Origin of the sequence: Pseudolysinimonas kribbensis (genome assembly GCF_039531715.1) — a bacterium.
In the GTDB taxonomy this organism is placed as follows: domain Bacteria; phylum Actinomycetota; class Actinomycetes; order Actinomycetales; family Microbacteriaceae; genus Pseudolysinimonas; species Pseudolysinimonas kribbensis.
Map to the genome: position 1 here is coordinate 457,037 of NZ_BAAAQO010000003.1, position 107,755 is coordinate 564,791.

The 107,755-nt window shown below is 69.4% G+C and carries 122 protein-coding genes, 2 tRNA genes, 1 other RNA gene and 1 pseudogene (2 of these 126 cut by a window edge); 48 read left to right on the forward strand and 78 right to left on the reverse strand.

Annotated elements, in window-relative coordinates; all coding sequences use genetic code 11:
* The 4 genes from ABD285_RS08745 to ABD285_RS08760 all read left to right on the forward strand — a co-directional run.
* Positions 1-756, forward strand: the 3' portion of a protein-coding gene (locus ABD285_RS08745) for a DUF6282 family protein (RefSeq protein ID WP_284252883.1). Its footprint begins 108 nt before the window's first position; the window shows 756 of its 864 coding nt (coding positions 109-864); the start codon falls outside the window, past its left edge; its stop codon occupies positions 754-756.
* A 28-nt stretch (positions 757-784) separates the two neighbouring features.
* Positions 785-1,792 (forward strand): ABC transporter substrate-binding protein, encoded by a 1,008-nt coding sequence (locus ABD285_RS08750; RefSeq protein WP_284252881.1) that lies wholly within the window; start codon positions 785-787, stop codon positions 1,790-1,792.
* A 71-nt stretch (positions 1,793-1,863) separates the two neighbouring features.
* Entirely contained in the window at positions 1,864-2,619 is a 756-nt protein-coding gene (locus ABD285_RS08755) for an ABC transporter ATP-binding protein (RefSeq protein ID WP_344201997.1), read from the forward strand.
* Positions 2,616-3,449 (forward strand): ABC transporter permease, encoded by an 834-nt coding sequence (locus ABD285_RS08760; RefSeq protein WP_284252877.1) that lies wholly within the window; start codon positions 2,616-2,618, stop codon positions 3,447-3,449. The genes ABD285_RS08755 and ABD285_RS08760 overlap by 4 nt, the downstream gene beginning before the upstream one ends.
* A gap of 25 nt (positions 3,450-3,474) precedes the next feature.
* Here the strand turns inward: ABD285_RS08760 and ABD285_RS08765 are convergent, their stop codons facing one another.
* Complete coding sequence (locus ABD285_RS08765) at positions 3,475-4,584, reverse strand: mandelate racemase/muconate lactonizing enzyme family protein (protein ID WP_344202000.1); 1,110 nt, start codon at positions 4,582-4,584, stop codon at positions 3,475-3,477.
* A complete protein-coding gene (locus tag ABD285_RS08770) occupies positions 4,548-5,315 on the reverse strand; it encodes an NAD(P)-dependent oxidoreductase (RefSeq protein WP_284252871.1) in 768 nt (255 codons plus the stop codon). Before ABD285_RS08770 ends, ABD285_RS08765 begins: the two co-directional genes overlap by 37 nt.
* A 147-nt stretch (positions 5,316-5,462) precedes the next feature.
* Between ABD285_RS08770 and ABD285_RS08775 the strand changes: the two genes are divergently transcribed.
* Both ABD285_RS08775 and glpK read left to right on the forward strand, forming a co-directional pair.
* On the forward strand, positions 5,463-6,125 hold the full coding sequence (locus tag ABD285_RS08775; RefSeq protein ID WP_284252870.1) for a GntR family transcriptional regulator: 663 nt from the start codon (positions 5,463-5,465) through the stop codon (positions 6,123-6,125).
* Positions 6,126-6,156: 31 nt separating this feature from the next.
* Positions 6,157-7,665 carry a glycerol kinase GlpK gene (glpK, locus tag ABD285_RS08780; RefSeq protein WP_344202004.1) on the forward strand — a complete coding sequence of 503 codons (1,509 nt, stop codon included), beginning with the start codon at positions 6,157-6,159 and terminating at the stop codon, positions 7,663-7,665.
* A 16-nt stretch (positions 7,666-7,681) separates the two neighbouring features.
* Here the strand turns inward: glpK and ABD285_RS08785 are convergent, their stop codons facing one another.
* Positions 7,682-8,245, reverse strand: a complete 564-nt coding sequence (locus ABD285_RS08785; protein WP_344202007.1) for a hypothetical protein — start codon at positions 8,243-8,245, stop codon at positions 7,682-7,684.
* 74 nt (positions 8,246-8,319) lie between these two features.
* On the opposite strand from ABD285_RS08785, the gene ABD285_RS08790 reads away from it, so the two are divergent.
* Positions 8,320-9,156 (forward strand): carbon-nitrogen hydrolase family protein, encoded by an 837-nt coding sequence (locus tag ABD285_RS08790; RefSeq protein ID WP_344202009.1) that lies wholly within the window; start codon positions 8,320-8,322, stop codon positions 9,154-9,156.
* Here the strand turns inward: ABD285_RS08790 and ABD285_RS08795 are convergent.
* From ABD285_RS08795 to ABD285_RS08805, 3 genes are all read right to left on the reverse strand, one after another.
* Positions 9,101-9,787 carry an HdeD family acid-resistance protein gene (locus ABD285_RS08795; protein ID WP_344202012.1) on the reverse strand — a complete coding sequence of 229 codons (687 nt, stop codon included), beginning with the start codon at positions 9,785-9,787 and terminating at the stop codon, positions 9,101-9,103. The genes ABD285_RS08790 and ABD285_RS08795 overlap by 56 nt on opposite strands.
* Before the next feature lie 74 nt (positions 9,788-9,861).
* Entirely contained in the window at positions 9,862-10,494 is a 633-nt protein-coding gene (locus ABD285_RS08800) for a TetR/AcrR family transcriptional regulator (RefSeq protein ID WP_284252867.1), read from the reverse strand.
* Positions 10,495-10,570: 76 nt separating this feature from the next.
* Entirely contained in the window at positions 10,571-11,791 is a 1,221-nt protein-coding gene (locus ABD285_RS08805) for a pyridoxal phosphate-dependent aminotransferase (RefSeq protein WP_344202017.1), read from the reverse strand.
* A gap of 131 nt (positions 11,792-11,922) precedes the next feature.
* Here ABD285_RS08805 and ABD285_RS08810 point away from each other — a divergent pair, with 131 nt between their 5' ends.
* The 4 genes from ABD285_RS08810 to ABD285_RS08825 all read left to right on the forward strand — a co-directional run bounded on the left by ABD285_RS08810 (position 11,923) and on the right by ABD285_RS08825 (position 16,147).
* The gene (locus ABD285_RS08810) at positions 11,923-12,462 is read left to right on the forward strand and encodes a hypothetical protein (protein WP_284252866.1); all 540 of its coding nucleotides are present in this window, start codon (positions 11,923-11,925) and stop codon (positions 12,460-12,462) included.
* 370 nt (positions 12,463-12,832) lie between these two features.
* Complete coding sequence (locus ABD285_RS08815) at positions 12,833-13,261, forward strand: PKD domain-containing protein (protein WP_344202020.1); 429 nt, start codon at positions 12,833-12,835, stop codon at positions 13,259-13,261.
* Positions 13,262-13,363: 102 nt separating this feature from the next.
* Entirely contained in the window at positions 13,364-14,980 is a 1,617-nt protein-coding gene (locus ABD285_RS08820) for a S1C family serine protease (RefSeq protein ID WP_284252864.1), read from the forward strand.
* A gap of 120 nt (positions 14,981-15,100) precedes the next feature.
* The gene (locus ABD285_RS08825; protein ID WP_284252863.1) at positions 15,101-16,147 is read left to right on the forward strand and encodes a glycosyltransferase family 2 protein; all 1,047 of its coding nucleotides are present in this window, start codon (positions 15,101-15,103) and stop codon (positions 16,145-16,147) included.
* A 54-nt stretch (positions 16,148-16,201) separates the two neighbouring features.
* On the opposite strand, the gene ABD285_RS08830 is transcribed toward ABD285_RS08825, so the two are convergent.
* Positions 16,202-18,991 carry a CDP-glycerol glycerophosphotransferase family protein gene (locus tag ABD285_RS08830; RefSeq protein ID WP_344202024.1) on the reverse strand — a complete coding sequence of 930 codons (2,790 nt, stop codon included), beginning with the start codon at positions 18,989-18,991 and terminating at the stop codon, positions 16,202-16,204.
* A 70-nt stretch (positions 18,992-19,061) separates the two neighbouring features.
* On the opposite strand from ABD285_RS08830, the gene ABD285_RS08835 reads away from it, so the two are divergent.
* Positions 19,062-20,357, forward strand: a complete 1,296-nt coding sequence (locus ABD285_RS08835) for a CDP-glycerol glycerophosphotransferase family protein (RefSeq protein WP_344202027.1) — start codon at positions 19,062-19,064, stop codon at positions 20,355-20,357.
* Between the two features lie 2 nt (positions 20,358-20,359).
* Here the strand turns inward: ABD285_RS08835 and ABD285_RS08840 are convergent, their stop codons facing one another.
* The 3 genes from ABD285_RS08840 to ABD285_RS08850 all read right to left on the reverse strand — a co-directional run bounded on the left by ABD285_RS08840 (position 20,360) and on the right by ABD285_RS08850 (position 24,359).
* On the reverse strand, positions 20,360-20,728 hold the full coding sequence (locus ABD285_RS08840) for a type II toxin-antitoxin system VapC family toxin (RefSeq protein ID WP_284252860.1): 369 nt from the start codon (positions 20,726-20,728) through the stop codon (positions 20,360-20,362).
* Complete coding sequence (locus ABD285_RS08845; protein WP_284252859.1) at positions 20,725-20,994, reverse strand: FitA-like ribbon-helix-helix domain-containing protein; 270 nt, start codon at positions 20,992-20,994, stop codon at positions 20,725-20,727. The genes ABD285_RS08840 and ABD285_RS08845 overlap by 4 nt, the downstream gene beginning before the upstream one ends.
* Before the next feature lie 185 nt (positions 20,995-21,179).
* Positions 21,180-24,359 (reverse strand): type ISP restriction/modification enzyme, encoded by a 3,180-nt coding sequence (locus ABD285_RS08850; protein WP_344202032.1) that lies wholly within the window; start codon positions 24,357-24,359, stop codon positions 21,180-21,182.
* Positions 24,360-24,478: 119 nt separating this feature from the next.
* Here ABD285_RS08850 and ABD285_RS08855 point away from each other — a divergent pair, with 119 nt between their 5' ends.
* On the forward strand, positions 24,479-24,781 hold the full coding sequence (locus tag ABD285_RS08855; RefSeq protein ID WP_284252857.1) for a helix-turn-helix domain-containing protein: 303 nt from the start codon (positions 24,479-24,481) through the stop codon (positions 24,779-24,781).
* On the opposite strand, the gene ABD285_RS08860 is transcribed toward ABD285_RS08855, so the two are convergent.
* The 6 genes from ABD285_RS08860 to ABD285_RS08885 all read right to left on the reverse strand — a co-directional run bounded on the left by ABD285_RS08860 (position 24,782) and on the right by ABD285_RS08885 (position 29,783).
* Positions 24,782-25,048: a hypothetical protein gene (locus tag ABD285_RS08860; protein ID WP_284252856.1), complete on the reverse strand. Its 267-nt coding sequence runs from the start codon at positions 25,046-25,048 to the stop codon at positions 24,782-24,784. It lies immediately after the preceding gene.
* Between the two features lie 80 nt (positions 25,049-25,128).
* Entirely contained in the window at positions 25,129-26,583 is a 1,455-nt protein-coding gene (locus ABD285_RS08865; RefSeq protein WP_344202037.1) for a hypothetical protein, read from the reverse strand.
* A 51-nt stretch (positions 26,584-26,634) separates the two neighbouring features.
* Positions 26,635-27,468: a hypothetical protein gene (locus tag ABD285_RS08870; RefSeq protein ID WP_344202040.1), complete on the reverse strand. Its 834-nt coding sequence runs from the start codon at positions 27,466-27,468 to the stop codon at positions 26,635-26,637.
* Positions 27,461-28,222 carry an ABC transporter ATP-binding protein gene (locus ABD285_RS08875; protein WP_284252853.1) on the reverse strand — a complete coding sequence of 254 codons (762 nt, stop codon included), beginning with the start codon at positions 28,220-28,222 and terminating at the stop codon, positions 27,461-27,463. Before ABD285_RS08875 ends, ABD285_RS08870 begins: the two co-directional genes overlap by 8 nt.
* On the reverse strand, positions 28,222-29,040 hold the full coding sequence (locus tag ABD285_RS08880) for an ABC transporter permease (RefSeq protein ID WP_284252852.1): 819 nt from the start codon (positions 29,038-29,040) through the stop codon (positions 28,222-28,224). Before ABD285_RS08880 ends, ABD285_RS08875 begins: the two co-directional genes overlap by 1 nt.
* Before the next feature lie 50 nt (positions 29,041-29,090).
* Positions 29,091-29,783, reverse strand: coding sequence for a phosphocholine cytidylyltransferase family protein (locus ABD285_RS08885; RefSeq protein WP_284252851.1), 693 nt, complete (start codon positions 29,781-29,783; stop codon positions 29,091-29,093).
* Between the two features lie 201 nt (positions 29,784-29,984).
* On the opposite strand from ABD285_RS08885, the gene ABD285_RS08890 reads away from it, so the two are divergent.
* The 4 genes from ABD285_RS08890 (at position 29,985) to ABD285_RS08905 (ending at position 34,200) form a co-directional block, all read left to right on the forward strand.
* Positions 29,985-31,247 (forward strand): ABC transporter ATP-binding protein, encoded by a 1,263-nt coding sequence (locus ABD285_RS08890; RefSeq protein WP_344202047.1) that lies wholly within the window; start codon positions 29,985-29,987, stop codon positions 31,245-31,247.
* Entirely contained in the window at positions 31,223-32,842 is a 1,620-nt protein-coding gene (locus ABD285_RS08895; protein ID WP_344202050.1) for a hypothetical protein, read from the forward strand. The genes ABD285_RS08890 and ABD285_RS08895 overlap by 25 nt, the downstream gene beginning before the upstream one ends.
* 5 nt (positions 32,843-32,847) lie before the next feature.
* Entirely contained in the window at positions 32,848-33,114 is a 267-nt protein-coding gene (locus tag ABD285_RS08900; RefSeq protein ID WP_284252848.1) for a DUF3039 domain-containing protein, read from the forward strand.
* Between the two features lie 165 nt (positions 33,115-33,279).
* On the forward strand, positions 33,280-34,200 hold the full coding sequence (locus ABD285_RS08905; RefSeq protein ID WP_284252846.1) for a hypothetical protein: 921 nt from the start codon (positions 33,280-33,282) through the stop codon (positions 34,198-34,200).
* A gap of 108 nt (positions 34,201-34,308) precedes the next feature.
* On the opposite strand, the gene ABD285_RS08910 is transcribed toward ABD285_RS08905, so the two are convergent.
* Positions 34,309-35,628 carry a nicotinate phosphoribosyltransferase gene (locus ABD285_RS08910; protein WP_344202474.1) on the reverse strand — a complete coding sequence of 440 codons (1,320 nt, stop codon included), beginning with the start codon at positions 35,626-35,628 and terminating at the stop codon, positions 34,309-34,311.
* Positions 35,629-35,673: 45 nt separating this feature from the next.
* Here ABD285_RS08910 and murI point away from each other — a divergent pair, with 45 nt between their 5' ends.
* The 4 genes from murI to ABD285_RS08930 are packed head-to-tail and all read left to right on the forward strand — an operon-like array spanning position 35,674 to position 39,072.
* Positions 35,674-36,510 carry a glutamate racemase gene (gene murI / locus ABD285_RS08915; RefSeq protein ID WP_284252844.1) on the forward strand — a complete coding sequence of 279 codons (837 nt, stop codon included), beginning with the start codon at positions 35,674-35,676 and terminating at the stop codon, positions 36,508-36,510.
* A gap of 23 nt (positions 36,511-36,533) precedes the next feature.
* Positions 36,534-37,262 (forward strand): ribonuclease PH, encoded by a 729-nt coding sequence (rph, locus tag ABD285_RS08920; protein ID WP_284252842.1) that lies wholly within the window; start codon positions 36,534-36,536, stop codon positions 37,260-37,262.
* On the forward strand, positions 37,259-37,849 hold the full coding sequence (rdgB, locus tag ABD285_RS08925; RefSeq protein ID WP_284252840.1) for an RdgB/HAM1 family non-canonical purine NTP pyrophosphatase: 591 nt from the start codon (positions 37,259-37,261) through the stop codon (positions 37,847-37,849). The genes rph and rdgB overlap by 4 nt, the downstream gene beginning before the upstream one ends.
* Positions 37,850-37,902: 53 nt before the next feature.
* A complete protein-coding gene (locus tag ABD285_RS08930) occupies positions 37,903-39,072 on the forward strand; it encodes an Nramp family divalent metal transporter (RefSeq protein ID WP_284255580.1) in 1,170 nt (389 codons plus the stop codon).
* Here ABD285_RS08930 and ABD285_RS08935 read toward each other — a convergent pair.
* The 3 genes and pseudogenes from ABD285_RS08935 to ABD285_RS08945 all read right to left on the reverse strand — a co-directional run bounded on the left by ABD285_RS08935 (position 39,069) and on the right by ABD285_RS08945 (position 42,378).
* On the reverse strand, positions 39,069-39,836 hold the full coding sequence (locus ABD285_RS08935) for a DedA family protein (protein WP_284252838.1): 768 nt from the start codon (positions 39,834-39,836) through the stop codon (positions 39,069-39,071). The two genes, ABD285_RS08930 and ABD285_RS08935, sit on opposite strands and share 4 nt — an antisense overlap.
* A 28-nt stretch (positions 39,837-39,864) precedes the next feature.
* Positions 39,865-41,703, reverse strand: a pseudogene (locus tag ABD285_RS08940) (glycoside hydrolase family 15 protein); the annotation flags it as partial.
* Between the two features lie 15 nt (positions 41,704-41,718).
* On the reverse strand, positions 41,719-42,378 hold the full coding sequence (locus ABD285_RS08945; protein ID WP_284252836.1) for a DedA family protein: 660 nt from the start codon (positions 42,376-42,378) through the stop codon (positions 41,719-41,721).
* A 115-nt stretch (positions 42,379-42,493) separates the two neighbouring features.
* Between ABD285_RS08945 and ABD285_RS08950 the strand changes: the two genes are divergently transcribed.
* Positions 42,494-42,796, forward strand: a complete 303-nt coding sequence (locus tag ABD285_RS08950) for a hypothetical protein (protein ID WP_284252834.1) — start codon at positions 42,494-42,496, stop codon at positions 42,794-42,796.
* A 16-nt stretch (positions 42,797-42,812) separates the two neighbouring features.
* Here the strand turns inward: ABD285_RS08950 and ABD285_RS08955 are convergent, their stop codons facing one another.
* From ABD285_RS08955 to ABD285_RS08965, 3 genes are all read right to left on the reverse strand, one after another.
* Positions 42,813-43,193, reverse strand: a complete 381-nt coding sequence (locus ABD285_RS08955; protein WP_284252832.1) for a DUF2510 domain-containing protein — start codon at positions 43,191-43,193, stop codon at positions 42,813-42,815.
* 36 nt (positions 43,194-43,229) lie between these two features.
* A tRNA-Leu gene (locus ABD285_RS08960) sits at positions 43,230-43,311 on the reverse strand.
* 23 nt (positions 43,312-43,334) lie between these two features.
* Positions 43,335-45,101, reverse strand: coding sequence for an alkaline phosphatase family protein (locus ABD285_RS08965; RefSeq protein ID WP_344202059.1), 1,767 nt, complete (start codon positions 45,099-45,101; stop codon positions 43,335-43,337).
* A 62-nt stretch (positions 45,102-45,163) separates the two neighbouring features.
* On the opposite strand from ABD285_RS08965, the gene ABD285_RS08970 reads away from it, so the two are divergent.
* The 3 genes from ABD285_RS08970 to ABD285_RS08980 all read left to right on the forward strand — a co-directional run bounded on the left by ABD285_RS08970 (position 45,164) and on the right by ABD285_RS08980 (position 47,701).
* A complete protein-coding gene (locus tag ABD285_RS08970; protein ID WP_344202062.1) occupies positions 45,164-45,778 on the forward strand; it encodes a hypothetical protein in 615 nt (204 codons plus the stop codon).
* Positions 45,775-46,380, forward strand: coding sequence for a hypothetical protein (locus ABD285_RS08975; RefSeq protein WP_284252830.1), 606 nt, complete (start codon positions 45,775-45,777; stop codon positions 46,378-46,380). The genes ABD285_RS08970 and ABD285_RS08975 overlap by 4 nt, the downstream gene beginning before the upstream one ends.
* A gap of 205 nt (positions 46,381-46,585) precedes the next feature.
* Positions 46,586-47,701 carry a TadA family conjugal transfer-associated ATPase gene (locus ABD285_RS08980; RefSeq protein WP_284252828.1) on the forward strand — a complete coding sequence of 372 codons (1,116 nt, stop codon included), beginning with the start codon at positions 46,586-46,588 and terminating at the stop codon, positions 47,699-47,701.
* Between the two features lie 349 nt (positions 47,702-48,050).
* On the opposite strand, the gene ABD285_RS08985 is transcribed toward ABD285_RS08980, so the two are convergent.
* The 12 genes from ABD285_RS08985 to ABD285_RS09040 all read right to left on the reverse strand — a co-directional run bounded on the left by ABD285_RS08985 (position 48,051) and on the right by ABD285_RS09040 (position 57,674).
* Positions 48,051-48,344 (reverse strand): hypothetical protein, encoded by a 294-nt coding sequence (locus ABD285_RS08985; protein ID WP_344202065.1) that lies wholly within the window; start codon positions 48,342-48,344, stop codon positions 48,051-48,053.
* 17 nt (positions 48,345-48,361) lie between these two features.
* On the reverse strand, positions 48,362-48,772 hold the full coding sequence (locus tag ABD285_RS08990; RefSeq protein WP_284252826.1) for a hypothetical protein: 411 nt from the start codon (positions 48,770-48,772) through the stop codon (positions 48,362-48,364).
* A 27-nt stretch (positions 48,773-48,799) separates the two neighbouring features.
* Positions 48,800-51,019 (reverse strand): phage tail protein, encoded by a 2,220-nt coding sequence (locus ABD285_RS08995; RefSeq protein WP_284252824.1) that lies wholly within the window; start codon positions 51,017-51,019, stop codon positions 48,800-48,802.
* Between the two features lie 110 nt (positions 51,020-51,129).
* The gene (locus ABD285_RS09000) at positions 51,130-51,441 is read right to left on the reverse strand and encodes a hypothetical protein (protein WP_344202068.1); all 312 of its coding nucleotides are present in this window, start codon (positions 51,439-51,441) and stop codon (positions 51,130-51,132) included.
* Between the two features lie 34 nt (positions 51,442-51,475).
* Positions 51,476-51,874 (reverse strand): hypothetical protein, encoded by a 399-nt coding sequence (locus tag ABD285_RS09005; RefSeq protein ID WP_284252820.1) that lies wholly within the window; start codon positions 51,872-51,874, stop codon positions 51,476-51,478.
* Positions 51,871-52,257 (reverse strand): hypothetical protein, encoded by a 387-nt coding sequence (locus ABD285_RS09010; protein WP_284252818.1) that lies wholly within the window; start codon positions 52,255-52,257, stop codon positions 51,871-51,873. Before ABD285_RS09010 ends, ABD285_RS09005 begins: the two co-directional genes overlap by 4 nt.
* A gap of 44 nt (positions 52,258-52,301) precedes the next feature.
* Positions 52,302-52,727 carry a hypothetical protein gene (locus ABD285_RS09015; RefSeq protein ID WP_284252816.1) on the reverse strand — a complete coding sequence of 142 codons (426 nt, stop codon included), beginning with the start codon at positions 52,725-52,727 and terminating at the stop codon, positions 52,302-52,304.
* Positions 52,728-52,741: 14 nt separating this feature from the next.
* The gene (locus ABD285_RS09020; RefSeq protein WP_284252814.1) at positions 52,742-53,113 is read right to left on the reverse strand and encodes a hypothetical protein; all 372 of its coding nucleotides are present in this window, start codon (positions 53,111-53,113) and stop codon (positions 52,742-52,744) included.
* Positions 53,113-53,418: a hypothetical protein gene (locus ABD285_RS09025; RefSeq protein ID WP_284252812.1), complete on the reverse strand. Its 306-nt coding sequence runs from the start codon at positions 53,416-53,418 to the stop codon at positions 53,113-53,115. The genes ABD285_RS09020 and ABD285_RS09025 overlap by 1 nt, the downstream gene beginning before the upstream one ends.
* A gap of 2 nt (positions 53,419-53,420) precedes the next feature.
* Positions 53,421-55,040 carry an HK97 family phage prohead protease gene (locus ABD285_RS09030; protein ID WP_284252810.1) on the reverse strand — a complete coding sequence of 540 codons (1,620 nt, stop codon included), beginning with the start codon at positions 55,038-55,040 and terminating at the stop codon, positions 53,421-53,423.
* A complete protein-coding gene (locus ABD285_RS09035; protein ID WP_344202073.1) occupies positions 55,037-56,095 on the reverse strand; it encodes a phage portal protein in 1,059 nt (352 codons plus the stop codon). Before ABD285_RS09035 ends, ABD285_RS09030 begins: the two co-directional genes overlap by 4 nt.
* A gap of 124 nt (positions 56,096-56,219) precedes the next feature.
* Complete coding sequence (locus ABD285_RS09040; RefSeq protein ID WP_284252806.1) at positions 56,220-57,674, reverse strand: terminase large subunit domain-containing protein; 1,455 nt, start codon at positions 57,672-57,674, stop codon at positions 56,220-56,222.
* A 29-nt stretch (positions 57,675-57,703) separates the two neighbouring features.
* Between ABD285_RS09040 and ABD285_RS09045 the strand changes: the two genes are divergently transcribed.
* The gene (locus ABD285_RS09045) at positions 57,704-58,123 is read left to right on the forward strand and encodes a hypothetical protein (protein WP_284252804.1); all 420 of its coding nucleotides are present in this window, start codon (positions 57,704-57,706) and stop codon (positions 58,121-58,123) included.
* A 5-nt stretch (positions 58,124-58,128) separates the two neighbouring features.
* On the opposite strand, the gene ABD285_RS09050 is transcribed toward ABD285_RS09045, so the two are convergent.
* From ABD285_RS09050 to ABD285_RS09065, 4 genes are all read right to left on the reverse strand, one after another.
* Positions 58,129-58,380, reverse strand: a complete 252-nt coding sequence (locus tag ABD285_RS09050) for a hypothetical protein (RefSeq protein ID WP_284252802.1) — start codon at positions 58,378-58,380, stop codon at positions 58,129-58,131.
* Between the two features lie 89 nt (positions 58,381-58,469).
* The gene (locus tag ABD285_RS09055; RefSeq protein WP_344202078.1) at positions 58,470-58,928 is read right to left on the reverse strand and encodes an HNH endonuclease; all 459 of its coding nucleotides are present in this window, start codon (positions 58,926-58,928) and stop codon (positions 58,470-58,472) included.
* Positions 58,929-59,456: 528 nt separating this feature from the next.
* Positions 59,457-59,672, reverse strand: coding sequence for a hypothetical protein (locus ABD285_RS09060; RefSeq protein WP_284252797.1), 216 nt, complete (start codon positions 59,670-59,672; stop codon positions 59,457-59,459).
* Between the two features lie 156 nt (positions 59,673-59,828).
* Positions 59,829-60,215 (reverse strand): hypothetical protein, encoded by a 387-nt coding sequence (locus tag ABD285_RS09065; RefSeq protein WP_284252795.1) that lies wholly within the window; start codon positions 60,213-60,215, stop codon positions 59,829-59,831.
* A gap of 421 nt (positions 60,216-60,636) precedes the next feature.
* Here ABD285_RS09065 and ABD285_RS09070 point away from each other — a divergent pair, with 421 nt between their 5' ends.
* The gene (locus ABD285_RS09070) at positions 60,637-62,346 is read left to right on the forward strand and encodes an AAA family ATPase (protein ID WP_284252793.1); all 1,710 of its coding nucleotides are present in this window, start codon (positions 60,637-60,639) and stop codon (positions 62,344-62,346) included.
* A 47-nt stretch (positions 62,347-62,393) separates the two neighbouring features.
* Here ABD285_RS09070 and ABD285_RS09075 read toward each other — a convergent pair whose 3' ends face one another.
* From ABD285_RS09075 to ABD285_RS09090, 4 genes are all read right to left on the reverse strand, one after another.
* On the reverse strand, positions 62,394-62,549 hold the full coding sequence (locus ABD285_RS09075) for a hypothetical protein (protein WP_284252791.1): 156 nt from the start codon (positions 62,547-62,549) through the stop codon (positions 62,394-62,396).
* On the reverse strand, positions 62,546-62,731 hold the full coding sequence (locus ABD285_RS09080; RefSeq protein ID WP_284252789.1) for a hypothetical protein: 186 nt from the start codon (positions 62,729-62,731) through the stop codon (positions 62,546-62,548). Before ABD285_RS09080 ends, ABD285_RS09075 begins: the two co-directional genes overlap by 4 nt.
* Positions 62,728-64,308 (reverse strand): recombinase family protein, encoded by a 1,581-nt coding sequence (locus ABD285_RS09085; RefSeq protein WP_284252787.1) that lies wholly within the window; start codon positions 64,306-64,308, stop codon positions 62,728-62,730. Before ABD285_RS09085 ends, ABD285_RS09080 begins: the two co-directional genes overlap by 4 nt.
* A 4-nt stretch (positions 64,309-64,312) precedes the next feature.
* Positions 64,313-64,381 (reverse strand) — tRNA-Arg (locus ABD285_RS09090).
* Between the two features lie 43 nt (positions 64,382-64,424).
* Between ABD285_RS09090 and ABD285_RS09095 the strand changes: the two genes are divergently transcribed.
* From ABD285_RS09095 to ABD285_RS09110, 4 genes are all read left to right on the forward strand, one after another.
* Complete coding sequence (locus tag ABD285_RS09095; RefSeq protein ID WP_284252785.1) at positions 64,425-64,799, forward strand: P-loop NTPase family protein; 375 nt, start codon at positions 64,425-64,427, stop codon at positions 64,797-64,799.
* A complete protein-coding gene (locus ABD285_RS09100; RefSeq protein WP_284252783.1) occupies positions 64,796-65,671 on the forward strand; it encodes a type II secretion system F family protein in 876 nt (291 codons plus the stop codon). Before ABD285_RS09095 ends, ABD285_RS09100 begins: the two co-directional genes overlap by 4 nt.
* The gene (locus ABD285_RS09105) at positions 65,668-66,606 is read left to right on the forward strand and encodes a type II secretion system F family protein (RefSeq protein ID WP_344202087.1); all 939 of its coding nucleotides are present in this window, start codon (positions 65,668-65,670) and stop codon (positions 66,604-66,606) included. Before ABD285_RS09100 ends, ABD285_RS09105 begins: the two co-directional genes overlap by 4 nt.
* Before the next feature lie 79 nt (positions 66,607-66,685).
* Positions 66,686-66,982: a YciI family protein gene (locus tag ABD285_RS09110; RefSeq protein WP_344202090.1), complete on the forward strand. Its 297-nt coding sequence runs from the start codon at positions 66,686-66,688 to the stop codon at positions 66,980-66,982.
* A gap of 13 nt (positions 66,983-66,995) precedes the next feature.
* Here the strand turns inward: ABD285_RS09110 and ABD285_RS09115 are convergent, their stop codons facing one another.
* On the reverse strand, positions 66,996-67,385 hold the full coding sequence (locus tag ABD285_RS09115; protein ID WP_284252776.1) for a hypothetical protein: 390 nt from the start codon (positions 67,383-67,385) through the stop codon (positions 66,996-66,998).
* Between the two features lie 240 nt (positions 67,386-67,625).
* Here ABD285_RS09115 and ABD285_RS09120 point away from each other — a divergent pair, with 240 nt between their 5' ends.
* Together ABD285_RS09120 and ABD285_RS09125 are read left to right on the forward strand one after the other, a co-directional pair.
* The gene (locus tag ABD285_RS09120; RefSeq protein ID WP_284252774.1) at positions 67,626-68,546 is read left to right on the forward strand and encodes a hypothetical protein; all 921 of its coding nucleotides are present in this window, start codon (positions 67,626-67,628) and stop codon (positions 68,544-68,546) included.
* Positions 68,539-69,042 carry a hypothetical protein gene (locus tag ABD285_RS09125; RefSeq protein WP_284252772.1) on the forward strand — a complete coding sequence of 168 codons (504 nt, stop codon included), beginning with the start codon at positions 68,539-68,541 and terminating at the stop codon, positions 69,040-69,042. The genes ABD285_RS09120 and ABD285_RS09125 overlap by 8 nt, the downstream gene beginning before the upstream one ends.
* A 132-nt stretch (positions 69,043-69,174) precedes the next feature.
* Here ABD285_RS09125 and ABD285_RS09130 read toward each other — a convergent pair whose 3' ends face one another.
* Positions 69,175-69,411, reverse strand: a complete 237-nt coding sequence (locus ABD285_RS09130) for a hypothetical protein (RefSeq protein WP_344202095.1) — start codon at positions 69,409-69,411, stop codon at positions 69,175-69,177.
* A gap of 50 nt (positions 69,412-69,461) precedes the next feature.
* On the opposite strand from ABD285_RS09130, the gene ABD285_RS09135 reads away from it, so the two are divergent.
* Positions 69,462-69,956, forward strand: coding sequence for a hypothetical protein (locus ABD285_RS09135; RefSeq protein WP_284252768.1), 495 nt, complete (start codon positions 69,462-69,464; stop codon positions 69,954-69,956).
* A 411-nt stretch (positions 69,957-70,367) separates the two neighbouring features.
* Here ABD285_RS09135 and ABD285_RS09140 read toward each other — a convergent pair whose 3' ends face one another.
* From ABD285_RS09140 to ABD285_RS09205, 16 genes are all read right to left on the reverse strand, one after another.
* The gene (locus tag ABD285_RS09140) at positions 70,368-70,616 is read right to left on the reverse strand and encodes a hypothetical protein (RefSeq protein WP_284252766.1); all 249 of its coding nucleotides are present in this window, start codon (positions 70,614-70,616) and stop codon (positions 70,368-70,370) included.
* The gene (locus tag ABD285_RS09145) at positions 70,613-71,257 is read right to left on the reverse strand and encodes a tail fiber domain-containing protein (RefSeq protein ID WP_284252764.1); all 645 of its coding nucleotides are present in this window, start codon (positions 71,255-71,257) and stop codon (positions 70,613-70,615) included. The genes ABD285_RS09140 and ABD285_RS09145 overlap by 4 nt, the downstream gene beginning before the upstream one ends.
* 37 nt (positions 71,258-71,294) lie before the next feature.
* Complete coding sequence (locus tag ABD285_RS09150) at positions 71,295-73,934, reverse strand: phage tail tape measure protein (protein WP_284252762.1); 2,640 nt, start codon at positions 73,932-73,934, stop codon at positions 71,295-71,297.
* 97 nt (positions 73,935-74,031) lie between these two features.
* Positions 74,032-74,337: a hypothetical protein gene (locus ABD285_RS09155; protein WP_284252760.1), complete on the reverse strand. Its 306-nt coding sequence runs from the start codon at positions 74,335-74,337 to the stop codon at positions 74,032-74,034.
* A 288-nt stretch (positions 74,338-74,625) separates the two neighbouring features.
* Entirely contained in the window at positions 74,626-75,000 is a 375-nt protein-coding gene (locus ABD285_RS09160; RefSeq protein ID WP_284252758.1) for a P27 family phage terminase small subunit, read from the reverse strand.
* A 128-nt stretch (positions 75,001-75,128) separates the two neighbouring features.
* Positions 75,129-75,284: an HNH endonuclease gene (locus tag ABD285_RS16995; protein WP_425564992.1), complete on the reverse strand. Its 156-nt coding sequence runs from the start codon at positions 75,282-75,284 to the stop codon at positions 75,129-75,131.
* Between the two features lie 91 nt (positions 75,285-75,375).
* Positions 75,376-76,245: a hypothetical protein gene (locus tag ABD285_RS09165; protein WP_284252756.1), complete on the reverse strand. Its 870-nt coding sequence runs from the start codon at positions 76,243-76,245 to the stop codon at positions 75,376-75,378.
* An 11-nt stretch (positions 76,246-76,256) separates the two neighbouring features.
* Positions 76,257-76,664: an excisionase family DNA-binding protein gene (locus tag ABD285_RS09170; protein WP_284252754.1), complete on the reverse strand. Its 408-nt coding sequence runs from the start codon at positions 76,662-76,664 to the stop codon at positions 76,257-76,259.
* 130 nt (positions 76,665-76,794) lie between these two features.
* Entirely contained in the window at positions 76,795-76,974 is a 180-nt protein-coding gene (locus ABD285_RS17000; protein WP_425565014.1) for a WhiB family transcriptional regulator, read from the reverse strand.
* 38 nt (positions 76,975-77,012) lie between these two features.
* Positions 77,013-78,044, reverse strand: coding sequence for an AAA family ATPase (locus tag ABD285_RS09175; RefSeq protein ID WP_284252752.1), 1,032 nt, complete (start codon positions 78,042-78,044; stop codon positions 77,013-77,015).
* A complete protein-coding gene (locus ABD285_RS09180; RefSeq protein ID WP_284252750.1) occupies positions 78,041-78,388 on the reverse strand; it encodes a hypothetical protein in 348 nt (115 codons plus the stop codon). The genes ABD285_RS09175 and ABD285_RS09180 overlap by 4 nt, the downstream gene beginning before the upstream one ends.
* Before the next feature lie 17 nt (positions 78,389-78,405).
* On the reverse strand, positions 78,406-78,654 hold the full coding sequence (locus ABD285_RS09185) for a hypothetical protein (protein ID WP_284252748.1): 249 nt from the start codon (positions 78,652-78,654) through the stop codon (positions 78,406-78,408).
* A 101-nt stretch (positions 78,655-78,755) separates the two neighbouring features.
* Positions 78,756-78,956, reverse strand: coding sequence for a hypothetical protein (locus tag ABD285_RS09190; protein WP_284252746.1), 201 nt, complete (start codon positions 78,954-78,956; stop codon positions 78,756-78,758).
* A 126-nt stretch (positions 78,957-79,082) separates the two neighbouring features.
* Positions 79,083-79,535, reverse strand: coding sequence for a hypothetical protein (locus ABD285_RS09195; protein WP_284252744.1), 453 nt, complete (start codon positions 79,533-79,535; stop codon positions 79,083-79,085).
* 4 nt (positions 79,536-79,539) lie between these two features.
* On the reverse strand, positions 79,540-80,178 hold the full coding sequence (locus tag ABD285_RS09200) for a hypothetical protein (protein WP_284252742.1): 639 nt from the start codon (positions 80,176-80,178) through the stop codon (positions 79,540-79,542).
* Positions 80,179-80,238: 60 nt separating this feature from the next.
* The gene (locus ABD285_RS09205; RefSeq protein WP_344202108.1) at positions 80,239-81,630 is read right to left on the reverse strand and encodes a recombinase family protein; all 1,392 of its coding nucleotides are present in this window, start codon (positions 81,628-81,630) and stop codon (positions 80,239-80,241) included.
* Between the two features lie 107 nt (positions 81,631-81,737).
* On the opposite strand from ABD285_RS09205, the gene ABD285_RS09210 reads away from it, so the two are divergent.
* The 3 genes from ABD285_RS09210 to ABD285_RS09220 are packed head-to-tail and all read left to right on the forward strand — an operon-like array spanning position 81,738 to position 83,012.
* The gene (locus tag ABD285_RS09210; protein ID WP_284252736.1) at positions 81,738-82,121 is read left to right on the forward strand and encodes a TadE/TadG family type IV pilus assembly protein; all 384 of its coding nucleotides are present in this window, start codon (positions 81,738-81,740) and stop codon (positions 82,119-82,121) included.
* Positions 82,096-82,560: a hypothetical protein gene (locus ABD285_RS09215; RefSeq protein ID WP_344202112.1), complete on the forward strand. Its 465-nt coding sequence runs from the start codon at positions 82,096-82,098 to the stop codon at positions 82,558-82,560. The genes ABD285_RS09210 and ABD285_RS09215 overlap by 26 nt, the downstream gene beginning before the upstream one ends.
* The gene (locus ABD285_RS09220) at positions 82,557-83,012 is read left to right on the forward strand and encodes a pilus assembly protein TadG-related protein (RefSeq protein ID WP_284252734.1); all 456 of its coding nucleotides are present in this window, start codon (positions 82,557-82,559) and stop codon (positions 83,010-83,012) included. The genes ABD285_RS09215 and ABD285_RS09220 overlap by 4 nt, the downstream gene beginning before the upstream one ends.
* A 26-nt stretch (positions 83,013-83,038) precedes the next feature.
* Here the strand turns inward: ABD285_RS09220 and ABD285_RS09225 are convergent, their stop codons facing one another.
* From ABD285_RS09225 to ABD285_RS09240, 4 genes are all read right to left on the reverse strand, one after another.
* On the reverse strand, positions 83,039-83,461 hold the full coding sequence (locus ABD285_RS09225; RefSeq protein WP_344202117.1) for a GlcG/HbpS family heme-binding protein: 423 nt from the start codon (positions 83,459-83,461) through the stop codon (positions 83,039-83,041).
* A 29-nt stretch (positions 83,462-83,490) separates the two neighbouring features.
* On the reverse strand, positions 83,491-85,668 hold the full coding sequence (locus ABD285_RS09230; RefSeq protein WP_284252730.1) for a malate synthase G: 2,178 nt from the start codon (positions 85,666-85,668) through the stop codon (positions 83,491-83,493).
* Positions 85,665-87,047 carry an FAD-binding oxidoreductase gene (locus tag ABD285_RS09235; protein ID WP_344202122.1) on the reverse strand — a complete coding sequence of 461 codons (1,383 nt, stop codon included), beginning with the start codon at positions 87,045-87,047 and terminating at the stop codon, positions 85,665-85,667. The genes ABD285_RS09230 and ABD285_RS09235 overlap by 4 nt, the downstream gene beginning before the upstream one ends.
* A gap of 96 nt (positions 87,048-87,143) precedes the next feature.
* Positions 87,144-88,445, reverse strand: a complete 1,302-nt coding sequence (locus ABD285_RS09240) for an MFS transporter (protein WP_284252728.1) — start codon at positions 88,443-88,445, stop codon at positions 87,144-87,146.
* Between the two features lie 80 nt (positions 88,446-88,525).
* Here ABD285_RS09240 and prfB point away from each other — a divergent pair, with 80 nt between their 5' ends.
* Positions 88,526-89,632: a peptide chain release factor 2 gene (gene prfB / locus ABD285_RS09245; RefSeq protein ID WP_344202125.1), complete on the forward strand. Its 1,107-nt coding sequence runs from the start codon at positions 88,526-88,528 to the stop codon at positions 89,630-89,632.
* On the opposite strand, the gene ABD285_RS09250 is transcribed toward prfB, so the two are convergent.
* The 3 genes from ABD285_RS09250 to ABD285_RS09260 are packed head-to-tail and all read right to left on the reverse strand — an operon-like array spanning position 89,629 to position 90,850.
* Positions 89,629-90,000 (reverse strand): DUF2255 family protein, encoded by a 372-nt coding sequence (locus ABD285_RS09250; protein WP_284252725.1) that lies wholly within the window; start codon positions 89,998-90,000, stop codon positions 89,629-89,631. The two genes, prfB and ABD285_RS09250, sit on opposite strands and share 4 nt — an antisense overlap.
* A gap of 35 nt (positions 90,001-90,035) precedes the next feature.
* Complete coding sequence (locus ABD285_RS09255; protein WP_284252723.1) at positions 90,036-90,458, reverse strand: MarR family winged helix-turn-helix transcriptional regulator; 423 nt, start codon at positions 90,456-90,458, stop codon at positions 90,036-90,038.
* A complete protein-coding gene (locus ABD285_RS09260; protein ID WP_284252721.1) occupies positions 90,455-90,850 on the reverse strand; it encodes a DUF2255 family protein in 396 nt (131 codons plus the stop codon). Before ABD285_RS09260 ends, ABD285_RS09255 begins: the two co-directional genes overlap by 4 nt.
* A gap of 84 nt (positions 90,851-90,934) precedes the next feature.
* Between ABD285_RS09260 and ftsE the strand changes: the two genes are divergently transcribed.
* The 3 genes from ftsE to smpB are packed head-to-tail and all read left to right on the forward strand — an operon-like array spanning position 90,935 to position 93,463.
* Entirely contained in the window at positions 90,935-92,017 is a 1,083-nt protein-coding gene (gene ftsE, locus ABD285_RS09265) for a cell division ATP-binding protein FtsE (protein ID WP_344202131.1), read from the forward strand.
* On the forward strand, positions 92,014-92,931 hold the full coding sequence (gene ftsX, locus ABD285_RS09270) for a permease-like cell division protein FtsX (RefSeq protein WP_344202133.1): 918 nt from the start codon (positions 92,014-92,016) through the stop codon (positions 92,929-92,931). Before ftsE ends, ftsX begins: the two co-directional genes overlap by 4 nt.
* Before the next feature lie 52 nt (positions 92,932-92,983).
* Positions 92,984-93,463 (forward strand): SsrA-binding protein SmpB, encoded by a 480-nt coding sequence (smpB, locus tag ABD285_RS09275; RefSeq protein WP_344202136.1) that lies wholly within the window; start codon positions 92,984-92,986, stop codon positions 93,461-93,463.
* Between the two features lie 8 nt (positions 93,464-93,471).
* Here the strand turns inward: smpB and ABD285_RS09280 are convergent, their stop codons facing one another.
* Together ABD285_RS09280 and ABD285_RS09285 are read right to left on the reverse strand one after the other, a co-directional pair.
* The gene (locus ABD285_RS09280; protein WP_284252719.1) at positions 93,472-94,788 is read right to left on the reverse strand and encodes an HNH endonuclease signature motif containing protein; all 1,317 of its coding nucleotides are present in this window, start codon (positions 94,786-94,788) and stop codon (positions 93,472-93,474) included.
* 97 nt (positions 94,789-94,885) lie between these two features.
* The gene (locus tag ABD285_RS09285; RefSeq protein WP_344202139.1) at positions 94,886-95,950 is read right to left on the reverse strand and encodes a tartrate dehydrogenase; all 1,065 of its coding nucleotides are present in this window, start codon (positions 95,948-95,950) and stop codon (positions 94,886-94,888) included.
* Between the two features lie 177 nt (positions 95,951-96,127).
* On the opposite strand from ABD285_RS09285, the gene ssrA reads away from it, so the two are divergent.
* The 3 genes from ssrA (at position 96,128) to ABD285_RS09300 (ending at position 98,243) form a co-directional block, all read left to right on the forward strand.
* Positions 96,128-96,502, forward strand: a transfer-messenger RNA (tmRNA) gene (gene ssrA, locus ABD285_RS09290).
* A 143-nt stretch (positions 96,503-96,645) separates the two neighbouring features.
* Complete coding sequence (locus ABD285_RS09295) at positions 96,646-97,014, forward strand: YciI family protein (RefSeq protein WP_284252717.1); 369 nt, start codon at positions 96,646-96,648, stop codon at positions 97,012-97,014.
* On the forward strand, positions 97,011-98,243 hold the full coding sequence (locus ABD285_RS09300) for an RNA polymerase sigma factor (RefSeq protein ID WP_284252715.1): 1,233 nt from the start codon (positions 97,011-97,013) through the stop codon (positions 98,241-98,243). The genes ABD285_RS09295 and ABD285_RS09300 overlap by 4 nt, the downstream gene beginning before the upstream one ends.
* 19 nt (positions 98,244-98,262) lie before the next feature.
* On the opposite strand, the gene ABD285_RS09305 is transcribed toward ABD285_RS09300, so the two are convergent.
* Positions 98,263-99,966, reverse strand: coding sequence for an AMP-binding protein (locus tag ABD285_RS09305; protein WP_344202477.1), 1,704 nt, complete (start codon positions 99,964-99,966; stop codon positions 98,263-98,265).
* A 111-nt stretch (positions 99,967-100,077) separates the two neighbouring features.
* Between ABD285_RS09305 and ABD285_RS09310 the strand changes: the two genes are divergently transcribed.
* The gene (locus ABD285_RS09310) at positions 100,078-101,472 is read left to right on the forward strand and encodes an APC family permease (RefSeq protein ID WP_284252713.1); all 1,395 of its coding nucleotides are present in this window, start codon (positions 100,078-100,080) and stop codon (positions 101,470-101,472) included.
* Here the strand turns inward: ABD285_RS09310 and fdxA are convergent.
* A complete protein-coding gene (gene fdxA, locus ABD285_RS09315; protein ID WP_284252711.1) occupies positions 101,405-101,803 on the reverse strand; it encodes a ferredoxin in 399 nt (132 codons plus the stop codon). The two genes, ABD285_RS09310 and fdxA, sit on opposite strands and share 68 nt — an antisense overlap.
* A gap of 66 nt (positions 101,804-101,869) precedes the next feature.
* Between fdxA and ABD285_RS09320 the strand changes: the two genes are divergently transcribed.
* On the forward strand, positions 101,870-102,310 hold the full coding sequence (locus ABD285_RS09320) for a hypothetical protein (protein ID WP_284252709.1): 441 nt from the start codon (positions 101,870-101,872) through the stop codon (positions 102,308-102,310).
* On the opposite strand, the gene ABD285_RS09325 is transcribed toward ABD285_RS09320, so the two are convergent.
* The gene (locus ABD285_RS09325; protein ID WP_284252707.1) at positions 102,307-102,939 is read right to left on the reverse strand and encodes a helix-turn-helix transcriptional regulator; all 633 of its coding nucleotides are present in this window, start codon (positions 102,937-102,939) and stop codon (positions 102,307-102,309) included. The genes ABD285_RS09320 and ABD285_RS09325 overlap by 4 nt on opposite strands.
* Positions 102,936-103,412 carry a group III truncated hemoglobin gene (locus ABD285_RS09330; RefSeq protein WP_344202145.1) on the reverse strand — a complete coding sequence of 159 codons (477 nt, stop codon included), beginning with the start codon at positions 103,410-103,412 and terminating at the stop codon, positions 102,936-102,938. The genes ABD285_RS09325 and ABD285_RS09330 overlap by 4 nt, the downstream gene beginning before the upstream one ends.
* A 43-nt stretch (positions 103,413-103,455) precedes the next feature.
* Here ABD285_RS09330 and ABD285_RS09335 point away from each other — a divergent pair, with 43 nt between their 5' ends.
* Positions 103,456-103,830, forward strand: coding sequence for a cupin domain-containing protein (locus tag ABD285_RS09335; protein WP_284252703.1), 375 nt, complete (start codon positions 103,456-103,458; stop codon positions 103,828-103,830).
* Here the strand turns inward: ABD285_RS09335 and ABD285_RS09340 are convergent.
* Together ABD285_RS09340 and ABD285_RS09345 are read right to left on the reverse strand one after the other, a co-directional pair.
* Complete coding sequence (locus tag ABD285_RS09340; protein WP_284252702.1) at positions 103,811-104,341, reverse strand: septum formation family protein; 531 nt, start codon at positions 104,339-104,341, stop codon at positions 103,811-103,813. The two genes, ABD285_RS09335 and ABD285_RS09340, sit on opposite strands and share 20 nt — an antisense overlap.
* 23 nt (positions 104,342-104,364) lie before the next feature.
* Complete coding sequence (locus ABD285_RS09345) at positions 104,365-105,177, reverse strand: inositol monophosphatase family protein (RefSeq protein ID WP_284252700.1); 813 nt, start codon at positions 105,175-105,177, stop codon at positions 104,365-104,367.
* Positions 105,178-105,215: 38 nt separating this feature from the next.
* Here ABD285_RS09345 and rlmC point away from each other — a divergent pair, with 38 nt between their 5' ends.
* On the forward strand, positions 105,216-106,325 hold the full coding sequence (gene rlmC, locus ABD285_RS09350) for a 23S rRNA (uracil(747)-C(5))-methyltransferase RlmC (protein ID WP_284252697.1): 1,110 nt from the start codon (positions 105,216-105,218) through the stop codon (positions 106,323-106,325).
* Here the strand turns inward: rlmC and rsgA are convergent.
* Together rsgA and aroA are read right to left on the reverse strand one after the other, a co-directional pair.
* On the reverse strand, positions 106,315-107,340 hold the full coding sequence (gene rsgA, locus ABD285_RS09355; RefSeq protein ID WP_344202150.1) for a ribosome small subunit-dependent GTPase A: 1,026 nt from the start codon (positions 107,338-107,340) through the stop codon (positions 106,315-106,317). The two genes, rlmC and rsgA, sit on opposite strands and share 11 nt — an antisense overlap.
* A 21-nt stretch (positions 107,341-107,361) precedes the next feature.
* Positions 107,362-107,755, reverse strand: partial view of a 3-phosphoshikimate 1-carboxyvinyltransferase gene (gene aroA / locus ABD285_RS09360; protein ID WP_344202153.1) — the end only. Its footprint extends 1,004 nt past the window's final position; 394 of the gene's 1,398 nt are visible here — the last part of the coding sequence; the start codon falls outside the window, past its right edge; it ends in the stop codon at positions 107,362-107,364.

Genomic DNA, 107,755 nt, shown 5'->3' on the forward strand with positions numbered 1-107,755 from the left:
ATGGCCGGGATGGCCGTGAAGTCGCACATCGAGAGCACCGCCAGCCGCGCCTACCTCACCAATCGCATCGTCGACGACTTCCGCTACATCGGCGGAATCTGCCTCAACTACCCGGTGGGCGGTCTCAACGCGGCGGCCGTCGACAGCTGCCTGGCCCTCGGCGGACGTCTCGTCTGGATGCCGAGCAGCCACGCCAGGTTCCACGCGGACCTGATGGGCGAGCTCGGCAACTGGGGCTACAAGGGGCAGCGCATCCACACGCCGCGTGGCGCGACCGGGATCACCCTCTTCGGCGACGACGGGGAACTGAGCGACGACACCAAGGACGTCGTGGCGGTCGTGAAACAGCACGATGCCGTCATCGGAACCTCCCACCTCTCGCCCGAGGAGGTGGTCGCGCTCGCCCGGTACACCGGCACCGAGAAGGTCAAGCTCCTGCTGACCCACGTCATGTGGACGCCGACCGTCGACATCGGGGTCGCCCGACACGTGATCGAGAACGGCGGGCTGGTGGAGATCTCCAGCTCCGTGGTCGGCGGATACAGCCAGCGGATGAGCCTGGACGACGCCGCGCGGATGATCACCGACCTGGGGCCGGAGAACATCGTGATCGCCTCGGATGCCGGCGGCATCCGTCACCCTCACCCGCACGAAGCCCTGCGAGTGCTCGCGAACAACCTGATCGAGAAAGACATCGACCCCGTCGCACTGCGCACCATGCTGTGCGGCAATCCTGCCCGGCTCATCGAGAGCTGAGCCAACCCGTTTAGAGAAAGGCATCCCGATGACCGTGATCCGCCTGCGTGCCCGTCACGCCCTCGCCGTGGCCGCGGCTGCGGCGCTCCTGGTCGGAGTCTCCGCCTGCAGCCAGGCGAGCCCGCCCGCCGCACCCACCCATACGGGCGGTGCCCCCGAGGTGCAGACCCTCAACCTCGTGACCACGAAATACGACGCCGAGCTGCTCCCGGTCACGATCGGGGAGCAGAAGGGCATCTTCGCCCGGCACGGCGTCAAGCTGAACATCACCAAGGCCAGCACGAGCGACATCGCGGCGGCGGCCCTGGTCTCCGGGCGGGAGGATCTGGGCATCGTGCAGGGCGCCTACGTCACCTCCGCGGTCGCGGCGGGCGCCAACATCAAGATGATCGGCGCCCTCATGGACCAGCTGGATTACCACATCATCACGGCGAAGAGCATCAAGAGCCTCAAGCAGCTCAAGGGGCAGAAGATGGGCGACCCCGGGCCGAGCAACGGCAACACGGCCACGATGAAGGCGGTCATGGACAAGGCGGGATATGACTCCGGTTCGCTCACCTACGCCACCGTCGGAACCCAGCAGGCCATCCTCGCTGCCCTGCAGGCCGGCCAGGTGCAGGTGGGCCTGCTCGTCGCGCCCTACACGATCCAGGCCCGGCAGCAGGGGCTGAACGACCTGGGCACCGTGCAGAAGTACGTGCCGAACATGTCCGCGGCGGCCTTCGCCGGGGTGCCGACCGAGATGGCGAAGAAGAAGACCGTCATCCGCGACTTCATGGCGGCGCTCGTCGAGGCCTCGAACTGGGCCATCGACCACAAGTCGCAGGCGATCGCCATCCTGGAGAAGGGCTCCGGCATGACCCCGACCCTGGCCAAGGAGAGCTACGGCGAGGCGGCGTTCGCCTACACGAAGACCGGCGCGATCAACGACTCGGGCCTCAAGGGATGGATCGCCGACGCGGTCAAGTACGGCGTGCAGCAGAAGTCGACCCCGATCGACGCGGTCTACACGGACGAGTACCTGCCGAAGGGATGACGATGGAAACGGCTCTCACCGCTGCTCCGGCCAGAGCGACCACACCGGCGACGCTCATCAGCGTCGAGAATGTGACCTTCTGGTACGGATCGACCCTGATCCTCGACGACGTCAGCTGTTCGATCGCGGAGGGCGAGTTCGTCTCCGTGATCGGGGCCAGCGGGTGCGGCAAGAGCACCCTGTTGCAGCTGCTCGACGGTGCGCTGCGCCCCGGGAACGGCCGCGTCGTCATCGAGGGGCACGACGCCTCGAAGCGCGACGACAGTCGAGCGGTCGTCTATCAGGACTTCGCCCTCATGCCCTGGAAGACCGTCGCCGAGAACGTGCGGCTGGGTCTGGACTACCGCCGCGGTGACCTCAGGATGAAGCAGCGGGAGGAGATCGCCCACCACTACCTCGATCGGATCGGCCTCGGACGCGCCGCCGGGATGTACCCCTATCAGCTGTCCGGAGGCATGAAGCAGCGCGTCGGTCTCGCCCGGGCATTCGCGGTGCAGCCGTCGATCCTGTTGATGGACGAACCGTTCTCGGCTCTCGATGCGCAGAACGCCGAGATCCTGCGCGAGGAGGTCAGGGGCCTCGTGGCCGAGGAGCGCCGGTGCGTCGTGTTCGTCACCCACAATCTCGACGAGGCGCTGCAGCTGTCCGATCGCATCCTCCTGATGCGTTCGACGCCCGGGCGCCTGGCCGAGGACATCTCGCTCGTGGAGCAGAAGAGCGATCCGGTCGCGTGGGAGCGCATCCACTACGCCGAATACCGCGCGCGGCTCTGGGAGTTCCTCAAGGGCGAGGTCGCGGCGCATTCTGAGCTGAAGGAGCGGTCATGACGACACCGATGCACATCTCGGAGGAACGTTCGAGCACCGGCTTGCGGGCCCCGCGGGAGAGCTGGATCAGCAAGCAGCGCTCGCGGTGGCTTCCGGTCGCGACCGTGATCGTGATCCTCCTGGTCTGGGAGATCCTGGGCCGCACGATCGGCTGGAATCCGCTGTTCTTCAGCTACCCGAGCCAGATCTGGAGCGGGTTCCTCAGCCTGGCGGCCGGCCCGCTCTGGAACGACCTGGCGGTCAGCGGCACCGAGTTCGTGCTGGGCATGCTGATCTCGATCGCCCTGGCGATCCCCGTGGGATTCCTCCTCGGCACCCGCCGGAACGCCTACTTCGCACTCGACCCGATCATCAGCGCGCTGTACGCGACGCCGGTGCTCGTGCTCGCACCGCTGCTGGTGATCTGGTTCGGCCTCGGGATCCAGTCGAAGATCGCGATCGTCGTGATCCTGTCCACCTTCTCGATCATGATCAACCTGACCGAGGGGGTGCGCGCGACGGACGTCGGCCTGCTGCGCGCTGCGAGGTCGTTCGGAGCGGGGCGCTGGCGCGTCTACCGCGACGTGATCTTCCCCTCGGTCATCCCGTACTTCGTCACCGGCCTGCGGCTTGCGGTGGGGCGCGCCATGATCGGTGTCGTCGTGGGGGAGTACATCGCGTCGACGGTCGGCATCGGCTTTCAGATCGAGGCGGACGCCCAGGTGTTCGCGACGCCGCGCTACCTCGCCGGTGTCGCCGTGATCGTCGTGCTCGCGGTGATCGTGACCGAGCTGCTCAAGCTGCTCGAACGCAAGCTGGCCCCGTGGCGCCGGCTGGACGGGCAGGACTAGCGCCGAGCGTCCCGCGAGGGGCGCATCAGGTGAGAGCCCGGATGGCCTCGGCATCCCACCGGATGCCGTGGCCGGGCCGGTCGGGCGCGGTCACGACGCCGCCGACGACCGGCAGCGGCTCCGCGATGAGCGGGTCGAGGATCGGGAAGTGCTCGACCCAGACGGCGGCGGGGTCGCCCATCGCGAGATGGACGTTCAACTCCGGGAGCGAATGGTAGGCGAGCGGGATCCCGTGGTCGTGTGCGAGGGCGGCGACCTCCAGCATGCCCGTGATCCCGCCGCCGAGCGCGGCGTCGGGCTGCCAGATCCCGGCCGCCCGTTCGCGCGCGTACTCGGCGAAGCGCGCCGCCGAGGCGAGGTGCTCGCCCACGGCGACCGGGATGCCGCCGGTGGCGTGGAGGGCCGCGTGGGCGAGGACGTCCTCCGCGGGGAACGGCTCCTCGATCCACGCGAGGGCGAGCGGCTCCAGGCCGCGTGCGAGATCGGTGGCGGCCGCCGGGGTCATCTGCTCGTTCGCGTCGACCATGAGGACGATCCGGTCCCCGACAGCGGCGCGGACCGCCGCGACACGCGATACGTCCTGATCCGGCTCGCGGGCTCCGACGCGCAGCTTCACGGCCGTCAGCCCGTCATCCACGTACGAGACCGTGCCGGCGACGAGCTCGTCGACCGACAGCCGATTGCTGCTGCGTCCCGAGCCGTACATGGGCACCTCGGTGCGGCTCCTGCCGAGGAGGGCGAAGAGGGGGAGGCCGGCGCGCTGCGCGCGGAGGTCCCAGATGGCGATGTCGACCGCGGAGAGCGCGGGCACCGCGGCATCCGGCCCGAGGCGGCGGGTCTGTCGGGCGATCGAGTTCCGGGTGGCGTCCCAGTCCTCGGGGTCCGTGCCGATTGTCAGGGGTCCGATGGTCGCGTCGACCATGGTCCGCACCGACTCGAGACCCTCGTTGAGGGTGTACGTGAAGCCGGTGCCCTCGGAGCCGTCGACGTCGATGACACGGACGAAGAGGACGGAGACGGTGTCGGACCCGTAGGCCCGCATCCGACGATCGAGCGGCACCCGCAGAAGCGACGCGTGCACGCGCTCGATGCGCGGGTTCACCGGCGTGAACCCGTCCGCACCCCGTCGAGCCACGCGATGGAGCCGCGCGTCATGTCGGCATGCGCCCCGAGCTCCTCGAGATAGGACGCGGTGTCCTCCATCTCATGCAGGCGACGCTCGGCGTGCTGATACGTGCCGGTGACGAGCCGCTCGACGAGTGCTTCGGCGTTCGAGCCCATCTCGCCGACGATCTGGCCGCGCGCCCATTCCTCGCAGCCGGCGATCCGCGCGGCGGCGAGAGACTCGAGCACCGAGGTGGCGAGCGCCTTCATGAAGACGCTCCGGATCAGCTTGCGACTCGACGCGTCGCCGACCGTGGCCGACACCACCTCGATCTCTCCTCCGAGCGGGCCCAGGAGCTCGAGGTAGCGTTCGGCCCCGCTGCCGGAGACGAGCACGGGAGTACGAGCTCCGGCCCGCGCGACCGGCGCCAGAACCGCGACGTCGGCGAACCGCGTCTGGCCCAGGCGGGATGCGACGTCCACTTTGCGCGCCGGGGATGCCGCATTGAGGTCGGCGAACACGGCGCCGTCGGCGAGATGACCGGCCGCCGCATCGGCGGCTGCCGCGGCGCCGGCCGCGGTGGTGAAGCTGAGGACGAGGTCGGAGCCGGCCACGGCGTCCGGGATGCTGCCGGCGGTCGTGATCCCCTCCAGCGGCGCGACGTCGCGGACGTCGAACCCGACGACCTCGTTCCCCGCCTTCGCGAGGTCCTGCCCGTAGATGCGCCCGGCTTCGCCGAGACCGAGGATCGTAACGCGCATGTGATCGCTCCCATTTGTGTGGCCAATATTGTGCACAATAGTATCGGGTGGACACGTTGCCCTCAAACACCGGCGGCTCCAGTAGCATCGCCCGATGCGAGCGCCGGTCAGCGACGTGGCGCGACATCGCTAGACGGAGAGATCGAGATGGCAAGCACAAGAGCGCAGGATGCGGATCCGTACCTGCTGTTGCGGGAGCAGCTTCGCTCCGGCCGGCTCCATCCCGGACAGCGGCTCGTCGAGGCCGACCTCGTCGAATCGCTCGGCGCGAGCCGCGCGCTGGTGCGGGCCGCGCTGTCACGCCTCGCCCATGAGGGGCTCGTCGACAAGGAGCTCAATCGCGGGGCCCGCGTGCGCACGGTCAGCGAGGATGAGGCCGTCGAGATGACGCAGGCCCGGGCGGTGCTCGAGGCGCTCGCGGCACGCCATGCGGCAGAGAACGCGAGCGCCGAGGAGATCGAGCAGATGCGCGCGCTGATCGCGCAGATGCGGACCTTCCTCGGCCAGAACGATCTGCTGTCCTACTCGGACTGCAACGCCCGCCTGCACGGCCTGGTCCAGACCGCATCGCACCACGCGACGGCGCAGCGGCTCATCGCGAACCTGCGAGCCCAGATGGTCCGGTTCCAGTTCCGGACGATCCTCGTCCCGGGGCGCGCCAACGAGTCCCTCGCCGAGCACACCGACCTGGTGGATGCGATCGCCGCGCACGACCCCGATCGCGCCGAGAGCGCCATGCGGCTGCACCTGTCCCACGTGGCGGAGACGCTCGCGCGCACGAAGGGTGCCGAGGGGCTCGGCGCGGACTGACCGACCGACCCGCACGCCCTAGCCTCGATCCATGCGCTACGTGATCGCGATCGACCAGGGCACCACCAGCACCCGGGCGATCCTGTTCGATCACGACGGCCGTGCCGCCGCGAGCGGCCAGCTGGAGCATCGGCAGATCCTGCCGGAGGCGGGCTGGGTCGAGCATGACGCGGCGGAGATCTGGAACAACACGCGCGAGGTCATCGGACAGGCGCTCGCGAAGGCCGACGCCACGCGGCACGACGTCGTCGCGATCGGCATCACCAACCAGCGGGAGACGGCGGTGGTCTGGGACCGGGCGACCGGCGAGCCCGTGTACAACGCGATCGTCTGGCAGGACACCCGCACGCAGCCGATCGTCGACCGCCTGGCGGCCGAGGGGGGCGTCGACCGCTTCCGGGAGCAGACCGGCCTGCCGCTCGCGACCTACTTCTCGGCCTCGAAGATCGCCTGGATCCTCGAGAACGTCGACGGCGCCCGCGAACGCGCCGAGCGCGGCGAGCTGCTGTTCGGCACGACCGACACCTGGGTGCTCTGGAACCTGACCGGTGGCCCGGACGGCGGCGTGCACGCGACCGACGTGACCAACGCCAGCCGCACCCTGCTCATGGATCTGCGGACGTTGCAGTGGGATGCCGAGCTGGCTGCGGCGTTCGGCATCCCGATGTCGATGCTGCCCGAGATCCGCAGCTCGTCCGGCGAGTTCGGCACCGCGGAGCCGTCCAGCCTGCTGCGGGAGGTGCCCATCACCGGCATCCTCGGCGACCAGCAGGCCGCGACGTTCGGGCAGGCCGCGTTCGACGCCGGCGAGTCGAAGAACACCTACGGCACCGGCAACTTCCTCATCGTGGGCACGGGGGAGCGCATCGTGCACTCGGCCGACGGGCTGCTCACGACGGTCGCGTACCGGCTCGGCGATGGTCCCGCGCACTACGCGCTGGAGGGGTCGATCGCGGTGACCGGGTCGCTCGTGCAGTGGCTGCGCGACAACCTCGGCATCATCCACGACGCCGCCGAGGTCGAGGAACTCGCACGTACCGTTGCCGACACCGGGGGCGCCTACATCGTGCCGGCGTTCTCGGGGCTGTTCGCTCCCTACTGGCGCCCCGATGCCCGCGGCGCCATCGTCGGGCTCACGCGGTTCGTCACGAAGGCGCACCTGGCGCGTGCGGCGCTCGAGGCCACGGCGTTCCAGAGCGTCGAGGTCGTCGAGGTGGCCGCCCGCGCGGTCCACGCCGAGATCGCCGAACTCAAGGTCGACGGCGGGATGACGGCGAACGACACGCTCATGCAACTCCAGGCCGACCTGCTCGGCATCCCCGTCGTGCGACCGGTGGTCGCGGAGACGACCGCGCTGGGCGCCGCGTACGCCGCCGGCCTCGCGACCGGATTCTGGTCGGGTCTCGACGAGCTGCGCGCGAACTGGCGGGAGGACCGGCGCTGGCGGCCCTCGATCGGCGACGACGAGCGCGCGGCCCGACTCGCGACCTGGCGGCGTGCGGTGCAGCGCACGTTCGACTGGGTGCAGCCCGGCGACTGAGGGCGACCGGGCGGCGTCATCCGCCGAGCGACGCGACCGAGTGGGCCATGAGCACGGCGGTGATCGCGGTGCCGACGACGGTGAACGAGATCACCTCGCCGGTCGAGGACCGTCCGATGACCGCGTCGGCCGGGAACAGCGGCCCGTACGAGCTCGCCCGGAATCCGGCGAGGTCGGCGGGGGAGAGCGTCCAGTCCCAGGTCGCGGTGAGGTCCGACTCGACGGCGCCGGTCGCCGTCACGGCCTGCGCCGTGGTCGCCTGGTGCTCCCCGCCGCCGGCCGTCACGATCCGCACCTGCGGCGCGAAACGCTGCTCGAGCGCCGCGGTGTTGCCGCTCGAGATCGCGTCCTCGATGTCCTGGATGCCGCCCGCGTCGAGCGCGTTGCCCGCCGGCCCGATGGAATCGGCCGCGGGGCTCGGCGCGGCGGGCGTGCCGGATGCCGAGGCCGCCGGCCGGGACGACGACGCGGCGGGCCCGGCGGCCTCCGAGCTTGTGGCGGTCGGGGTCGCCGCGCAGGCGACGAGCCCGAGCGCGGCGGGCACGGCCACCGCGGCAGCGAGGATGCGCGTGCTGATCACGCGGTCAGGCTAGCGGCGGCGGCGTAACGGCCGCATAAGGGGATCGCCCGGCCGTGGCCGCCTAGGCTGAGCGCATGTCCGCGCCGACGCCCGCCTCCGTGGCGATCGCGGTCGCCCAGTTCGCGCCGGGCGCCGACGAGCAGGCGAACCTCGAGAGCATCGAGCGGCTCGCGGGGGACGCGGCGAATCGCGGTGCCCTTCTCGTGGTGTTCCCGGAGTACTCCTCCTACTTCTCCCGCACGATGGCCGGCGCCGAGGCGGTCGAGCACGCCCAGTCGTTGCACGGTCCGTTCGTGCGGGCGCTGGCGGAGCTGGCGAGCGAGCTCGGCATCCACCTGGTCGCCGGGATGATCGAACGGCTCACCGGCGACCTGGAGCGCGTGGCGAACACCGTCGTCGCCCTCGACCCGCAGGGTCAGCTGGTCGGCGCCTACCGCAAGCTCCACCTCTACGACGCGTTCGGATCGCGCGAGAGCGACTGGCTCGCGCCCGGACCGCTCGAGGCGCCCGCGACCTTCCCGTTCGCCGGGTTCACCGTCGGGCTGCAGACCTGCTACGACGTGCGCTTTCCCGAGGTGACCCGCCGGCTCGTGGATGCCGGTGCCGACCTGGTCGTCATGCCCAGCGAGTGGGTGCGCGGCCCGCTCAAGGAGGCGCACTGGCGCACCCTCGCGACGGCCCGCGCGATCGAGAACACGATCTACCTCGCGGCGGCCGACCACGCGCCCCCCGTCGGGGTGGGCAACAGTCTCATCGTCGACCCGATGGGGGTGGAGGTCGCGACGGCCGGCGAGCGCGACGGCGAGGTCGCCGTCGGATGGATCTCGCCCGCGCGGGTCGCCGAGGTGCGGCGGATCAACCCTGCGCTGGCTCTGCGCCGCTTCCGGATCGCGGAGCCCGCCGCCCGGTAGCGCGGGTGCGCGCCCCGATGGCCGCGATGATCAGCGTGACACCGATGATGATCGCCCACACTCCGACGACCCAGATCAGGTTGATGATCGCGAGCACCGGCTGCGCGACGAGGATGATCGCCAGCACGACGCCCAGCACGATGCTGAGTCCCGCGACGATGTAGCCGAGCACCTTGCGGCCGCCGTCGGTCGCGCTCGCCGCCGCCGGGAATCCCGCGATGCCCATCATCACCGAGTAGAACGCGATGAGCGCGAGGCCGAAGGAGCCGTAGACGAGGCCGGCCGCGCCCGGGAAGACGAACGCGACGATGCCGGCGATCACGGCGATGACGCCGGTCGCGAGCAGCCAGCCCCAGCGGCGGTCGCGATGGCGCACCCGGATGGCGTGCACGATCTGGATGACGCCCTCCACGAGGGCGTACGCCGCGAACACGAAGACGATCGCGTAGAGCGTGAGCACGGGCGCGAACAGCGCGAGGAGACCGAAGATCACGGCGAGGATGCCGCGGATGAGCACCAGCCCCCACACCGCTCGCGTGACCGTGCCGATCGGGTCGGCGACGTCGTCGAGGATGTGGTCGTCCGAACCCCGATCGGCCGGGGTTCCGGGGGTCTGCTCGCTGCTGGTCACGGATGCCTCCTCGCGCTGGTGCGCGTCAGCCTAGCGAGCCGTGCGCAGCGGGGCAGCAGGCAGCGCCGCCGGTCTCAGGACTCCGCGCTTCGACCCAGCAGGTCGAAGAGAGCGCGCTTGCCGGCCTCGGTGTCGGCCACCTCGGCATCCACCCCGCGCTCCAGCAGCAGCGACAGGGCCGCGGTCGCCTCGTCCACATCCGTGCCGGGTGCGATGAGGGCGACGCCCGCCATGTACGCGCTCAGGAACGAGGTGAGCGCCCCGACCTCGACGTCGTCGCGGATCATGCCGGCGCGCTGGAGCGACTCGAGGAAGGGCCGGTCGGCGCCCATGTTCGGGAAGAACTCCGTGTCGTGGGTGGCTCGGATGATCTGGTTCAGGCTCTGCGGGTCCTGCAGGTACAGGGCCCGCGCGAGCGGGCGCTCGTGCAGGGCGCCGAGAGAGTAACGGAAGATCCGTGACAGCAGCCCGCCCGCGGGGTCGCGCTCGATGTTGTCGGCGACGATGCGGCGGATGCCCTCGTACTCGCGATTCAGGAGATCCATGAGCAGCGCCTCGTGCGTGGCGTAGACCTCGTGGATCTCGACCTCGTCGAGCTCCGCGCGACTCGCGATGGCGCGCGGGGTCGCGGCGGCGACACCGTCGTTGACGACGATGTCGCTGGCGGCATCCAGGATGCGATCGCGCGTTCGGCCCCTGAGCGTCACGGCGTGAATCCCCTCGGGTCGGGTCCTCGCCAGCATAGGACGAGCACGGGGTCCCTCCACCCCTTCCAGAACACGGTCACCCGACGGTCACCCGCGGCACCTGGGGCAGGCTCGAGAGCCGCGCCACGGCATCCTCGAGCACGGCGACGCGTTTGCAGAACGCGAACCGGACGAGCGAGCGCGAGCCGTCGCGCCGGTCCGGACGGATGAACGCGGTGACCGGGATCGCCACCAGGCCCGCCAGCCCCGGCAGCGTGCGGCAGAAGTCGACCGCGTCGTCGTACCCGAGCGGCGCCGCGTCGGCGATGACGAAGTACGAACCCCGCGGGCGGGCGACGCCGAAGCCGGCGCGGCGCAGCCCCTCGCTCAGGAGATCGCGCTTGGCCTGCAGGGTCGCCGCCGTCCCGGTGAAGAAGGAGTCCGGCATCCGGAGGCCCGTCGCGATCGCGGGCTGGAAGGGGGCACCGCTGACGTAGGTGAGGAACTGCTTGACCGCGAGGATGGGGCCGAGCAGGACGGGCGGGGCGACGATCCACCCGACCTTCCAGCCGGTGGTCGCGAAGGTCTTGCCGCCGCTGGAGATCGTGACCGTGCGCTCGCGGGCGCCGGGGAGCGTCGAGATCGGGATGTGCCGGGCGCCGTCGTAGGTGAGGTGCTCGTAGACCTCGTCGGTGAGGATGATCGCGTCGTGCCGATGGGCGAGCTCGACGATCAGCTCCAGCGTCGCGCGGTCCAGCACCGTGCCGGTCGGGTTGTGCGGGCTGTTGATCAGGATGACGCGCGTGCGATCGGTGACGGCGGCACGCAGGTCGTCGTGGTCGGGGGCGAACTCGGGCCAGCGGAGCGGGACGCCCACGTGTCGCGCGCCGGCGAGGGCGATCATCGCGCCGTACGAGTCGTAGAAGGGCTCGAGGGTGACGACCTCGTCGCCCGGATCGAGCAGCGCGAGCAGCGACGCGGCGATCGCCTCCGTCGCGCCGGCCGTCACGAGCACCTCGGTGTCGGGGTCGACCGCCTGGTCGTAGAAGCGACGCTGGTGCTCGGCGATCGCCTCGCGCAGGATCGGCATGCCGATGCCGGGCGGGTACTGGTTGATGCCATCGTCGATGGCCCGCTTCGCGGCGTCGAGCACCTCGCGCGGGCCATCCTCGTCGGGGAAGCCCTGGCCCAGATTGATCGCGCCCGTGGCCACGGCCAACGCCGACATCTCGGCGAAGATGGTGGGACTCATCCGTCCGGCGTCGTCGAGCAGCATCGCCCCGCGTGCGGCGCGAGACCAGGCTCCGGTGACGGTCATCGTCTGCCAATCTAGTTGCGCGTGCTCACCGATTGCAGGCTCCGGCGGGGGTCGATGGAGGCCGGATCGCGCGCTCCGTCGGCTGTGGATGACGGGGGTGGCGGTTCGGGGGGTTGCCGTACCGTTCCTCTATGCGGATCGCGGCCCTCGCTCTGGTGAGTGCGGCCGCCCTGGTCCTCGTCGGATGCACGCCGGCGCCGCATCCGACCTCGTCGCCGAAACCCACGGCGACTCCGGTGTTCCGGACCGACGCCGAGGCGCTGGCGGCGGCGGAGAAGGCGTACCGCGCGTATGAAGCCGCAGTCGATGAGTCATTGACGCTTGCGAATGATCGCGGCTTGTCTCAGGTGGCAACCGCGCAGGCGCTCAAGGCCTCGATGGAATCGATTAGCAAGTTCAAGTCAAGTGGCCGTCGCCAAGTCGGCAAATCGATCGTGGAACACGTTCGCCCGGCGAACCTTTCGTCTCTGTTGGGGTCTCGGCCAACGGGAGCGCAAATATATGCGTGTCTAGACGTCTCCGCGGTGCTCATTGTTGATGCTCAGGGGAATGACACATCAGTTTCAGGCCGAGAGACCGTGTACCCGACGCTTGTGACCCTTCAGTGGAAGCGCTCGCGTCTGCTTGTCAGCGATGAATCGGTTTGGGATGGCGCGAACTTCTGCCATTAGGTTCCTCTCGGTTGTCGCGATCGCGGCCAGCGCGGCACTCAGCGTTGGGTTCTTGCCTACGGTCAGATCGAACCAATGCAGTCCGGCCGACATCCGGGACGGTTCATGCGCCGTGAGTTCGTCGTCCAAAGGCGACAGTGCTCAGCTGGGAGCGGTTACGTCGTCTCCTGGCCATCAGCCAACCCGACGTAGTGGGGCGAACAAGGTGGGTACGAGTCGCCCTAATCATGCTGCGGGGTGTGCGATCCCTGTTGGTGGCCGGTGCTTTAGCGGATATAGAGCCCCTCCGTCCTCGCTCCCTAAGCCCGGCACGCCTGCCGTCACGATCTCCGACATCGCGACATTCCGCCCTCAGCCGAGCGTGGACAACATGCAGCCCGACGGCTGGACGGTCGCGGGTCTCGACACCAACTTCTACGCGGTCGCCCCCTCACAGGTCGTCGGAGGCACGCTGCTGGGTCGTCCCGCCGGGGTCCGCTTCACGGCGTTCGCGTTCCATTGGACGTACGGCGACGGCACCGCGGCAGCCCGCGGGACTCCGGGTGGCACGTGGCAGCAACTCCGGCTGCCCGAGTTCGATCCGACGCCGACCAGCCACGTCTACGCGGCGGAGGGCGACTACACGATCCGACTCCGCGTCGACTATCACGCCGAATACCGCTTCGACGGGTCCGCATTCCGGCCGATCGACGGCGTGATCACGGCGCCGGCGAACGACCTCCACATCACCGTCGGGGATGCCACGACGGTGCTGGTGAGCCGGGATTGCGCGAGCGACCCCGGTGGTCCCGGATGCTGAGGGCTTCCATGGGTTGACGGAAGTAGGCTCCCAGGGCTGCCTTATCCAACACTCAGCTACGGACTGGATGCTGGCAGCGCTCGCGAAAGGAGCAGCCCAGAGATGTCCGACCCCACGCAGCATTCCGACGAGACTCCGGCCGACGGTCAGGACCCGACGCCGTCGACTCCGTCCGGCGCGGTCCCCGCTCCCGACGCGACCCCCGCTTCCGAGGCGATGACGACGCAGGGCGCTCCCGCCGACTCGGCGACCGACAGCCCGGCCACCGAGACGCCGGCCGCCGAGACCCCGGCGGCCGAGACCGAGGTGATCCCGGATGCCACCCCGTCTCCGTCGACCTACCGCGGTTCCGCCGCACCCGAGCCCGCCTACCAGCCGACTGCGGCCTACCCGACGGCACCCGTCGCGGGAGGCCCCACGGCCGGCGCTTCCGGCGGTCCGGGCGCCCCAGCCGTCGCCACCGCGCCCGGCACGGTCGGAGCACCCACCACCGCCGACAAGAAGCGTTCCATCGCGATCCCCGTCGTGATCGCTCTGATCGCCGGCGCGATCGTCGGTGGCGGATCGGCGGCGGGAGTCTCGGCGCTGATCGATCACAACGGCCCGTCGCAGCAGCAGAGCACCTCCGGCGATCCGCAGACGATCACCATCAACAACTCCGGCGACGTCAACGCCGTGACGGCGATCGCCAAGAAGGCCGGCCCGTCGGTGGTGACGATCAACGTGACCGCGGGCGATGAGGCCGGCACCGGATCCGGCGTCGTGCTGAGCGACGACGGCTACGTGCTGACCAACACGCACGTCGTGACGCTCGACGGCGACTCGGGCAGCGGCAAGGTCGAGGTGACCACCTACGACGGCAAGCTGTACAAGGCGAAGGTGATCGGCACCGACCCGATCGTCGACCTCGCCGTCATCAAGCTGCAGAACGCGACCGGCCTCACCCCCATCGAATGGGGCGACTCGTCGCGGCTCAACGTCGGCGATCGGGTCGTCGCGATCGGCGCTCCGCTCGGGCTGTCGAACACGGTCACCGACGGGATCGTGAGCGCCCTGAACCGCAGCATCCAGATCGAGTCGTCCGCGGCCCCCGACACCGGCAACGGCGATAAGTCGAGTCCGAACGACAACGGCGGCACCGGCCCGTTCAACTTCTGGAACTTCGGCAACGGCGGCAACGGCAACGCCACCCCATCGACCCAGTCGGCCGAGATCTCGCTTCCCGTCATCCAGACGGATGCCGCCATCAACCCCGGCAACTCGGGCGGCGCACTCGTCGACAGCAGCGGCAAGCTCGTCGGCATCAACGTCGCCATCGCCAGCACCGGCAGCACGTCGACGTCCGGCCAGACCGGATCGATCGGCGTGGGCTTCGCGATCCCCGCGAGCCTCGCGCAGCGCATCGCGAGCGAGATCGAGAAGACCGGCAAGGGGACGCACGGCCTGCTCGGCGCCTCCGTCACCGACGCGACCGCCGACAAGAGCTCGACGGTCGGTGCGCTCATCGTGAGCGTGACCGACGGCGGCGCGGCGGCAGCCGCCGGCCTGCAGAAGGGCGACGTCGTGACGCAGCTGAACGGCATCCCGATCACCTCGAGCAGCGACCTCACCGCGCAGGTGCGGGCGCTCGCGCCGAAGACGAAGGCGACGGTCACGTACCAGCGCGACGACTCGTCGCACACGGTCGACGTCACCCTCGGAACGCTCACCGCGAGCTGATCCCGACGCACCGCCGGCGGCGCGGGAGACCCGGTCGACGGGCTCCCGCGCCGCTGTTTGTGCGCCTGATAGCGTCGGAGCCGATCCCGAGCTTCTCGGACGAGCACAGAGCGAGGACCCATGCCGTCGACGCCCGACGACCCTCCCGGCGTCTCGTACGTCATGCCGGTGCTCAACGAAGCGGACTACCTCGAAGCCGCGGTGGCGAGCATCGTCGCACAGGACTATCCCGGGCCGTGGGAGATCGTGCTCGCGGTCGGCCCGTCGACCGACGGCACCGACGAGATCGTCGCCCGCCTCGCGGCGGCCGACGACCGGATCCGCACGGTGCACAACCCGGGGATGGACATCCCGATCGGCCTGAACCGCGCGATCGAGGCGAGCCGGCATCCGGTGATCGTCCGCGTGGACGCCCACACGCAGCTCTCCGAGGGCTACACCCTCCGCGGGGTCGCCGACCTCACCCGCACGGGTGCGGCGAGTCTCGGCGGCATCATGGTCGCGACCGGGAGGCCCGGCTTCCAGGCGGCGGTCGCGCGCGCGTACAACAGCCGGTTCGGCCTCGGCGGCGGCGCGTACCACGGCGAGCATGCCGTCGAGGGCCCGGCGGAGTCGGCGTACATGGGCATCATGCGGCGCGACGTCATCCGGGGAGTCGGCGGATACGACGAGAGTCTGCGTCGCGGCGAGGACTGGGAGCTGAACTACCGCCTGCGCGAGGCCGGCCACCTGGTGTGGCTCGACCCGCTGCTGCGCGTGACGTACTGGCCGCGCAGCACGTGGCCGAAGCTCGCTCGCCAGTTCGTCGCCACCGGCATCTGGCGCGGGGAGCTCGTGCGGCGCCTGGGCGGGCGCAACCCGCTGCGCTTCTTCGCCCCGCCGGTGCTCGTCGCGAACGTCGTGGTCGCCATCGTGTTCATCCCGCTGCACGCGACCGGTGTCTTCCACGGCTGGTGGGGCTGGGTGCTCGCGCTCGCCTACGTGCCGCCGGTGCTCTACCTCGGCCTGCTGGCCGCGGCGGCGTTCCGGCGCGGCGGCGACCTCGTCGACTGGCTGCGCTTCGCGCTCGCGACGGCGACGATGCACCTGAGCTGGGGCGTCGGCTTCATCGTCGGCGTGATCCGCGGGGCCCGGGATGCCGTCGACACCTCGCGCACCGAGTCCTGACCCGCGAATGACCGAATTGTGCACGCGTCACTGCCGCGGAGCGGCAAAAACTGGTCACTCGCGAGCGGGGAGCCAGCCCTCCGCGATCAGGCGCTCGACCACTCGTGCGCCCGCCTGGCCGTCGTCGAGGGGCGTGAACCGCTCGCGCCACTCGGCGCGACGGGCGGCGTAGTCGGGGGCGCCGCGCTCGGCGGCGGCGAGCGCGACGTGCAGCTCCTCGCGGGTCGCGACGACCGGTCCCGGCGCCTCGGCGAGCAGGTCGAAGTAGAAGCCGCGGAGGTCCTCGCTGTAGTGGGCGAGGTCCGGGGTGAAGAACACCATCGGCTTGCCCGTCGCGGCGAAGTCGAACATCGACGACGAGTAGTCGGTCACGAGAACGTCGGCGACCAGCAGCAGGTCGGCCATGCTCGGGTAGCTCGTCACGTCGAGCAGCCGCTCGCCGACCACGTCCTGGCCGTAGCGGAGGGTGCGCGAGTGGCCGCGCACCAGCAGCACGTGGCCCGGGCCGAGCTCGTCGGCGAAGCGCGCCAGGTCGACGTAGTCGACCATCTCGGTGCGATCGTCGCGCCAGGTCGGGGCGTAGAGCACGACGCGCGCGCCGGCCGGGATCCCCAGCAGCGTGCGCACGGTCGCCGCCCGGTCGGGCGACGCGAAGATGTCATTGCGGGGATAGCCGGTCTGCCAGATCGGGCCCGGCATCGCATATGCCGAGCGGAAGATCTCGGCGCTGTACGCGTTCTGGGCGAGCAGGGCATCCCAGCGCCGTCGTTCGCGCTGGACGGCGAGCCGGGTGCGCAGTCCGCGGATGCCGCTACGCGCCCGGTCGAGTGCGAGGCGCTTGAGCATGGTGCCGTGCCAGGTCTGCAGCACGTGCTGATCCCGGTGCCGACGGTACCGCTTGCGCAACCAGTCGTTGACGATGAGCACGCGCGCGGTCGCCCGCGCCTGCCACCACTCGCGCGAGCCCTCGACCAGTGCGCTCGCGCCCGAAGGCACCGGAACGGAGCGGTCGATCACGCTCCAGTAGCGCCTGGTGCCGGGCCGCGTCGCCGCGAGGGCGTCGGCGATGCCGCCGGGGTTGTCGGCGGTGCTCTGCCCGTAGAAGCTCTCGAGGAAGACGGCGTCCTCGAGCGGGCGCCGATCTCGGCGGTAGGCGCGCTCGAGCCGCTTCTGTGCCGCCGCGCCGCGCTCGTCGTCCTCGAGCGGAGGCTCGATGCGCAGCACCAGGCCGCCGGCGCGAGCGTGCACCGAGGCGCGGAACAACGGATGCCGCAGCTCGTCGGGCAACTCGGCCTCGACGTGCACCCGCGTGCTGATCGGAGCGGCGGCGCCCTCAGCCGTGATCGAACCGGCCCGCGCGGCCGCGATGCCGAGCCAGTACTCGCCCGACGGCAGGGCGAGCGGTTCCGACCCCCAGCGCTCGGCGAGCAGTCGGAATGAGCCCTCGGAGCCGACGACGCGCGAGCGGGCCCCCTCGAGCGAGAGCGTCCCGCCCGTCCACGCCGAGTCGCCGGGCTTGACCCGCACGCTCAGGCGATCGCCGTGGAAGGCGATGGCCGTGACGACCGGGCGCGGCGTGGCCGGAGCGCCCTCGTCGATCCCGTGCGCGTCCGCTCCGGGTACGTCCACCCGGCGCAGCAGCTCGGCGAGCACGCGCTCGGTCGCGCGGCCGTCGAGCCGGTCGACGTGCTCGTCGCGCAGCCAGCGCACGCGCGCCGCGTCGGCCGGCGCGTCGAGCCGGTCGAGCACGTTCTGCCAGGTCGTGACATACGCGCCGCCGGTGACGTCGCGATAGTTCTGATACAGCCCGCGGCTCTGGGCGTACAGCTCGACGTCGGGGGCGAAGAACACGATCCGCCCGCCGACCAAGGCGTAGTCGTAGGCGATTGAGGAGTAGTCGGTCACGAGCCCGTCGATGGCCGCGAGGGCCGGCGTGATCTCGGGCAGCAGGGCGGGGGAGAGCAGCCGCACCCGGTGCGAGACCGCAGGTCCCCGTGCGTAGTCGCCCGCCCCGAGCGGGTGCGCCCTCACCAGCAGGACCGCGTTGGAGCGCTCCGCCCATGCCGCGATCGCGGTCCACTCGTCCGGGGTCGGCGCGCCCGGGTCGGCCGCCCCGTCGCGCCAGGTGGGCGCGTACAGCACGAGCTGCGCGCCCTCGGGAAGGGGGCCCACGGCCCGAGCGATCCGATCGCGGGCGGTCTGGGTCCTCTCGTCGGCCGATCCTGTCAGCAAGGCATCGTCGCGGGGGTCGCCCGTGACGACGACCCGCTCGGGCCGCACCCCGAATGCGCTGCGGATGCGCTCGGCCACCAGCTCCGACGCGACCGGGAACAGCCCGATGCCCCGGCCCGCGAACCGGTAGGCCCGTCGCATGACGTTCCGGACCAGCGGATGGTCGGGCAGCAGCGGGAGCCGCAGGGTGGCCGGGGAGTCGAGGTGCAGCTTCTTGAGCGGGATGCCGTGCCACAGCTGCACCGTGAGGGCCCCGCGGGTGCCGTAGCGGTTCACGTCGCCGAAGCCGTGGGTCACCACCGCGACACGGGCGCGGAGGGTGAGGCGGAATCCCCGCCACCCGCGCTTGCGCTCCACGTCGAGCCCGAGGTCGCGCGCGCCGGCGAGCTCGGCATCGGTGGAGGCGAGCCAGACCAGCCGCACGTCCGCCGGCAGCCGCGCGCGGGCGGCGTGATACAGGGGGAGTGCGCCCTCGCCGGGACCGGTGCCGGAACCGAACACCCACAGCCGGGGATTCCTCGGCACCACGAGCGACGCGGCCGCACCCAGCGCGTAGAGGGGCAGCCGGAGGAGCTTCGTCGCGTTGCCGGCTGCGAACGTGAAGCTCGCCATATTCAAAGGTCGAGTCTGGCACGATGGGGCGGCTGATCGATAAGAGGCCCGGTCGGCGGAGGGGATGCGGATGTCGGTGCTGAGCGACCTCAGGTCGGCCCGCAAGATCGTCGGCAACGCGATCCGTTCGCGGGCGAACCGGCGTGCACTCGCCGCGAACCCGCCGGCCGCGCCGAAGCCGGGCAGCATCCGGATCGTGGTGTATTTCGCCGACACCCGGGTGAATCTCTACCAGGTGCGCCAGTGGTACGCGCCCCTCGCCGAGCTGGCCGCGACGCATCCGGTCGCGATCCTCACCCGCAGCCCGAGCGCGACGCTCGCGATCGCGGAGGAGTCGCCGGTGCCGGTGGTCTACTGCCGCGCCGTCACCGACATCGAGCAGTTCCTCGCGACGCAGGACGTGCGGATCGTGCTCTACGTCAACCAGAACGCCAAGAACTTCCAGATGTTCCGGTACGGCCGCATGTGGCACGTGTTCATCAACCACGGCGAGTCCGACAAGATGTACATGACCACGAACCAGTTCAAGGCGTACGACTACGCCTTCGTGGCGGGGGATGCCGCGCTCGACCGGCTGCGTCGCAAGCTGTGGGACTTCGACCTCGAGAAGAAGGCCATCGCGATCGGCCGTCCGCAGACCGACCACCTCTCGGGCGAGCTGCCGTACACGCCCGACGAGCGCACCGTCGTGCTCTACTCGCCGACCTGGGAGGGCGATCGCCCGGCGGCGGAGTACGGTTCGGCGCTCACGCACGGCGTCGCGCTGAGCGAGGCGCTGCTCGCCTCACCCGCGCATCGCCTCATCTACCGGCCGCACCCGCGATCCGGGGTCGTCTCGCGCGAGTACGGCGAGGCGAACAGGCGCATCATCGCCGCGATCGCCGCCGCGAACGCCCGCGACCCGAAGGCGCAGCACGTCTACGACGACGGCCCCGTCCTCGGCTGGCAGCTCGGCGCGGCCGACGTGGCGATCACGGATGTCTCCGCGATGGTCTACGACCGCCTCGCGACCGGCAAGCCCATCGTCGTCACGCGCCCGGTGTCACCGGATGCCGAGCTCGATCTCGGCGGCTACCTCGGCTCCGCCGAGTGGCTGACCGCGGATGCGGCCGGCGACGTGATCACGGTGATCGACCGCGCCCTCGCGGATCCGGATGCCCGCGCCACGCTGGACCGCTGGTCCCAGCACCACTTCGGCGACGTCACGCCTGGCGCCGCGACGGCCCGATTCCACGCCGCGATCGAGCGCCTCATGACGGAGTGGAACCGCTTCGCGGCCGAGCACGCCGGCGACCCCGACGCGAACGACGTGGACGCCGACGAGCTCGACGAGGACGACCCCGAGGGGATGCCGTCGGGCGGGTGAGCTCAGTCGGTCACGATGTCGCAGTATCGCTGCGCCGCGTGTGCCAGCCGCAGATCGTGGGTCCACAGCGGAACGCCGAGGAGCTCCGCCAGCGCGACATAGCTCGCGTCGTACGCGCTGAAGTTCCCGCGCAGCACCCACGCGCGCGAGATAAGCCGTGTCGCGTCATGTCGACGGAGCGTCCATCGGCTCATGATGCCGACAAAGTCGGTGGCCTCCTCTCCCCGGAGCTCTCCTCGGCGCACATGCCGGCGCAACGCGTTGACCACTTCGTAGTCGAGAACGCTGGGAGCGTGCAGTTCCTGACCGAGAAGGACGCGCGGGGACACTGCCGCGTCGACGACGACGGATGAGTCGACGACTCGGCTCATGGCTCGAATCGGGCGTCGAGCTCGGCATCCCGCTCCGCCTGTGCCGCGTGAAGGTTCGCGACAATCTCTTCTCGCGATAGTGGCTTGATGTCTGGGTGCCGTGCATGAAACTCGGCCAGTAGCTGGTCGTTCGTCTTGAACTCGACGAGCTTCGCGAGCTCCATCGCGACGTAGTCGGACAGCGACATCCGCGCCTCGGCCGCACGCTCCTTCAGCCGCGCGTGCACGTCGTCGGGGAGGTTCCGCACCTGCAGCATGACCGTCATGGTGCCACGGTACATGTGCTGCACATGCAAGGTCTCGGCGACGTTGTGAGTGGATGCGAGCGATGCGCTCTGTGGAGCAAGTTGAGTGAGCAGGGGGCAACGGAGTTCTGATCTGGACAGCGCACGCTCGATCGAAGAGAGCGAGGTATGGCGCCCTAGTCAAGCGCGACGGCAGGCTGGTGCTCTCAGGTGGTTGTCGGTGGAAACCGCCGGAGAATTGCGTTCGCAGCCTCGCTCACCGCGATGAGCTCCACGATCGAGTCCACCACGGCCTGCGCGCTCTTTGCGTGAGCCGTGGTCATCCTCCAACCGGCTCGCGCCCGGGCCCAGTTCTCAAGAACTCGGAACCCACTGACCTTCCAGTTCCAGGCTTCCTCCGGTACACGCGCGAGCACACGACCATTGGCGAAGGTCAATTGGTCATCCCTCCAAATGGCTCGGCCGAAGGGCTCAGCGGAGGTGTTTCCGCCCCACGAAGTTCCCGAGAAGGGCGCTTCGAGGTCCCACGCTCGACGCGCCCGTTGGCCGATGCTGGCGCCGAGATCGAACAGCTCGACGTCCAACGTGAGCGGAACGCGCGGCTCCTCCGAGTCAAGCGCGCGCCAGTTGCGTGCCGTGTAATCGGACGCGGTGAGGATGGCGAGAATGTAGGCATATGCGTCGTCAAATCGATACTGGCGTCCGATCTGATCTAGCCAGTCCAGAACGCTGCGACTGAACCCCACCCGACGGTCCCCCACGATTGATCTCGGGTCGGGATCCTCGAACGCGGCGGCGGTGTCGGCCGGGTGCCACAGAGCCCAGACGCCCTTTCCCCCGCGATTGTTGAAGGAGTGTTGTTCAGGCATCACCGAGGTGTGGACCGCAGCCGGACCTGCCCCATGACCGCGAGGGTTGGTGACAAGGGTCGCCACCGGCCCGTCCCGATAGATTCCGTGGAGGTCTTCGCGATACCAGTCGACCCATGAAGGATCGTCGTACAGCCAGCGGCGGTCAAGTGGTCGGTACTGAACTTCGCGTAGGCGACTGACCCTGAGCTGGCTCGGGTCGGGTGCATGGCGATTGGCGCGTCTGCTCTGCGCAGTCGACCACCCAGCGGCGCGAACATCCTTATTCAGCGCGGCCCACTCCGCCAGCCGGCCGGTGCGAAGGGCAGCTTTACCAGGGGACGACACGGTTTCCGCATAGACATCGGCCGCATCGACCCCAATGGGAGAGTATGCCGACTTGTCGCGCGCAGTCTGGAATCCCGTCTCGGCTTCGTCGGCCCACAACTGAGAAAGCAGGGGAGCCTCCGACAGCTGCACGGAGTCCCACATGACCGGGGTCAACCGGTCTTCGGGTCGGCCGTCGACGACGTCGAAGTCCGCGGGATCGAAAGTCCGACGAAGAGCACGGTACTTGGCTGCCCGGTTGCCGAACAGGCGTCGATAGCGGACAACAGGTTGACCCTGATATTCGCGATCGAATACAAGCCACACGATGGCGACGCCGGTCTGGATGTCGAATACGTTCGCGTCGCCGCCGCCGAAGTCATTGGCACCATCTGCGCCACGAGTGTCCCCGCCCAGATCCAGGATCCACATTTCGCGGGCACCTGCCGCCGCGATCGACCGGAGACCACGGAGAGAGCGTCCTTGGATCCACGTCCGGTTCGTGACGAACGCGATGATGCCATCAGCGGTCTTCGCGTCGATGGTCGGTGACTGTGCTCCGGAGGTGCGGATCGCGGGCGGCTGGAGAAGCCACATGGACCACAACCAGAACGCGACAAAGAGATCCCGCGCACTCTTCAGGTCTTGGCGGTGGTCGAGAGGCGTGGCAGCGACGAGAGTTTCCCAGAGCTTGACGGCGAACGGCTCGAGTGCTGCTGCCTTCGGGAGGCGTTCGTAAGGAGGGTTGCCCAGGACGATCAGAACCTCATCGGAGGTCTTGACGTCGTCCGCTCGACTCCGTTCTTTCAGCAGCTCACTCGCTGCAACTCCGAAGTCAGAGTCGAAGAGCATTCCGGTCTCCGGTGCGGCCAGCGTGTCCGTGAGATAGATGGGCAGCTTCTCGTCCGCGGGGGCCCCGTAGGACTCGAGCAAGGTTTCCATTCGCTGATGCGCGATCGTGTAGGGGCCGGGCAGGATCTCGAATGCGGCGACTCTCTTTGTGACGAGATCATGGATGACAGCATCGGGAGGAAGCCCTTGTGACCGAGCGATGTCGCCAACTGCCTCGGCGAGGCCGAGAAGGAAGGTACCCGTTCCCGTGGCTGGATCGACGAACTTGGCGCCCGGATCGAGCAGCCCATCGTTACGTCCCAGAGTTCCGATCAGAATCGATTCGACCCCTGACACAATCTGCTGGACGACCTCGATCGGGGTGTAGTAGACCCCCGCTGCCTCCCTGCCCTTTGAGTCGTATACGGCGAAGAATGGCTCGTAGGCGTGGACGATCGGATCCGGGACCCGTTGGTATTCCCTTTCCGCAGCAGGCGGCTCGAAGAGTGAAGGCGGGATGAGGTTGATGGTCTGCACGAGACCCTCGAGCACCGGCTCGAGGATCTCGGGTCGCGAATCCGCCGACCAGAGGATTTTCAGGCACTGGTAGAGCAGCGGGTGAACACCTTGCTTCAGACCCACCTGGAGCAGAAGCGAGATCGGCTTTTTTGACTCCAGCCGCCAGAGAAGTGCTCCGAACACTGCGATCTGCACGTAACTGTCGACGAAGCGCGGCCAGTCGAAGGTCTGGCCATTCCGGAAGACCAGGCTCCTGAAGCTGTCACGAAGCTCCAAGAGGTTTGGACCCGCCCCCGCTTCGCCGATCTCGGTAAGTCCGTTGCGGATCGCACGAGCTCTGACCGCGAGGGCGGAGACCGCCGCGCCGACGGACGTGTAATCGACGAGTGTCGACGCGAGAAATCCGGCGAAGAGATCTTGGAACCGTTGCGTGTCCGACTCATCCAGTGCCGTCGGCAGCGCAGTCGCCTCGAAGCTCTCCGGAGAGCCAGCCGTTACCGATGTCACTAGGCGACCATCTTGGTAGTGCTGCCATTGCCACCCGTTGGTCAGGATGAGGTTGCTCAGCCCGTCGACAAACCGCCCCTTCTGCTCCAGATCGTGTCCGCTCAGTGCATCAAGGCGCTTGTGTGGTGACTTCAACTCGATCCAGCCCAGCAGTTCGCCCGCCTTGCTCACCCGCCAGTCCGGGATGCCGATCGACTCGGCGTCCGCTTGCGAGACGAACGAAACGGTCGGCTCGCCCAGGAACAGAGCTGTCTGTTCTAACAGTGCGTGGAACCCGGGATAGAGCGAAGACTCCGGCTTGGCGCCGGGGGTCGCGAGGATCTGGCGAGCGCTCGAGAAGTACGTCTCGATCATCGAACGGACATCCATGGCGATTCCGTTCCTCCGATCGTCTGTGCTTTCGAGCGTGATGCATTAAACAATCACGTTTCTAGCATCTCGCAACCATCCGACACGGCCGATAGGCATGACGCATGCCCGCCGCCTTCGACGCCGCTCGCCTGCTGGGCGAGCGAGTGCTGGCGGAACGGCAGCGCGTGGGCATCACGCAAATGGATGCCGCGAACCTCGCCGGCATCAACGTCGCCCACTACGGCCGCATCGAGCGGGGGATGGGCAACCCCAACCTGGAGACGCTCGTGCGCCTCGCCGGGGTGCTCGGCGTTGATCCGGGCGAGTTCCTGCGCGGGATGACCGTCGACCAGCTGCCGCCCTCGCGGGTCAGCTACGCCGCCGCCGACTATGTGCGGGAGCGCGAGCGACGGTCGAAGGCGTAGTCAGAAGCACACCCGCCAGAGGTACTCGTCGCCGCTCGGCCGCAGCCAGCGCACCAGGAGGGTCGCATTCAGCTCCAAGTGCTCGCCGCGTATCTGCAGCTCGATCGCCTGGGTCGGTTCGAGGGCGCCGGGCATCACGGGCGACATCACACCCGAGTCGACCAGGGCCACCGTCACACCGCGCAGGCGCTCCGCGCCGATGTTGACCAGGCGGTAGGCAGGCGCGCGGCTCCGATCGAAGAGGAACGGCACACGGTAGGGCTCCACATCCCGAAAGCTAGGAGCGGCATCCGACCGCGGCGCGAGGTCTGTGGAGGCCACCGCACCGCCCGTCCGGGGGAGGGGCCTCAGTCGTCGGCGCCGCCGTTGCACACGGCGTCGTCGGGCATCGTCTGCTTCCGGTGCAGGATCGACTTCGTCGCCTGGCGGGTCAGGTCCTTGTCGGGCAGAACGTCCTTCACATGGGGCACGCGCTCGAGGAGGGCCGTCAGGATGTTCGGCTCGGTCACGATGCCGTAGCCGGTGCCGAGCGCCATGTCGTAGCTCGCCGATCTGCACAGCGCGAACGGCGACCCGAGCGCGGAGCCGATCCCGATGCCGACGGTGACGATGAACGACGCGAAGACACCGGCGCCGAAGTAGGGGGCGCCGATCCCGGTCATCATCGTCACCTTGAACCCGAGGTTGAACACCGCGCCGCCGAGGGCGATGCCGCTGATCGAGTCCATGATGCTGTGCACGACCTTGAGGTCCTGCGATGTGTCGGAGTTCACCGCCTGGCCGTTGATCGACATCGACAGGGGCGCACCGAGGTGCCATTCGCCCGCGCCGGTGATGGTCGCATCCGTGCCGACGAGGCCCGCGTCGACGGTGACCGCGGTCGTGAACTTGGCGAACACCGGCACCCCGCCGATGAGCGTCTGCACCGGGATCTCGAAGGGCAGCTTGAACTCCTTCTTGATCGTGCTGCCGCCCTTGTTCTGCGATCCGGCCTGGAGGTCGACCCGCACGCCCTGGATGCCGGAGACCCGTCCGGTCGCACCTCCTGCGATCGAGTTCGCGATCACGGTGCCGAGGTTGATGTGCAGCGCGTCGAACAGCAGGGTCGCGGTGCCGAACACCTTGAGTCCGGCTGCCTCGGTCTCGACCGAGAAGTGGAGGCCGTCGCGTGCTGTCCCGCCGGAGAGCTTCCAGTCCTCGGTCTCATGCGAGAACTCCTTCGCGGGCACGGGCAGCGGCTTGTCGGCGAGCGGATCCGCGGGATCGGGCCGGTCGGCGCGGCGCACGTACGCGGTCGGGGCGATGCTGCCGTCCGCCCGCGGTTTCGCGTCCTGCACCGTGCCGCCGTCGAAGCCCTGCACCTGCAGCTGGTCGGGCTTGACGTCCTGGTCGAAGCGCACCTCGCCGTTCTTCACGAGGTCGGTCAGTGCGATCGGGGCGAGCACCACGTCGGTCTTGTCGCCGTGCCGGGTGATCTGCACGACGCGACCGGTCGCGTAGCCGGTGGCGAGCAGGATCTTGTCGACGGCCAGCTTGTCCATGCCGGGGGCGTTGCCGTCGAGAGTCCAGGTGGTGCCGTCGGAGCTCGCGCCCCACACGGCGTTGCGTCCGCCGCCGACGGTGACCACGTCATCCTGCAGCTGCAGCGTGCGGCCGTCCGGCTTGGCGGGCGCACCGAACCGCGCGTGCTCCGGGGCTCCGTCGGGCGGCGCGGTTCGAGAGGAGGCCGGTGCGCACGCGGACAGCGCGCTCAGGACGAGCGCGGCGCTGACGGCCAGCGCGACGAGGGGACGCCGTGGCATGGCGCGACGCTATCCATCGCCCGTAATGCCGGCGTAACGACGGGGCGCGACTCAGGCCGAGTGGCGGTCCCGCGGGGGGTGATCCGCCGCCCGCGATGGCAACGGCAGGCGCTTCGGCAAGCGGCGCAGCGCATCCGGCACCCCGACCCGTCGAGGCCGGGACGCGCGCAGTATGACGGCGAGCTCCTCCGGGAAGGTGGCCGGCGCAGGGCCGAACGCCGACCGCGCCGACTGCACGACCTTGCGGCCGAGCAGGTGGTTGCCCGTGCCGCCGACGACGGCGCCGATGCCGAACGGCAGTGCCCGTCCGACGAGGGTGCCGCCCTGCGTCACCGCGAACCGCCGCAGGAATGCGTGGCGGATCTTCTCGCCGATCCGGTCGACGGCCACCCGCGGCAACTGCTTGCCGACCAGTTCCCCCCAGAACCGGGTGCGGTTCTCACCGCCGGCGGCCTGGCCGGCGAGCTGGCGGACCAGATCCTGGCCCCCGGTGCCGAGCATCATCGCCATGACGAGGGTGCGGGCGCGCTCGGGGTCGGTGATCGCGATGCCGTGCACCTCGGTCACCGACTGCGCGAACAGAGCGCTCGCCTCGAGGAAGCCGAGCGTCTCGGCGCCGGAGATCGCAAGCGATGCGGCGGTGCCGACCGCGGGGATCGCCGCGGTGGCGCCGACGGCCGCGCCACCGCCGGTCACTGCGGCGAGGTAACGCCGCTCGAGCGAGGTGATGAGCTCCGCGGGGGATGCCGCGGGCCGCCGCGCCCGGATCGAGCGGATGTGCGCCAGCACGACCGGTCGCTGCAGCGCGAGCACCCGGTCGAGCGCCTGCACCACTCGCGGGTGCAGCGTGATCGGCTCGAGGTCGCCGGGGTCGGGCTCAGGCACCCTTCACAAGGTAGTCGGCGTTGTACCGGTCGATGACCTCCTGGATGGGAGCGTCCAGCTTCAGCTCGCCGCGGTCGAGGTAGAGGCCGCGCCGGCAGAAGCGCAGCAGGTCCTTCTCGTTGTGGGAGACGAAGAACAGCGTGCGCCCGCCGACGAGCATCTCGTCGATGCGGCGGTAGCACTTCTCGCGGAACGCCTTGTCGCCGACCGCCAGGACCTCGTCGACCAGCAGGATGGGCTCCTCGAGCCGCGCGATGACCGAGAACGCGATCCGCACCTTCATGCCGCTCGACAGGTGCTTGTACGGGGTGTCGGCGAAGTCGGCGATCTCGGCGAAGTCGATGATCTCGTCGAACGCCGCGTCGATCTCGCGTTTCGACATCCCGTGCAGTCCCGCGGTCAGGTAGACGTTGTCGCGCACGCTGAGGTCGTTGACGAAGCCGCCCGTGATCTCGATGAGCGGTGCCACGCCGCCCTCGACCTCGATGCGGCCCTCGTCGGGCAGCATCACCCGCGCGACGAGCTTGAGCAGCGTCGACTTGCCCTGACCGTTGCGGCCGACCACGCCGATCGCCTCGCCCGGCGCCACCTCGAACGACACGTGCCGCATGGCCCAGAACTCACCCGGTTTCGCGCGCCGTGACCGGTCGGCGAACAGGTCCTTGAAGCTGCGCCGACCGCTCCGGTTGCGTTTGAACCGGATGCCGATGTCGTCGACGCGGATGGTGCCCTCCGCGGGGTACGGGCTCGCCATCAGATCTCCTTGAGCACCGTGCGGATGCTGCCGCGGAACACGAACACCCCGACGACGAGCAGCACGATCGCGACGAGGGCGCTCGCGCCGACCGAGAACCAGTCGAGATCCTGCGGGAAGAACGCGCTGCGATACAGGCCCATGATCCCGCTCAGCGGGTTGAAGGCGGCGACCGTCTTGATCGCGCCGAGGTGGTCGAGCTGATCGAAGCTGTAGACGATGGGCGTCGCGTAGAACAGCAGGCGCAGGACGAGCCGGATGGCGCGCTCCAGGTCGCGGAAGAACACGACGAGGGGCGCCACGATGAGTCCGATCCCCATCAGCAGGGCCGCCTGCAGGACGACCGCGAGCAGCCAGAGCACCGTCTGCCAGTGGAACGCCGCGCCGAACACGACGGCGAACAGGATCAGCACCGGGATGCTGATGACGAACTCGATGCCCTTGGACAGCACCATGCGCGCCACCCAGATCGTGCGCGGGATGGTGGTCGAGCGCAGCAGCTTCGCCTCGCGGGTGAACGCCTTGGTGCAGTCGGTCACCGCGTTGCTGAACCACATCCAGGGCAGCAGGCCGGAGACGAGGAAGACGATGTACGGCTCCTCGCCGAGCGTCCCCTGCCGGCGGAAGACGAGCACGAACACGAAGTAGTAGATGCAGGCCATGAGTAGCGGGTCGATGATCGACCACAGGTACCCGAGGAACGACGTCGTGTACCGCACGCGCAGGTCGCGCACGGTCAGCAGCCACAGCGAGCGCCAGTAGCGCTCGGCCGCGGAACGCCGCTGCGCCGGGGAGGGCGCGGCGGTCGTCGTGGTCACGCGATCACCCTATCCAGCGGGCGCGTGGTGCCCGCTGAAGGAGTCGTGAGTCAGACGAAGAGGTTCGCGCGCTCCAGGTCCTCGGCGAAGTCGATCTCGACGGCGTAGAGGTCGGAGATGTCGACCGGCTGGAACTTCAGACGGTCCTGGGCGATGGCGAGCTCGATCCCGCGCTCGAAGTAGTCCTGGGCGCCGACCCGGTGCAGGTGACGCAGCAGCGCCGCCTTGTCGCGGCTCGACACGTAGTTGATGCCGACCGCCTCGCCGAGGCCGCCCTCGACGGTCTTCGAGAGCTCCCGGATCGACCCGGCGGCATCCACCGTGTACTTGACCTCCTCATCGGAGACCTTCGCGGTGTTGACCGTCACGAAGCTCTCGTCGCGCGCGACCAGGTCGCCGGCGCGCACGAGCACCTCGGGATCGAACACGACGTCGCCGTTCATCCAGAGCACGCCGCCGTCCTTGGAGGCGGTGAGGGCACGCAGCAGCGACTTCGACGTGTTGGTCTCGTCGTACTGCTCGTTGTAGACGAAGTCGTCGTCGGGGAAGGCCTCGACGATGTGCTCGTACTTGTAGCCCACGACGACCGTGATCCTGGCGTCGCGGCCGAAGGCCTGACGGATGTTGTCGTGCTGCTGCTGCATGATCGTGCGGCCGTCGTTCAGCTCGGTGAGCGGCTTGGGCAGGGAGCGGCCCAGACGGCTGCCCATTCCGGCGGCCAGGATGACGATCTGCGTGGTCATGATGGGGTCTCTCCTCGGAGGTGATCTCATGGAAACGCCGCCCGGACGGAGTGCGTCGGAACGGCGATGACACCCCGATGTGCCGTGATGAGTTTACCTTCCGGTCGATAACGAACCCCTGGACGTTGCCTAAGCGTTCCCGTTTTGTAATACGGCAAACCCCCACCCGACGGGTCCTCACCTGCCGGATAGGGTGGACCCGTGGATGCCCAGCCCGACGAGCCGACACCGGCCTCGCCGGGCCGGACGGGGCGTGCATCGACCGCCCGCAGCGGCTCCGCCGGTCGCCGTCCGCCGACCGCGAAGACCGCCCCCGCCGCGTCCTCGTCGGACACGGTCCCGTCGGCCAAAGCCTCGGGCAGGTCGGGCAAGCCGGGCAAGGCCTCGTCGGGGCGCACCCCCGTTCGCGCCGCGTCCTCGCCGGCGGCCGGGTCGTCGCGGTCGACCGCGCGATCCGGAACGATCGGCCGCGCCGCCGCCGCGACCGTGGTGACCGAGGAGCCCGGCACCGAGGAGCGGACCGAGCTCGCCCCTGTCGCCGACCTCTCTCTCGCGACCGAGGCGGACAGCGCATCAGCCGAGCCGGAGCTCGCGCCGCGATCGGAGCCTGCGCCCGAGCCGGAGCTCGAGGCGATGCCGGTGTTCGAGCCGGAGCCCGCGCCGCGCGCGGCCCCGACCCTCGCCCCGCTCGGCGAGCCTGCCGGTGACCTCGCCCTGGCGATCCGCGGGCTGACCAAGCACTTCGGCTCCGTGACCGCCGTCGACGGGGTCGACCTCGACGTGCCGCGCGGCTGCTTCTACGGTTTCGTCGGCCCGAACGGCGCCGGCAAGACGACGACCCTCGCGATGGTGACGGGCCTGCTGCGCCCCGACTCGGGCACCGTGCTCATCGACGGCGCCGACGTGTGGACCGACCCCGCGACCGCGAAGAGCTCGCTCGGCGTGCTCCCCGATCGCCTCCGCCTCTTCGACCGTCTCACGGGCACCGAGTTCCTGCACCACGCGGGTGCGCTGCACGGCCTCGACCGCGCGACCGTCGCTCGCCGCGCGGCGGACCTCGTGCAGGCCTTCGGACTGGAGTCGGCATCCCGGCGCTTCGTCTCCGACTTCTCCGCCGGCATGGTCAAGAAGATCGCGATCGCGGCGGCGATGATCCACAGCCCCCGCTTGCTGGTGCTCGACGAGCCGTTCGAGTCCGTCGACCCGGTGTCGGCGCAGCTCGTGATCGACGTGCTCAAGAAGTTCGCCCAGGTCGGCGGCACGGTCCTGCTCTCCAGCCACAGCATGGATCTCATCGAGCGCGTCTGCGACAACGTCGCGATCATCGCCGAGGGGCGACTGCTCGCCGCCGGCCCGATGTCCGAGGTGCTCGACGGCACCACACTCGAGGACCGGTTCGTCGAACTCGCCGGCGGGGCGACCGCGGTGGAGGGCATGGAGTGGTTGCAGAGCTTCTCCGACTGAGACTGCGGCTCGTCGCGAACCTGTTCCGGGGCGCTCGCCGCGACGTGGCGGTGCGGGTCGTGGGCCTGCTCGTCGCGATCCTGGTGGTGGCGCTCGCGTTCGCCGGCATCCGGATGCTGCAGGGCAGCGGCCCGCAGTTCATGGCCCGCTCCATCATCGGGCTCGGCGCGGTCGGCTCGCTGGCGGCGCTGCTCGTGCCGATCATCCTGGCGCGCCGAGAGCTCATGCCCGCGCGCGGCTTCATCGGGTATCGGATGCCGCGCGCCGTGCTCATCCCCGTGCTCGCGGCGTTCACGCTCATCGGTCCCGCCGTGCTCGTGATCGCGGTCGTGCTCGCCCCGCTCGGCGTCTGGCGGGGTGCGGATGCCGCGCTCACCCTCGGCTGCGCCGTGCTGCTGGTGGTGCAGACGCTTCTCAGCCTGCGGATCGGCGCGGCGATCGGCGCCGCACTGCGCTCGCGCCGGCGGCTGGGCCGCTGGGTGCGCGCCGTGGCCGTCGTGCTCATGGTGGCGGCGATCGTGCCCGCCGTCGCGGTGATCCTGACGCGCGCGTTCCTGCTGGTGCCGGACCGGATCGCGCCCGGGGTGCGGATCGCGCTGAGCGTCATCCGTCCCATCGACTCGTCGCCCGCGATCGACGCGATGGCCGGCTCACCCTTCGGGGCGCTCTGGGCGGCGCCCTCGTACCGCCTGCTCGGGCAGGGCGACCGGGTCGGCAGTGCGATCCTGATCGGGGTCGGCACGATCGTCGTGCTGGCCGCGGTGTGGTCGCTCGTCGTCGTGCTCCAGCAGCGCGCGACCTGGCCGCAGCGGCGGGTCGCGGTGGCCCGCCATGCGCCCGGGTGGTTCGGCCGCACGCCGTCGACCCCCGCCGGCGCGATCACGGCGCGCAGCTTCACGTACTGGGCCCGCGACCCGCGCTACCGCACGGTCGTCGCGACGCTGCCCGCCATCCCGATCCTCATGCTCCTCGCGATGTGGGTCGGCGGTGTGCCCTTCCCGGCGGGCGTGCTCGTGCCGCTGCCCGTGATGGTCATCGTGCTGGCCTGGTCGACGTCGCACAACGACGTCGCGTACGACCACACGGCGCTCTGGCAGCACCTCGCCGCCAGCACGCGCGGCGTGCACGACCGGATCGGCCGGATGTGGCCCCCGCTCGTCCTCGGGGCCCTGCTCGTGCTCGTCGGCGCGCCGCTCACCGCCTGGGGGCACGGAGACTGGACGATCCTGCCCGCCGTGGTCGGGGTGAATCTCGCGCTGCTGCTCGGCAGTGTCGGCGTCGGCAGCGGGGTGTCGGCGCAGCTGCCGTACGCGGCGCCGCGGCCCGGTGACGGGGCGTTCCGTCATCCCCAGACGGCGGATGGCGCGGGCGGGGCGGCGCAGGCGCTGTCGCTGCTGCTCGTCCTGGTGACGGCGCTGCCCGCGTTCGCGGCCGCGGGGCTGTGGCTCGCGGGCGTGCCCGGCGCGTGGAACTGGGTGTCGCTGCTCGCGGGCGTCGTGTTCGGGGGGGCGACGCTGGCGCTCGGCATCCGGGGCGGGGGGCGCGGTTTCGACCGACGCGGGCCGGAACTCCTCGCCTTCACCATGCGAAACTAGGGCGCATGAGCGACCCGCAGTCCCCGGACACCGCCGGCGGCGGCACCGATGTGCTCGACCGCGAGCTCGAGGAGCTCCTGAACGACGAGCTCACCGAGGACGGCGACCACGACCGCTTCGCCCACTACGTGCAGAAGGAGAAGATCGTGGAGTCGGCGGTCACCGGCAAGCCGGTGCGCGCCCTCTGCGGCAAGGTGTGGGTGCCGGGCCGCGATCCCGAGAAGTTCCCGGTCTGCCCCGACTGCAAGGCGATCTACGAGCGCATGAAGTAACCCGCGCCGCCTCCCGCGCCCAGCGTCTCGCCCGCCCCGCGTCTCGCGCCGCCCGCGCGGCGTCTCCCCCTAATTGGTCCTCCTCAGGCTGAGCACACTCCCGATTGCGCACACTCAACCCTGAGCGGGCGTCAGAGGCGGCCGAGACGACGTCATCATCGCCGGATGACGCGATGGCCGGCCGAGACCTTCCGGGTCCGCGACGCACTCGAGCTCGGGCTCGGCCGTGAGCTCCTGCGATCGGAGCAGCTGACCTCACCGTTTCACGGCGTCCGCGTCGTCGGCCGCGTCGACGGCCACGATGCGCTGTGCCGCGCGTACGCAACGAAGATGGCCACTCGCGCCGCATTCTCGTCGACCACGGCGGCACGGTTGTGGGGCATCCCGCTGCCGTGGATCGGCGACCAGCGCCTGCACATATCGTCGCCGCTCGAGCGCCCTCAGGCGCGCGGTCGCGGAGTCGTCGGACATCGCCACGACCCCGACCTCGTATCCATCACGCAGTGCGCCGGCTTGCGAGTGCTTTCTCCCGCCGACACCTGGTGTTCGCTCGCGGGGGTGCTGTCGACGCCGGACCTCGTGGCCGCAGCCGACTTCCTGATCACCGGGCTGCCCAACAGGGACGTGCGGCCGCTGGCCACCCGGCCCGATCTCATCGCGGCGGTGGATCGGCGTCGGCATGTGCCCGGGGTGACCGACCTGCGGCGTGCCCTGAGCCTCGCACGCGCCGGCGCGTGGTCGCGCCCGGAGTCGTTGCTCCGCGTAGTCGCGGGCTGCGCCGGGCTCCCGGAACCCGAGCTCAACGCCGAGCTCCGCGGCGTGCTCATCGACCTCTTCTGGCCGGAGTTCGGCGTGGGTGCCGAGTACGATGGCGATCATCACCGCGAACGGACGCAGCATCGGGCCGATGTGCATCGCCACGAGCGGATCGCCGACCACGGCGTGGTGCTGGCCCACGTCACCGCGGACGACCTCTTCGACCGCACGCGGGAGACCGTCGCGCGCATCGGCCAGCGGCTGCGCGGGAGGGGATGGCTGGATCGCTCGATGGTCCGGCTCGAACGCATCCCGGTGTTGCGGCGTTGAGCCGTTCATTGTGCGCGATCGGGGGCGTGACGGCGCTCACGCAGACCAATTGGGGTCGATGAGGGGAGCGACGCGCGCGCGACGGGCGCGACGGGCGCGAAGCGCGGGTCAGAGGTAGCGGGTGGGGAGCGCGGGCTCGCCGCGGGCGAGGGAGAGCGCCTCGACGGGAAGCTCCGCGATCGCGGCCGCGTGGTGGGCGCGCGCGCGGAGCACGCCGTCGTGGCCGAGGCGGGTCGCATCCGCCTCGCCCCCGCGCACGAGGTCGACGAGCAGCGGGCGTCCCGCTGCGGCGTCGATCGGCGGGTCCTCGACGTAGATGTCCTCCCCGGTCGCGGCGCCGTCGTGCAGCGCGCGCACCGGCTGCTTGCGACCGCCGACGGTCGCCTTGCCCTCGGAGGTCTTGCCCACCTGCAGCCACCCGCCGTCGTCGCCGAGGTGCGCGACGAGCTTGTAGACCATCCCCGCGGCGGGCGCCCCCGAGCCGGTCACGAGCGACGTGCCCACGCCGTAGCTGTCCACGGCGGCCGAGCGCAGCCCCGCGATCGCGTGCTCGTCGAGGTCGTTGGTGACCACGATCCGGGTGTTCGTCGCACCGAGGCGGTCGAGCTGGGCGCGCACCTGGTCGACGATGATGCCGAGGTCGCCGGAGTCGATGCGCACCGCACCGAGCTGCGTGCCGGCGGCGGCGACCGCGTTCTCGACGCCGGTCGGGATGTCATAGGTGTCGACGAGGAGCGTCGTGCCCGCTCCCATGGCGGCGACCTGCGCCCGGAAGGCGTCCCGCTCGTTCTCGTACAGGAGCGTGAACGCGTGCGCTGCGGTCCCCATCGTCGGGATGCCCCACTCGCGTCCGGCCTCGAGGTTGGAGGTGGCCGCGAACCCGGCGATGTACGCGGCGCGCGCGGCGGCGATCGCTGACCGCTCGCCGGTGCGCCGCGATCCCATCTCGGACAGCGGCCGCCCCTCGGCCGCCTGCACCATGCGCGCCGCCGCGGAGGCGACGGCCGAGTCGTAGTTGAACACCGACAGCGCGAGCGTCTCGAGTACGACCGCCTCGGCGAAACCGCCCTCGACGACGAGGATCGGCGATCCGGGGAAGTAGAGCTCGCCCTCCGCGTAGCCGCGCACGTCGCCCGAGAAGCGGTAGCCCTCGAGCCAGTCGAGCGTGTCGTCGTGCACGACCCGTTCGCGCTTCAGGAACGCGAGGTCGTCGCCTGAGAACCGGAACTCCTGCAGCAGCTCGAGGAACCGGCCCGTGCCGGCGACGACGCCATAGCGCCGGCCGGTCGGAAGCCGGCGCGCGAAGAGTTCGAAGACGCTGCGCTCGTGACCCCGCCCGTCGCGCAGTGCCGCGTCGATCATCGTCAGCTCGTACCGGTCCGTCAGCAGGGAGCTGGTCACGCGATCGAGCCTAGTGACGCTCTGGATATGCGGCCGTCGGCCGCTGCCCGACCCGCTCAGTAGGCTGATGACGTGGCCGGCATCGACGCACCGATCGGGGTGTTCGACTCCGGGGTCGGCGGGCTGACCGTCGCGCGCGCGGTCATCGATCAGCTGCCGCACGAGTCGATCCTCTACGTCGGCGACACCGCGCACTCGCCCTACGGCCCCAAGTCCATCGCCGAGGTGCGCGCGTACGCACTCGCCGTGCTCGACGACCTCGTCGATCGCGGGGTGAAGGCGCTCGTCATCGCCTGCAACACCGCGAGCGCGGCCATGCTGCACGACGCCCGCGAGCGCTACGAGGCCGCCGCCGGCATCCCGGTCGTCGAGGTCATTCGGCCGGCCGTGCGGGCCGCGGTCCGCGCCACCCGCAACGGCCGGGTCGGCGTGATCGGCACCGACGGCACGATCCAGAGCCGCGCCTACGAGGACGCGTTCGCCGCGGCCCCCGGCCTCGAGCTGTTCGAGCAGGCGTGCCCGCGCTTCGTCGAATTCGTGGAGGCGGGCGTGACGAGCGGTCCCGAGCTGTTCGCCGTCGCCGAGGAGTACCTCGCGCCGCTGCGCGACGCCGGCGTCGACACCCTGGTGCTCGGCTGCACCCACTACCCGCTCATGTCGGCGGCCATCCAGTATGTGATGGGTGCCGATGTGCGCCTCGTGTCGAGCGCCGACGAGACCGCGGCCGACGTCTACCGCGAGCTGGTGACCCACGGGATCGCGCGCTCGGCCGGCGAGGCGCAGCACCGCTTCGAGTCCACGGGCTCCGATGAGGCCGGGTTCAAGCGTCTCGCCGCGCGCTTCCTCGGCCCCGAGGTGCGCCACGTCGAGACGTTCGAGACCGGCGCCATCGTCATCCCGCAGCCCTGAACCCGACCCCGAGGAGCCCCCCCATGACCCGAGCCGACGGCCGCACCGCCGACCAGCTTCGCCCCGTGACCATCGAGCGGGGCTGGAGCGAGCAGGCCGAGGGCAGCGCCCTCATCTCGTTCGGCCGCACGCGCGTGCTGTGCACTGCGAGCTTCACGAACGGCGTGCCGCGCTGGCTCATGGGCAAGGGCACCGGCTGGGTCACCGCGGAGTACGCGATGCTGCCCCGTTCGACGAACGACCGCATGGACCGCGAGTCGGTCAAGGGCCGGGTCGGCGGCCGCACCCACGAGATCTCCCGCCTCATCGGGCGCAGCCTGCGCGGCATCATCGACACCAAGGCGCTCGGCGAGAACACCCTCGTGATCGACTGCGACGTGCTGCAGGCGGATGGCGGCACCCGCACCGCCGCGATCACCGGCGCGTACGTGGCGCTCCACGACGCCGTCGAGTGGGGCCGGGAGCGCGGGTTCATCGGCAAGAAGGCGCTCGCCCTCCGGGATTCCGTGAGCGCCGTGAGCGTCGGCATCATCGACGGCGAGCCGCGGCTCGACCTCCCCTACGAGGAGGACGTGCGCGCCGAGACCGACATGAACGTCGTCGTCACCGGCTCGGGCGCCTTCATCGAGGTGCAGGGCACCGCCGAGCACGCGCCGTTCGACCGCACCGAGCTGAACGCGCTGCTCGACCTGGCGGTGTCGGGAACGGCCGAGCTCGCGCGCATCCAGCGGACCGCCCTGGGCCTTCCGTGACCACCTTCGTGCTCGCCACGCACAACGCGGGCAAGCTCGCCGAGCTCCGGCGCATCCTGGGCGACCGGCTCGGGCCGCACGAGCTGGTCGGGTACGACGGGCCGGCGCCGGTCGAGGACGGCGACACGTTCGAGGCGAACGCGCTCATCAAGGCCCGCGCCGCCGCGGCGTTCACCGGGCTGCCGGCGCTGGCCGACGATTCGGGGATCGCCGTCGACGCGCTGGGCGGCGCCCCGGGCATCTTCTCCGCCCGCTACTCGCAGCTCGCCGGCGGCGAGAAGAGCGACGCCGCTAACAACGCGCACCTGCTCGCGAGCCTCGAGGGCGTCAGCGACCGCACCGCACGCTTCGTCTGCGTCGCCGCGCTCGCGGACGGCGGGTTCGAGCACCTCGAACGCGGCGAGTGGCCGGGCCGGGTGCTGACCGCGCCCGTGGGTGAGAACGGGCACGGCTACGACCCGGTCTTCGCCGGCGAGGGCGAGCAGCGCAGCTCCGCCCAGATGACGATGGCCGAGAAGAACGCCGTGAGCCACCGGGCGCGCGCGTTCGGGCAGCTCGTCGAGTTCCTGCGCCGCCGGTACGGGTGACCGCGTCCGGCGCTGTGCGACCGGCCCGGCTCGTCACCCTGCTGGGGCCGGCGATGGTCGCCGGGGTCGCGTACCTCGATCCGGGCAATGTCGCGAGCAACGTGACGGCCGGCGCCCGCTTCGGCTACCTGCTCGTGTGGGTGGTCGTGGTCGCGAACGCGACGGCGTGGCTCGTGCAGTACCTGTCGGCCAAGCTCGGGCTGTCGACGGGGCGGAGCCTGCCGGGGCTGCTGGGGGAGCGGATGCGGCATCCGGTCGCCCGGGTCGCCTTCTGGGTGCAGGCGGAGCTCGTCGCCATGGCGACCGACATCGCCGAGGTGCTCGGCGGAGCGATCGCCCTCCAGCTGCTGTTCGGCCTGCCGCTCGTGCTCGGTGGGGTGATCACGGGCGTGGTGTCGATGGTGCTGCTCGCGCTGCACGATCGCCGCGGGTCGACGACGTTCGAGCGGGTCGTCACCGGGATGGTCGTCGTCATCGCGGTCGGCTTCTGCGCCGGCATCGTCGCGGCGCCGATCGACGGTGCGCAGGCGACCGCGGGGCTGCTCCCGCACTTCGAGGGCACGGGTTCGGTGCTGCTCGCCGCGTCGATCGTCGGTGCCACGGTCATGCCGCACGCGATCTACGCGCACTCCGCACTGACGCGCGACCGGTTCGGCCTGGTGCCGCCCGCGCAGCGTCGACGGGTGCTCGTCGCCACGCGCATCGATGTCAGCATCGCGCTCGCCGTCGCCGGAACCGTGAACGTCGTCATCCTGCTGCTGTCGGCGTCGACGCTGCGGGGCGTCGAGGGCACCAGCACCATCCCCGGCGCCTGGCAGGCGATCGGCGACGCGCTCGGACCGGTCGTGGCGACCCTGTTCGCGGTGGGGCTGCTGGCATCCGGGCTCGCGTCGACGTCGGTCGGCGCCTACGCGGGCGCCGAGATCATGGCGGGCCTGTTGCGGCGCCGGATCCCGTTGCTGCTGCGCCGGGGGATCACGCTCCTGCCGGCGCTCCTTCTGCTGGTGCTCGGCGTCGACCCCACCCTCGCGCTCGTGCTGAGTCAGGTCGCGTTGTCGTTCGGCATCCCGTTCGCACTCGTGCCGCTGGTCTGGCTCACGGCGCAGCGCGGGCTGCTCGGCGAGAACGCCAACCGCTGGTGGACGACCGCGCTCGCGGGCGTGGCCGCCGTGCTGCTCGTGGGGCTGAACGTCGCGCTGCTCGCGCTGACGATCGCCGGTTAGCGGGGGCCGGCCTCGTCGCGACGACGCCGCTCCCACACCGACGCGTCGAGCCTCGCCTGCGTCTCGTCGAGGGGCTTGACGCCGGCGCGGCGGGCGCGGCGGGCGGCGATCCCCGACCGGATGGCGTGGTACGTCGTCGGCACGATCGCGATCAGCGCGGCGCAGACCAGGATCACGTCGATGTAGTTGGTGACGAAGTCGCGCAGCGGCGGGATGTAGTTCAGCAGATACCCGAGCACCGTCAGCCCTGCGCCCCAGAGCACCGCCCCGATCGCGTTGTAGAGCGAGTAGCGCCGCCACGGCATGTGGCCGACGCCCGCGGCGACCGGCGCGAAGGTGCGCACGATCGGCACGAACCGGGCGACGATCACCGCGACCCCGCCGAAGCGCTCGAAGAACGCGTTGGTGCGTTCGACGTTCTTGCGGCTGAAGAGACCGCTCTCCTTGCGCTCGAAGATGGGCGGGCCCGCCTTGCGCCCGATGAGATAGCCGAGTTCGCCGCCGAGGAACGCCGCGACGACGATGAGCAGCGCCACGATCGCGATGTTGAACGGCATGACCTTGTGGGCGCCCGGAAAGCTCAGCACGCCCGAGATCACGAGCAGGGTGTCGCCCGGGAGGATGAACCCGACCAGCAGGCCGGTCTCGGCGAACACGAACCCGCAGACGATGACCAGCGCCCACGGGCCGACCGTCGTGAGCAGATGGCTCGGATCGAGCCACGGGATCAGGGCCGAGGGCAGGTGCGCGACGGTCGAGAGCATTCCGCCCACAGTAGTCCCTGGGAGCTCGCTAAAGACCCGGCACGGACGGGCGCCCCGTGCGCGCCGTCGCGATCGCGTCGGCCGACCGGAGCAGCGCGAGGTGCGACAGGGCCTGGGGAGTGTTGCCGGTCTGCGCGCCGCTCGTCACGTCGTACTGCTCCGAGAGCAGGCCGACGTCGTTGCGCAGCGCGACCAGCCGGTCCATGAGCGCGGTCGCCTCGTCGAGCCGCCCGGATGCCGCGTACTGCTGTACGAGCCAGAACGAGCAGGCGAGGAAGGGGTGCTCGTCTCCGGAGACGCCGTCGGTGTCGGCCTCGGTGCGGTACCGGCGCAGCAGCCCGTCGCGCATGAGGTCGTGCTCGATCGCGGCGACCGTGCCCAGCATGCGCGGATGGTCGGCGGCGACGTAGCCGATGGCCGAGAGGGTGAGTAGCGAGGCGTCGACCTCGGTGCTGCCGTAGTACTGCACGTACGCGTTGCGGTCCTTGTCGAAGCCCTGCTCCTCGATCTCGTTGCGCAGGTGGTCCCGCAGCCCGGCCCACTTCTCGGCCGGACCCTCCAGCCCGTGCTCGCGGACCCCCGCGACGCCGCGATCGAATGCGGCCCACATCATGGCGCGCGACTGCGTGAACATCCGCTCGGGCCCGCGCATCTCCCAGATGCCGTGGTCGGGCCGATCGAGAGCCGACTCGAGGTACTCGAGGATCGCCACCTGCAGCGCCCAGGAGAAGCGGTCGTCCTCGATGCCGACCCGGCGGGCGAGATCCAGTGCGAGCATGACCTCGCCGAAGATGTCGCCCTGGAATTGCAGGTAGGCGGCGTTGCCGACCCGCACGGGCGTGGAGCCGCGGTAGCCGGGGAGGGTGCCGACCTCCCACTCCGCCAGGCGGCGCTCGCCCGCGATGCCGTAGACGATCTGCAGATCGCCCGGGTCTCCCGCGATCGCACGCAGCAGCCAGTCGCGCCAGTGATGCACCTCCGCACGGAAGCCGCCGTGCCGCATGAGGGCGTCGAGCGTGAGCGATGCGTCGCGCAGCCAGACGTAGCGGTAGTCCCAATTGCGCTCGCCGCCGACGTTCTCGGGCAGGCTCGTCGTCGCGGCGGCCACGATGCCGCCGGTGTCCTCGTCGGTCAGCGCGCGCAACACGAGCAGCGATCGCTCGACGGCGTCGTGATACTCCGGGATGTCGCGGTCGTCGATCTCGGGATCGGTGCGCCACTCGCGCCACCAGGTCTCGGTGTCGGCGATCTGACCGTCGACGGAGACCGGCCGCGGCGGCTCCCGGTGCGAGGGGAACCAGGTCATCACGATGTCGACGGTCTCGCCCTCGGCGACGTCGAACTCGCCCGAGTGCATGTGGTCCTCGGGTTCGAGGCGCGGCCCGCGCACGACGACCGAGTCCGGACCGGCGACCGCGACGAGAGCGCGGCTCGCGTGACCCTCCTCATCCTGCTCGTCGACCTTGCGCACCCAGGGCAGCGCGTCGGCGTAGCCGAACCGGATGCGCAGCTCCTGCCGCATCCGGACCGTTCCGGAGACGCCGCGCACCCGCCGGATCACGTCGGGTCGGCGATCCCCCATCGGCATGAGGTCGATCACCTCGACGGTGCCGGTCGGCGTCTCCCACCGGCTCTCGAGGATGAACGTGCCCGCGCGATAACCGCGGCTCGTGCAGGTCTCGGCGCCGACGGGACGCAGGCTCCAGCAGCCGTGGTCGGACGTGCCGAGCAGGGCTCCGAAGGTCGACGACGAGTCGAACCGCGGAAGACAGAGCCAGTCGATGGAGCCGTCACGCCCGACGAGTGCGGCGGTGTGACAGTCGCCGATGAGCGCGTAATCCTCGATTGCAGACGGCACGTCCCCATCGTCCCAGAGCGGTGCTCAGATCGCCGACTCCTCGGGCGATTCCGGCGTGCTCTCAGCGGAGTCCCGGCGGCGCCGCTCGAGCACCCAGGCCCGGATGCCGGCCACGATCGACGCGAGGATCACGACGCCGGCGACCGCGTACGAGATCGGCCGGACCGCGGGGGTCGACGCCGCGAAGTACCCGATCACCGTGATGAGCACACCCCAGCTCACGGCTCCGACGGCGTTGGCGGTCAGGAAGCGCCAGTACGCCATCCCGCCGATGCCCGCCACCGGCGGCACGAAGACCCGACCCCAGGGGATGTACCGGCCGATCACGACGGACCACCAGCCGAACAGCTGGTAGAACCGTTCGGTCTTCGCGACGGCGACGCGCGTCCAGCGCCCCTTCCGCCGCGTCAGGTACGGACGGCCGAGGTGGCGCCCGAGCACGAATCCCACCTGGTCGCCCAGCACCGCGGCGATACCGACCCCGACGGCGAGGATCCAGATCGAGATGCGATCCGGCAGCAGTCCGGCGACGATCCCGGCCGCGAAGAGCAGCGAGTCGCCGGTGAGGAACGGCAGCACGATCCCGACGAAGAGTGCCGTGCCGGCGAACACCAGGCCCCAGACCGCCGCATAGAACAGGATCGGTCCGGCCTGGCCGAGCAGATCTTCGAGCTGCTGCGTCATGACGGTCTCACACTATGGGGCGCGCGACACGCCGCCCGGGCTTGAACTGTGCCGGCCGGGCTTGCATCCTCGTTAACACTCGAACATGTGTTCGAATACGCGAGAGGAGCGGGCCATGGAGCTGACGGTCTGGACCGTGAACGGGATGCCGGTGCGCCTCGTCTGGGAGGGCCGGCGCTATCGGGTGAACGACACCCCGACGCCGCTCGACGCGGACGACATCTTCGAGCTCACCTGGCATCCGGCGATCACGCATCCGTTGCCGGCGTGGCGCGGCTGGCGCTTCCAAGCGGTCGACGACCAGCGGCGCGCGCTCGTCTTCGATGTGCGGGAGGGCGTCGACGGCGGGCCGTGGCACCTGCTGCGCACCTACGACTACACGGCGCAGGCGCGGCGCTCCACCGCGCCGGAGCGCTGAGTCGCGGAGCGCCGAGTCACCAGACCGACCCGGCACCGAGGAACACCGAGAGCAGACTCACGCCGCCGAGGCACAGTCCGACGATCGCGAGCGCGAGGCCGCGGTTGCCCAGCTCACGCGCCTTGACGATCCCGACGATGCCGAGGATGACCGCGAGGATGTCGGGGATCCCGCCGAGGAACCACCCGATGAACAACGGGATCCCCATCAGCACGAATCCCACGATGCCGAGCACGAGCGCCGCCACGGCGAACCCGTTGGAGGGCTGCCGCACGACGACGACCGGCGCCGGCGCGGGAGCGTGGTGCTCGGTCCACCGCGCGCCGTCCCAGTAGCGCTGACCGCCCATGCCGTCGGGATACCAACCGGCGGCGGCGGGAGTGGTGGGGCTGCTCATGCGGGCTCCTCTCGGGTGCAGTGGTGGGGCGCTGCGTGCGGAAGGTGGGACTCGAACCCACACGCCCGAAGGCACAGGAACCTAAATCCTGCGTGTCTACCGGTTTCACCACTCCCGCGGTGACGACAGCCTAGGGCGCCGTTATGGCCCGAACAGCCCCTCGCCGTGCCGGTGCACGGCCGCGTACGCCTCGCGGTAGGTGCGGGGGATCGGCTCGTTCGGCGCGTACTTCGCCAGCAGCAGGGCGAGCAGCCCGATGCCGGGCGGCGCGAGCGGCCGGTCGTCGTCGCCATCCGCGGTCGGGTCGATCGACTCCGGGTTCGGCGGCGTGTACAGCGGAAACGTCGTCGGCCAGGTCGACGGATCGCGGGGCGCGTCGAGCGTGAACGCGTTGGTCATCGGCGGCGCGTGCCGATCGCGGGCGGTGAGCCCCGTCATCCGGAACCGCTCGCACAGCGTGCGCACCAGCGACCCGTGGTGCATGGTCTCGTTGATGACGCGCCCACGCGCCGTGTAGGCCGAGACGACGATCGCCGGCACCCGCACGCCGAGCCGGTCGAAGCGGAATCCCATCTCGGTGTTCTCGGGCAGGGCCCCGGGCGGTGTCGCGGCGGGGGGCGGCACGTGGTCGTAGGTGCCGCCGTGCTCGTCGAACGTGATGAACAGCGTCGTGTTCAGCGCGTTCGACCCGGTCGCCGACGAGCTCTCGCGGATCGCCGTGTAGATCTGGTGCAGCAGCGCGTCGCCGGCCCGCACGTCGGAGATGCCGCCGCCCTCGATGAGGGTGCCGTCGACATCCACCCGTGTCTCGGGCCCGACCGGCGGGTGCATGTCGTTGTGGTCGTAGAGCAGGCGCGGCTCGATGAAGCTGTAGGCGGGGAGGGTGCCGGCCCGCACGTCCTCGTAGAAGCGATCCATCGTGCGGAAGTTGGTCTTCCAGAACCTCTCCAGCTGCGGTGCGTGCAGCAGACCTGTCAGCGAGATGAGCTGGCGCTCGTCGAAGTACACCCGCCACGGGATGCCGGCCTGCTCGAGCCGGTTGAAGACGGTGTCGCCGTGGTTGAGCTCCGCGTCGACCCACTTGCCGGCTCCGGGGTTGAAGCCGTTCGTGACGAAGCCGTGCGAGGTCGACGCGTGGAAGAAGGAGCGGTTGGGGAAGGTCTGCGACGGCACGGCGCAGTGCCAGTGGTCGTAGACCGCGAATTCGCGCGCGAGCGTGGAGAACACCGGCAGCATCTCGGGGGCGAACGAGCCCATGACCTGGCGCACCTGGTCGGGCTCGGGCTCACGCCCGCCATGGTCGGCGCGCCACTTGTCGACGTAGTCCTGCAAGAAGCCGCTCATCGTGGCGGGCCGGTGATCGAGCGGGGCGTTGAACGGCGGCTCGAGCTCCGGGATGCGGTGGTGCGCGTTCGCCGGGGGATCGACCGTGCCGAACAGCTGCGTGTTGACGAACGGGTACTCCTCGCCCGGGTCGGGGTCGGGGCTGCGCATCACCTGGTCGGTGGGTCCGAGGTAGCCGTGCACCGGGATCTCGAGGCCGTCCGCCGTGCGGTTCGACAGCGCCTTGCCCGCGACCCCCTCGAAGCGCTGACCGGCCGGCACCGGCACGGTGTCGTCGGAGTAGAGGTAGCCGAGCAGGTTGTCGAACGAGCGGTTCTCGAACATGACGACCACGAGGTGGTCGAATCTGGGGCCGTCCGCGCGGTTCGGGATGGCGGGCACGGGTGCGCGCAACCGTGCGTTCGCGGGATTCCGGGTCGCGGCCATCCCCGCCGCACCGGCCGCTGCGCCGACCCCGAGTCCGGCTGCGCCGATGCCGGCGGCACGCAGGAACCCGCGACGCGAGGTGCCCTCGTCCTGCGCCGGCTCGTGCCCAGCAGGGTCTTCCATGGGCGCGTCGTCCATGTGCCGACCCTAGCTGCGGGTGCACTCTGGGCGATCGACGGCGCACGGCGCAGGATGAGAGGGTGACGCGACGACCGGGAAGGGCGCTCCGACTCGGCTGGCTCGCGCTCGTCGCCGCGATCGTCTGCGCCGGGGTCGTCGTCGTGGCGCTTCCGCGCGCCGCACCGGCGCGCGCCGATGCCCCGCTGCCCGCCGACCTCGAGGGTGTCGCCTTCTCGTACTGCTTCGTCATGAGCGGCGGTGCCGCCTATGGCAACCTGCTGGTCTCGGTCCGCGTGCGCGACCACCGCATCCGGCCGACCGTCGGCATGCAGCAGCCGGATGCGGCACCCCTGGCGGGCCATGCGGAGGCGACCCCGGTCGAGCGCGCGGCGGTCCTCGAACGCCTGGACCGGTGCCTGGGGCCCTATCGGTTCGCGACGGATTCGGCGGCGATCCGCTTCCCGGCCGACGTCATGCGGCAGTATCAGTACGACGTCGCTGTGCTGTGGCCGTGCCTGCGCGCGCATCGCATCGACCCGGGCGAGGTCCCCCCGCCCGCCGCGGCCGGGGGAACCGTACCCGTCGACGCGCTCGCGGCCGCCGCGATGGAGGGCGATCGGCCGCTGCCCGAGATCCTCCGCGTCGCGGCGCAGTGCCCGCTGGAGGCCGTGGACCCGGACGCGTCGAGGCCGTGATGCGTGCGCGCCGCGTCTGGGGCCTCGTGGTCGCATCGATCGTCGCGTCGGGCGCGGCGATCGTCCTCGCGTCGCATCCGGCACCGGCGCCGTCGTCGGCGTCGCCGCCCCTGCCGACCGAGCCGGCGGTGCTCTACCGCTGCCTTCAGGCCAGCGGCGCGTTCGCGTTCGGCAACCTGCGCGCCGGGGCGCAGGACTATCACGGTGAGCTGCTGGGCGATGTCGAGATCGTGCCGGCGGCGAGCGGCGCGCGTGTCGACACACGGGCTCCCGGACGGCCGGATGCCACCCCGCTCGATCGCGACCGCGTGCTCGGCGCCTTCGACATGTGCCTGCTGCCGGCGGCGTTCGTCGACGCCGATTCGGCGGCAGGGAGAAGCGCGCTGCTGCGGCTGTTCGAGTACCAGGTGACGACCTATTGGCCGTGTCTGCGGGCGCACGGCGTCGATCCGGGGCCGGTGCCCTCGCCGGCGCGCTATCTCCGCCGCGCCGACGCGGCGGGACTCCTGCCGTTCCAGGACGGCTTCCGCGGCGCAGCCGACGATGTGGCGACGGCGACCGCGGCCTGTTCCTTCGACCCGCGGGCTCCCGCGCGCGACTAGATCAGATCGGCGCCCGATCAGCGCCCGCGGACCATGGCGACGAAGGCTCCCACCAGGAGCACCCCGCCGACGATCGCCGTGGCGATGATGATGACTCCTACGACGACCAGCATGGGTCCTCCTTCAGCTCCCTCCGATCCTCGCAGGCCGAGGGCGCTGTGGACAATCGGCGACACGACGGCATCGGGCTGCGCAGACTGGCGCGGTGACGGACGCGGTCGGCCTCATCACGCGGCGGGTGCGCGAGCGCGTCCGCCGTGACGGGCTCGACCTCGGGGCGGCGGGGGCGCGGGCGGATGACGTGGTGCGCGACGAGGTGCGTCGCTACAGCGAGCAGGCGCTCGGCGGGTCCGCGCCGATGCTCGACGACGAGAGCCGGGTCACGGGGGCGGTGCTCGCGCGGCTGGTCGGGTTCGGCGAGCTCGCACCGTATCTCGACGATCCCGAGGTCGAGGAGCTGTGGATCAACACACCCGACCGCATCTTCGTCGCTCGCGACGGCGTCTCCGAGCGGGTGCCGCTCACCCTCACCGAGGTGCAGGTGCGCGACCTCGTCGAGCGGATGCTGCAATCCACCGGCCGGCGGGTCGATCTGAGCACGCCGTTCGTCGACGCGTCGCTGCCCGACGGGTCGCGCCTGCACGTCGCGATCCCCGACATCACGCGGCGGCACTGGGCGGTCAACATCCGGCGCTTCCGGCGCGGGATGCGCGACCTGCGCGAGCTGGTCCGGCTCGGCTCGCTCACTCCGCGGGCCGCGGAGTTCCTCCACCTGTGCGTGCGGACCGGGCAGAACATCCTCGTCTCGGGCGCCACCCAGAGCGGCAAGACGACCCTGATCGGTGCGCTGCTCGCCTCGGCGCGACCGGAGGAGCGCATCGTCACGGTGGAGGAGACGTTCGAGCTCTCCCTCGCGGCGCCCGACTGGGTCGCGCTGCAATGCCGGCAGGCCTCGCTCGAGGGCACGGGAGAGGTGAGCCTGCGACGGCTCATCAAGGAGGCGCTCCGGATGCGGCCCGACCGGCTCATCGTCGGCGAGGTGCGCGAGGCGGAGGCGCTCGATCTGCTGATCGCGTTGAACTCCGGGCTGCCTGAATTCGCAATAGATCACGGCGCTTCGCGCCGGCTCCCGACGGCTAATTTTGTGCAGTGGACACCGAATGGGCGATGCAGACGCTTGCAGCATGGATCAAGCTCGCGGAGGACGCGCGAAGACTGGGCTCACACGATACTCAGCTCACCAGTGCCATTCCCGCTATGGACAAGGTCCTTGCCGCAGAAGACCAAGCAAGCCGGGTGGTGGCAAGGGTCATGGGGATGAAGACTCTCCCGCAGCTGGTCGGCCTGCATGGGACGTACTACCTCCTTGATCCGGGCATCAAGCAAGCGAAGTACGCCCTAGGACGCCTGCAGACGGACGCGGAAACCCGGAGCCGACTCGGTACCTCAGCGCCATCAATCTCGGCTGATCTGTTGCATCCGATCGTCTGGTCGGCGGCTTCCGCTCTTTGGGATGACGGCCACTTCGGGCCGGCAGTGCAGCGGGCGGCCACGATGGTGAATGCCCACGTGCAGGACCGTTTTAGAGCAGATGGAGCTGGACGATGGGGCTTGGTCGTGGCGCTGCGAGGGCTGCGGCGAAATCCGGCGTCCCGGCGAGTAGCAGCGGATCAGCTCTTGTCGAGCGCCCTCTTTGCGCGGGGGAGGTTCGCTCCGAACCATTCTGTCCCTTCCACCCACTTAGAGGCCCATCGACCCCCGGGAGTTTCCTTGACGGCTATCACGAGCAACTTGGTCTTCACCGGCAATGCAAAGCTCGTCAGCCCATCTCTCCAATAGCCCGCATCGTGCCCGATCACTACCCAAACATCTGCGAGCTGGTGCCACCAAGCCTCGGCATTCGCCTTGATCCAGTTGTGCATCAAGGCCCGCTGTGTGTTATCGATGCCCTCGACAACGATCATGTAAACCTGAGGGTCGCTCAATGTTCACCCGCTTCGCCGCCGACCGCATCCTCCGATAGGACTTCGATGGTTATGGGATCTGCAACCAACAATGGAGCTATCCGTTCCCCAGTTGAACTGTCGCCCAGCTGCACCCTCTGGATTTCCGCGTACTCCTCACCCGTCACCTGACCCAGCATTAGCTTGGAAGGGTCCGTTTTACCGACCCAGAAGACCCCACCGACGATCAGAAGAAACACCACGCCGCAGAACCCGAGGATCCAGGGCACATAAACTACGCCTTCGCCCGTCGCCAGCATGACGCTCGCCGCCGCTACTCCGGCCGCGAGCAGAATCCCGAGCACTGTTGCGTAGAACGCGAGCACAGTCTTCGGGTTTTCAGTTCTCTTCCGGGTGACAGCCCGTAGAGCGTCGTTGGGCAGCGACACGAGATGATCATTTCACGTGTGCCGGATCTAGCGCGCGCCCGCTTTCACGAGTCGTGCCTGCGCCGCGCTGGCGGCCGACGCGATTACGCCATCAGTGACCGCGAGCGAGCCCGCAAACTCCGCGAACAGCTCGCGGAAGAACGCACGGTCGGCGGCCGTCATCTGCGAGACGATTGCGGCACTCGACGCATCCGAGGCGGCCTGCTGCGAGGGGCGGACCGTCGCCGAGCTGACGCGCGGAGCGGGAAGCGTAGTGTCGGCGAGTTCGCGCCCGAGGGAGTCGATGGCGCCGCGGACGCCCTCCGTGTCGCTCAGGCCGATCTGCAGCCCCTGCAGCGTGTAGCCGCCGATGTCGCGGAACACGGTCGAGGGGGAGTGGATACCGAGCAGGCTCTTGACGGGATTGACGATGTACTTCGAGACGAGGCCCGAGACGAAGGAGCTGAGGGAGCCGAGCATCGAACTCGCGCCATTGATCAAGCCCTGGATCATGTTGCGGCCGACGCTGCCGAGCATCCCCGCGAGCCCGCTGATGGCACTGCCGATCTTGCCGGGCAGTCCCGTGAAGAAGCCGACGATGTTGGCGATCCCGTTGGCGAAGAAGCTGATGACGCCGTTCCACAGGTCGCCGAAGAACTTGCCGACGCCGTTGAATGCGGCCGTGAACTGCGCCGAAGCGGTCTTGGAGCCCGTGACGAGCGCCACGAACCACGTGATTCCCTTGGCGATCCAGTCGATGACGACCGAGAGCGCGTCGGCGACGAACTGAATCGCGGGCGCAAGGAGCTTCACGAGGGGCGCGATCAGGCTGAGGATCGGCTTGAGCAACGTGACGAGTAGTTCGATGACCGGCCCGAGCGCCGAGCCGATCAGCGTCAAGATCGGCGCGACGAGAGCGAGCACGGCCTGGATGAGCGAGAGGATCGGCGGGATGACCGGGGCGAGCGCCTTGAGGATCTGACCGAACACCTGCGCCACGAGAACGAGCACGGGCGTGATGGCCTTGAGCACCGAGCCGAGCACGCCGCCGAGCGTCGTGGCGATGGTGGTGATGATCGGGCCGAGTGCCTTGATGACCGCCGTGAGTATCCCGCCGAGCGTCTGCACGATGGGCAGGATCGCGGGCATGAGTGCGGTGAACACTCCCGCGAGCTGGCCGATCAAGCCGACGATGACCGGCAGCACCGAAGCGAAGACCCCGGAGAGCACGGAGACGAGGGTCTGGGACAGGTTGGTGATCGTTGGCAGCACCTGTGCGAGCGCCCCGCCGAGAGTGCTGGCCAGCTGACCGAACGCGCCGGCAAGGCCGGGCAGGATCGGGGCGAGCGCCTTGAGCACGAGGCCGACGGGCGAGAGGTTGGACGCCAGGTCGACGGCCTTGGCGATGAATCCGCCGATCGCCGAGTCGCCGGAGAGCAGACCCGAGATGAAGCCGGTGACCGCTGTGAGCGCCGCCGCGAAGGCGGGCGAATCCCCCACGCGATCCAGAAGCCCGGCCACCTTGCTCAGCACCGTCGTGGCGATGGGGAGGAACGCCGCGCCTAGGGCCTCTTGGAGGTTCCCGAGGGAGGTCCTGGCCTTGCCGAGCGAGCCCTCGAAGGTGTTGCCGAAGGCCTCGGCCGAGCCTCCGAACTCCTTGGTCAGCTCGCCGAGGATGATCGCCTGGGCGCCCGCCACGTCGCCTGTGGCGACCATCGAGGCCGCCGCATCCTTCTGCGCCTGAGTGAAGGTCACGCCGACCTTGGACAGCTTCGACATGCCCGCGACCGGATCGTTGAGCGCCTTGCCAACTTGCAGGGCCGCCGAGTTGAGGTCGGTGCCCATGGCAACCGACATGTCGAGCGCGCTCTTGGTGGCCGCGTCGAAGGTCGTGCCCTTGATGTTGGTGAACGTCAAGAGGATGTTCTCTCCGGACTGCACCACCTCGTCGTCCACGCCAGAGAGCCGGGAGAGCTTGGTGGCGAGGGCGCCGATCTGCTCGACCGACTGCCCCGCTGCCGCGCCCGTCGACTTGACGACGGCGGCCGTCTGAGCGGCGACCTTCTCGGACTCGCCCGCGGCCTTGATCGCGGAGGCGATGACGGCCGTTGCGCCCGCGGCCGCCGCGACGAGGGCGGCGCCGGCCGCCACGCCGACGCCCTTGACGATGCCGCCGAGGCCGCCCGCGGACTTGGCCGCGTCATCGAAGCCCTTGGAGAAGTTCTTGGCGTCGGCGAGCACCGAGACAATGACGGTGTTCTTGGCCACGAGCTAGCTCCTGTTCTTGCGGTTGTGGGCTTCGAGGATCGCGTCGCGTTCCATCACGGTCAGGCGCCAGTAGTCACTGGGCGCCATCCCGAGATGAACGACGAACCCGGCTAGATCTTCTGCGCGCTGGCGCGCCGGGCTTTTGGGGCCGGCTCCCCGGTCACAGCGGCGAGCAGGTCGCCCTCTTCGTTCTCGTCGTCGCCCAGCGTGATCAGCTCGCCGAACTCAGCGAAGGTGAGGCCCTGCGCGTCATTCCACGAGTACTTGGGGTCCGAGCGGCGCTTGGCGACGAAGGCGAGCGCGGCGAGGGCGAGGCCCTTGGGCTTGTCCTCCTGGGCGATCGCGCCGAAGGCCTGGCCGGAGAGCTCTTCGACCTTTGCGACCTCGCCGAGGGTGAGGGAGTTGATGTTGAGTGCGGTCATGCGGGGGGTGCTCCTTTGTTGAGGGGGGGTGCGGTCAGCTGAGGGAGTTCTTGGCGAGCAGCGCGTCGATACCGCGTTCCAGCGCGTCGAAGATCTGCTCGTGTTCGCGGGAGAGCGCATCGGTCAGGAACGGGTGCGGCGCGATGTTGCGGGCCGGCCAGCCGTAGTGGATGACGCCGGCGTAGGGAGCTTTCGCGCCGCCCGCCCGGACGACAGCTTTGGTCTTGCCTCGTCCGGCGCGGACGGTGCCAGCGAGGGCGCCGCTGCGGTCGGGGACGTGCGCGGCGTGCACGACGAGCTCGCCGATGCCGTGCATGAGGTCTTTCATGTCGTCTGCATCCGCGCCGGCCTTGTTGAGGCGGGAGACGGTCGTGCGCAGCCCCTCGACGCGGACGCGAACGCCGCCCGAGACGTAGGTCACGGAGTCCGTCACGAGTCGCTCCCGTCGTCAAGGAGCGGTGGGCCGGTTAGCTGCCAGTCGAAATCAAAGACGAACGTCTTGTCGCTGGCCGCGCCACCGAGCGCGGGGCGCGGGCCGACCGTGAGGGAGCCGCGGAGGATCGGCTCGTCCGCAGTCGCGTCGGCGTTGCCGTTCGGCGCGAGCGTGAAGCCGACGACCTCGCCGGTGTGGTTCCAGGTGAACCGCCACAGCGAGTCCGAGGCCGACGACTGCACGGCCGAGCCCTTGAGGAACCACGGCTCAGCGTCGTCGCCGTCGTAGGCGCTCGTGATGAGCGTGCCACCCTTGTCGGGCTCGACCACGGCGGAGGTGAGTTCGCCCATCCAGCTCGAGGCCTCGCCTCCGTCCACGGTCAAGGTGAGGACGGGGTGAGACCTCGGCCCGAGAGCCGAGGCCGCGCTCACTCTTCGGATCCCGAGTCGAGCGTCGGCGTGCCGACGACCAGGAACTCGAAGTCGAAGGTGTACGCGCCATTGCCGGCGTCGCCACCGAGGTCGGGCTTCGCGCCGATGGTGAGCGTGCCGATGACGTGCGGCTGATCCGCGGTCGCGGTCTCGTTGCCGTGCGGGGCAATGGTGAACGCCGCGTCGACGCCGGTGTTCTCCCAGACGTAGCGCCAGAAGGAGCCGGAGGCGGTCGACTGGATCGCCGTGCCGGTCAGCTTGAACTGCTTGGACCCGCCGGCGGCGGCGTCCTCAAAGGTGGTGACGTCCTTGTCGGCGTCATCGTTGCTGATCTTCCAGCTCGACAGGTCGCCCCAGTAGTCGACGCCGGGGGTCCCGATGGTCAGCTTGAGCTTGGTGCCCTTGATGCGTGTACTGCCCATGTCTGTGTTGCTCCTTAGGTGAGTGAGATGTCGGTGGTGAGGGTGACCGTCGAGGCCAGGAAGGTGCGAGCGCCGACTGTGTATGAGAACGGCTGTGCGACGTTCTCGACGGACCAGCCGTCGACGACGGTCGCTGCGATGGTCGCCTCGATGAGGGCGTCGAGGTCGTCGGTCATGCGCGCGTTCGCGCCGAGCTTGGAGACGATCCAGACCTCAAGCCGAAGGAGGTGGAGGCCGAAGGTGTCGCCGACCTCGATCAGTGGGGACCCGTGCACGACCATGAGGGCGGGCGGGTTGAGCTGCTCGGGTACGTGGTCGGTTACGGTCACTCCGACCGGGGCGAGCGCGGCGACCAGCTCGGCGCGGGAGGTGGCGATAGCACCCATCACGCCACCCCCACCCCGACCCAGCGGGCCAGCACGGGGTAGGCCGAGGTCATCGGATCCCGCGCCAGCCTGATCGGCGATGCATCGCCGGCCGTGGCGAACTGAGTGATGCCGCTCGGCGCGTTTCGCCGGTGGTACAGCTCAGCGCCCACGTCGAGCGTCGCGCCGTCGAGGATCGCCGAGGGGACCTCGGCGGAGCCGACGTACGCCGTCACCAGCGCGTCAGCTCGCGCCCAGCACGAGGCGACGAACGCGGCGTCGTCCGCGTTCGCGCCCACGTACTGCGAGAGGTCTTCGGCGGTCATCGTCAGTTCGCGGCGAGCTTGACCGGCACGACGGCCGCGGGAATCTCGGCCGCGGTAGCGCCGTACGCGTAGACCGCGAAGCTCTTGGAGAGGTTCGAAATCGCCTCGTCCGAGAGCGACACGAGCGGCGAGTTGTACTGCCGGATGGCGAGCGAGTTGGTGAACACGGCGCTATCGCCCGACTGGCCCGAGTCCAGCAGCACCGGCAGCCCCGCGAAGTCTCCCGAGAGGCCCGGGAGGTCGAGGGTGCCGCTCGCGTTGTCCTTGGCGGTCTGGAACACGCGCTCGCCCGCGACGGTGAGGCCGCGGAGCTTCTTGAACACCGAGCCCGAGACGATCATCCGCTCGACCGGGAGGTTGAGCGCCTCGAACTTGATCGCAGCGTCGATGAGAGCGCTCTCCCAGTTGTCCGCGGTCGCGGCCGCCAGGGTCGCGCCCAGCACGACCACGCCGCCGTTGTCAGCGATGGCCGCATTGGCGGTCACCAGCGCCGCGAACGCTGCACGCAGGTACGCCTTGCGGCGCGCGCCGGCCGCGATGGCGAGGCCGTTGAGCGACGTGTCGAGCACGCCGACCGTCGAGCGCTCGACCTCCTGACGGGTCAGCGTGGTCGATCCGGCGTAGGTCTTCACCGGCGCGGTGCGCGTATCGATCGTGACCTTGCCCGCGGCGATGTCGTCGCCCTCGGCGGCCTGCTCGGCGACCGAGAGCGTGTTCGTGGACAGCTCGGCGAACTCGATCGAGTTGCCGGTCGCGGGGAGCGTGCCGGTCGAGAAGGAGGCCGCGAGGACGCCCGAGCTGGCGTCGAAGATGCGCGTCAGGTCGCCGACCCATCCCGGCTTGACCACGGCGTCCGCGGTCGTGCCGCCCGCGTAGTCCCGACGCTCATAGAGCGCGTTGTAGGCGCGCACGGTCGCCTCGTCGCCCGAGACGATCGCGCGGAGCACCTCGCCCGCCGAGCGGGTGTCGGGAGCCGCGGGCTCACGATCGCGGACGGAGAGGGTGGCGACGGAACGAGTCAGGTCCTCGATCGACGTGCGGACCTCGGCGAGGTCGGCGGGGGTGACGATGGCGTCAGTCACTGCGGGGGTGCTCCTTTCGAGCGGGGGAGTTGCGGTGGGGTTGCTGCTGCGGACCTCGGACACCTCGGCGGCGTCGTAGGCGGGCCAGGGGACGAGGCTCACCTCGAGGAGCTGGACCCGCGTGTACGTCACGAGGTCAGTCCCGTCGGCTTGCGCCTCGGTGCTGTACTCGACGGGAACGAAGCCGATCGAGAAGCGGTCGATCACGCCGTCACGGGCGAGCGTGTACGCCTCGTCGCCGAGCGCGGTCTGGGAGATGCGCGCCTCGATGCGGAGGCCGTCGTCCTCGCTCTCGGCGGTCGTGAGCTTGCCGATCACATCGCCGTGACGCCATGCGAGCAATGCCCGCTCGGCGCCGTCGAAGACGGTTGCCTTGGTGAACTGCTCGCGCCATGCGTCGCCCCACGACTGCACGAGGATCGGGTCGCCGAAAGGCACCGCGATGCCGGCGACTATCCGCTCGCCGTCAGTGGCGTCGCTGAGTGCGGCGCGCGCCTCGAAGGAGCGCTGCTGCGGTTTGGTGAGGTCGGGCGCGGTCATGCGGCGGCGGCTCCTTGAGGATCGGCGGTGGGAGCGCCCGCGAGGGGCGGCAGGTTCTCGATGGCGCGGACCTCGGCGACCGTCATGAAGCCCGCCTCGAGCGCGACCTTGTAGGTGGCGTAGCGGGTGGTGGTGTCGGAGCGGAGCAGCACCTCGAGGTTGAAGCGGGCGAACTGGCCGCGCGGCAGGAGGTCGGTGAGCGCGTCCTCAATCTCGCTGAGGTCCTCCATGAGGCCGAAGCGGACGAAGCCGAGCCAGTCCTGCGCGACGTTCTGGTAGGTGGTCGGCGCGCCCTCCGTGCTGGCGAGCATGAGGGAGGCGGGCACGCCGAAGAGGCGGGCGATCTGCGTCGTCGTGAAGTTCTGAGACTCGATGAACTGGGCGTCGGCGGGGCTGAGGAAGATCGGGGTGTAGCTCATCCCGCTGCCGAGCACTGCGACGCCGCGCTTGCCGCCGCGAGTCGTCTCCCAGCGGGTGCGGACGTCGGTGGCTTGCTCGGGCGTGAGCTGCTGATCGGACCGGAGGATGCCGCTCGGTACGTCGCCGCTGGCGATCCAGTTGGCCGCGTAGTCGCGGAGGTCGATCGCGCCGCGTAGCTCGGCCTGCGCGGCCTGGATCGGCCCGAGGCCGTAGGGCGTGCCGGGCACGCGGAGGCGGGCGAGGTGCTTGACGTCCTCGACGCCGAGCGCCTGGCCCTGATACCCGTAGCCCGTGACGCGGCCGGAGGCGGTCACGTCAATCTGCACGTCGTGCGGATTCAGCGCCTCGAGGGTCACGACCTGGCCGATCGAGTTCCGACGAATGCGCCAGAACGCATTGCCGGTCAAGTTCAGGCTGACGACGGTCCGCTCGATGAAGACCGGCAACGACGAGTCGACGTCGGGCCGACGGATGATCGCGGGGGAGTCGATGATCGTGCCGCCGCGATGCACGTCAATGGAGAGCTGGCGGGCCGCGGTGGTGCGGATGGAGACGGCCCGGTAGACGGTGGACAGCCCGAGCGCCTGGCCCGAGGTGACGGTCGCACTAGCGGCGGCGCGGCTCGGAGGGAGCACGCCGCCGCCAGTGTCTGACCCGGTACGGGACTGCGGAGCGGCCAGCCCGAGCCAGCTCCGAAGTCCCATAGGAACCATTCAACGCACGTTGAGTGAACATCCAGAGTTCACACAGATGCTCGCCTTAGAAGACCTGCAATCCGGCGTCGGCGGTCGTCTCGGCGACCAGCACACCGAGCGCGGTGGCGAGCACGGCATCGATTGCGACGGCGCTGCCCGCGCGGGCGATCCGATAGCTGTCGCCGATGTTCTTGCGGATCGCGTGCGGGATCTGCTGAGTAAGGAGCGCGTCGCCCGCGTGCTCGAACTCGCGGCGCGCGATCTTCGCGTAGAGCATGCTCGCGGCGTTGATGGCGTCGGCATGAGTCCCGATGCGCACCGGCATGCCGCGCCGCTTGAGCTCGGTTGCAAGGTCGCCGAGCGCATAGCGGTCCATGGCGAACGCCTGCGGGGTGTGACGGTTCAGCGCAACCGCCGCCGCGACAAACCGTTCAAGCGTCGGCGCGACGAGGGAGGCGACCAGCTCGGAGTGGATGCGGCCCGCGTCGTCCTTGCCGGTTGCGACGATGGAACCGAACGCCCAGTCTGGGGTGCGCTCGAAGGTGAACACGGGTCGTACACCCTGCGGCCAATCGGCTCCCGCTGGGCGGGTCTGCGCGGCCCATTTGGTCGGCTCGATGAAGGGTGACGCGACGCCCGACAGGAACCTGTTGCCGAGGTAGCGGAGGACGTCGGCGGGCGGCAGGGAGCGGGCGTCGGCGATGGCAACCTCGGCGTCACGTCGCCCGGACGCGAGCGATGGATTGGCGTGCTTGAGCCAGGTCAGGAACTCGGCGTCGCCCTCGGGGATCGCGTCGTTCGGCGCCTCCCAGACGAACGCACCGAAGCGGTTGCCGTTCGGGTCGGCCGCGATGGCCTCGGCGGCGAGCTTGTAGAGGCGAAGGAGCATCGTGGAGCTAGCGTCGCCCGCAGTCGTCACGCCGACGACGAGCGCGTTAGGGCGCGCGCCGGTTCCGTTCACAAGGTCGGCCCAGACCTCGGCGCGGAGCAGATGCAGCTCATCCACGAGCCCCAGGTCGAGCGGGATGCCTTGCAGCGCTGCCGACTTGCTCGGCTTGAGGCGGTACTCGCCGCTGCCCGCGTTCGATCGGATGCCGCGCGTGCCGGACACTCGGAACCGCGTGGCAAGGGAGCCGTTGCGGGTGATCGCCTCGAGGGTGCGCTTATAGATGAGGTTGGCCTGCTCGACGGTCGACGCGATCCCGACCACTACGGCATCTACCGAGCGGAGCAGGCCGATGAGGCCGAGGATGGCCGCGACCTCGGTCTTGCCGTTCTGGCGGCCGAGGCTGACGAGCACCTGTCGGTAGCGGAGTTGGCCGGCGCGCGGATGGCCCGCGGGGAACTGCTCAAGGAGGGCGCGGAGTAGCGCGGTCTGCCACCCCTCGGGCTCGTACCCGAACGCCACCCGCCAGACCACCGCGACGACGCGCGCGTAGCGGTCGTAGAGCGAGGGGAAGGAGGCGGCGAGGGAGCGAGTAAATCGTGAGGGAGGCCACGCGGCGACGGGGCCTGTCATCGACCGATCCGCCCCACTACGGTTCGAGCATGAACCCGTTCTGGATTGCGGTAGTCAGCGCCGGCTCGGCGGTGGTCGGCGCATTCGTTGGGGCACTCCCGAACCTGCTGCAGTCGCGTGCGCAGCGGCACGAGCGCGAAAAGAAGCGCCTGCGGCAGGTTGAAGCCGAGCGCTATGACGCTGCGATTGCGTTCGTCGATACGCTGGCGAACTACTCGTCGGCAGACCGTTGGCGCGAGACGGTGGACTTGAACCGGGCCGCCAGCCGCCTGATATCGAAGCTTCGGTCCGGGGAGGCTCTTGTCGCCGAGTACGTACGCTTCTCCGTGCAGCGCTTGCGAGAGGGGAACGACGCCTCGTCCAAACTCGCCGTAGCCAACGACGTAGCCGATCACATCTTCAAGTACTTGAGAGGCGAGGCAACGGCGTCCACGATCGATCGCGGATAAGGGATTCAATCCGTCGCCTCCCGCAGGAGGGCTTCCAACTCGTCGCCTCCGGCAGGCAAGGGAGCGCGGCGGATCAGGGCCCGGTAGGCCGTGCCGTAGCTCGTAGCGAGCGCCGCCGTGGCCTCGGTGTCGAGCTGGCGGGCGAGGATGCGGAGCTGAGCGACGGCCGGAGCGTCCAGTGGGGTGAGCCATGAGTCGGCAGCCTCGATCATGGCCTCGGTGGCGTCGACCATGGTGGCGTCGGGGGAGTTCGTCACGGTTTCGATCCGTTCTGTTGAAGTGTTGAGGGCTTTGCGTGCAAAAGAGAGTTGGGGGCGGGGGTGAGCTCGGAGAGCGTGAAGGAACGTCATGCTCTCGCTGCCAGCCATCGCGTGTTGAACCAGTCGACGCGCATCAGTTCGCGGTCGCTCTTACGGCCGTTGCAAGTGCGGCATGCCGCTACGAGGTTCGTCATCTCGTCCCTGCCACCCGCCTCCCTCGGGGTGACGTGATCAGCGGTGGCGTCGTCTCCTTCGAGCGCCTTGCCGCAGTAGGTGCACACCCAGCCGTCGCGCTCGAGACACGCGAGCCGTAGCCGCTCCCATCCGCTCCCTCGACTCGACCCCTTGCTCATGCCGCTGCCCGCCTCACGCGGACGTGACACGCCCGACAGAGCGCGTCCGCATACACGGCTCGACGCCGGCAGCCCGGCTCGGCACAGACCAGCTCCGCCTCGTCCCAGACGCGCACGGGCAGCCCCGCGGCGTTGGTGTGCTCCCACGCGTGTCGCTCGGCGAACGCGCGCGGCTCCATCACCGGGAACCATCTACGGTCGCAGTGTTCGCAGACGACGAGCGCCCAGCCGAAGGCCGGGCTAGCCTCTTCGATCCAGAGGCGCGGGCGGTCGCCGCTCATGCTGCAGCCCTCTCGGCCCGCACGCGCGCCGCACGCTCTCGAACCTGAACGAGGTGGCAGACGGAGCACAGCCCGTCTCGTCGGCCGCGGCGCGGGCGCAGGCCGCACGCTGTGCACGCGTTGTGCGCGCTGCGCTCTGCCAGCGGCATCGCGTGGCCGGTGAAGCCGTGCGCAATACGCGCATGCGCCACTGCCGCCGCGCCGTTCGGGCCGCCGATCTTGAAGCGAACCCAGTCAAAGCACGACTCGCATCGAGCAACGGACACGAGGCCGTCCCAGTCGAATACCACGGGGCCAGCACGGAACACGCCGAGCCCCTTGCGTCTCTCGGTCGCCGCCTGGCTCGCATGATTCCGCCTCTCGGCGCACGCCTCGCAGTATTGAGCGCTAGCGACCCGGTGCGCGATTGAGGCGCCACAGCTCGCGCACTTTCGAGCCTTCACAGAGGCGCCCCCATGCGCACGAGCGCAAGCTCGCCCTGCAGCGCGGCCCGCATGGCTTCGAGCCGCTCGCGGCCCGAGGTGTAGGCGACGTCGAGGGAGTCCCCGGGGACGGAGGTGGCCAGCCAGACCATGCCGGCGTCGTCGAGCGCGGCGTCGATACGCGCGAGCGCGGCCTGCAGCTCGACCACGCGGGCGAGAGCTTCGGAGAGCACGAGGGGCGCCTTTCGAGCGAGAGAGACGGCCCCCGGCGCGAGAGTGTCAGCAACTGCGCCGGGGCCGCCGCGCCAGGAGAGGAGCGCTGGCCTCGATTGAGGTTGCTCTCAGGTTACACCCAGGAAACGTCCAGCTTCAAGAAGGCCCCGGTGGCCCTATTTGTCGGCGACTCGATGGAGCTGCCGGTCTACCCAGCGCTCAAGCTGGGCTTTGGTGAGGTGCTCATAGAGGGCTCGCCGATCGCCGCTATGACTGAGCAACCTGCCCTTGCACACGAGGTCGATACCGGCGTACGCGAGGCGAAGAATCTCGGGTTGGTAGTAGGCGGCCTCAGTGTTGCCGAGGAATCCGACGCAGTAGCCGTTGACCCAGCCCTGAACCGCACGTCGGTAGTAGCCGTTGCGCAGGTCGGGCTTGAGCAGGATGACGCAATCGCCGATGCGCTGAGTGTCCCAGCCGTGGTCGTTCTTCCCCGGGATGTTCCAGAGGGTGCGGTAGGCACCGTCGGTGTCGAGAAGCACCTCTCTGCGGCCGTCAACCATGCCTCAAATTATGGATCTGCCCCGAACAGCCGAAACGAACATGCCCCCCTCTTTAAGAGAGGGGGTCTGTTGTTCGGTGCGGCGGAGCCGTGTTCACCCCTGAAAATGCCCGTGATCACGGGGGTTTTGACCGAACGGCCCGACGAGCGGCGAACAGGGCGAACAACAGCCCATGTTCGGTCTGTTCGGTTTTGGCCTCGGAACGCCAGAAACCGCCAGTTTCGTATTATCTGCATATAGCAACATGCAGAGAATGCCCGGTCAGAAGGCGATTTCTTGCGAATAGACCGCCGACCTGTCAGCGTGGAATCACGGTCCGAAGCTCCACCTTCGAGGGCCGTCCAGAAGCCGGGACCAGCACCCCTGCGAGTAGTGGAGCACTCGCGCCGGGTGCTGGTCTCTTCCCGTTAGGACCCCCGCCGTGAACCCGACCACCGAATCTGACCTCGACCCGGAAGACATCGTGCTCGACGGCCCTCGCGCCGACAGTCGGAGCATGGCGGATCAGGCTGAGGCCGAGGCGCTCGTGGCGTCCGCTATCGCCGACCTCATGGCCGACATGCTGCCTGCCGGCTCCGAGTGGGAGTGCGACTCGGAAGGCCCGACGTCCGCCGAAGAGGCGTCTATCCTCCGCCGTCTCGCGGCGCTCGGACCGCGCACCGACATCGAGCGGGCCGAAGCGGTCGCCACGCGGATGGAGGCGCGCGGACACATGGCCTCTGACGATCAGGCTGCAGCCCGCCTCCTTGGCCGCGCTGGGGAGATTCGGGCCGCCGCCCGGCAGCGCGCTCACGAGGGCATCGACGCGCGCCTCGCGGTCGGCTCGATCGACCGGCGAGTAGCGAAGGCGGAGCACGACGAGCTGGCCGCACGCCTGGCTCTCTGGGACGCCAACCCGTCGGCGCGGCCGGCCGCCGAGGCCGCCCACGACCAGGCCGACGCCGAACTCAAGGCAGCCCACGAGGCGGCGGCGGCGTACGCAGAACTGATGACGCGCGCCGAGGTTGCGGACGCGGAGCGCGGCAGCCGGGCCGACATCATCGCCCGCGCCGTCGAACTGGCCGACGCGTTCGGCGACGCCGAATACCAGAGCGCACAAGCGACGATCGAGGCCGGTCGGCAGCGCGCACGCATGGACGGAGCCCGCGCCCTCCTTGAGGCCCAGGGAGGCTTCGGGCTCTTCGACCCTTCCGCGGTGGGCACGCTCGAAGCCCTCGTCGCAGGCACCGAGACGAGCGAGCTGGTGGCCGGAGTGCTCGGGCGCGGCGAGCTGGCGATCCTCTTCGGCGACTCGTACACCGGCAAGTCGTTCCTCGCGCTCGACTGGGGGCTCTCGATCGCCCACGGGGCTCCCTGGCTCGGCCGCGAGGTCCCGCCCGGCCGGGTGCTCTACGTGGCCATGGAGGGCGCGGCGACCCTGCACAAGCGGGAGGTCGCATGGGCGAGCCATCGAGGCCTTCCGACCACGCCGGCCGGCTTCGTCGCATATCCGCGGGTGGTCAATCTGCTGCACGAGGCCAGCGCGCTCGCGCTCGCCGAGTACGTCGCCGTCGAGGGCTTCGATCTGGTCGTCATCGACACGCTTAGCCGATCTATCAACGGCGCGGACGAGAACTCGTCGGCCGAGATGGGCGCGTACGTCGCGGCCCTCGGGCGGATCAAGGAGGCGGCCGACGGCTGTTCGGTGCTCGTGCTGCACCACTCGCGGAAGGGCGAGCCCGAGGTCATGCGCGGGTCAACCGCCCTCTTCGCCGGCGTAGATCGAGTGCTCTGCTGGCGGCTCGACTCGAAGGGGCAGGACCGGCGCAAGCTGCTCACTCAGAAGGACAAGAGCGGGGCGCCCACCAAGCCAATCCACGCCGCCTTCAAGCAGGTCGCGCCGTCCGCCGTGCTCGTGCCGGTCGAGGGTGCGGGCGACGACACACTCGTGATGGCGCTGCGCAACCTGCTCGCGACCGGAGGGGCTGTGATGCGCACCGAGTTCCAGCGTCGACTCGTAGCCGAGGGGCTCAAGCCCACGACGGACGCCGCGCGCATGGCCGTAAAGCGCGAGATAGAGGCTGGCCGGATGCACGAGGTAGCCGGCGCGCTCCTGCTCGGCGAGCCCACCGACGACGACCCGGACGAGTGAGCGCGGAAACGCCCCCAGCGCGAGCCGGGGGCGCTTCTCGTGGTGCGTTACTCGGCGCCGGTGCGAGGTCCGTGCCGGCGCTCCATCTCGGCCTCATAGGCCGCGCGTGCCGCGTCCTCATCGCCGAACGCGGTTTCGAGCTTGTGAATCTCAACGGCCTTCGCGCGTAGCTCGCGCTCGCTCCGCTCGTCGGCGGCGCTCATGCCCACACCCGCCCGTCGCCATCGGTCACACGCGCCTCGACGCCCTGCGAGGCGATCAGGGAGGCTGCGATCTGCCGTGCCTCGAAGAGGTCCGCGTAGCCGCCGAGGAACGGCCTGAACTCGGGGCGTGTCTTGCGGATTTCGACGGTGAACTCGTCAGTAAGTACGGGCGTGGTGCTCATGCTTTCTCTCTTCTCTTCGGGGTGATCGATAGGCGCTCGGGACGCTCGGGATTGTCGACGCGCTCCACGAGCACGGAAGCCGTGGGGTCGTCAGCGGAGGGAGCGACGGAGAACGAGCGCCGGATAGAGACGTCCACGGGGCTCACGACGACATCAACGGTCGCCCGCGTCAGGTCGCGTTTCTGCTCGACCGAGAGCCCGTGCCAGGCCTCTTCAAACTCGCGCCGGACGCCTAGGAGCACAACGTGCTCGTCAAGAGTCAGCGTGCGCCGATCCTCCGCGGCCCGCTCGATCGCCGCGACGAATTCGCGCACGGGGGCCAGGGCGTGCTCAGTGGTGTTCGCGCGAAGGATCGCGGTTACGCGCTCGGTGATGCCGTCTATCTCGTCAGCGACGGCTTGCATCTGCGCTGCGAACGCGGAGAGGTCGACGCCGCGGATGTTCTCGATCTTCTGCAGCTCGGCGCGGTCGGCCTCAAGGCTCGCGCGCCTCGCGCGGAGCGGACCCAGCTCCGCGGCCTCCTTCTCGGCGACGTCGCCGCCGCCCTGCACCAGCTCCACGAGTGCGCCCCAGACGGCCCCAGGGATCGCGGCCTCCACGACGTGCCGAGCGATTGACGCGTGCCGCTGACCGTGCCCGCGACCGCTCGCCTTGGTCCCGCACTTATAGCTCTCCTGCCGACGTCCCCGGCTCGATGAGACGGCCGATCGCATGCCGGCGCCGCATACGCCGCAAATGGCGACTCCCGAGAGGAAGTGCTTTGTGACCTTCGGGCCCGGCGCTGTCTCCCGTTTCGGGTCGCTGAGGATGAGGCGCACGGCCTCGAACTGCTCCGGGCTGACGATCTGCGAGAGGTCGTCGCGGATGACGCGGTGAGCGACACCCTTACCGGCGATGAGCCTGCCCGCGTTGCGCTCGCGCAGAAGGAGTTGCCGGATCGTCGCGTAGGACCATGTGTTGCCGCGCGGCGTGCGGATCCCCGACTGATTGAGCGCGCGCTGGATCGAGTACAGCGTGCCGCCCTCCGCGATCGTGGCGTAGGCCTCGCGGATGAGCGCGGCCTCTGATTCGCGGATGGCGAGTCGGTCGACCTCGAAACCGAACGGGCGGTTGCCCCTGAGGGGCACGCCTTCCCGTAGCTGCTGCGCGTTCTTCGCCACCTGACGCTCGGTGCGGTGCTCAATCTCCTGAGCCGAGACGGAGGCGAGGATGCGCGCGACCATGCGCCCCGTGGCGGTGTTCAGGTCGATGTCGCCCGCGTTCACAGTCACGAAGGACACCGGGCGGGAGTCGGCGAGCTTGATCAACGGCTCGAGGTCGCGAGGGAGGCGGTAGAGCCGGTCGGTGTGCCAGGCGATCACGGAGTCAACCTCGCCCGATTCGATCGCGGCCAAGAGCGCCTCGAACGCGGGGCGGCGCTTGCCGCTCATGGCGCTGATGTCGTTGTCCACGAACTCGACGGGTGACCCGAGGCCACGACGCTCAGCTAGCTGCCTGCACTCCGCGAGTTGTCGATCCACGCCCGCGGCGTTGGCGGCACGATCCTCGGAAATGCGCGCGTAGATCGCGGCGCTCATAGCGTGCCCTCGGGAGGATTCGAACCTCCGATGTCGCGCTTAGGAAACGCGGGCCGGTCCAGTCGGCGAGGGCTTGTCTGCTGCATAGCCGTAATAGTGACACAGGGCTCCCGGGCATGTGCTCGCTGCACGCCAACAGCGCGGCCGAGGCGCTGCGCAAGCTCGGCACTCTGCCGCTGCTCGCGGGCCGCAACATCGACGCGGCGTTCGTCGTGCCGACCGTCGCGGGGTCGATCGACGTCGTCGTGCACGCCGAGCTCGAGCGCGGCGGCCGTCGCCGGGTGCGCGAGATCGCCGCGGTCACCGGTGACGTCGGCGCCGACGGGCCCGAGATCGTGCCGCTGTTCGAGATCGACGGCGGGGAGTTGGGCGCCACGGGGAAGCTGCCGCCGCGCACGGCCAAGTTCGCCCGGGGCGGCGTCGACCCGGCCGTCATCCTCTGCGGGCGCGCGGGCGGCGACGCGGGCAGCGGCCCGGGAGGCGGCGCGTGAGTCCGCTCGCCGCCGGCGCGGGGCTGCTGCTCGGCGCGGGCGCGCTCCTGGTGGCTTCGCCCTGGCTGTGGCCGCGGGACCGGGCGCGGTCGCCACGGCGGTCGCGGCATCCGGAGCGCGGTCTCGCGGTGCTGCTGGTGCAGGCCGGGATGCCGCGCGTGCCCGTGGCGGTGCTGGTCGCGCTGAGCGTCCTGCTGGGTGTCGCGGTCGCGGCACTCGTCATCGCGATGAGCGGGGTCTGGGGGCTCGGCGGTGCGGTCGGACTGCTCGCGGGCGTGCTGCCCACGGCCGCCGTCTCCCGCCGCGCCCGGCACCGGCGTCGCGCGGTGCGTGCCGCCTGGCCCGACCTCGTCGATCACCTCGTCGCCAGCCTCCGCGCGGGCACGCCGTTGGCCGCCGCGGTCGGCGCGCTCGCCGGGGCGGGAACGCCCGAGACCCGCGCCGCCTTCGGCGAGTTCGAGCTGCGGGTGCAGGCGACCGGGGTCATGGGCCCCGCCCTCGACGACCTGAAGCACGCGCTGGCCGACCCGGTCGGCGATCGCGTCGTCGAGACGATCCGGCTCGCGCGCGAGGTCGGGGGAACGGAGCTGCCATCCGTGCTGCGCTCGCTCGCCGCGTCGTTGCGCGCGGACGCGGCGGTGCGCTCGGAGGCCGAGGCCCGGCAGTGGTGGGTGATCATCGCCGCGCGACTCGGCGTTGCCGCGCCGTGGGTCGTCCTCCTGCTCATCGCCTCGCGCCCGGAGGCCGCGAGTGCCTACAACTCGGCGGGTGGGATGCTGCTGCTCGCCGCCGGCCTGATCGTGACGATCGTTGCCTACCGGTTGATGCTCGTGCTGGGCCGCCTGCCCGAGGAGCAGAGGTGGTTCGCGTGACCCCCTGGATCGCCCTGGCCGTGCCCGTCGGGATCGTGCTCGGCGTCGGACTCTGGACCCTCGTCGCGCTCGTCCCGCGCGTCGGCGCCCCGCGGCTCTCGACCCGGATCGCGCCCTACGTCGCCGCCGTCTCGCCGGAAGCCCGCGACCTGGCGACGTGCCGGCCCGCGGTGCCGGTGTCGGTGATCGGCGAGCTGCTCCGGCCTGGAGCGGCCGGTCTGCTCGGCGGGCTCTCCGGCGTGCTGGGCGGTGATGAGGCGATCGAGCGCCGGCTGCGCCAGGCCGGATGGACGACGCCGGTCGCGCGGTTCCGGTCCCGGCAGCTGGTCGGGCTCGCGATCGGGTCGGCCGTGGGCGCGGCGCTGGTCGCGGGGCTGGTGCGAGCAACGGCGATCCCGCTCGTCGCGGCGGTCGCGGTCGGCATCGCGGCGGCGGCGGTTGGCCTGCTCGCGCCGGAGCAGCTGCTCGCGCGGGCGGCCCGAGCGCGGCTGCGACGGATGACCCACGAGTACCCGACGATCGTCGAGTTGCTGACCCTGTCGCTGGCCGCGGGGGAGGGGGTGCTCGAGGCGCTGCGACGGGTCGCGCGGGTCGGCTCTGGCGAGCTCGCCCGCGAGCTCACGGTGGTCGTGACCGAGGTCAACGCGGGGGTTCCGCTCGCCGAGGCCCTGACCCGGCGCGCGGCGGCCATCGGCCTGCCGCCCTTCACCCGCACGGTCGATCAGCTCGTGGCGGCGCTCGATCGCGGCAGCCCCCTCGTCGACGTGCTGCGCGCCGAGGCGCAGGACGCCCGCGACGAGGCGAAGCGCGGGCTGCTCGAGGCGGCGGGGCGCAACGAGGTGGCGATGATGGTGCCGCTCGTGTTCGGCATCCTGCCCGTCACGGTGCTGATCGCGATCTGGCCGGGCGTGCTCGTGCTGCGGATGGGGTTCTGAGACGCCGACGTCGTCCGACGTCACTCGGCGTGACGATCTGTGACCAGACCCGACGCTTGGCTGCCATAGGGTCTCGCCCATGGCGTCGTTCATCTTCATCTACCGCGCGGGCCCCGATCCGGTGCCCGCCGACCGCGTCGCGGAGAACCGGGCTGCGTGGCGCGCCTGGAACGAGGCCCTCGGCGAGGACTACGGCATCCGGACCGCGGGGGGCCGGCTCGTGACGGCGGGCGGCGTCGGCGATTCGGATGGCGTGGTGCGCGGTGCCTCGATGGTGCGGTTCGACTCCCTCGAGGCCGCGGTCGAGGCGGCCAAGGGGAGCCCGAATCTCGCGTTCGGCGGAAGCGTCGAGGTGCTCGAGGAGCTCCAGCGCTAGGCGCAGCGGGCCGCTAGGCCGGCGACACCAGGAGCGCGAAGCCGACGAGCGTGGCACCGCTGGCGAACAGCACGATGCCGGCGCGGATGCAGTACTGCTTCTGCTTGTGGGCCTGCACGAGCGGGAAGCCGAGCGTCGGGCATCCGGCCCAGATCAGGGATGCCGTGCCGACCGCGGCGGCGACGATTCCGGCCCAGAACATCGTCGCCCCCCACACCGGGAGGTCGGTCGGGCGCCATCCGGAGGCCAGCAGGGGGCCCAGTCCCACCGCCGGCACGAGGAGCGCCGCGGCCAACCAGATCGTCCCGGTGCGGATGATGCGCTCGGTCTCGGCGGCCGGTGATTCCATCGGCTCGATCGCGATATCCGTGTGGTCGTGCGGGGACTCGATCAGATTGCTCACATGTCAACTATCTCTCCGATTGGTTCCGCCGCCGAACCGTCGGCCCTGTGGACAATGCCGTTCACGGCAGCGTTTCAGCGAGCACGATGGCCCGATGCGCGCGCGACTGATCCGTTTCCTGCGGGACGAGAGGGGCGACGTCCCCGGGTGGGTGCTCATCACGATGATGACGGCAGGACTGTCAACTTGGAATGAAACAGGGCAATGGCGATTCGGATACCAGAAGCCAGTCTCGATTGCATGACCACCGAAAAGACGAATCGCCAGAACAGAATCACGCACGAACTCGTCCAGCTCACCCCAGAGCTCGCCGAAAGGTGGCTCGGGCGGAACCTTGGAAACCGAAACCTCCGACGCCACAAGGTGCTCCAGTACGCCCGCGACATGCGCGAGGGCAACTGGCAGACGTCCGGCCAGGCGATCCAATTCGACTGGGATGGGCGACTCATCGACGGACAGCACCGTTGCGAGGCCGTCATCGAATCCGGCGTCACGATCACCGTCCTTGTCGTGAAGGGTCTCAACCCACAGGCGCGGGGAGTCATCGACACGGGCGCTAAGCGATCGGGTGGGGATGCGCTCCGCTTCGCCGGCTATGCGCAGGACCCAACGCTTCTGGCAGCCGTCGCGCGTCTCGCAGATGCGCGAGAGAACGGCTACCTGCGGACCGCCATGGCAGCCAATGTGCCGTCGCTCTCAAACGCCGACGTTATCGCGTGGGTCGAGAAGAACCCGAGGGTGAGTAGCGCACTCTCAATCGCGCGACGCACCTATCGCGAGATCAACATTCAGCCGTCCGTGTGGACTTACTGCCTCTACGAGATGGGCAAGGTCGACGAGGGTGCCGCGTCCGAGTTCGCGCAATCGATCGCGGACATGCGTCTGGACGGCCGAGGCGATCCGCGACGGGTATTACTCGACATCTTCCACCGAGCAGCGACAGGCCAACGTCGGAAGCCCGACGTAGCCGAAGCGATCTACATCGTCTACCGCGCCTGGAACGCATGGGCACGTGGCCAGCAGTTGACCCAGATCATCCCCGGCAAGGCGGACACAGGCGGCAACGAGATTCCGTCGCTCGAGGCCCCTACCCCTGGGGATAGGAACGGCAGTCGGTCGATGCCAGAATCTGCGCAGTCAGGAAGGAACCCTCATGAATGAAGTAGATCAGGACCGGATGCCTGCAGATGAGACGCCGGTTACTTCTTCACTCGTCGCGGCGCTCACCAACCCATTCGCGATAGTCGCGATAGTGGTCGCGCTTTGCGTCGGGATCGGCGGGACGCTCGCAGTGCAAGGAATTGCCAGCGCAGCCAACCATGGTGCCGAGACATCCGGCGTCCAGCCCGAGAAGCGTTCGCTCTTCGTTCAAGCTCTCAGCAAATGCGGCTTGGGGGCTCATAGCACTGGGATCTCGGTCGGTGACGGCGGTAAGTCGCTTGCTCTCGACAATCAAGGCAACGACGACATCGACGGTCTGAGCATCGACGACGAGCTCTGCGTCCTCAAGGCCCTCAAGGTTCCCGACGCCACTCTTGACGAGATGGAAGCCACTCGCGCTCTCGATGGCCGGCAGAGCGACTCATGGGGTCAGGTGCGGGCGTCGTGGAGCTACCACCCCGACCAGGGTCTCGACGTCATCCTGCAGGCCAAGTAGAGGCATCCCGTGGATGATCTCAGCGACGGCGTAGCGCCGAACTGCCCCTCATGCCTCGAGCCAATGGAGCTCGACGACGGCGCCTGGTCGTGGCGGTGCGCCTGCTGTCAAGAATTCATTCGACCTGGCCAGTTAGGTGGCCCGGTCTAGCAAGTCGCCAAGAAGGCCGTTCTGATACTCCAAGAGGCCTGCGATGTCGTCGAGACGAGAGAGAACGTCCTTGATCGTCGGCTGCGATCCGATCTCGCGCCCGGTGGAACCCGAGCCCCTCGGCGGGTCGAACTCGCCGTTCCTGATCGCGTTGAGGTCCCCAAGAAGGAAGGAGATCTCTTTCAGTTCCTTGAGCATCTCTTGTTGAATATCCGCCATGTTGGGGACATTACCCCGCGACAGTGACTCAGCGGCGCTATTGTCGCGGCATGGCAGAAGCTCCTCGCCAAAGGGCGCTAGCAGATGACCTGAATCGAGCCATCGTCAACGAGAACGACAGCTGGCGCGGAATCTATGACGGAGTCGAGGCACCGGCATGGTACTTGAGGCTCTTGACACAGCTGTTGCTCCTGATCGATGACAACGAGATCAAGTACCTAACGAGCCGTGTCGACTACGGAGAGAGCAGCTTCGAATTTGAACTTCTGGTCTTCACTGAGACCAAGGTCGTTACGGCTCGAGGCAAAGGCACCACCTCCGACGACGTCAACGCTGAGGTGTGGGCTCAAGGGAGGTCTGCCATTTCAAGAGTCTCCATCTCTGGGGGACACGGGCCGTACGTTCACGAGTTGGGCAGCACTTCGTGGCCCGGCAGGGTTGTGATCAAGGTCACCCTTGACGATCAAGAGCTGACCCTGCCTGCTGGCCGAGCACGTTCTGATGCCCTCGTCGGGTTCTTGCCTTCTTTGCTTCGCGGCCTGTGACTCTCGCATGCCTGACTACGAGTACCGCTACGAGACGATCGGCTCGAACATCCGACCCGTGCATACCGCCGACCGTGAGAGGGTGGCCAACGAAGACCTCGCCCGCCTCGCAGCCGTGGGGTGGGAACCGATCAGCGTCACCCGACCGGACGTGTTGTCGTCAATCGGATGCCCGCTCCGCAGGCCGGCGAACTAGTTGCCCAGCTTGTCGAGACCTCCTCCAACGTCCTGCCCGTCGCGACGGCCAGTTCTGCCGATGCGAACGAGATCGCAAGGCAAGCGCCATCCACTAGCTCATCTGCCGTGACAGCCGGGATCATCATCTTGGCCATGTTGTAGAGCTGCGGAAGATCAGGCTCTACCGCCGCGACGGTGGAGATCAGCGCGATTGCTGCTTCATGTGCGCCTTGGTCATGACAGGCGCTCCCGCTCCGCATTCAGGAGGAACAGGACCGCGTTGCCGACCGCGGAGAGTGCCCCGACTAGCTGGGCTGTCGATTGGGCCGCGGCGTGTGCTTCCATCTCGTAGATCGTCTGCGGGTCGTCGGCGAAGCCATGCAGCTTCTCGAATGCGACCAGCCGCTCCGTGAGCTCTGCTTGTACTTCGGCGAAGCCGGCCAGCGCTGCGTGCAACCTCACGAGCTCGTCCTGTGCAGTCATCTGTTCTCCAATGCCTTGAGTCGTGCCTCGTGATCCTGCATGGCTTCATCCAGCAGCTCGGCGTACATGAACGGTATGACCCACATGAGCTGCTGCTGCAACCCAAACGGTTCGCCATCCTCATAGTCGACGAGCTGGGTGAAGCCGGCCGCGTCGAGATCTTCGGCCATCGCACCGATCCAGAGATAGGCGTCGTCGGGGTGCTGCTCAACGGCCTCCCGGTAGCGGAAGTAGTAGACGTGGATCGCTCGAAGTACCTCAAGGGTGGTGGACGCGCGCGTGATGTCCTGCTTGAAGCGGCGCGATGACGTGAGGAACCCGAGCTGCTTCGACGTGTTATTGACGTAGACAGCACGAGACCCGCCGCCTGCCGACGAGAGGTCGTTTGCCTGCACCCCGGCTGAGGTAATGCCGGCCGCCGCCGTCACACGGCCGGAAGTCGATAGACCGATGCCGGTTGGGTCGTCGACCGGCCCCGCCCAGACGACCCCCGAGCTCGCAAGGCCGGCGACCTGGGCTGCGAGGTTGTCGACGAGTTGTTTGAGCTTCTGGACGGTGTTGTATGTCTGTCCGCCGGTGGGTTGCTCGAGGATCTTCACCCTAGCGAAGAGCGCTTTCAGGTCAGCCGCGAACTGGCTCATCGCGTCTGGCTGAATCCTCGGATATCCGTTGCCCATTTCAGAATCCCTTCATCGCGCCGCGCACACGCACGGCGACCGAGTTGCCGGCCATCGCCGCGGCTTGAGCCAGGTCAGTCGGACCGTTGACGCTGATATTCACCGGAACGACCGGCCCCGAAACCTCGGGCGTATGAGCGAGAGGTGCCGAGTAGCGGGGCGCTGAGACGTACCCTCCCGACGAATAGCCCGAGATCGTGCCGCCCGCGTTCATGTACTCGAGCGCCGCACGGTTCGCCGGCTTAGCCGTCGCCCGAGCGTTCGTAACGAACTCACCAGAAGCCGCATGGATGAGCATGTTGTCCCGCGTCGACGGCGGACCGGGCAGAATTCCGCCCGTAGCGCGCGCGACAGTCTTACCCGGCATGCCTACCTTGGCGATGACATCTTTCGTGTTCAACGCCAGCTGAATCAACTGCCGCAGCGCAGCAGACGGCTGCGACGTGTCCGCGATGACCTTGATTTCCTTGTCTGACGGGATCGCCGCGACCTTGTCTGCAATCTCCTGCGCCTGCGCCGCCGTAGCTCCGAAGTCCAAGGCCCGCTGGATGACGTCAGCGCGAGTCTGCTTCAGACGCTTCACGTAGTCGTCCGTGTTGCCATCAAGTTTGAGCTGAGCGTCGGCCGCGTCCTGACCCTTCTTCGCCAGGTCGGCCAAGACTTCTGCGTTCGCAGACCCGGCAGCAGTCGACTCATCCAACGCTGCAGCACCCCGGCCGTGCGCCGCAACGTAGTCGTTCACGGCCTTCGTGGAGTCGGCGAGGGCCTTCTGGTAGTCGGCGTTCGCCGACACCGCATCCTGACCGACACCGTTCGCCTTGTTGATGGTGTCGGTGAGTTGCGTGATCTGATCGTCAAGCGACGCGACCTGATTCGCGGCGTCCAGATACGCAGACGCGGCATCCTTAGTACCGTCCGCGTTTTCCTCAGTAGCCTTCTTCAGTTCCTTGCTGTTCGTTACAGCCTGCTTGACGTTGCCCGACTGCTGCCCCAACGCATCCGAAACAGTGTCGATGTCGCGGCCGTATCTGTTGTACGGCGTGCCATCAGACGTCGCTCGGTAATAGTCGAGTTCCTTATTGACCTTCGTCAGCGCGGACGCGTTCCCCAGCGCAGCCGACGTGAGGGTATCGATCCCGATACCGAGCTTCTTCGCTGCGGTGAACGCGCCCGAATCCTGCAAATTCTTCGCAACAATCGCGCGCGTGTTCTTCGTGATCGCCGACGTCTGCTCATTCAGGCTCAACGTAATGTCGTCGATTTGCGCCTGATTCTTGGCCTGCACCTGCGCCCAGAGACCGACGATGGCCACCAGGCCAGTGATTGCGATGCCAGTTGCTGCGCTCATCAGCCCGACCGTTTTCATCGATACGTGGAGGAATTCGAGGGCGTCTTTGAAGTCGGCGAGCTTCGGAATGATTGTGAACACCGCGCCAGCCATGAGCGCGAGCGCCGCGACAACGGCACCAACCGCGAGGACCGTACCCTGCACGCCTGCCGGCAACGCACCGTACGCGCGCACCAGACCCGTGAGGATCTGCACCGAGTCGCGCAGCACGTCGTTCGCGGTCGCACCCGTACGGATCAGGTTCGTCTGGAACGCAGCCCCCAGCTTCGACAGATCCCCATTGAGGTTGTCCATCTTGCCCTTGGCCTGCTGCGCAGCGAACCCCGAATCGTTGACCTCGTCAGTCCACTTCTGGATACCCTTCTGCCCCTCCGCATACAGCACATTCGCGCCGTTGATCGCGCGGCTGCCGAAGATCGTCGCCTCAGCACTGTTCCGCTGCGCATCCGTCAAACCGCCCAGCTTGTCCTGCAACTGACCGGCCAGCCCCGCCAGACCAACGAACTTGCCCGACGCGTTGTACACGTTGATGCCGTACTGCTTCATCAAATCCGATGCCTCGGCAGACGGGTTCGCCAACTTCAGAAGCGCCTGCCGCAGATCCGTACCAGCGGTCTCGCCAATCAGACCCGCATTAGCGAACGCCGAAAGCGTCCCGATCGTCTCATCCAGCGACACACCGAACTGCGACGCGACCAGACCGCCGGACTTCAGCGCCTCACCCAGATCCTGAACTCCACCGAGGGCCTTATCCGCGCCGGCCGTCAACAGGTCAGCGACGTGCGGAACGTCGGAGCCCTTCAACTTGAACTGCGTCAACGCGATAGTCGCGATCTCCGTCGCATCCGCCACATCGATCTGACCCGCCGCCGCAAGCTGCAACGCGCCCTGCAGCGCGCCGCCCATGATGTCCTTCACGGACACGCCAGCCTTGACGAGCTCGATCTCCGCATCCGCCGCCTGCGACGCGCTAATACCGATGCTCTGACCCAACGTCAACGCCGCTTCGGACAGCTTCGCCATGTCGTCGCTGGTCGCGTGGGACAGGGTCTTCACCTGAGACATCTGCGCGTCGAAATCGGCGAACGACTTGATCGCCACCGCAACACCAGCAGCGACAGCCGTCCCAAACAGCAGCAACGAATGACCGAGCGACGTCATCGCCTGCCCCTGCTGTGCGAGCTTCTGCGAGGCCGTTGCCGTCGCCGACGTCGCCTTTCGCGCCTGCTCCATGCCGGCGAGGTAGTTGGAAACTGTTGCGGTGAGACGTATCGTCTCGACTCTTTCCGCCATTTTGCGGGCCTCTGTTCAGTTGTGTATTCAGTTATAGCCGGACGAAGCCGGGCAACAAAAAAGCCGCCCCGAAGGACGGCAAACTCCTACTACTCGACTACACCGACAAGTCCAAAAGCTCTACACGCAACTGCTCCACCAATACGGCGCGCTGCTCATCCGAAAACTCCAATGACACCCGATCCATCAACTTCACAATCAGCAACGACATCGACGGAATCGGCCCCATGGGATCCGCCAATACGTCCGAAAACGTCTGCTTCGACATCGCCGCATCCTCAGTCAAGACCGCCAACCAAAAACGCAACGCACGCGCCTGTGTCTCCATAGCGCCCTTGATGAACTCCGTCAGATCATTACCCGACAAATCAGTCAACCAATCCGTCATCTCATCCAACTCCATTTCTCATCGTGGCTATTTGGGCGACCGAATCTCGGGACGCCCGCCTCGCGCAGCTTGTTCCAATCCGGACTCTTGTAGGGCGTGCCGTACGTCTTGAACCAGCCTTGTGAAATCGCGAACGCATCACACGCGGCCTCAAACCGAGTCGCCGGCCCCATCGACAAGTCCTTCGGCGTAGATAGGCCATGAAGACGCAGCCACTCGCTCGTCGCCCTCAACGAGTCCCACACAAGGTCTGAGCGATCTAGCAGCTCAAACGGCACCGTTCCGTTCTCCTCTGGCACACGCTTACGCAGCACCCTGAACAGCCTTCCTCGACCGCCATGACGCCTGAGCAGCCCGCTTCGCCGACGCCTGACGGGCAGAGAGCACCGCACCTACCTCCTCGGCGTCAAGGTTGAGCTGAGCAAGCAGACGCGCAAAAGACGTCTGCTGCTGCCGCAACTCAGGCACCGCAGGATGCACCACCGTCTGGCCCCGCGAACCCGTCACCGTCTCCCCATCGCGAGCCACAGCAGCGGCCAGACCATCGATCACATCCAGCGTCCGACACGTCTCGAGCACCAACTCACGATCGTGAACGTCGCCCTCCAAGTCGCTCATGATCGAGCTCCAGAGACCGCGACCACGAGCCTTCAACACCTCAGGGATGTCATCTGACATTCGAATGCTCCTTCCAGTCGCATGTAAAACCAGGGTCTCCGCATCGCCGCACCCGTTAGAGCCCTCCCCGGCGGTACCCGAGCTGAATCGCGCGAAGGCTCCCTCCCCACCCTTGGTCGAACATGTGTTCACCAGGTGAGGCTTGCTCCTCGAGACGAGTTGCAGGACAGGTGCGCGGTAGCGAGGTTGCTTGGGTCATCGGTTCCACCCATCGACCGCGGAAGCAGATGATCTACCGTCGCGGCGAGCTTGTTTGGAACCTTGAGCGATGGGTCGATCGTCAACTCGCATAGCCAGCATTGCCATCCATCGCGCTCGAAGATCTCGTAGCGACGAATGGAATGGCGCTTGTTCTTGTATGCAGCGTGGGCGCGATCATCGCGCGTAGTCGACGCTGGTCGGGTTCACGTAGCCGGATGCGGCGCCTGGCCGAGAGTCGAGGCTGCGTGCAGCGAGGCCGCTGTCGGCGAGCAGCGAACGGACGGTTCGTGCGTCCTGAGCGACGATGAGCTGGAGTCGCTGCGCCTGCTTGAGGTCGCGGGCAGCAGCAGCAATGACGGGGTCGGCGTCGCGGAGGTTGCCGTAGATAGCGTCCATCCAAGTATCGACGTCCCGGCCTCGACCACTTGCGGCGAGGTAGCTGGGTAGTTCGGTCAGGACCGCGGCCACCTCGTTGATGTCGCCTCGAGAGATCCGCTGGGTGATCGTGAATGCCGTGAGGCTGGGGTCAGCATTGAACTCTGCCTTGAGGCGCTCCCACGCACGACCGATGCGCATCTCGTTGAGGAGCTGCTGGTTTGTGTCTCCAGTGTTGGCAGTGAGCCGGCCGACCGCAGCATCGAACATCTGCTGGGCGGCGTTCGTGAAGGTGTCAGCCTGCTGCACGATCCCGTCTACGTCGGTATCGAGCTCCGCGGCTTTGGCTTGGATCTGCTGGGTGGCGTACTGCGCTGTGATCTGGTTCGCGGCTAGTTGGTCTCGAACCTGCGCGAGGGTGACGTTGAACTGAACGATCACGGCATGGAAGTCGTTGTCGATCCTCTGCGCTACGCCGTCGAGAGGGCCGAACGCCCAGCCCTGCTTCAAGGCGCGCTTGCGCACAGCGTCGGCGTAGATCGTGTCACCGTGGAGTACTGCATTCGTGTATTCCCTTAGGGCGGACTTGGCGTCCCCAACCCTGGCTTCAGCACGGTAGCGGGCGTCGTAAGCCTCGATGTTGAGGCCGGCCGTTGCGAGGTTAGACATGGTGCTCCTGTTCAGTTGTTCGCGCGCATGGCGCGGTAGTGCTCGAAGTCCTCGCGGGCGATCAGCAAGGTGTTGGCGGGGGTTCGCGTTGCGCGGAGACGTCCCTTGTCGATGGCTTTCCGGATTGCCCGGTCGCTGACTCCGAGCAGGTTGCCCGCTTGGGTCGTTGACAGCCATGGTGTTGCAGCTTGCTTCAAGTCTGGCGTCGGTTCCGGTGGGTCCGGGGTCGAAGTTCCGAGAGAGGACCGCCAGGCGATGGCGGCCTTGGTTAGCGCCGTGAGTTGCATGTCGATGAACGGGTCTACGCCGCGGTTGTCGAGGCTCCACCGTTCGAGGCCTGCGTACTTGAGGAGCACTGCGGCGGTTCGGCCGTGGAGGATCACGTAGTCGCCGAAGACGTAGGTCTCCGCCGGCCTCATCGGGTCACCCCAGGTGTGTCACGCCATGCGTGGAGTGCGCTCCGTTCGGCTTGCATCCCCATGCAGGCGTAGCAGCGTGGGAGGAGGAGGTGGCCGACGTGCCGGTCGCAGCGGATTCCGTTGTCGCGGATCATGAGCGTCCCCACCTCCTGCCTGCCCAGATGCCACCTCGCGGTCGTGCTGTGCGGGCGTATTCGGCGCATGAGCTGTTGAGCGGGCATTGAGCGCAGAGGCCTCGGACAGTGTCGGGGCGGGTGTCGTCGTCGATGAAGCGTTGGTCGTTGATGCAGAGCGGTTGGAGATCGTCCATTGCCTTGAGGAGTCGCGCGTAGGTGTCGTCTGCTTTGCTCACGCGACCACCTCAAGGCGCGTGTCCGAATCGTCCGAATGTCCGAATGGGATGTCTGTTTCGGACACTCGGACACTTCGGACAGGGGCGTAGAGACCCCGTGAGAGCTTGGTGACGCGGCCGGAGTCATCTGCGCGCCGCAGGTACTTGCCGAGCTCGTCGTTGCCCATGCCGGTGATCGTCGCCAATTCGCGAGGGCGGATCCCCTCAGGGAAGCGCTCGATCGCCGAAATGACATCTGCCATCCGATCGCTGACCCCTGCTGTAACGCGTTGTAGGCGCGCTGCGTCGGCCGACTCCTCGAGCGAGGCCCCATCAAGCGTCCATCGGCCCCGTTCATCCAGGCTCAGGGCATACTCGCCCTCGGCCGCGTCTCGGCTGGTGACCTGCAGCGTCGCCGTCTGGTCGTGGCGATTGCGCTTGAGGACAAGCACGGTGTCGGCGGCTCCAGCGATCCCTTGGGTGCCGGAGACAGCGTCGAGGAAGTCTTCCCCGCCGCTCTTGCGCGTGTGGTGGACGATGAGCAGAGACGACCCGGGAACTTCATCGACGATGCTCTTGAGAGCGCTCAGGGTCGCGTAGTCGTGCGAGTAGGCGTTGCTGTTGCCGGCGGGCGGCATGACGCGGCCGAGGGTGTCCAGGATGACGACTGGATCCAGGCCCGCGTAGTTGGTCACGTAGTCGCGGATCGACTTGATCACTTCGCCTTGCGGGATCTGTGTCGTGAACTCGAGCATGTGGCTGAGGTCGGACGCTCCGAGGCTGCGCAAGCGGGACTGCAGGCGGCGAGCGCCGTCTTCGAGCGCGAAGTATCGGACCGGACGGCGCGGACCGAGCGGGATCGTGCCGAACGCCTCAGCTCCCGTGGAGATTCCGAGCGCGAGGCCGAGCACCATCCACGACTTGCCGATCTTCGGGGTCGACGCGAGGATGCTCAATCCCTCTGGGATCAGGCCGGGTACGACGTACTTCAGCGGGTCGAACTCCTGATTCATGAGCCACTGGGCGTTGAAGGTGGTGGGCGTGTTCACGCGGATGCCTCCGTCCAGAGGCGGTCGGAGATGTGTGCGTAGAAATCGCCGAATCGCTTCCCGGGGTTGTTGGCTACCCAGTACCAGGCGTCGCGTTCGAAGCGGAGGCCGTCGTCAATGTAAGTTGCGCCGGACCTGTAGCCGTCGCTGTGGCCGACGACATAGAAGCCGGCGAGCGCAGGGGTCAGATCGTGGAGGTCAAGCTCGCCACCGACGAGCTTCCAGAGAGCGTCGTCGAGTTGGGTTTCGACGGTCGAACCGACGGGGCATGGGAGAATGGATCGGGTTGTGTTGAAGGCCGTTCGATCGGAAGTCGGGCGGCCTTCTGCCTTGATTGCGGACATGGGTTGTGTCCCTCTGTTCAGTTGTCGTCGTTGTTGAAGCGGCCGTCGGCCCAGTACGGGTCATCGGACCAGCGGACGCCGGGGGCAATGCTCTGTAGGGCGTGAGCGGCGGTGGGATCGGCGTGACCTTGAACGAAGAGCTCGAAACCGCGCCAAGCAGCGCCCGCGGTGGTATCGATTCGTCGCCCCACGAACGCCTCGAGATATTGGTCGACGGCGTCACGCGCGATCCCGGCGCGGTAGGCGCGACGAATCAGCTTGGACATCTTCGACGGCCTGAACTCGATGTCGGCAGCGGCGAATCGGAGCGAGGCGTATCGGATGAGCTCTTCGACCGTGTCGTGGATCCCGGTCGCTCTTGTGTCGGTCATGCGGCGCCGCGAAGGAGTGTCGCGATGCGGTCGCGCTGTTCGGGAGTGAGCGGGGGAGCGTCGGCTACGACTTTGGTGACGTAGTCCTCGAGGCGTGCCGCCTTCAGGTTTCGGCGGGCGTTGATGAGATCGGGGTCGTCGGGTTGACGATCTCGGGAGAGAGCGGCGACCTTGGCACGCTCGACGGTCCAGGACACGGAAAAGCCTCCGTAGCAATGAGCAAATTGCCCTCTGCTAGGAGGCTTGTGATGAGCACCGGGGAGCCAACCTTGATGGTCCAACGCCGAGTGCTTCCGACTTTAGCACCTATGTTCGATAGATCGCTAGCCGCCGCCGACGAAATGTGTCAGTTCGACTTCGCGAATGCCGAGCCCGACCAGAGCCGCAAACCGGTTGGTGTATTTGTCCGTCTGCGCGACGATTGAGCGGCGACCGCACTCCGGGCATGCAAGCACCCAGCGAATGCGAAAGTCCTCTGAATAGAACGTCATTGGGTCGCCCTCTGCATCGGAGTGAGATACCCATTCAGCACCCTTGAGGTATTGGGTCGTCACGCCGGAGATCGGCACCGTGGTCTCCTCGGCGGGGTCGTGGTAGGCGCTAGTTGAGATGAACCAGTGCAGTTCCTCGTTGCGGATCTCCGGCAAGAACGTGGCGATGCGCCACTTCTTGTGAGGGTCGGCATGGCCGCCCTTGCAATAGACGGAGACGTAGTCGTCGCTCCGTGCCGTAGCTGGCGACGGCGAGACGTTCTTCCAGTTCTTCTTGCGACTCACGAGGCTAGAGCACCAGCTCTTCGTTGTTCAGTTCGCGTGCACGACTTGCAATGTCGAGCAGAGCGAAAGCGAGCTCCTCGACGTTCTCTATCGGGTTGTCGCGCATGCCTGCTCGGAGGCCGTAGTCGGGCACCCACTGGCCGTCGCGTCTAATCAATCTGCATCGGAAAGCTGGCGTGCTTCGGTCGCATGCGACATGTGCCTCGCACTTGTCGAGATTGCGACGGTCTTCGTTGTGCCAGCCAAGGAATGTGTCGCATCCCTCGACTCTGCAACGCACGACTCGGCGCTTCGAGGTGAGTACGGCGACCTCGATCGGATCGTCGCTGGTCATCACCTCAGCCGTGCTCATGCCGAGGTCAAGGTCGGTCCCGTCGCGGTGAAGGCGAGCCCAGTCGATCATCTTTCTAAGGTCGGCCTTTGGCAGCTCTCGTCGGGGTCGTACGACAATCCGCAACGTCGCTGGTTCGAGGTAGATACCGCCGACCGTTCGTTCCGCCAGAGCCTCGTCGGCGGCGCCATCTTCGGGGAATGATTCTTCAACCGGTCGTTGATCGTCGGATCGGCTCCAGATTTCCCATAGAGCGAATGGCGCCCCGGGCTCTCCCGCGCGCACTTCACGCTTCTCTTCCACCGCAATCATCGGTTCGACTCCTCTCAGATGTCCCTCAACGGGCGAACGGAACGCGGCTCAGTTCTTCAATCACGACTCACGCTCGCGTCTCCATTCGATCTGAACATCTGCCGGATCGAAGACCCGGGTGTTCTTCTGTCTAGCCACTGCCACGGTCATCAACGTGTCGATCGTGGCTCGACGCTTCGACAACGAAAGGCCGCCCCACACGGCCCGAACGTCACTGGCTGCGAGGAGTTCATCCAGACCGCTCGAGTCGTCCGCCTCGGCGATGCTCTTCTCCACCGCATTGAGCTGGTCCGTCAGTTTCCGAGACTCCGTTCTCACCGCTGCAAGGGACAGAAGACCCTCCGAGAGTGCCGCCGCCAGATCGTCCCGCCGGCGCCTGAGGTCATCGGCGCGTTCATGCAGGGGGGCCACCTCGACCTTGGGCTTCAGCAGACGGGATGCGTCGGGCTGGCTCAGCCGCGCGACGAGGACTTCCTCGACGAGCTCATCCACCCGAGTCTGATCTCGCTGCACGCACCATTTGCTTGAGCATGCGTAGACGACCCTCCGGGCGCGACTGGGACCGCGAACGTAGTCGGGCCGTGCCATCAATCGACCCCCGCAAACGCCACAGAGAGCGAGGCCCGAGAGGAGGTACTTGGTGCGGTTCGACCAGCTATCAGGCTTGCGGCGTTGGCGCTTGCTGGCCTTGAACGCTTCCCACGTCTCGCGTGGGACGATCGGTTCCCAATCGCCGACAGCGACTTCCTCGCCGCGATAGAACCTCAGCCCCGCATAGGCCGGGTTCGAAAGCCGGGCACTTAGGGTGCTGATGCTCCATGGTCGATCGGTCGTGGTTGCGATGTTGCGCTCGTTGAAGTTGTCGACGATGCCGTATAGCGATTCTCCGGCCAGGAACCGGTCGTAAGCCTCGCGAATGATCCCTGCCTCCTCGGCGACGACCTGCACACCGTCCATGGTGCGCTCATAGCCGTAGGGCCGGTTGCTGAATTGCCAAACGCCGTTACGTGCACGCTGAACGTTTGAAGCGGCTTGACGAGCGCCCTTCTGCTCCACCTCGTAACGGGCAACGTGGCCCAGCATCCCTGCTGCCATTCGTCCGGCGGGAGTGGTGAGGTCGATCTCTCCAGCCTTCACCGTGAGGATCTGTAGCGCGTGCTTCTCGGCGACCTCGACCAGGTCGACCAGGTCGCGAACCCTGCGATAGAGGCGGTCCGTGTGCCACGTGATGATCGTGTCGATCTCGCCGGCACTGATCAGCGACAGCATCCGCGTGTACTCCGGTCGAATCCCCTTGGAAGCGGAGACGTCGTTGTCGATGAACTCGTGCACGACGCGGATCTTTCGCGAGGTGGCGAGGCGTCGGCATTCGCTGAGTTGGCGCTCGACAGCTTGCCCTTCACCCGTCTTGTCGAGCGATTGCCTGGCGTAGATCGCGGCTGTCATCGGCATGACCCTATTTTACGTCATACCGGCCTCGTGATCCTGATCTGGGGGATCGCCGGGCCCGCGCTGGGGCAGGTGTTCCAGGCGGCGCTCGCGCGTGTCACCGGATTCTGATGCGGACCGCGCGGGATGCGGGATCGGCGCCCGCGGAATTCGTGATGGTCGCGGCTCTGCTCACCGTGCTCACCCTCGGGGTGCTGCAGCTCGGCGTCGCGTTGCTGGTGCGCAACACGGCGCTCGACGCGGCCGCGGAGGGCGCGAGGTTCGGGGCGCTCGCCGACAACCGGCCGGCGGACGGGGCCGTGCGCACCCGCGAGCTCATCTCCATGGCGATCGGAGGCGAGTACGCGCGCGACGTGCGCGTGACGACCGGGGAGTGGCGCGGGCATCCGGCGGTCACGGTCACCGTGCGCACGACGCTGCCGGTGCTCGGCCTGCTCGGCATCGGCGAGGGGCTGGAGGTCGCGGGGCATGCGGCGCGCGAGACGCTGGGCTGAGCGCCCGCACGGCGACGCCGGGTCGGCGTCGATCGAATTCCTCACGGTCGGGCTGCTGCTGCTCGTGCCGCTGGTGTATCTCGTGATCGCGCTCGCCGCGGTGCAGGGCGCGGCGCTCGGGGTGGAGGGGGCGGCGCGCCAGGCCTCGCGCGTCTTCGTCCAGTCGCCGGACGAGGCTTCCGCCGAGGCGGCGGCCGGTACGGCGATCGCCGTCACGCTCGGCGACTACGGGCTGGATGCCGACGACGCCCGCGTCCGGATCACCTGCACGCCGCATCCCGGCCGCTGCCTCACGCGTCGCGGCTTCGTCACCGTACGGATCGACGCGTCCGTCGCGCTGCCGCTCATTCCGCCCGCGCTCGGGACGGTGCTGCCACTGCAGATCCCGGTCGCGGCGACTGCGACCGAGCAGGTGTCGCGATTCTGGGGCGCCGGATGAGGCGGCACGCACTCGCCACGCGCCGCGCCCATCACGACGACGGGTCGACCCTGCCGTTGATCCTCGTCTTCGGGCTGGTCGCCCTCGTCTTCGTGCTGGTCGTGGCGGCGGCGACCGGCCTCTACCTCGACCGCAAGCGGCTCTACACCCTCGCCGACGGCGCGGCTCTCGTCGGCGCCGAGTCGTTCCGGCTCGACGAGGTGCACCGGATCGCCGGCGGATTCCGCCCCGACCTGACCCCGGACCAGGTGCGGGCGTCGGTCGCCGCCTATCTCGCGGCCGAGCCGTCCGACGAGTTCCGCGACCTGCGCCTCGAGCGGGCGACGACGCCCGACGGGAGGAGCGCTGTGGTCACCCTGTCGGCGACGTGGCAGCCGCCGGTGCCGATCCCGTTCGTGCCGGACGGCATCCGGATCCGGACGACCGCGACGGCACGCGCGGTGCTGCGGTGAGCCGCGAGCGCCCGCCGCTGAGTACGTCAGTCGACGGGGTCGGCACCGATCGCGGCGAGCACGGCGCGAGCGATCTCGGCATCCTGATCGGGAGTGCCGCCGGCCACCCCGAACCCCCCGACGAACCGGCCGTCGAAGCGCAGTGGCAGTCCGCCCTTGATGTTCGTGAGCAGGTTGCCCGATCCGGCCGGGAGGATCGCGGCGAGCGGGTCCGGCATCCAGCCGCTCGCACGTCGCGTCGACGCCGAGGTCTGCGCCTTGCGGCGGCCGGTCTCCGCGCTGTGCGGCGTCGTGCCGTCGGCGCGCGCGTAGGCGACGAGCGCCATCGCCGGGTCGGCGACGGCGACCGCGACCGGCAGCCCGGCCCGGGCGCCCTCCTCGATCGCGAGCGCGACGATGTGCAGCGCGAGCTCGTGGCTCACGGCGCTGGTCTGGATGTACTGCTGCATGTCTTCCTCTCGTCCCGGTGCGATCGGGATCAGCCGCGTGCCTTCGCCTCGCGGCGTCGGCGGTGCAGGATCGGCTCGGTGTAGCCGTTGGGCTGCCGGGCGCCCTCGAAGATGAGGTCGCAGGCGGCCTGGAACGCGATCCCGTCGAACGCCGGCGCCATCGGGCGGTAGTCCGGATCGCCGGCGTTCTGCTCGTCGACGACCGCGGCCATGCGCGCGAGCGACTCCCGCACCTGCTGTTCCGAGACGATGTCGTGTCGCAGCCAGTTCGCGAGCAGCTGGCTCGAGATGCGCAGCGTCGCACGGTCCTCCATGAGGGCGACGTCGTGGATGTCCGGCACCTTCGAGCAGCCGATCCCCTGATCGATCCAGCGCACGACGTAGCCGAGGAGCGACTGCACGTTGTTGTCGACCTCCTCCTGCCGCGCCGCCGCGTCCCACGACGACGGGTCGCCGAGCGGGATCGTCAGCAGCTGATCGAGGGTGCCGCGCCGGTGGCCGGCGAGCTCCTGCTGGCGGGCGCGCACATCGACGCGCAGATAATGCAGCGCGTGCAGCGTCGCGGCGGTGGGCGAGGGCACCCAGGCCGTGGACGCGCCGGCGCGCGGGTGGCCGATCTTCTGCTCGAGCATGTCGGCCATCAGATCGGGCATCGCCCACATCCCCTTGCCGATCTGCGCATGACCCGGCAACCCCGTCTCGAGGCCGATGTCGACGTTCTGATCCTCGTAGGCGAGAATCCACGGCTGGGCCTTGAGCTCGGCCTTGCGCACGATCGCCCCGGCCTCCATCGAGGTGTGGATCTCATCGCCCGAGCGGTCGAGGAACCCCGTGTTGATGAAGACCAGCCGGTCGGTCGCCTCGGCGATGCAGGCCTTCAGGTTGACCGAGGTGCGCCGCTCCTCGTCCATCAGGCCGAGCTTGAGCGTGCGGGCGGGCAGTCCGAGCAGCCGCTCGACGCGGGCGAAGAGATCGACCGTGAAGGCGACCTCGGCGGGGCCGTGCTGTTTCGGCTTGACGATGTAGACGGAACCCGCGGTGCCGTTGCGCTTCGGGTTCGCGGCGTCGATGCCGGGCAGCGCGCAGAGCGCCGTCAGGATCGCGTCGAGGATGCCCTCGCCGATCTCGGCGTCATCCGGTCCCCACCGGACCGCGTCGCTCGTCATGAGATGCCCGCTGTCGCGCACGAAGAGGAGGGAGCGCCCGGGCAGGGTGAACGGCGAGCCGTCCGGCGCGGTGTAGGCGCGATCCTCGGCGAGACGCCGGGTGATCGTGCGGCCGCCCTTGTCGAACGTGTCCTCGAGGTCGCCGCGATTCAGCCCCAGCCAGTTGCGGTACGCGAGCACCTTGTCGGCGGCGTCGACGACGGCGACCGAGTCCTCGAAGTCGATGATCGTGGTGAGCGCCGCCTCGGCGAGCACGTCGCTCAACCCGGCGGCGTCCTCCGCGCCGATCGGCGAGGCCGGGTCGAACTGCAGCTCCCAGTGGATGCCGTGACGCCGCAGCAGCACGGCATCCGGCCGCGCCGGGTCTCCCCGCCACCCGGCGAACCCATCGGCCGCGGCGAGCGCGCCCGGCCCGGCCGGAAGCGCGACCACGAGCCTTCCGTCGACCACCGTGTACCCGGTCGCGTCCCCGTGCGACCCGCTCACGAGCGGGAAGAGCTCGTCGAGCAGGCGCCGCACCTCGACGATCACCTGCGCCCCGCGTTCGCGGTCGTAGCCGCCGAGCGCGGCACGACCCGGCAGCGCGTCGGTGCCGTACAGCGCGTCGTACAGCGAACCCCAGCGCGCGTTCGCGGCGTTGAGCGCGTAGCGCGCGTTGGTCACGGGCACCACGAGCTGCGGCCCGGCGAGCTCGGCGATCTCCGGGTCGACGCCGTCGGTCGTGACGGTGACCTCGGCGGGCTCGGGCACGAGGTAGCCGATCTCCGTCAGGTGCGCACGGTAGGCCTCGGCATCCCAGGGCGTTCCGGTGTGCGCGCGGTACCAGCCGTCGAGGTCGGCCTGCAGCCGGTCGCGCTCGGCGAGCAGGGCGCGATTGCGCGGCATGAGCTCGGTGACGATCGACTCCACTCCCGCCCAGAAGGTCGCCTCGTCGAGGCTCGCGCCGGCCAGCGCCTCCTCCCGCACGAAGTCGTGCAGCTCGCGCGCGATGCGCAGGCCTCCCACGCTGACGCGGTCGGTGCCGGTGGCGGTGTCGGTCATGCGTGGTGCTCCTCGTAGATGCTGCCGGGGTTCAGGATGCCGTCGGGGTCGAGCGCCCGTTTGATGCGTTGCCCCAGGTCGAGTGCGTCGGGTCCGATCTGGTCGACGAGCCAGGGGCGCTTGAGCTTGCCGACGCCGTGCTCGCCCGTGATCGTGCCGCCGAGCGAGATCGCGAGCGTCATGATCTCGCCGTAGGCGCGGTTCGCCCGCGCCCCCTCCGCGGGGTCGTCGGGGTCGAACACCACGAGCGGGTGGGTGTTGCCGTCGCCCGCGTGCGCGATGAACGCGATCGTCACGTCGTTGGCGCGGGCGATCGCCTCGACGCCGTGGATGAGTTCGGGCAGTCGCGGGATGGCGACGCCGACGTCCTCGAGCAGCAGCCGGCCCTTCGCCTCCACCGCCGGGATCGCCGCACGGCGCGCGCTCGCGAGCCGCTCGCCGCGCTCCGGGGTGGTCTCCTCGACCGAGATCGGGTCGTGCGCGCGCAGGATGGCGAGGATCGTGGTCAGCTCGCGGGCATCCGGACCGGCGTCGTCGGTGCCGGCGAGCACGAAGCCCGCCGCCTCGCGGTTCAGGCCGAGCGCGAGCTGGTCCTCGACGGCGTTCACCGCCGCGCGGTCCATGTACTCGAGCATGCTCGGGCGCACGGCGGCGGCGATCTCGGCGATCGCCTCCGCCGCATCCTCGGTGCTGCGGAACCACGCGGCGACGGTGCGATGCGTCGGCGGCGTCGGCAGCAGGCGCAGCGTGACCTCGGTCACGATGCCGAGCGTGCCCTCGCTGCCCACGAACAGCTGCAGCAGCGACAGGCCGGCGACGTCCTTGACGAGGCCGCGGCCGAGTCGCACCGCGCGCCCGTCGGCGAGCACGACCTCGAGTCCGAGCACGTAGTCGGCGGTGACGCCGTACTTGACGCAGCACAGGCCTCCGGCGTTCGTCGCGATGTTGCCGCCGATGGAGCAGATCTCGAAGGATGCCGGATCCGGCGGGTACCAGAGCCCGCGCTCGGCGACGGCGGCCTTCAGCTCCGCGTTGAGCAGACCCGGCTGCACGACCACGGTGCGGGTGCGCTCGTCGATCTCGATCGCGCGCATGCGCTCGGTGCCGATCACGAGGCATCCGTCGAGCGCGGTCGAGCCGCCGGACAGGCCGGTGCCGGCGCCGCGCGGCACGATCGGCACGCGATGCTCGGCGGCCCAGCGCACGGCGGCCTGCACCTCGGCGGTGGTGCGCGGGAGCACGACGGCCAGCGGCGTGCCGGCGTCCGGATCGAGCGCGCGGTCGCGGCGGTACGGCTCGAGCTGCGGGGCCTCGGTGAGCACGGCATCGAGCGGAAGCGCTTCGCGCAGCTTCGGGAGATCTGCCGACCCGACCGCCATCGCGTTCCCTCGATTCCACTATGCGGAATTTACTTTCCACAATCTAATCGAGAGTATCCCGTGCACGGGCCCCGCGCACAACGCGACGCGGCAGGCTCACGCCTCCTCGGCCGGCGCCGATCCCCGCGGCGGCCCCGGTGCGGGCCCGCGCGGGGTCCCCCGCGTCGAGGCCTGCGGATGCACGCGGGGCAGAAACACCCGCATCATCACGCCCCCGACGAGCCCGACCACCCCGAGCAGCGCGACCGCGATCGGGAGCCCGAAGACCGCCGTCACCGCCGAGATGGCCAGCGGCGTCGCCGCGCCGCCGGTGTCGCTGGTGAACCGCCATGCGCCGAGGAACGGGGCCGGATCCCTCGGGTCGGCGAGGTCCGCGCCGAGCGTCATCATGATCCCCGCCCCGAGTCCGTTCGCGACGGACAGCAGCAGCGCGACGCCGATGTACCACAGCTCGCTCCCCGGCAGGTCGTGCGTGAGCGACAGCAGCACGAAACCCGCGCCGAGCCCGAACGAGACCGGCAGGGCGACCCAGAGGCGGCCGAACCGATCCATGATCGATCCGCCGAGGTAGAACAGGAGGAAGTCGACGACGTTGGCGGTGCCGATGACGACGGCGGTCGTCGTCTCGTCGAGTCCGATGCTGACCGCCCAGAGCGGGATCACCACCTGCCGGCCGGTGCGCAGGCCCGTGATGGTCGACACGGCGACGCCGAGGGTGAGCAGCGTGCGGCGGCGGCTGCGCAGCATCCGGAACAGCCCTCGGGCCTCGCGCTCCACCTCGCGCTCGCCGCGGGTCTCCCGCCCGCCCGCGCGCATCTGGGCCTCGGGATCGCGCAGGACGATCAGGCACACCGCCGCCGCCAGGCAGCCGACCACCTGGATCCAGAACGACGCGGCCGGGTCGTGGGTCAGCTGCAGCAGCCCGGCCGTGAGGAACGGACCGACCAGGTAGCCGAGCCGCTGGCTGCCGCCGATCGTCGAGAGCGCCCGTGCCCGGTACTTCGGCGGCACGAACGTCGTCATGAAGGCGTGGCGCGCGAGCAGGAACACCGCGGTGGCGAGTCCGATGACGAAGATCCCCGCGCCGAGCACCCAGGGGTTGGGGGCGAAGTAGCAGGTGATCAGGCCCAGCACCGCCAGCACCGACGCGCCGATCATCGCGTTGCGTTCGCCGATGTGCGCGATCACCTGCCCGCTCGGGATATCGCCGACGAGCTGGCCGACGAGCAGCATCGTCGAGATGAGGCCGGCGATCGCGAGCGAGGCGCCGAGGCTGTGGGAGACGACCGGGATGATCGGCAGGATCGCGCCCTCACCGGTCGAGAACAGCGTGCTCGGCAGAACCGCGACCAGGATCACCGCGCTCCACCGGAACCGGGACTCGGGGGAGCTGCTCATCGCTCTCGTCACCCTACGCGCGACCCGGGGGTCCTCCGGCCAGGGCCTGTGACCGGGGCGCCGGTAGGGTTGACCCCGCCATGATCGAGCTCGACCTCAGCGACCGGATCGGCGCCCTGCGCCAGACCTTCTCCGACATCCGCGCGGTCGTCGGCGTCGACAGGCTCGAACGGCAGATCGCGGAGCTCAACGAGCAGGCCGGCGCCCCGGATCTCTGGGACGACCCGGAGAACGCGCAGAAGGTCACGAGCGCGCTGAGCCATCGGCAGTCCGAGCTCGCCCGCATCATGTCGGTCGAGCGTCGGCTCGACGACCTCGAGGTGCTCGTGCAGCTCGCGAACGAGGCCGAGGACGAGGACAGCGCGACCGAGGCCAAGCAGGAGCTCGCGTCCCTGGAGCAGACGATCGGCGACCTCGAGATCCAGACCCTTCTCGACGGCGAGTACGACGAGCGCGGCGCCGTCGTCACGATCCGCTCCGGCGCCGGCGGCGACGACGCCACCGACTTCGCCGAGATGCTCATGCGCATGTACCTGCGCTGGGCGGAGAAGCACAAGTACCCGGTCAAGGTGCTCGACACCTCGTACGCCGAGGGCGCGGGCATCAAGTCGGCGACGTTCGAGATCGACGCGCCCTACGCCTTCGGCACCCTGAGCGTCGAGGCCGGGACGCACCGCCTCGCGCGCATCAGTCCCTTCGGCTCCGCCGACAAGCGCCAGACGAGCTTCGCCGCGGTCGAGGTGATCCCGGTGATGGAGGAGGCGCAGGAGGTCGAGGTGCCGGAGGGCGATATCCGCGTCGACGTCTTCCGCTCGTCCGGCCCTGGGGGGCAGAGCGTGAACACGACCGACTCGGCGGTGCGCATCACGCACATCCCGACCGGGATCGTCGTGTCGATGCAGAACGAGAAGTCGCAGATCCAGAACCGCGCGGTCGCGATGCGCGTGCTCCAGACCCGCCTCATGCTGCTGCAGCGCGAGGAGGAGGCGGCCAAGAAGAAGGAGCTCGCGGGCACGATCACCGCGAGCTGGGGCGACCAGATGCGGTCCTACTTCCTGTACGGGCAGCAGCTCGTCAAGGACCTCCGCACCGGCTACGAGGTCGGCAACCCGGCGGTCGTCTTCGACGGCGAGCTCGACGGGTTCATCTCCGCCGGCATCCGGTGGCGCAAGCGCGAGGTCGACTAGAGCCGGGAATCGAGCGGCAGCAGCTCCAGCGTCGTCTCGCGGGCCGGTGACTGCGTCATCTCGATCGCGTACGGGTCGCCGTACTTGCGCAGGAACTCCGCGTCGACCGCGTCGTCGGCGTCGGTCGAGCGCACGGCGGTGACGTCCGCCTCGATCTCGATGTCCTGTCCGGAGACGTGAGCCCCGCCGCAGGCGAGCGTGTCGCGGTACCAGGCCTTGTCCGGGCCCTTCCACGAGCGCACGAACACCCGTCCGCCCGTCTCGAGCACCCAGATGAGGCGGCCCGGCGAGCTCTCGTCGGCGGGCGTGATCCGGATCTCCTGCACGTCGTGCAGCGTCGTCAGCTGCGACTGGCTCCAGGTCGTCATGCGCCCACCGTAGGCGACGCGCCCGACGCGCGGCGTCAGTCCTGCGGTGCGCGCACCGGCTCGCTGACCACCGCGATGACCGCGGCGGCGAGTTCGGACCGCTCGGGACCGGCGAACAGCTCCGCGTCGAGGGTCGAGAGGCCGGTGTCCACGCTCGTCAGCGCCCTCGATCCGGCCGCGGAGAGCGCGATGAGGGGTTCGTGCCCGGAGCCGGAGGCCGCCTGCTTGACGAGGCCGGCGTCCGTCAGCGAACGCAGCAGCACGCGCAGGTCGTCGACGGTGGTCCGCTGCCGGCGCGCCAGTTCGCTCGTGGACAGCCCGGGCACCTCGCCGAGGTCGCGCAGGATGCCGTACTTGCGCAGCGTCAGGCCGTGCGGCTCGAGCACGCGGGCGACCGCGAGCTCGACGTCGCGGGCGACCCGCAGCAGATCGATCGCGGGATGCGACGGTCCGGTCACGCCGGCACGATGCGCAGCGTCGTCGGCAGCGACTCGGCCGAGACGACCGGGTCGACGTCCTCCCGCGGATGCCGGCCGTCGTACTTGGCCTCGAACGCATCCGAGACCGCACCCGCGAGCGCCGGGTCGGCCGGCTCGAACAGCACATCGCGATCCACCGCCGTGCCGATCCGGACGTGGCCGGCGCCGGCTTCGTGCGCGCGCCGGTTCCAGCCCGTCTCGGGGCCGTGCGCGGCGCGCACGAACATGTCGTCGCCGACCCGCACCATCCAGATGATCACCTCGCGTCGCAGGGATCCGTCGACGCGGCGCGAGGCGATGCGCAGCTCGTCCTCGGTGTCGATCTCGGTCAGCTCGGCGGGGGACCAGGTTCCAGCGGCGGCAGAAGGCATGCGCTCACGCTAATCCTGCAAGAACCGACCCGCCGAGTGTCGCAACCCTGTGCGCCGCGCTCGGGTGCCTAGCCTGGCGGCGCCATGATTCGTTTCGATCAGGTCACCAAGACCTACGCCGGGACGTCGCGGCCGGCCCTCGACGGGGTGACCCTCGAGGTGTTGAAGGGGGAATTCGTCTTCCTGGTCGGCGCGTCGGGATCCGGGAAGTCCAGCTTCCTCCGCCTCGTGCTGAAGGAGGAACGGCCCACGCGCGGACAGATCCACGTGCTCGGACAGCAGCTGAACACGCTGCCGAACCGCAAGGTGCCCTACTTCCGGCGCAATCTCGGCGTCGTGTTCCAGGATTTCCGCCTGCTGCCCACCAAGACGGTGTTCGACAACGTGGCCTTCACGCTGCAGGTGATCGGCAAGAGCCGGGGCTTCATCCAGGAGGCCGTGCCCGACGTGCTCAAGATGGTGGGCCTCGCCGGCAAGCAGACCCGCTTCCCGCACGAGCTCTCCGGCGGTGAGCAGCAGCGCGTCGCGATCGCCCGTGCGATCGTCAACAAGCCGGCGATCCTGCTCGCGGATGAGCCGACGGGCAACCTCGACCCCGCGACGAGCATGGGCATCATGACGCTGCTCGCGACGATCAACGCGAACGGCACCACCGTGCTGATGGCCACGCACGACTCGTCGATCGTCGATCAGATGAAGCGCCGCGTCATCGAGCTCGTGAGCGGGCACATCGTGCGCGACGAGCGCGCCGGCGGATACCAGACCCAGGCCGTGCCGGTGCAGGAGTTCGCGCTCGCGGAGAGCCTCGGTCCGCGCGGACCGTCGGCGGCGACCGGTCTCATGCCGACCGTCGCGGTGGATGCCGAGGTCGACAGCGGGGTGGCGGCCGCCGCGCCGGCGGCGCTCGCACCCGAGCCGGTGGCGGAGCGCGTCGCGTCTCCGGATCGGTCCTCTGAGGGTTCCGAGACGCGTCCGGCTGCGCCGGTCGCTCCTCGACCCGCAGAGCCTGACCCCGCCCCGCAGACGCCGGCACCCCCGGCGACTCGACCTGCTCCTGCCGTTCAGCAGGCGGCGATGCCGGTCCGCCGGCCGCAGCAGCCCGAGCCGGATGCCGCCCCGCCGCCCCTCGTGGATCCGCTCGCGGCCGAGCGGGAGCGCAGCGCATGAGGCTCGGGCTCGTCCTGGGTGAGGTCGGCAGCGGATTCCGCCGCAACCTCTCGATGGTGGTCTCCGTCATCCTCGTCACGTTCATCTCGCTGACCTTCTTCGGCGCCGCGATCCTGCTGCAGTTCCAGATCGCCCAGACCAAGGGGTACTGGTACGACCGCGCGCAGGTGACCGTGTACTTCTGCACCGACGTCGACCAGGCGGCCAAGTGCGCTCTCACCGAGGCCAGCAAGGACCAGATCGACGCGGTCGGCGCGCAGCTGACCGGCCCGACGCTCAAGCCGTACATCAAGCACGCGTACTTCCAGACGCACAAGCAGGAGTACGACAACTTCCAGCAGCAGTTCAAGGGGATGCCGGCCGCCCAACTCGCGACACCGGACCTGCTGCCCGAGACCTATCGCATCAATCTGAAGGACCCGGATCAGTCCGAGGTGGTGATCGACCAGATCAAGGGGATGCCGGGGGTGGAGTCCGTCGCGGACCAGCGATCTCTGCTCGAACCGATCTTCGCGATCATGAACGCGGGCAGTCTGACCGCGATCGGGATCGCCGCCCTCATGCTCGTCGCCGCCGTCCTGCTCATCTCGACGACGATCCGGTTGAGCGCGTTCTCGCGCCGGCGGGAGCTGGGCATCATGCGCCTGGTCGGGGCGTCGAACCGCTTCATCCAGACGCCGTTCATCCTGGAGGGGGTGCTCGCGGCGCTCATCGGCGCGGTGCTCGCCGCGGGGGCCGTGATCGCGATCGTGCAGTTCTTCGTGCAGGGGTACCTCGCGCCGGCCATCCCGGGCTTCACCATCAGCGTCGGACTCGGCGACGCGCTGCTGGTCGCGCCGATCCTGATCGTGGTCGGGGCGCTGCTCGCGGCATTCTCGGCCTCCGTCGCGATCCGTCGCTACCTCAAGGTCTAGCCGCGCCTCGGGCTAGGATGGTGGGCTCGCCCATCGTCGAGGAGGTGCAGTCATGGCGAAGAAGGATCGCGGCAACGGCGTGGTCGCGACGAATCGTCGCGCGCGCCACGACTACCTCATCGAGGACACCTACGAGGCCGGCATCGTGCTCACCGGCACCGAGGTGAAGTCGCTGCGGCAGGGCCGCGCGTCGCTCGTGGACGGCTACGCGTTCATCGACGGTGGCGAGGCGTGGCTGGATTCGGTGCACATCCCGGAGTACACCGAGGGCACCTGGACCAACCACACCCCCCGCCGCAAGCGCAAGCTGCTGCTGCACAAGCAGCAGATCATCAAGATCAGCCAGAAGACCGCCCAGGGCGGCTACACGCTCGTGCCGCTGCAGATCTACTTCAGCGACGGCCGGGCGAAGGTCGAGATCGCGGTCGCGAAGGGCAAGCGCGAGTACGACAAGCGCCAGGCGCTGCGAGAGCGCCAGGACCGCCGCGAGGCGGAGCGCGCGATGTCGTCGCGCGCGCATCTGGGGGAGTAGCGCTCGCCTCACCCGGCGGCGAGAAACTCCCGAACGGCGCGCGACTTCGTCTCGAGCATCGCGCCGGTCCTGCCAGAGCCCGGCGGCGGGTTCAGCCAGTACCGTCCCGCTCTGCGGGTGATGCTCCATCCCTCGTCGTGCAATCGCAGATGATGGTGGCGACACAGGCTGATGCCGTCGGCGAGGTCGGTGCGCCCGCCGTCGGCCCATCGCCGGATGTGATGGGCCTCCGTCCAGGAAGGCGGCCGATCGCAGCCGGGCCACATGCACCCGCCGTCGCGCACTGAGAGGGCGCGGCGCTGGGCACGGCTGAACAGCCGGTTCTTGCGACCGAGGTCGAGCACCCGGCCGGCGCCGTCGAGGATGATCGGGACGACGCCACCCGCGCACGCCAGGCGCCGCACGGTGGGCAGCGCCACGGTCTCTCCGCCCTCCAGGACGCCGTGCCCATGCCCCGTGGTCAGAGCGTCGCCCGAGACCAGGACGCGCACCGCGGGCTCCTCGCCCCCGAGCAGGACCTGCTGGTCGATCGATCCGGCTTGGCGCAACAGCTCGGTGAAGGCGTCGGAGGCGAGCTGCTCGGTGCTGCGGTCGTCGTCGGCGAGTCGCGTCGCCCGCTCGCGCGCCGCCGGATCGACGAAGCGGGGACCGCCGCGGCGCGGTGAGGTCGCGCGATCGTAGACGCTCGTCACGATCGCCGCGGACTCCGGATCGAGCAGCCACGCGATCCGGGTCATGCCGTCGGGCTGCTTCACGAGCCGCAGCGATCGTGCGCCGCGTCGCGCCTTCTCGCGGTCGCCGATCCCGGCCTCGTCGAGCTCATCGCGGAGCTCCCGCGCACGACGTTGCAGCCGGTCAGGGTCCAGCGAGGTGGCCTCGTCGCAGAGCCGAGCGGCCGCCTGGTCCAGCACGTCTGCCGGGAGGTCGCCCGGAAATCCCAGACCGGCCCGGATCGCGTCGGCGGCGGGGACGGCCACCCGACCGCTGCGCAATGCATCCCCGAGGACGCCGTCGAGCAGCCCGACCCGCACATTCGTCGCCGCATCGCGGCCGGTGACCCCGGTCTCCGCCTTCAGGAACTCCTCCACCGTGCGGTGGCCGGCGCGCTGGGCGAAGCCGGTGAGCCCGAGCTCAGGTCGTGAGCGGCGGGCGACTTCGCCGGCGCCGAGCGCGGCGTGACGCTGCACTGCCGACTGGAGCCGAGCGGTGGCCGCAATCAGCTCTCTGAGGTCGGCATCTGACGTCTGTGGCCACGCCGAGGTCGGCGCGCCCTCGACCAGCCCGAGCGCGCTGCGCATCGCGGTCAAGAGATCCGGGGCCGACATGCATCCATTGTCCAAATCGAACACACCTTCGAAAGCTGGAACGCTCATTCTGTGGAGAAGATGCGGCCCGGCCAGGTGGGGAGGGAGGGGAGAGCGCTCAGCCCAGCTCCCCGAACCGCGCCGCCACCGCGTCCGCGAACTCCGTCGTGGAGGCCGTCCCCCCGATGTCCGGCGTCGCGATCCCATCACGCAGGCATCCCTCGAACGCCGCGACGACCTCGTCGGCCGCCGCCTGCTCGCCGAGGTGCTCGAGCATCATCGCGCCCGCCCAGAGCTGGCCGATGGGGTCGGCGAGTCCCTGGCCGGCGATGTCGGGCGCCGAGCCGTGCACCGGCTCGAACATCGACGGATGGCGGCGCTCGGGGTTGAGGTTGGCGCTGGGCGCGACGCCGATCGATCCGGCCAGCGCGCCCGCGAGATCCGAGAGGATGTCGCCGAACAGGTTCGACGCCACGATCACGTCGAACGAGGCCGGCGCGAGCACGAGCTTGGCCGCGAGCGCGTCGATGAGCACCTTCTCGAGCGTGACATCCGGATGCCGCTGCATGACTTCCGCGACGACCTCGTCCCAGAACGGCATGGTGTGGATGATGCCGTTCGACTTGGTCGCCGAGGTCACGCGGCGGCGGCGGCTCTCGGCGAGGGTGGCGGCGTACTCGGCGGCCCGCGTGACGCCGCGGTGGCTGAAGAACGCCTCCTGCACGGCCGCGGCGTACGGCGTGCCCGGGTAGAGGCGGCCGCCGACCGACGAGTACTCGCCCTCGACGTTCTCGCGCACGATGACGAGGTCGATGTCATCGCCGCCGACCACCCTCGCCGGGATGCCCGGCAGGGTCCGCACCGGACGCAGGTTGATGTACTGGTCGAATTCGCGCCGCATCGGGATCAGCAGCCCCCAGAGCGTCTCGACGTCCGGGATGTCGGGCGCGCCGACCGCCCCGAAGAAGATCGCGTCGTGCCGGGCGAGCTGCTCGATCCCGTCGACCGGCATCATCCGGCCGTGAGCGCGGTAGTGATCCGACCCCCAGTCGTATTCGCGCTCGTCGAGAGCGAAGTCGTGGCGCTCGGCGACCAGCCGAAGGGTCTGCAAGGCGGCGGGCACCACCTCCTGCCCGATGCCGTCGCCGGCGATGACCGCGATCGAATGACGTCGAGAGCTCATTCCCCCATTCTCGTCGGCGCTTCGCCCGCCCCGCGCCGACCTGTGTGCCAGCCGGGGCCTGCTCGGCATCGGCACCGTGCTCGACTGGGCGGTGCAGGCGCTGGGGGCGTAGACTGGGAGGCTGCGCGGGCGACCGCGTGTTCACAACTCCACAGCGCGCGACACGGCCTGCCTCATGGGGATGATCGGTTTCGACATCGCCTGCGAAACTGCGAGAAGCGGGCCGAGGATGCAGGGTTATCTCGTTAACGATCTCTGCAAACAACAGGTGCCAATCTCAAGCGCACCGACGTTGCCCTCGCTGCGTAAGCAGCCCGGCATATAACGTCCGTCAGCCCGGGCTCGTCCTCGACCCGGATCCTGGCGTCATCTAGAGGACTTGCTGCGAATCTGCGTCTCAGGGATTCGCGGGACGTGAACTGAGACTGGGCTCGTCGACCTAGGTGTTCGTGACAAAGGTCGGAGCCGAGCAGAACGTCTCCACGGACTGCGCCCGGAGAAGGCGCAGAATCACAGCGATGGACGGGGGTTCAATTCCCCCCATCTCCACCCTCGGTCGTGTCGCGCGTCGTGTGAAGCCGAAGCCGCCCCCTGGGCGGCTTCGTGCTTTCCGCCGGGTGTCGAGAATCGGCGCTCGGCTCCGACCTGTCGGCGACCGCCGCGATCGCGGGGCGGAACTGACGAAGGGAACCATCATGAAGTACGTCATCCTCATGCAGGTCGATCCGGATGTGCTCGCCGCGCTGAGCGAGGAGCAGTCGGCCGCGATCGGCGAGGGCCACCAGCGGTTCATGGCCGCGATCACCGAGTCGGGCGAGTTCCTGAGCACCAACGCGCTCGGCGACCCGAGCCAGTCGACGGTCGTCCGGGGCACGGGCGGCGCGCCGGAGGTGGTCGACGGCCCGTTCGCCGAGTCGAAGGAGTTCATGGGCGGCTACTACCTCGTCGACGTCGAGTCGAAGGAGCGCGCCGTCGAGCTCGCACTGCAGATCCCCGACGCGGGCATCGCCGGGCTCGCCCTGGAGATCCGTCCCGTCATGTTCTCCGCCGGGGCGGACATGTGACACCCGAGCCGCTCGAGGACCTGCTGCGCTCGCTTGCGCCGCAGGTCCTCGCCGCTCTGCTCCGCCGCTACGGCGCGAGTCAGTTCGACATCTGCGAGGACGCGGTGCAGGAGTCCCTCATCGCGGCGGTGCAGCAGTGGCCGGCGTCCGGGCGGCCGTCCGATCCGCGGGCGTGGCTCGTCACGGCCGCCCGGCGCCGTCTGATCGATCAGATCCGCAGCGAGAGCAGCCGCCGGGAGCGGGAGCGCAGCGAGGCGGGCCTGCTCCACCCGCTCGCCGACGCACCGGTCTCGCATGCCGACGACAGCGTGCAGGTGCTGCAGCTGTGCTGCCACCCGGCGCTCACCGTGTCCGCACAGATCACGCTGACCTTGCGCGCGGTGGCCGGCCTCACAACGGCGCAGATCGCCCACGCCTACCTCCTGCCGGAGGCCACGGTCGCGCAGCGGATCAGCCGCGCGAAGGCCCGCATCCGTGAGCTCGGCGCGGCGTTCCCGGCGCCTTTCGGAGCGAATGACCGGCTCGAGGCCGTGCTCGCCGTGGTCTACGTGATGTTCACGGAGGGCCACACGGTCACGGCCGGCGACAGCATTCATGACGTCGACCTCACCGACGAAGCCATCCACCTCGCGCGCATGCTTCACGCGGCGGTCCCAGAGAACGGCGAGGTCTCCGGGATGCTCGCCCTCCTGCTGCTCACCGACGCGCGCCGGCCGGCGCGGACCACGTCGGCCGGACGTCTGGTCCCTCTGGACGAGCAGAACCGGTCCCTCTGGGATCGGCGGCTCATCGACGAGGGCGTCGCGCTGCTCGAGGAGACGCTCCCGGGCGGTGGAGCGGGACCGTACGCGCTGCAGGCGGCGATCGCCGCGCTCCACGACGAGGCGCCGAGCACCGAGGCCACCGACTGGGAGCAGATCCTCGTCCTGTACCGGCTGCTGGAGCGGCGGACGAACAATCCCGTCGTCACCCTCAACGCTGCCGTGGCCGAGGCGATGGTGCACGGACCGGATGCCGGCCTCGCGAGCGTCGACCGCCTCCTCGCGAGCGGCCGCCCCGTGGATGCGCAGCGCGCGGCGGCGGTGCGGGCTCATCTGCTCGAGCGGAACGGCCACGACGGCGAGGCGATCGCCGAGTACCGCGCCGCCGCGCGCGGGACGCGCTCGACGCCGGAGCGCGACTATCTCGACGCCCGCATCCGCCGGCTGGAGCACGACCAGCGCTCCTGATCGCCGTCAGTCGTCGTCGCTACCCGGTCGGCGACAGGGATCGCACCAGCAGGTACTTCTGCACCTTCCCGGTCGTCGTCACCGGCAGTGAGGCGGCATCCGTGACGGTGATGCCGCGCGGCACCTTGAACCGCGCGAGGTGCCCGCGGAGCTCGCGCAGCAGCTCGTGCTCGTCGAGCTCGGCGTCCTCGGTCGGCACCACCCAGGCCCAGCCGACCTCGCCGAAGCGTTCATCCGGGATGCCCGCCACGAACGCCTGGCTGACCCCGGCCATGCCGGTGAGGGCCTGCTCCACCTCGAGCGGAGCCACGAGCTCGCCGCCGACCTTGAACAGCTCGCTGCTGCGGCCGTCGAGTCGCAGGTAGCCGCGCTCGTCGATGTGACCGAGGTCGCCGGTGCGCAGCCAGCCGTCCGCGTCGACGGAGTACGCGGTGCGCTCCGGATCGCCGTAGTAGCCGCGCGTGACCTGCGGGCCGCGCACGGAGAGCTCCCCGGTCTCGCCGGCCGGCAGCACCTCGCCGCTGAACGGATCGACCGTGCGGTACTCGGCCAGACGACCGTCGGGCAGGTCCGATCCCTCCGTCGCGATGCCGCCGAGCTTCGTGGTGCCGACCGCTGCCGAGACGGTCGCGATGTCGTCGCCCGGGAGCGTCAGGGCGGTCGCCGCCGAGACCTCGGTCTGCCCGTACCCCGTGAAGACCATGCGCGGGGCGAGATCGGACAGCACGCGCTCCCACAGCCAGACCGGCGCGGGGGCCGCCGCCGAGAACACCGACTCGAGGCTGCTGAGGTCGTGCGGATCCTTCACGGCGTGGTCCACGACGGCGACCGTCATCGTGGGCACGAACAGCACCTCGTTGATGCGCTCGCGCTCGATGACCTCGAGCACGGTCTTGGGGTTGAACACGCGCAGCGGAGCGATCGCCCCGGCGACGAACAGCACCGAGAGCATGCCCTCGACGTATCCGAACACGTGGTAGAGCGGCAGCGCGAAGCTGATCCGCCAGCCGTCGGCGAACGCGCGGTGGTAGGCGGAGCCGTAGGCGCTGCGCAGCACCATGTCGTGCGTGAGCTCGGCGCCGAGGGCGTGGCCCGTCGTGCCGGACGTGAAGACGATGTCGCACACGTCATCCGGATCGATCTCGGCGAGCCGGCGATCCACCTCGTCGCGCGCGATGCCGCCGTCGCCGAGCCGGCCGAGGTCGAGAGCGTCTCGGCCCGGGTGGGCCCGCACCAGGACGACGTGCCGGACGTCGGGGATCGTGGTCGAGGCGACCCCGGACTCCCATCCGGGTGCGAGCCGGTCGAAGGCGTCGAGGAAGTCGGTCGCGGCGGAGGCGTCCACGGCGATCACGATCGACGCACCGCTCTGGCGGAGCCGCTCGCCGATCTCGTCGGCCTTGTACGAGTAGTTGAGGGGTACCGCGACGGCGCCCGCCCGGGCGATGCCGAACTTGATCTCCGGGTACTCGATGCGGTTGTCGACGAGCAGCGCGACCCGGTCGCCGCGCCGCAGCCCGAGCGACAGCAGGCCGGCGGCCACGATGCGGGAGCGCTCGGCGACCTCGCGGTAGGTGAGGGAGCGGTCGCCCACGACGATGTACGGCCGGTCGGGGTGGCGATCGGCCACGTGGTCGAGCTGCCCGGCGAGCGTCCGCGGGGTCCACGGGGCGTTGCGGGCATCCAGGGCGGACCGACGGGCCTCGATCTCGGATTCGGTCATCGCATCCACGGATCGGACGCTACCCCGCCGCCGGGAAAGCCGCTATATACCAACGGTGTACCAATGCTGTACCTTGACGGCACCACATTGGTTCTCTCGAAAGGCCGCACCGTGACCGTCACCGCCGACGCCCCGATCCGCCTCAGCCGCAAGCTCAATACGGGCCGCATCCTCGTGTTCGGCCTGGCCTACATGCTGCCCCTGGCCGTGTTCACGAGCTTCGGCTATGCGACCGCCGCGACCAACGGCCATCTCGCCGGCTCGTACATCGTGACGACGATCGCGATGCTCGCGACGGCGTCGAGCTACGCCCAGCTCGTGCGCGCCTATCCGGTCGCCGGATCCGCCTACACCTACACGCGCGGTGCGTTCGGCTCGCACCTCGGGTTCCTCGTCGGATGGGCGCTGCTGCTCGACTATCTGCTGCTGCCGATGCTGAGCTACATCCTGATCGGGCAGTACCTCTCCGCCGTGGTGCCGGCCGTGCCCCAGTGGGCATGGATCGTCGGATCGATCGTGGTGGTCACGGTGCTCAACCTGATCGGCATCACCATCGTCACGAGCGTGAACCTCGCCCTCGTCGGCGCGCAGATCCTGTTCGTCGCCGTGTTCGTCATCGCCGGGCTCGCGTCGTACGCGGGAGACCAGCGGGGCGCGGGGCTGCTCGACCCGTTCTGGTCGGCGACGGCGGACGTGCCGCACCTCGCGGCCGGCGCCGCGATCCTCGCACTGGCCTTCCTCGGATTCGACGCGGTGTCGACCCTGAGCGAGGAGGCCAAGGAGCCCAAGCGCTCGATCCCGCGCGCGATCATCCTGACGACGCTCATCGGCGGTCTGATCTTCACGCTCGCCGCCTGGGTGGCCGGCCTGGTCTTCCCCGACTACAAGCACCTGAGCGATGACACCGCCTCGATCGACCTCATGGTGCGGGTCGGCGGCGCCGTGCTCTCCGGTCTGTTCACGGCCGCGTTCGTGGCCGGCAGCTTCGCATCGGCCATGGCGTCGCAGGCGAGCGTCGCGCGCATCCTCTACGCGATGGGACGCGACCGGATGCTGCCGCGCACGGTGTTCGCCCGCGTCTCGGCGCGTTTCCGCACGCCGTGGATCACGATCCTGATCCTCGCGGCCCTCGGACTGCTCGCGCTCGTCGTGCCGCTGGACTGGGTGTTCCAGATGATCAACTTCGGTGCCCTCATGGCGTTCTCGTTCGTGAACCTGAGCGTGATCAAGCACTTCCTGATCGACCGTCGGCAGCGGGGAGGCCGGGCGATCTGGCTGTTCCTGGTGCTGCCGATCATCGGATTCGCGATGACCGCGTGGCTGTGGACCAGCCTGGCGCCGCTCGCCTTCTGGATCGGCATCCCGTGGGTCGTCGTCGGCCTGATCTATCTGCTCGGCCTCACGCGGTTCTTCACCCGCCGGCCGCCGACGATGGATTTCAGCGAGGAGGATCCTGCCCTGGCACCGGAGGAGGAGCCGGCGAGGACTCCGGCGCCGCTGGGGTGATCGGGCGCCCCGCGACCAGCGGCGCGTCGACGCCGAGGGGGCCGACCTTCGACGCCCCGCCCGGGGAGCCGAGCGCGGTCTCCTGTCCCGGCAGGACATCCGTGAAGAAGACGGCGTTGTCGACCCGGTAGTCGGCCCAGCGATCCGGGAGGTCGTCCTCGTAGAAGATCGCCTCGACCGGGCAGACGGGCTCGCAGGCGCCGCAGTCGATGCACTCGTCGGGATGGATGTAGAGCGACCGGCCGCCCTCGTAGATGCAGTCGACCGGGCATTCGTCGACGCAGGCGCGATCCATGACATCGACGCAGGGTTCCGCGATCACGTAGGTCATGCCGCCCGCCTTTCGGTGATAAAAATGACTGTAGCCGTTTTTATCCAGAGGACGTGACGTATGGGTGTGGCCGGGGCGATCCAGGTCGCGGTGGTCTTCGGCTGGCTCGGGATGGTGCTCGCGATCTCATTCCTGGAGGCGCCGCTGAAGTTCCGGGCGCCCGGCATCACGACCGAGCTGGGGGTCGGGATCGGCCGCCTGGTCTTCCGTGTGCTCAACCTCGTGGAGGCGGTGCTCGCGCTCGCGGTGCTCGTGACGAGCGTCGTGCCCTGGCCGCCGGCGGCGTGGCCTCGGCTCGTGCTGGCCGTCGCCGCGGCGGTCATCCTGGTCGTCCAGGCCGGCGTGCTGCGGCGGCGCATGGATGCCAGGGTGCTGGGCGGACGGATCTCCGACGGCCGGCCCCGGCATCGTCTTCACCTCGGGTACATCGCACTCGAAGGCGCCAAGGTGATCGTGCTGCTCGCGCTCGGCGTGATCGCGTTGGGGGCGCCGGCCACGCCCGCCTAACCGGCCGCGGCCGGCCCGACCGTGATCAGGCAGAGCTGCGGCTCGACGAAGGGCAGCAGCCGCGCGTCGCGCGTCGTGCCCTCCATGAGCCGGTCGATGAGGCCGCGGTGCACCGCGCAGACCACGTCGGGATGATCGCGAGCGGCCTCCCGGAACGGACACGACGGCAGCCGGATGACGGGGTCGACGGCGGCATCCGGTTCGGGATCGAAGCCGAGACGGTCGAGCACCTCCACCAGGCCCGGCACCGGGTCGTCGGGGCGCGGCGGGTCGAACGCGGTCGCCCAGCGCCGCCCGGCGCGCAGCGACTCCTCGTCGGCCTGGTCGCCGAGCGCCCCCGAGAGCACCCGGATGAGCTGCTCGCGGGCATCCCGATCGCGCGGCGCGCCGGCGGGCGCATACAGCATCCGGGGGCGGCCCCGGCGGCCCTCGACGCTCGACCGGCGCCGGGCGAGGCCGGCATCCACGAGCTGGTCGAGATGGAACCGCGTCGTCGTCAGATGCAGCCCCACCCGCTCGGAGACAGCCGCGGCATCCAGGGGATCGGCCGAGGCGAGCAGCACGTCGAGCACGGAGCGCCGCGAGGGCGACGCCATTGCGGCGTGGTAGCTGTCGCTCCGGCCGGTCATCCGGTCGAACCTAACACCGCGGATCCGCCCGCCGGCTCTGCTCTGCTCGGCACCGGTTCGGTCCGGGCGTCACGGCGGGAGAGCGCCTCATACGCGCTGCCGGAACGGCCCGCGAGCCGACGCTGCATCGAGCCGGCGATGCGCTCCGCCTGCAGGAGCGCCCGGTCGGCGACGGGCCCGCGGAAGCGCGCATCGACCGCCGCCGACCACAGCGCGAGCCAGCGGCCGAAGTGCGTCGCCGTCAGGGGGGACAGGGCGTTGAGGTCGACGTGCGCCTGGAGCGCGTTGCGACGGTACGCGCCCGTGCCGAACAGCACCGTCTCCCAGAAGTCGCACATGATCGGGAGGTGGCGCTCGAGGTCCATCCGGGCGATCTCGGTGAAGATCGGGCCGATGAGCGCGTCGGCGAACGCGGTCCGGTAGAAGCCGGAGACCAGCTCCTCGACGTCCGATCGATCCGCGAGGTCGCGCACACCGTCAGCGTACCGATAAAAAGCACGGTGCTAGGTTTTATTCGTGATCTCGCTGGCCGCGTTCCCCATCCACGAGCTGATCGTCGCGGATCAGGCGACGCTGCGACGCGCCCTGCCGATCGACGCCGGCGGCGTGCGCTCCCGGCGGCTGTTCAAGAGCGACGACGTCGCGATCGTCGGCGTCGCGATGGACACCGGCGCCGTCATGCGCGACCACTCGGCGCAGGCGCCCCTCCTCATCCACGTGATCGAGGGCCGCGGGGCGGTGCAGGTCCGCGGCACGCGGGTGGAGCTGCCCGCCGGCGGGCTCCTGCACGTCGAGAGCGGACTGCGCCACGGCGTGGAGGCGTTCGAGCCGATGCGCTTCCTGCTGCTGCTCCTGCTCGGCTCCGCCGGCGTCAGCGCGCGGCGTTCTTGAGCGTGCCGGTCGTCGTGATCGGCTTGCCGGCGCCGTCGACCTGGTAGATCGTGCACATGACCTCGCGGTCGCCGGTCGACCAGCTGTCGGCGGTCGGGAAGTAGTAGGAGTACGGCAGCGTCGAATCGGCGCTCGCGATGCCCACGAAATTCGCGAACGCCGTACCGGAGCAGCCGGCGTCGGCCTCGCTCTTCACCTTGTCCTCGCCGGGGTACCCGGCGTCGGTGAGCAGGAACCGCGCATACGCCTCGGAGTCGTGCGGACCGTCGCACGGCACGATCGGGGCGGTCGTCGTCGTGCCCTGGATGTCGGCGTCGTCGAGGCAGTCGCCCACCTTGATGGCGAAGGCGCTCGCCTTGCCGCCGCTCGGCGTCGAGGTGGCGGTGGGGGTGTGGGTCGGACCGGCGGTCGCCGTGCAGCCGGCGAGGGCGATCCCGAGCGCCGCGACCGCGAGAGACGCCGCCAGCAGGGCGGCGCGCCGTCCCGCGCGCAGGGGCGGTCGCCGCATCATGCGCCGAGCATACTGGGGGTTCCTCACGGCGCGATGAGGCGCAGCACTGCGGCGTGCAGCAGACCATTGCTCACCAGGAGACTGCCGTCCGTGAGCACGTCGTCGCCTCCCGACGCTGTCGTCGCCGTGCCGCCCGCCTCGCGCAGGATCGGCACGAGTGCCGCCGTGTCCCAGGGCTTCAGGTCGAACTCGCCCGCGACATCCACCGCCCCCTCGGCCACCAGCAGATACGACCACAGGTCGCCGTAGGCGCGGGTGCGGCCGACGGCCCGGCCGAGCGCGACGAGCTGGTCGAGCCGGCCCGCCTCGTCCCACCCCTTGAGGCTGTTGTACGACAGGGATGCCTCCGCCAGGGCGTCGATCCCGCTCACCCGGATGCGCCGCGGCTCGCCCTTCGCCTCCCGCACCCACGCGCCGTGGCCGCTCGCCGCCCACCAGCGCCGCTCGAGGGCGGGGGCGCTCGCGACGCCGAGCATCGGCACGCCGTCGACCACGAGCGCCAGCAGCAGGCCCCAGTCGGGCACGCCGCGCACGAAGTTGGAGGTGCCGTCGATCGGGTCGACGATCCACTGCCGGCGGGGAGCGCCGGGCGCGCTGTCGCCGCCGAGCTCCTCTCCGAGGATCGCGTCGTCGGGCCGCGCGGCCGCGAGTCGTTCACGCACGAGCCGCTCGATCCGGCGGTCGGCGTCGGTCACCTGGGTGCGGTCGGGTTTGAACCGGACGTCGAGGTCCTGGGCGCGATACCGGTCGATCGCGATGAGGTCGGCGTCGGCGGCGATCGCGAGCGCGAGCGCCAGGTCGTCGGCCAGATTCGGTCCGGCGGCGGAATCGGTCACCCGGCCACGCTAGCGGGCCGCCGTTATCGTCGTCTTTCGTGCAGTGCGACTACTTCGACGCGGGGGTGTGCCGCTCCTGCACCCTCATGGGCGTGCCGTACCCGCAGCAGCTCGCCGCGAAGGACGCGGGGGTGCGCGAGCTGCTCGCCGCGTGGCCGTCGATCGCCTGGGCGGCGCCGCACGCCGGCGCCGAGTCGGGGTTCCGCAACAAGGCCAAGATGGTCGTCGGCGGCACGACGACCGCGCCGACCCTCGGGATCCTCGACGAGCACCGCCACGGCGTCGACCTGCGTGCGTGCGGCATCTGCGCCCCGGAGCTGCACGCGGCGTTCCCGGTGCTGGCCGACTTCATCGGGCTGGCCGGCATCCCGCCGTACGACGTGCCGACCCGGCGCGGCGAGCTCAAGCACGTGCAGGTGACCGTCTCGCCCGACGGGCGGCTCATGGTGCGCTTCGTCCTGCGATCCACCGAGGCGCTCGCCCGCATCCGCAAGCACCTGCCGTGGCTGCGGGAGGCGCTCCCGCAGGCGGACGTGATCTCGGTGAACCTGTTGCCGCAGCATGCGGCGCTCGCCGAGGGCTCCGAGGAGATCGTGCTCACCGAGGTCGGAGCCCTGGCGATGCGGATGGATGCCGGCACGCTGCTGCTGCCGCCCGGCGGCTTCTTCCAGACCAACACGGCGATCGCGCAGGCGCTGTACGACCAGGCACGCGCCTGGGCGGACGGGATCGCGCCGTCGTCGGTCTGGGACCTCTACTGCGGCGTCGGCGGCTTCGCACTGCACCTCGCCGCCCCGGGGCGCCGGGTGACGGGCGTCGAGGTCTCCGAGCCCGCGATCGCCGGCGCGCGTGCGGCGGGCGTGCCGGACACCGGGTTCGTCGTCGCCGATGCGACGGACTGGGCCCAGCGGCAAGGCGATCGGCCGGATCTCGTCGTCGTGAACCCGCCCCGCCGCGGCCTGGGGGAGCGGCTCGACGCCTGGCTCGAGGCGTCGGGTGCGCCGGCGATCGTCTACTCCAGCTGCAACGCCGTCACGCTCGCGCGCGACCTCGCGGCGCTGCCGTCGTACCGACCGGTCGCCGGGCGGGTGTTCGACATGTTCCCGCAGACGGCGCACGCCGAGACGATGGTGCTGCTCAGGCGGTGACGGAGGCCAGCAGCCGCCGGAAGTCGTCGACGCGGTCCGCGCGCAGCCGCCCGTCGGCGACCGCCTCGTCGAGGGCGCAGTCCGGGGCATCCTCCCGGTGCGTGCAGCCGCGCGGGCACTCCGCCGTGACCGCCGCGAGGTCGGTGAAGGCGCGCAGCACGTTGGCGATGTCGACGTGCCCGAGGCCGAAGGAGCGCACGCCGGGCGTGTCGATGATCCAGCCGCCCGTCGGCACCCGCAGCGACACCGTCGACGACGAGGTGTGCCGCCCCCGCCCGGTGACCGCGTTGACGACGCCGACCGCGCGATCCGTGCCGGGCACGAGCGCGTTGACGAGGGTCGACTTGCCGACGCCGGAGTGGCCGACGGCGACCGTCGTGTGCCCGGCGAGCACGGGCGCGAGCGCGTCGATCGGCCACGCGCCCGGCGCGCTGCGGAGCACCGGCACGTCGAGCGCCGCGAAGTTGGCCAGGAAGGGGCCGGGGTCTGCGAGGTCCGTCTTCGTGACGACGATGAGGGGGGCGATGCCCGCGTCGTATGCGGCGACGAGGTAGCGGTCGACGAGCCGGGCGCGCGGCTCCGGGTCGGCCGCCGCGATGACGATCATGAGCTGATCGGCGTTGGCGACGATCACCCGCTCCACCGTGTCGGTGTCGTCGGCGCTGCGGCGCAGCAACGTCGTGCGGGGCTGGATGCGGACGATCCGCGCCAGCGTCCCCTCGTCACCCGAGGTGTCGCCGACGACATCGACGCGGTCGCCCGTGACGATCGCGTCGTTGCGCAGCTCGCGCGCGCGGGTCGTCGTGAGCACGTGCTCGGCCGGGGTGTCCTCGCCGACCATCACGGTGTAGCGGCCGCGGTCCACGGAGAGCACGCGGCCGTCGACCGCGTCCTCGTGCTCGGGGCGTGTCTTGGTGCGCGGGCGGCTGCCCTTCGGGTTCGGCCGGATGCGCACGTCCGACTCGTCGTAGCCGAACTCGTCGTCGTCCTCGTCGTCGTCGCTGAGCCAGCTCATGGGCGTCTCATCGTCCGGGGCTCACACGCCGGGCCAGATCAGCGGGTCGATGCCGGATGCCGGTCGCAGCATCCGGCGCCAGAGCTCCGGGAACTCGGGCAGCGTCTTCGCGGTCGCGCCGATGTCGTCGATCTCGACGCCCGGCACGGCGAGGCCGACGAGCGCGCCCGTGGTCGCCATGCGGTGGTCCTCGTGGCTGCGCCACGCGCCGCCGTGGAGCGGGGCGGGCTCGATCGCGAGGCCGTCGTCGAGCTCCGTGACGGACGCGCCCAGCGCGCCGAGCTCGGAGGCGAGCGCCGCGAGCCGGTCGGTCTCATGCCCGCGCAGGTGCGCGATCCCGGTGATCCGGCCCGGCCCCGTCGCGAGCGCCGCGAGGCCCGCGAAGGTGGGGGCGAGCTCGCCGCCCTCCGACAGG

What these genes read in the sequence shown, in the direction of transcription:
- ABD285_RS08750 (WP_284252881.1), top strand. Translation starts at nt 785, where the DNA reads ATGACCGTGATCCGCCTGCGTGCCCGTCACGCCCTCGCCGTGGCCGCG.
- ABD285_RS08760 (WP_284252877.1), top strand. Translation starts at nt 2,616, where the DNA reads ATGACGACACCGATGCACATCTCGGAGGAACGTTCGAGCACCGGCTTG.
- ABD285_RS08770 (WP_284252871.1), bottom strand. Translation starts at nt 5,315, where the DNA reads ATGCGCGTTACGATCCTCGGTCTCGGCGAAGCCGGGCGCATCTACGGG.
- ABD285_RS08775 (WP_284252870.1), top strand. Translation starts at nt 5,463, where the DNA reads ATGGCAAGCACAAGAGCGCAGGATGCGGATCCGTACCTGCTGTTGCGG.
- glpK (WP_344202004.1), top strand. Translation starts at nt 6,157, where the DNA reads ATGCGCTACGTGATCGCGATCGACCAGGGCACCACCAGCACCCGGGCG.
- ABD285_RS08790 (WP_344202009.1), top strand. Translation starts at nt 8,320, where the DNA reads ATGTCCGCGCCGACGCCCGCCTCCGTGGCGATCGCGGTCGCCCAGTTC.
- ABD285_RS08805 (WP_344202017.1), bottom strand. Translation starts at nt 11,791, where the DNA reads ATGACCGTCACCGGAGCCTGGTCTCGCGCCGCACGCGGGGCGATGCTG.
- ABD285_RS08810 (WP_284252866.1), top strand. Translation starts at nt 11,923, where the DNA reads ATGCGGATCGCGGCCCTCGCTCTGGTGAGTGCGGCCGCCCTGGTCCTC.
- ABD285_RS08815 (WP_344202020.1), top strand. Translation starts at nt 12,833, where the DNA reads ATGCAGCCCGACGGCTGGACGGTCGCGGGTCTCGACACCAACTTCTAC.
- ABD285_RS08820 (WP_284252864.1), top strand. Translation starts at nt 13,364, where the DNA reads ATGTCCGACCCCACGCAGCATTCCGACGAGACTCCGGCCGACGGTCAG.
- ABD285_RS08825 (WP_284252863.1), top strand. Translation starts at nt 15,101, where the DNA reads ATGCCGTCGACGCCCGACGACCCTCCCGGCGTCTCGTACGTCATGCCG.
- ABD285_RS08830 (WP_344202024.1), bottom strand. Translation starts at nt 18,991, where the DNA reads ATGGCGAGCTTCACGTTCGCAGCCGGCAACGCGACGAAGCTCCTCCGG.
- ABD285_RS08835 (WP_344202027.1), top strand. Translation starts at nt 19,062, where the DNA reads ATGTCGGTGCTGAGCGACCTCAGGTCGGCCCGCAAGATCGTCGGCAAC.
- ABD285_RS08840 (WP_284252860.1), bottom strand. Translation starts at nt 20,728, where the DNA reads ATGAGCCGAGTCGTCGACTCATCCGTCGTCGTCGACGCGGCAGTGTCC.
- ABD285_RS08845 (WP_284252859.1), bottom strand. Translation starts at nt 20,994, where the DNA reads ATGACGGTCATGCTGCAGGTGCGGAACCTCCCCGACGACGTGCACGCG.
- ABD285_RS08850 (WP_344202032.1), bottom strand. Translation starts at nt 24,359, where the DNA reads ATGATCGAGACGTACTTCTCGAGCGCTCGCCAGATCCTCGCGACCCCC.
- ABD285_RS08855 (WP_284252857.1), top strand. Translation starts at nt 24,479, where the DNA reads ATGCCCGCCGCCTTCGACGCCGCTCGCCTGCTGGGCGAGCGAGTGCTG.
- ABD285_RS08865 (WP_344202037.1), bottom strand. Translation starts at nt 26,583, where the DNA reads ATGCCACGGCGTCCCCTCGTCGCGCTGGCCGTCAGCGCCGCGCTCGTC.
- ABD285_RS08875 (WP_284252853.1), bottom strand. Translation starts at nt 28,222, where the DNA reads ATGGCGAGCCCGTACCCCGCGGAGGGCACCATCCGCGTCGACGACATC.
- ABD285_RS08885 (WP_284252851.1), bottom strand. Translation starts at nt 29,783, where the DNA reads ATGACCACGCAGATCGTCATCCTGGCCGCCGGAATGGGCAGCCGTCTG.
- ABD285_RS08900 (WP_284252848.1), top strand. Translation starts at nt 32,848, where the DNA reads ATGAGCGACCCGCAGTCCCCGGACACCGCCGGCGGCGGCACCGATGTG.
- ABD285_RS08905 (WP_284252846.1), top strand. Translation starts at nt 33,280, where the DNA reads ATGACGCGATGGCCGGCCGAGACCTTCCGGGTCCGCGACGCACTCGAG.
- rph (WP_284252842.1), top strand. Translation starts at nt 36,534, where the DNA reads ATGACCCGAGCCGACGGCCGCACCGCCGACCAGCTTCGCCCCGTGACC.
- ABD285_RS08930 (WP_284255580.1), top strand. Translation starts at nt 37,903, where the DNA reads ATGGTCGCCGGGGTCGCGTACCTCGATCCGGGCAATGTCGCGAGCAAC.
- ABD285_RS08935 (WP_284252838.1), bottom strand. Translation starts at nt 39,836, where the DNA reads ATGCTCTCGACCGTCGCGCACCTGCCCTCGGCCCTGATCCCGTGGCTC.
- ABD285_RS08945 (WP_284252836.1), bottom strand. Translation starts at nt 42,378, where the DNA reads ATGACGCAGCAGCTCGAAGATCTGCTCGGCCAGGCCGGACCGATCCTG.
- ABD285_RS08950 (WP_284252834.1), top strand. Translation starts at nt 42,494, where the DNA reads ATGGAGCTGACGGTCTGGACCGTGAACGGGATGCCGGTGCGCCTCGTC.
- ABD285_RS08955 (WP_284252832.1), bottom strand. Translation starts at nt 43,193, where the DNA reads ATGAGCAGCCCCACCACTCCCGCCGCCGCCGGTTGGTATCCCGACGGC.
- ABD285_RS08965 (WP_344202059.1), bottom strand. Translation starts at nt 45,101, where the DNA reads ATGGACGACGCGCCCATGGAAGACCCTGCTGGGCACGAGCCGGCGCAG.
- ABD285_RS08985 (WP_344202065.1), bottom strand. Translation starts at nt 48,344, where the DNA reads ATGATCGTTGTCGAGGGCATCGATAACACACAGCGGGCCTTGATGCAC.
- ABD285_RS09000 (WP_344202068.1), bottom strand. Translation starts at nt 51,441, where the DNA reads ATGACCGCACTCAACATCAACTCCCTCACCCTCGGCGAGGTCGCAAAG.
- ABD285_RS09015 (WP_284252816.1), bottom strand. Translation starts at nt 52,727, where the DNA reads ATGGGCAGTACACGCATCAAGGGCACCAAGCTCAAGCTGACCATCGGG.
- ABD285_RS09020 (WP_284252814.1), bottom strand. Translation starts at nt 53,113, where the DNA reads ATGGGTGCTATCGCCACCTCCCGCGCCGAGCTGGTCGCCGCGCTCGCC.
- ABD285_RS09025 (WP_284252812.1), bottom strand. Translation starts at nt 53,418, where the DNA reads ATGACCGCCGAAGACCTCTCGCAGTACGTGGGCGCGAACGCGGACGAC.
- ABD285_RS09030 (WP_284252810.1), bottom strand. Translation starts at nt 55,040, where the DNA reads ATGACCGCGCCCGACCTCACCAAACCGCAGCAGCGCTCCTTCGAGGCG.
- ABD285_RS09040 (WP_284252806.1), bottom strand. Translation starts at nt 57,674, where the DNA reads ATGACAGGCCCCGTCGCCGCGTGGCCTCCCTCACGATTTACTCGCTCC.
- ABD285_RS09045 (WP_284252804.1), top strand. Translation starts at nt 57,704, where the DNA reads ATGAACCCGTTCTGGATTGCGGTAGTCAGCGCCGGCTCGGCGGTGGTC.
- ABD285_RS09055 (WP_344202078.1), bottom strand. Translation starts at nt 58,928, where the DNA reads ATGGTTCCCGGTGATGGAGCCGCGCGCGTTCGCCGAGCGACACGCGTG.
- ABD285_RS09065 (WP_284252795.1), bottom strand. Translation starts at nt 60,215, where the DNA reads ATGGTTGACGGCCGCAGAGAGGTGCTTCTCGACACCGACGGTGCCTAC.
- ABD285_RS09075 (WP_284252791.1), bottom strand. Translation starts at nt 62,549, where the DNA reads ATGAGCGCCGCCGACGAGCGGAGCGAGCGCGAGCTACGCGCGAAGGCC.
- ABD285_RS09080 (WP_284252789.1), bottom strand. Translation starts at nt 62,731, where the DNA reads ATGAGCACCACGCCCGTACTTACTGACGAGTTCACCGTCGAAATCCGC.
- ABD285_RS09085 (WP_284252787.1), bottom strand. Translation starts at nt 64,308, where the DNA reads ATGAGCGCCGCGATCTACGCGCGCATTTCCGAGGATCGTGCCGCCAAC.
- ABD285_RS09095 (WP_284252785.1), top strand. Translation starts at nt 64,425, where the DNA reads ATGTGCTCGCTGCACGCCAACAGCGCGGCCGAGGCGCTGCGCAAGCTC.
- ABD285_RS09110 (WP_344202090.1), top strand. Translation starts at nt 66,686, where the DNA reads ATGGCGTCGTTCATCTTCATCTACCGCGCGGGCCCCGATCCGGTGCCC.
- ABD285_RS09120 (WP_284252774.1), top strand. Translation starts at nt 67,626, where the DNA reads ATGACCACCGAAAAGACGAATCGCCAGAACAGAATCACGCACGAACTC.
- ABD285_RS09125 (WP_284252772.1), top strand. Translation starts at nt 68,539, where the DNA reads ATGAATGAAGTAGATCAGGACCGGATGCCTGCAGATGAGACGCCGGTT.
- ABD285_RS09130 (WP_344202095.1), bottom strand. Translation starts at nt 69,411, where the DNA reads ATGGCGGATATTCAACAAGAGATGCTCAAGGAACTGAAAGAGATCTCC.
- ABD285_RS09135 (WP_284252768.1), top strand. Translation starts at nt 69,462, where the DNA reads ATGGCAGAAGCTCCTCGCCAAAGGGCGCTAGCAGATGACCTGAATCGA.
- ABD285_RS09140 (WP_284252766.1), bottom strand. Translation starts at nt 70,616, where the DNA reads ATGACTGCACAGGACGAGCTCGTGAGGTTGCACGCAGCGCTGGCCGGC.
- ABD285_RS09145 (WP_284252764.1), bottom strand. Translation starts at nt 71,257, where the DNA reads ATGAGCCAGTTCGCGGCTGACCTGAAAGCGCTCTTCGCTAGGGTGAAG.
- ABD285_RS09150 (WP_284252762.1), bottom strand. Translation starts at nt 73,934, where the DNA reads ATGGCGGAAAGAGTCGAGACGATACGTCTCACCGCAACAGTTTCCAAC.
- ABD285_RS09155 (WP_284252760.1), bottom strand. Translation starts at nt 74,337, where the DNA reads ATGGAGTTGGATGAGATGACGGATTGGTTGACTGATTTGTCGGGTAAT.
- ABD285_RS09160 (WP_284252758.1), bottom strand. Translation starts at nt 75,000, where the DNA reads ATGTCAGATGACATCCCTGAGGTGTTGAAGGCTCGTGGTCGCGGTCTC.
- ABD285_RS09165 (WP_284252756.1), bottom strand. Translation starts at nt 76,245, where the DNA reads ATGTCTAACCTCGCAACGGCCGGCCTCAACATCGAGGCTTACGACGCC.
- ABD285_RS09170 (WP_284252754.1), bottom strand. Translation starts at nt 76,664, where the DNA reads ATGAGGCCGGCGGAGACCTACGTCTTCGGCGACTACGTGATCCTCCAC.
- ABD285_RS17000 (WP_425565014.1), bottom strand. Translation starts at nt 76,974, where the DNA reads ATGGACGATCTCCAACCGCTCTGCATCAACGACCAACGCTTCATCGAC.
- ABD285_RS09180 (WP_284252750.1), bottom strand. Translation starts at nt 78,388, where the DNA reads ATGTCCGCAATCAAGGCAGAAGGCCGCCCGACTTCCGATCGAACGGCC.
- ABD285_RS09185 (WP_284252748.1), bottom strand. Translation starts at nt 78,654, where the DNA reads ATGTCCAAGCTGATTCGTCGCGCCTACCGCGCCGGGATCGCGCGTGAC.
- ABD285_RS09200 (WP_284252742.1), bottom strand. Translation starts at nt 80,178, where the DNA reads ATGATTGCGGTGGAAGAGAAGCGTGAAGTGCGCGCGGGAGAGCCCGGG.
- ABD285_RS09205 (WP_344202108.1), bottom strand. Translation starts at nt 81,630, where the DNA reads ATGCCGATGACAGCCGCGATCTACGCCAGGCAATCGCTCGACAAGACG.
- ABD285_RS09210 (WP_284252736.1), top strand. Translation starts at nt 81,738, where the DNA reads ATGCGGACCGCGCGGGATGCGGGATCGGCGCCCGCGGAATTCGTGATG.
- ABD285_RS09215 (WP_344202112.1), top strand. Translation starts at nt 82,096, where the DNA reads ATGCGGCGCGCGAGACGCTGGGCTGAGCGCCCGCACGGCGACGCCGGG.
- ABD285_RS09220 (WP_284252734.1), top strand. Translation starts at nt 82,557, where the DNA reads ATGAGGCGGCACGCACTCGCCACGCGCCGCGCCCATCACGACGACGGG.
- ABD285_RS09225 (WP_344202117.1), bottom strand. Translation starts at nt 83,461, where the DNA reads ATGCAGCAGTACATCCAGACCAGCGCCGTGAGCCACGAGCTCGCGCTG.
- ABD285_RS09230 (WP_284252730.1), bottom strand. Translation starts at nt 85,668, where the DNA reads ATGACCGACACCGCCACCGGCACCGACCGCGTCAGCGTGGGAGGCCTG.
- ABD285_RS09235 (WP_344202122.1), bottom strand. Translation starts at nt 87,047, where the DNA reads ATGGCGGTCGGGTCGGCAGATCTCCCGAAGCTGCGCGAAGCGCTTCCG.
- ABD285_RS09240 (WP_284252728.1), bottom strand. Translation starts at nt 88,445, where the DNA reads ATGAGCAGCTCCCCCGAGTCCCGGTTCCGGTGGAGCGCGGTGATCCTG.
- prfB (WP_344202125.1), top strand. Translation starts at nt 88,526, where the DNA reads ATGATCGAGCTCGACCTCAGCGACCGGATCGGCGCCCTGCGCCAGACC.
- ABD285_RS09250 (WP_284252725.1), bottom strand. Translation starts at nt 90,000, where the DNA reads ATGACGACCTGGAGCCAGTCGCAGCTGACGACGCTGCACGACGTGCAG.
- ABD285_RS09260 (WP_284252721.1), bottom strand. Translation starts at nt 90,850, where the DNA reads ATGCCTTCTGCCGCCGCTGGAACCTGGTCCCCCGCCGAGCTGACCGAG.
- ftsE (WP_344202131.1), top strand. Translation starts at nt 90,935, where the DNA reads ATGATTCGTTTCGATCAGGTCACCAAGACCTACGCCGGGACGTCGCGG.
- ftsX (WP_344202133.1), top strand. Translation starts at nt 92,014, where the DNA reads ATGAGGCTCGGGCTCGTCCTGGGTGAGGTCGGCAGCGGATTCCGCCGC.
- smpB (WP_344202136.1), top strand. Translation starts at nt 92,984, where the DNA reads ATGGCGAAGAAGGATCGCGGCAACGGCGTGGTCGCGACGAATCGTCGC.
- ABD285_RS09280 (WP_284252719.1), bottom strand. Translation starts at nt 94,788, where the DNA reads ATGTCGGCCCCGGATCTCTTGACCGCGATGCGCAGCGCGCTCGGGCTG.
- ABD285_RS09285 (WP_344202139.1), bottom strand. Translation starts at nt 95,950, where the DNA reads ATGAGCTCTCGACGTCATTCGATCGCGGTCATCGCCGGCGACGGCATC.
- ABD285_RS09295 (WP_284252717.1), top strand. Translation starts at nt 96,646, where the DNA reads ATGAAGTACGTCATCCTCATGCAGGTCGATCCGGATGTGCTCGCCGCG.
- ABD285_RS09305 (WP_344202477.1), bottom strand. Translation starts at nt 99,966, where the DNA reads ATGACCGAATCCGAGATCGAGGCCCGTCGGTCCGCCCTGGATGCCCGC.
- fdxA (WP_284252711.1), bottom strand. Translation starts at nt 101,803, where the DNA reads ATGACCTACGTGATCGCGGAACCCTGCGTCGATGTCATGGATCGCGCC.
- ABD285_RS09325 (WP_284252707.1), bottom strand. Translation starts at nt 102,939, where the DNA reads ATGACCGGCCGGAGCGACAGCTACCACGCCGCAATGGCGTCGCCCTCG.
- ABD285_RS09340 (WP_284252702.1), bottom strand. Translation starts at nt 104,341, where the DNA reads ATGATGCGGCGACCGCCCCTGCGCGCGGGACGGCGCGCCGCCCTGCTG.
- rsgA (WP_344202150.1), bottom strand. Translation starts at nt 107,340, where the DNA reads ATGAGCTGGCTCAGCGACGACGACGAGGACGACGACGAGTTCGGCTAC.